Source organism: Dysgonomonas sp. PF1-14, assembly GCF_029892965.1.
In the GTDB taxonomy this organism is placed as follows: Bacteria; Bacteroidota; Bacteroidia; order Bacteroidales; family Dysgonomonadaceae; genus Dysgonomonas.
Genome location: NZ_JARXWN010000003.1, coordinates 225,959 through 341,301 on the forward strand (window position 1 = coordinate 225,959; position 115,343 = coordinate 341,301).

The 115,343-nt window shown below is 39.9% G+C and carries 110 protein-coding genes (2 of these 110 running past the window's edge); 76 read left to right on the forward strand and 34 right to left on the reverse strand.

Annotation, left to right across the window (positions count from 1 at the left end):
- Positions 1 to 419, forward strand: the 3' portion of a protein-coding gene (locus tag M2448_RS05435) for an alpha amylase C-terminal domain-containing protein (protein WP_280645518.1). The gene continues 1,588 nt to the left of window position 1, outside the view; only the last 419 of its 2,007 coding nucleotides appear in the window; its start codon lies beyond the left edge, outside the window; the stop codon is at positions 417 to 419.
- 59 nt (positions 420 to 478) lie between these two features.
- Here M2448_RS05435 and M2448_RS05440 read toward each other — a convergent pair whose 3' ends face one another.
- Entirely contained in the window at positions 479 to 1,093 is a 615-nt protein-coding gene (locus M2448_RS05440) for a hypothetical protein (protein ID WP_280645517.1), read from the reverse strand.
- A gap of 316 nt (positions 1,094 to 1,409) precedes the next feature.
- Between M2448_RS05440 and M2448_RS05445 the strand changes: the two genes are divergently transcribed.
- The 28 genes from M2448_RS05445 to asnS all read left to right on the forward strand — a co-directional run bounded on the left by M2448_RS05445 (position 1,410) and on the right by asnS (position 34,172).
- Entirely contained in the window at positions 1,410 to 2,384 is a 975-nt protein-coding gene (locus M2448_RS05445) for a type I phosphomannose isomerase catalytic subunit (protein WP_280645516.1), read from the forward strand.
- Between the two features lie 92 nt (positions 2,385 to 2,476).
- The gene (gene hemH, locus M2448_RS05450; RefSeq protein WP_280645515.1) at positions 2,477 to 3,436 is read left to right on the forward strand and encodes a ferrochelatase; all 960 of its coding nucleotides are present in this window, start codon (positions 2,477 to 2,479) and stop codon (positions 3,434 to 3,436) included.
- A gap of 18 nt (positions 3,437 to 3,454) precedes the next feature.
- Positions 3,455 to 4,615 carry a glycosyltransferase gene (locus tag M2448_RS05455; RefSeq protein ID WP_280645514.1) on the forward strand — a complete coding sequence of 387 codons (1,161 nt, stop codon included), beginning with the start codon at positions 3,455 to 3,457 and terminating at the stop codon, positions 4,613 to 4,615.
- A gap of 139 nt (positions 4,616 to 4,754) precedes the next feature.
- Positions 4,755 to 5,519: an AAA family ATPase gene (locus M2448_RS05460; RefSeq protein WP_280645513.1), complete on the forward strand. Its 765-nt coding sequence runs from the start codon at positions 4,755 to 4,757 to the stop codon at positions 5,517 to 5,519.
- 35 nt (positions 5,520 to 5,554) lie between these two features.
- Entirely contained in the window at positions 5,555 to 6,463 is a 909-nt protein-coding gene (locus M2448_RS05465; RefSeq protein WP_280645512.1) for a ParB/RepB/Spo0J family partition protein, read from the forward strand.
- A 26-nt stretch (positions 6,464 to 6,489) separates the two neighbouring features.
- Entirely contained in the window at positions 6,490 to 7,200 is a 711-nt protein-coding gene (locus tag M2448_RS05470; RefSeq protein ID WP_280645511.1) for a DUF5683 domain-containing protein, read from the forward strand.
- A 57-nt stretch (positions 7,201 to 7,257) separates the two neighbouring features.
- The gene (locus M2448_RS05475) at positions 7,258 to 9,216 is read left to right on the forward strand and encodes a LysM peptidoglycan-binding domain-containing protein (protein ID WP_280645510.1); all 1,959 of its coding nucleotides are present in this window, start codon (positions 7,258 to 7,260) and stop codon (positions 9,214 to 9,216) included.
- A gap of 96 nt (positions 9,217 to 9,312) precedes the next feature.
- Positions 9,313 to 11,562 (forward strand): RelA/SpoT family protein, encoded by a 2,250-nt coding sequence (locus M2448_RS05480; RefSeq protein ID WP_280645509.1) that lies wholly within the window; start codon positions 9,313 to 9,315, stop codon positions 11,560 to 11,562.
- A 145-nt stretch (positions 11,563 to 11,707) separates the two neighbouring features.
- Positions 11,708 to 12,175 (forward strand): ribosome assembly cofactor RimP, encoded by a 468-nt coding sequence (gene rimP / locus M2448_RS05485; protein ID WP_280645578.1) that lies wholly within the window; start codon positions 11,708 to 11,710, stop codon positions 12,173 to 12,175.
- A 5-nt stretch (positions 12,176 to 12,180) separates the two neighbouring features.
- Positions 12,181 to 13,443: a transcription termination factor NusA gene (gene nusA / locus M2448_RS05490; protein WP_280645508.1), complete on the forward strand. Its 1,263-nt coding sequence runs from the start codon at positions 12,181 to 12,183 to the stop codon at positions 13,441 to 13,443.
- Between the two features lie 115 nt (positions 13,444 to 13,558).
- The gene (infB, locus tag M2448_RS05495; protein ID WP_280645507.1) at positions 13,559 to 16,474 is read left to right on the forward strand and encodes a translation initiation factor IF-2; all 2,916 of its coding nucleotides are present in this window, start codon (positions 13,559 to 13,561) and stop codon (positions 16,472 to 16,474) included.
- Positions 16,475 to 16,671: 197 nt separating this feature from the next.
- A complete protein-coding gene (locus tag M2448_RS05500; protein ID WP_280645506.1) occupies positions 16,672 to 17,193 on the forward strand; it encodes an OmpH family outer membrane protein in 522 nt (173 codons plus the stop codon).
- Between the two features lie 66 nt (positions 17,194 to 17,259).
- Complete coding sequence (gene murI / locus M2448_RS05505) at positions 17,260 to 18,087, forward strand: glutamate racemase (protein ID WP_280645505.1); 828 nt, start codon at positions 17,260 to 17,262, stop codon at positions 18,085 to 18,087.
- The gene (locus tag M2448_RS05510) at positions 18,087 to 18,563 is read left to right on the forward strand and encodes a hypothetical protein (RefSeq protein WP_280645504.1); all 477 of its coding nucleotides are present in this window, start codon (positions 18,087 to 18,089) and stop codon (positions 18,561 to 18,563) included. The genes murI and M2448_RS05510 overlap by 1 nt, the downstream gene beginning before the upstream one ends.
- 457 nt (positions 18,564 to 19,020) lie before the next feature.
- A complete protein-coding gene (dinB, locus tag M2448_RS05515; protein WP_280645577.1) occupies positions 19,021 to 20,136 on the forward strand; it encodes a DNA polymerase IV in 1,116 nt (371 codons plus the stop codon).
- Positions 20,137 to 20,177: 41 nt separating this feature from the next.
- Complete coding sequence (locus tag M2448_RS05520) at positions 20,178 to 20,393, forward strand: hypothetical protein (protein ID WP_280645503.1); 216 nt, start codon at positions 20,178 to 20,180, stop codon at positions 20,391 to 20,393.
- A gap of 8 nt (positions 20,394 to 20,401) precedes the next feature.
- Entirely contained in the window at positions 20,402 to 20,836 is a 435-nt protein-coding gene (locus tag M2448_RS05525; protein ID WP_280645576.1) for a nucleoside deaminase, read from the forward strand.
- A 142-nt stretch (positions 20,837 to 20,978) separates the two neighbouring features.
- Entirely contained in the window at positions 20,979 to 21,740 is a 762-nt protein-coding gene (locus M2448_RS05530) for a NigD-like protein (RefSeq protein WP_280645502.1), read from the forward strand.
- 138 nt (positions 21,741 to 21,878) lie between these two features.
- Positions 21,879 to 22,388 (forward strand): transcriptional repressor, encoded by a 510-nt coding sequence (locus M2448_RS05535; RefSeq protein WP_280645501.1) that lies wholly within the window; start codon positions 21,879 to 21,881, stop codon positions 22,386 to 22,388.
- Complete coding sequence (locus M2448_RS05540) at positions 22,385 to 23,650, forward strand: adenylosuccinate synthase (protein ID WP_280645500.1); 1,266 nt, start codon at positions 22,385 to 22,387, stop codon at positions 23,648 to 23,650. The genes M2448_RS05535 and M2448_RS05540 overlap by 4 nt, the downstream gene beginning before the upstream one ends.
- A gap of 100 nt (positions 23,651 to 23,750) precedes the next feature.
- Complete coding sequence (locus M2448_RS05545) at positions 23,751 to 24,437, forward strand: zinc metallopeptidase (protein WP_280645499.1); 687 nt, start codon at positions 23,751 to 23,753, stop codon at positions 24,435 to 24,437.
- A gap of 116 nt (positions 24,438 to 24,553) precedes the next feature.
- Positions 24,554 to 25,690 (forward strand): metallophosphoesterase, encoded by a 1,137-nt coding sequence (locus tag M2448_RS05550; RefSeq protein WP_280645498.1) that lies wholly within the window; start codon positions 24,554 to 24,556, stop codon positions 25,688 to 25,690.
- Positions 25,691 to 26,896, forward strand: coding sequence for a metallophosphoesterase (locus M2448_RS05555; protein ID WP_280645497.1), 1,206 nt, complete (start codon positions 25,691 to 25,693; stop codon positions 26,894 to 26,896). It begins immediately after the preceding gene.
- A gap of 36 nt (positions 26,897 to 26,932) precedes the next feature.
- Entirely contained in the window at positions 26,933 to 28,591 is a 1,659-nt protein-coding gene (gene recN, locus M2448_RS05560; RefSeq protein ID WP_280645496.1) for a DNA repair protein RecN, read from the forward strand.
- Between the two features lie 40 nt (positions 28,592 to 28,631).
- Entirely contained in the window at positions 28,632 to 29,750 is a 1,119-nt protein-coding gene (locus tag M2448_RS05565; RefSeq protein WP_280645495.1) for a DegT/DnrJ/EryC1/StrS family aminotransferase, read from the forward strand.
- A gap of 132 nt (positions 29,751 to 29,882) precedes the next feature.
- On the forward strand, positions 29,883 to 31,226 hold the full coding sequence (purB, locus tag M2448_RS05570; RefSeq protein WP_280645494.1) for an adenylosuccinate lyase: 1,344 nt from the start codon (positions 29,883 to 29,885) through the stop codon (positions 31,224 to 31,226).
- 69 nt (positions 31,227 to 31,295) lie between these two features.
- The gene (locus M2448_RS05575) at positions 31,296 to 32,615 is read left to right on the forward strand and encodes a pseudouridine synthase (protein ID WP_280645493.1); all 1,320 of its coding nucleotides are present in this window, start codon (positions 31,296 to 31,298) and stop codon (positions 32,613 to 32,615) included.
- Positions 32,616 to 32,774: 159 nt separating this feature from the next.
- A complete protein-coding gene (asnS, locus tag M2448_RS05580; protein WP_280645492.1) occupies positions 32,775 to 34,172 on the forward strand; it encodes an asparagine--tRNA ligase in 1,398 nt (465 codons plus the stop codon).
- Positions 34,173 to 34,254: 82 nt separating this feature from the next.
- Here the strand turns inward: asnS and M2448_RS05585 are convergent, their stop codons facing one another.
- Complete coding sequence (locus M2448_RS05585; RefSeq protein ID WP_280645491.1) at positions 34,255 to 35,274, reverse strand: hypothetical protein; 1,020 nt, start codon at positions 35,272 to 35,274, stop codon at positions 34,255 to 34,257.
- Positions 35,275 to 35,406: 132 nt separating this feature from the next.
- Between M2448_RS05585 and M2448_RS05590 the strand changes: the two genes are divergently transcribed.
- The 3 genes from M2448_RS05590 (at position 35,407) to M2448_RS05600 (ending at position 38,702) form a co-directional block, all read left to right on the forward strand.
- Positions 35,407 to 36,054 carry a phBC6A51 family helix-turn-helix protein gene (locus M2448_RS05590; RefSeq protein WP_280645490.1) on the forward strand — a complete coding sequence of 216 codons (648 nt, stop codon included), beginning with the start codon at positions 35,407 to 35,409 and terminating at the stop codon, positions 36,052 to 36,054.
- Positions 36,055 to 36,255: 201 nt separating this feature from the next.
- The gene (locus M2448_RS05595; protein WP_280645489.1) at positions 36,256 to 37,218 is read left to right on the forward strand and encodes a glycosyltransferase; all 963 of its coding nucleotides are present in this window, start codon (positions 36,256 to 36,258) and stop codon (positions 37,216 to 37,218) included.
- Between the two features lie 89 nt (positions 37,219 to 37,307).
- Positions 37,308 to 38,702, forward strand: coding sequence for a DUF6056 family protein (locus M2448_RS05600; RefSeq protein WP_280645488.1), 1,395 nt, complete (start codon positions 37,308 to 37,310; stop codon positions 38,700 to 38,702).
- A gap of 5 nt (positions 38,703 to 38,707) precedes the next feature.
- Here the strand turns inward: M2448_RS05600 and M2448_RS05605 are convergent, their stop codons facing one another.
- From M2448_RS05605 to M2448_RS05615, 3 genes are all read right to left on the reverse strand, one after another.
- Positions 38,708 to 39,355 carry a LysE family transporter gene (locus tag M2448_RS05605; RefSeq protein ID WP_280645487.1) on the reverse strand — a complete coding sequence of 216 codons (648 nt, stop codon included), beginning with the start codon at positions 39,353 to 39,355 and terminating at the stop codon, positions 38,708 to 38,710.
- Positions 39,356 to 39,649: 294 nt separating this feature from the next.
- Positions 39,650 to 41,041, reverse strand: a complete 1,392-nt coding sequence (locus tag M2448_RS05610; RefSeq protein ID WP_280645486.1) for a DUF4270 domain-containing protein — start codon at positions 41,039 to 41,041, stop codon at positions 39,650 to 39,652.
- A gap of 97 nt (positions 41,042 to 41,138) precedes the next feature.
- Positions 41,139 to 41,945, reverse strand: a complete 807-nt coding sequence (locus M2448_RS05615; protein ID WP_280645485.1) for a glycogen/starch synthase — start codon at positions 41,943 to 41,945, stop codon at positions 41,139 to 41,141.
- 235 nt (positions 41,946 to 42,180) lie between these two features.
- Here M2448_RS05615 and panC point away from each other — a divergent pair, with 235 nt between their 5' ends.
- From panC to M2448_RS05630, 3 genes are read left to right on the forward strand one after another with little or no spacing between them, the layout of a single operon-like run.
- A complete protein-coding gene (panC, locus tag M2448_RS05620) occupies positions 42,181 to 43,032 on the forward strand; it encodes a pantoate--beta-alanine ligase (protein WP_280645484.1) in 852 nt (283 codons plus the stop codon).
- Between the two features lie 18 nt (positions 43,033 to 43,050).
- Complete coding sequence (gene panD / locus M2448_RS05625) at positions 43,051 to 43,404, forward strand: aspartate 1-decarboxylase (protein ID WP_280645483.1); 354 nt, start codon at positions 43,051 to 43,053, stop codon at positions 43,402 to 43,404.
- 21 nt (positions 43,405 to 43,425) lie between these two features.
- Entirely contained in the window at positions 43,426 to 44,781 is a 1,356-nt protein-coding gene (locus M2448_RS05630; protein WP_280645482.1) for an MATE family efflux transporter, read from the forward strand.
- 265 nt (positions 44,782 to 45,046) lie between these two features.
- On the opposite strand, the gene M2448_RS05635 is transcribed toward M2448_RS05630, so the two are convergent.
- Entirely contained in the window at positions 45,047 to 45,766 is a 720-nt protein-coding gene (locus tag M2448_RS05635) for a methyltransferase (RefSeq protein WP_280645481.1), read from the reverse strand.
- Between the two features lie 181 nt (positions 45,767 to 45,947).
- Between M2448_RS05635 and lon the strand changes: the two genes are divergently transcribed.
- The 9 genes from lon to M2448_RS05680 all read left to right on the forward strand — a co-directional run bounded on the left by lon (position 45,948) and on the right by M2448_RS05680 (position 53,134).
- The gene (lon, locus tag M2448_RS05640; protein WP_280645480.1) at positions 45,948 to 48,440 is read left to right on the forward strand and encodes an endopeptidase La; all 2,493 of its coding nucleotides are present in this window, start codon (positions 45,948 to 45,950) and stop codon (positions 48,438 to 48,440) included.
- A gap of 410 nt (positions 48,441 to 48,850) precedes the next feature.
- Positions 48,851 to 49,447 carry an RDD family protein gene (locus tag M2448_RS05645; protein WP_280645479.1) on the forward strand — a complete coding sequence of 199 codons (597 nt, stop codon included), beginning with the start codon at positions 48,851 to 48,853 and terminating at the stop codon, positions 49,445 to 49,447.
- Between the two features lies 1 nt (position 49,448).
- Positions 49,449 to 49,775, forward strand: coding sequence for a hypothetical protein (locus tag M2448_RS05650; protein ID WP_280645478.1), 327 nt, complete (start codon positions 49,449 to 49,451; stop codon positions 49,773 to 49,775).
- A gap of 11 nt (positions 49,776 to 49,786) precedes the next feature.
- Positions 49,787 to 49,972, forward strand: coding sequence for a hypothetical protein (locus M2448_RS05655; protein ID WP_280645477.1), 186 nt, complete (start codon positions 49,787 to 49,789; stop codon positions 49,970 to 49,972).
- A 90-nt stretch (positions 49,973 to 50,062) separates the two neighbouring features.
- Positions 50,063 to 50,590: a DUF4199 domain-containing protein gene (locus M2448_RS05660; protein ID WP_280645476.1), complete on the forward strand. Its 528-nt coding sequence runs from the start codon at positions 50,063 to 50,065 to the stop codon at positions 50,588 to 50,590.
- 10 nt (positions 50,591 to 50,600) lie between these two features.
- Positions 50,601 to 51,551: a glycosyltransferase family 2 protein gene (locus M2448_RS05665; RefSeq protein WP_280645475.1), complete on the forward strand. Its 951-nt coding sequence runs from the start codon at positions 50,601 to 50,603 to the stop codon at positions 51,549 to 51,551.
- A 98-nt stretch (positions 51,552 to 51,649) separates the two neighbouring features.
- Positions 51,650 to 52,168, forward strand: a complete 519-nt coding sequence (locus M2448_RS05670; protein ID WP_280645474.1) for a nitroreductase family protein — start codon at positions 51,650 to 51,652, stop codon at positions 52,166 to 52,168.
- Positions 52,159 to 52,740: a manganese efflux pump MntP family protein gene (locus M2448_RS05675; RefSeq protein WP_280645473.1), complete on the forward strand. Its 582-nt coding sequence runs from the start codon at positions 52,159 to 52,161 to the stop codon at positions 52,738 to 52,740. Before M2448_RS05670 ends, M2448_RS05675 begins: the two co-directional genes overlap by 10 nt.
- Before the next feature lie 148 nt (positions 52,741 to 52,888).
- The gene (locus M2448_RS05680) at positions 52,889 to 53,134 is read left to right on the forward strand and encodes a DUF4834 family protein (RefSeq protein WP_280645472.1); all 246 of its coding nucleotides are present in this window, start codon (positions 52,889 to 52,891) and stop codon (positions 53,132 to 53,134) included.
- Positions 53,135 to 53,195: 61 nt separating this feature from the next.
- Here M2448_RS05680 and M2448_RS05685 read toward each other — a convergent pair whose 3' ends face one another.
- The 9 genes from M2448_RS05685 to M2448_RS05725 all read right to left on the reverse strand — a co-directional run bounded on the left by M2448_RS05685 (position 53,196) and on the right by M2448_RS05725 (position 63,894).
- Positions 53,196 to 53,717, reverse strand: a complete 522-nt coding sequence (locus M2448_RS05685) for a hypothetical protein (RefSeq protein WP_280645471.1) — start codon at positions 53,715 to 53,717, stop codon at positions 53,196 to 53,198.
- 137 nt (positions 53,718 to 53,854) lie between these two features.
- Positions 53,855 to 55,450 carry a S41 family peptidase gene (locus M2448_RS05690; protein WP_280645470.1) on the reverse strand — a complete coding sequence of 532 codons (1,596 nt, stop codon included), beginning with the start codon at positions 55,448 to 55,450 and terminating at the stop codon, positions 53,855 to 53,857.
- Positions 55,451 to 55,510: 60 nt separating this feature from the next.
- Complete coding sequence (gene coaD, locus M2448_RS05695; protein WP_280645469.1) at positions 55,511 to 55,978, reverse strand: pantetheine-phosphate adenylyltransferase; 468 nt, start codon at positions 55,976 to 55,978, stop codon at positions 55,511 to 55,513.
- Between the two features lie 4 nt (positions 55,979 to 55,982).
- Positions 55,983 to 58,178, reverse strand: a complete 2,196-nt coding sequence (gene recQ, locus M2448_RS05700) for a DNA helicase RecQ (protein ID WP_280645468.1) — start codon at positions 58,176 to 58,178, stop codon at positions 55,983 to 55,985.
- 93 nt (positions 58,179 to 58,271) lie between these two features.
- Positions 58,272 to 59,513 carry an ATP-dependent Clp protease ATP-binding subunit ClpX gene (gene clpX / locus M2448_RS05705; protein ID WP_280645467.1) on the reverse strand — a complete coding sequence of 414 codons (1,242 nt, stop codon included), beginning with the start codon at positions 59,511 to 59,513 and terminating at the stop codon, positions 58,272 to 58,274.
- A gap of 128 nt (positions 59,514 to 59,641) precedes the next feature.
- Entirely contained in the window at positions 59,642 to 60,310 is a 669-nt protein-coding gene (gene clpP / locus M2448_RS05710; RefSeq protein WP_280645466.1) for an ATP-dependent Clp endopeptidase proteolytic subunit ClpP, read from the reverse strand.
- 176 nt (positions 60,311 to 60,486) lie between these two features.
- Positions 60,487 to 61,116, reverse strand: coding sequence for a hypothetical protein (locus tag M2448_RS05715; protein WP_280645465.1), 630 nt, complete (start codon positions 61,114 to 61,116; stop codon positions 60,487 to 60,489).
- Positions 61,117 to 61,434: 318 nt separating this feature from the next.
- On the reverse strand, positions 61,435 to 62,814 hold the full coding sequence (gene tig / locus M2448_RS05720) for a trigger factor (RefSeq protein ID WP_280645464.1): 1,380 nt from the start codon (positions 62,812 to 62,814) through the stop codon (positions 61,435 to 61,437).
- A 198-nt stretch (positions 62,815 to 63,012) separates the two neighbouring features.
- The gene (locus M2448_RS05725) at positions 63,013 to 63,894 is read right to left on the reverse strand and encodes a carboxypeptidase-like regulatory domain-containing protein (protein WP_280645463.1); all 882 of its coding nucleotides are present in this window, start codon (positions 63,892 to 63,894) and stop codon (positions 63,013 to 63,015) included.
- Between the two features lie 279 nt (positions 63,895 to 64,173).
- Here M2448_RS05725 and M2448_RS05730 point away from each other — a divergent pair, with 279 nt between their 5' ends.
- Genes M2448_RS05730 through M2448_RS05740 form a run of 3 tightly spaced genes read left to right on the forward strand, consistent with a single transcriptional unit; the run spans position 64,174 to position 66,698 of the window.
- Positions 64,174 to 64,875, forward strand: coding sequence for a Crp/Fnr family transcriptional regulator (locus M2448_RS05730; protein ID WP_280645462.1), 702 nt, complete (start codon positions 64,174 to 64,176; stop codon positions 64,873 to 64,875).
- Positions 64,872 to 66,380 carry a GH3 auxin-responsive promoter family protein gene (locus M2448_RS05735; protein ID WP_280645461.1) on the forward strand — a complete coding sequence of 503 codons (1,509 nt, stop codon included), beginning with the start codon at positions 64,872 to 64,874 and terminating at the stop codon, positions 66,378 to 66,380. The genes M2448_RS05730 and M2448_RS05735 overlap by 4 nt, the downstream gene beginning before the upstream one ends.
- A 9-nt stretch (positions 66,381 to 66,389) precedes the next feature.
- The gene (locus M2448_RS05740) at positions 66,390 to 66,698 is read left to right on the forward strand and encodes a hypothetical protein (protein WP_280645460.1); all 309 of its coding nucleotides are present in this window, start codon (positions 66,390 to 66,392) and stop codon (positions 66,696 to 66,698) included.
- Between the two features lie 217 nt (positions 66,699 to 66,915).
- Here M2448_RS05740 and M2448_RS05745 read toward each other — a convergent pair whose 3' ends face one another.
- The 9 genes from M2448_RS05745 to M2448_RS05785 all read right to left on the reverse strand — a co-directional run bounded on the left by M2448_RS05745 (position 66,916) and on the right by M2448_RS05785 (position 74,509).
- A complete protein-coding gene (locus tag M2448_RS05745; RefSeq protein ID WP_280645459.1) occupies positions 66,916 to 67,431 on the reverse strand; it encodes a hypothetical protein in 516 nt (171 codons plus the stop codon).
- A gap of 32 nt (positions 67,432 to 67,463) precedes the next feature.
- Positions 67,464 to 67,934, reverse strand: a complete 471-nt coding sequence (locus tag M2448_RS05750) for a hypothetical protein (protein ID WP_280645458.1) — start codon at positions 67,932 to 67,934, stop codon at positions 67,464 to 67,466.
- Between the two features lie 87 nt (positions 67,935 to 68,021).
- Entirely contained in the window at positions 68,022 to 68,372 is a 351-nt protein-coding gene (locus M2448_RS05755) for a DUF805 domain-containing protein (RefSeq protein ID WP_280645457.1), read from the reverse strand.
- Positions 68,373 to 68,804: 432 nt separating this feature from the next.
- On the reverse strand, positions 68,805 to 69,530 hold the full coding sequence (gene pgl, locus M2448_RS05760; protein ID WP_280645456.1) for a 6-phosphogluconolactonase: 726 nt from the start codon (positions 69,528 to 69,530) through the stop codon (positions 68,805 to 68,807).
- Positions 69,527 to 71,062: a glucose-6-phosphate dehydrogenase gene (gene zwf, locus M2448_RS05765; protein WP_280645455.1), complete on the reverse strand. Its 1,536-nt coding sequence runs from the start codon at positions 71,060 to 71,062 to the stop codon at positions 69,527 to 69,529. Before zwf ends, pgl begins: the two co-directional genes overlap by 4 nt.
- Before the next feature lie 71 nt (positions 71,063 to 71,133).
- A complete protein-coding gene (gene gnd, locus M2448_RS05770; RefSeq protein ID WP_280645454.1) occupies positions 71,134 to 72,030 on the reverse strand; it encodes a phosphogluconate dehydrogenase (NAD(+)-dependent, decarboxylating) in 897 nt (298 codons plus the stop codon).
- A 308-nt stretch (positions 72,031 to 72,338) separates the two neighbouring features.
- A complete protein-coding gene (gene upp, locus M2448_RS05775; RefSeq protein ID WP_280645453.1) occupies positions 72,339 to 72,995 on the reverse strand; it encodes a uracil phosphoribosyltransferase in 657 nt (218 codons plus the stop codon).
- A gap of 64 nt (positions 72,996 to 73,059) precedes the next feature.
- The gene (locus tag M2448_RS05780) at positions 73,060 to 73,803 is read right to left on the reverse strand and encodes a shikimate dehydrogenase (RefSeq protein ID WP_280645452.1); all 744 of its coding nucleotides are present in this window, start codon (positions 73,801 to 73,803) and stop codon (positions 73,060 to 73,062) included.
- 88 nt (positions 73,804 to 73,891) lie between these two features.
- Positions 73,892 to 74,509: an OmpH family outer membrane protein gene (locus tag M2448_RS05785; protein WP_280645451.1), complete on the reverse strand. Its 618-nt coding sequence runs from the start codon at positions 74,507 to 74,509 to the stop codon at positions 73,892 to 73,894.
- 233 nt (positions 74,510 to 74,742) lie between these two features.
- Between M2448_RS05785 and M2448_RS05790 the strand changes: the two genes are divergently transcribed.
- From M2448_RS05790 to M2448_RS05810, 5 genes are all read left to right on the forward strand, one after another.
- Entirely contained in the window at positions 74,743 to 76,200 is a 1,458-nt protein-coding gene (locus tag M2448_RS05790; protein WP_280645450.1) for an aminoacyl-histidine dipeptidase, read from the forward strand.
- Positions 76,201 to 76,730: 530 nt separating this feature from the next.
- Positions 76,731 to 77,456 carry a DsbA family oxidoreductase gene (locus M2448_RS05795; RefSeq protein ID WP_280645449.1) on the forward strand — a complete coding sequence of 242 codons (726 nt, stop codon included), beginning with the start codon at positions 76,731 to 76,733 and terminating at the stop codon, positions 77,454 to 77,456.
- A gap of 12 nt (positions 77,457 to 77,468) precedes the next feature.
- Positions 77,469 to 78,878: a choice-of-anchor Q domain-containing protein gene (locus M2448_RS05800; protein WP_280645448.1), complete on the forward strand. Its 1,410-nt coding sequence runs from the start codon at positions 77,469 to 77,471 to the stop codon at positions 78,876 to 78,878.
- Complete coding sequence (locus M2448_RS05805) at positions 78,862 to 79,026, forward strand: hypothetical protein (protein ID WP_280697067.1); 165 nt, start codon at positions 78,862 to 78,864, stop codon at positions 79,024 to 79,026. The genes M2448_RS05800 and M2448_RS05805 overlap by 17 nt, the downstream gene beginning before the upstream one ends.
- A 14-nt stretch (positions 79,027 to 79,040) precedes the next feature.
- The gene (locus M2448_RS05810) at positions 79,041 to 79,916 is read left to right on the forward strand and encodes an endonuclease/exonuclease/phosphatase family protein (RefSeq protein WP_280697072.1); all 876 of its coding nucleotides are present in this window, start codon (positions 79,041 to 79,043) and stop codon (positions 79,914 to 79,916) included.
- Between the two features lie 4 nt (positions 79,917 to 79,920).
- On the opposite strand, the gene M2448_RS05815 is transcribed toward M2448_RS05810, so the two are convergent.
- Positions 79,921 to 80,394, reverse strand: coding sequence for a MarR family transcriptional regulator (locus M2448_RS05815; RefSeq protein WP_280645446.1), 474 nt, complete (start codon positions 80,392 to 80,394; stop codon positions 79,921 to 79,923).
- 154 nt (positions 80,395 to 80,548) lie between these two features.
- Between M2448_RS05815 and rpsF the strand changes: the two genes are divergently transcribed.
- From rpsF to rplI, 3 genes are read left to right on the forward strand one after another with little or no spacing between them, the layout of a single operon-like run.
- On the forward strand, positions 80,549 to 80,905 hold the full coding sequence (gene rpsF / locus M2448_RS05820) for a 30S ribosomal protein S6 (RefSeq protein ID WP_280645445.1): 357 nt from the start codon (positions 80,549 to 80,551) through the stop codon (positions 80,903 to 80,905).
- A gap of 3 nt (positions 80,906 to 80,908) precedes the next feature.
- Complete coding sequence (gene rpsR, locus M2448_RS05825; protein WP_006798740.1) at positions 80,909 to 81,175, forward strand: 30S ribosomal protein S18; 267 nt, start codon at positions 80,909 to 80,911, stop codon at positions 81,173 to 81,175.
- 17 nt (positions 81,176 to 81,192) lie between these two features.
- Complete coding sequence (gene rplI / locus M2448_RS05830; protein ID WP_280645444.1) at positions 81,193 to 81,636, forward strand: 50S ribosomal protein L9; 444 nt, start codon at positions 81,193 to 81,195, stop codon at positions 81,634 to 81,636.
- Positions 81,637 to 81,767: 131 nt separating this feature from the next.
- Here rplI and M2448_RS05835 read toward each other — a convergent pair whose 3' ends face one another.
- Positions 81,768 to 82,670 carry an SPOR domain-containing protein gene (locus M2448_RS05835; protein WP_280645443.1) on the reverse strand — a complete coding sequence of 301 codons (903 nt, stop codon included), beginning with the start codon at positions 82,668 to 82,670 and terminating at the stop codon, positions 81,768 to 81,770.
- Positions 82,671 to 82,850: 180 nt separating this feature from the next.
- Between M2448_RS05835 and M2448_RS05840 the strand changes: the two genes are divergently transcribed.
- From M2448_RS05840 to M2448_RS05905, 14 genes are all read left to right on the forward strand, one after another.
- Entirely contained in the window at positions 82,851 to 83,444 is a 594-nt protein-coding gene (locus M2448_RS05840; protein ID WP_280645442.1) for a D-sedoheptulose 7-phosphate isomerase, read from the forward strand.
- 261 nt (positions 83,445 to 83,705) lie between these two features.
- Positions 83,706 to 84,524: a polysaccharide biosynthesis/export family protein gene (locus tag M2448_RS05845; RefSeq protein WP_280645441.1), complete on the forward strand. Its 819-nt coding sequence runs from the start codon at positions 83,706 to 83,708 to the stop codon at positions 84,522 to 84,524.
- A 10-nt stretch (positions 84,525 to 84,534) separates the two neighbouring features.
- Positions 84,535 to 86,910 carry a polysaccharide biosynthesis tyrosine autokinase gene (locus M2448_RS05850; protein ID WP_280645440.1) on the forward strand — a complete coding sequence of 792 codons (2,376 nt, stop codon included), beginning with the start codon at positions 84,535 to 84,537 and terminating at the stop codon, positions 86,908 to 86,910.
- Between the two features lie 411 nt (positions 86,911 to 87,321).
- The gene (locus tag M2448_RS05855) at positions 87,322 to 88,692 is read left to right on the forward strand and encodes an oligosaccharide flippase family protein (RefSeq protein ID WP_280645439.1); all 1,371 of its coding nucleotides are present in this window, start codon (positions 87,322 to 87,324) and stop codon (positions 88,690 to 88,692) included.
- Positions 88,693 to 88,709: 17 nt separating this feature from the next.
- Positions 88,710 to 89,951 (forward strand): glycosyltransferase family 4 protein, encoded by a 1,242-nt coding sequence (locus M2448_RS05860; protein ID WP_280645438.1) that lies wholly within the window; start codon positions 88,710 to 88,712, stop codon positions 89,949 to 89,951.
- 7 nt (positions 89,952 to 89,958) lie between these two features.
- Positions 89,959 to 91,248, forward strand: coding sequence for a hypothetical protein (locus M2448_RS05865; protein ID WP_280645437.1), 1,290 nt, complete (start codon positions 89,959 to 89,961; stop codon positions 91,246 to 91,248).
- On the forward strand, positions 91,245 to 92,369 hold the full coding sequence (locus tag M2448_RS05870; RefSeq protein ID WP_280645436.1) for a glycosyltransferase family 4 protein: 1,125 nt from the start codon (positions 91,245 to 91,247) through the stop codon (positions 92,367 to 92,369). The genes M2448_RS05865 and M2448_RS05870 overlap by 4 nt, the downstream gene beginning before the upstream one ends.
- Before the next feature lie 10 nt (positions 92,370 to 92,379).
- Positions 92,380 to 93,522 (forward strand): glycosyltransferase, encoded by a 1,143-nt coding sequence (locus M2448_RS05875; protein ID WP_280645435.1) that lies wholly within the window; start codon positions 92,380 to 92,382, stop codon positions 93,520 to 93,522.
- 6 nt (positions 93,523 to 93,528) lie between these two features.
- Entirely contained in the window at positions 93,529 to 94,695 is a 1,167-nt protein-coding gene (locus M2448_RS05880) for a glycosyltransferase (RefSeq protein ID WP_280645434.1), read from the forward strand.
- An 18-nt stretch (positions 94,696 to 94,713) separates the two neighbouring features.
- Entirely contained in the window at positions 94,714 to 95,607 is an 894-nt protein-coding gene (locus M2448_RS05885; protein WP_280645433.1) for a glycosyltransferase family 8 protein, read from the forward strand.
- 154 nt (positions 95,608 to 95,761) lie between these two features.
- Positions 95,762 to 96,166, forward strand: a complete 405-nt coding sequence (locus tag M2448_RS05890) for a putative colanic acid biosynthesis acetyltransferase (RefSeq protein ID WP_280645432.1) — start codon at positions 95,762 to 95,764, stop codon at positions 96,164 to 96,166.
- A 3-nt stretch (positions 96,167 to 96,169) separates the two neighbouring features.
- A complete protein-coding gene (locus M2448_RS05895) occupies positions 96,170 to 97,084 on the forward strand; it encodes a glycosyltransferase family 2 protein (RefSeq protein WP_280645431.1) in 915 nt (304 codons plus the stop codon).
- A gap of 1 nt (position 97,085) precedes the next feature.
- Complete coding sequence (locus M2448_RS05900; RefSeq protein WP_280645430.1) at positions 97,086 to 98,309, forward strand: WcaI family glycosyltransferase; 1,224 nt, start codon at positions 97,086 to 97,088, stop codon at positions 98,307 to 98,309.
- Between the two features lie 2 nt (positions 98,310 to 98,311).
- Positions 98,312 to 98,794: a GAF domain-containing protein gene (locus M2448_RS05905; protein ID WP_280645429.1), complete on the forward strand. Its 483-nt coding sequence runs from the start codon at positions 98,312 to 98,314 to the stop codon at positions 98,792 to 98,794.
- Between the two features lie 6 nt (positions 98,795 to 98,800).
- Here the strand turns inward: M2448_RS05905 and M2448_RS05910 are convergent, their stop codons facing one another.
- Complete coding sequence (locus tag M2448_RS05910) at positions 98,801 to 100,630, reverse strand: SLC13 family permease (RefSeq protein WP_280645575.1); 1,830 nt, start codon at positions 100,628 to 100,630, stop codon at positions 98,801 to 98,803.
- Positions 100,631 to 101,456: 826 nt separating this feature from the next.
- Positions 101,457 to 102,020: a transposase gene (locus M2448_RS05915; protein WP_280645428.1), complete on the reverse strand. Its 564-nt coding sequence runs from the start codon at positions 102,018 to 102,020 to the stop codon at positions 101,457 to 101,459.
- A gap of 1,287 nt (positions 102,021 to 103,307) precedes the next feature.
- Between M2448_RS05915 and M2448_RS05920 the strand changes: the two genes are divergently transcribed.
- Together M2448_RS05920 and dnaJ are read left to right on the forward strand one after the other, a co-directional pair.
- A complete protein-coding gene (locus M2448_RS05920; RefSeq protein WP_280645427.1) occupies positions 103,308 to 103,862 on the forward strand; it encodes a nucleotide exchange factor GrpE in 555 nt (184 codons plus the stop codon).
- 14 nt (positions 103,863 to 103,876) lie between these two features.
- The gene (gene dnaJ / locus M2448_RS05925; RefSeq protein WP_280645426.1) at positions 103,877 to 105,016 is read left to right on the forward strand and encodes a molecular chaperone DnaJ; all 1,140 of its coding nucleotides are present in this window, start codon (positions 103,877 to 103,879) and stop codon (positions 105,014 to 105,016) included.
- A 38-nt stretch (positions 105,017 to 105,054) separates the two neighbouring features.
- On the opposite strand, the gene M2448_RS05930 is transcribed toward dnaJ, so the two are convergent.
- On the reverse strand, positions 105,055 to 105,738 hold the full coding sequence (locus M2448_RS05930; protein ID WP_280645425.1) for a YARHG domain-containing protein: 684 nt from the start codon (positions 105,736 to 105,738) through the stop codon (positions 105,055 to 105,057).
- Positions 105,739 to 105,837: 99 nt separating this feature from the next.
- Here M2448_RS05930 and M2448_RS05935 point away from each other — a divergent pair, with 99 nt between their 5' ends.
- The 4 genes from M2448_RS05935 to M2448_RS05950 all read left to right on the forward strand — a co-directional run bounded on the left by M2448_RS05935 (position 105,838) and on the right by M2448_RS05950 (position 111,282).
- On the forward strand, positions 105,838 to 106,932 hold the full coding sequence (locus M2448_RS05935) for a Nif3-like dinuclear metal center hexameric protein (RefSeq protein WP_280645424.1): 1,095 nt from the start codon (positions 105,838 to 105,840) through the stop codon (positions 106,930 to 106,932).
- A gap of 110 nt (positions 106,933 to 107,042) precedes the next feature.
- A complete protein-coding gene (locus tag M2448_RS05940) occupies positions 107,043 to 107,795 on the forward strand; it encodes a C4-type zinc ribbon domain-containing protein (protein ID WP_280645423.1) in 753 nt (250 codons plus the stop codon).
- A gap of 335 nt (positions 107,796 to 108,130) precedes the next feature.
- Positions 108,131 to 110,686, forward strand: a complete 2,556-nt coding sequence (locus tag M2448_RS05945; RefSeq protein ID WP_280645422.1) for an adenosylcobalamin-dependent ribonucleoside-diphosphate reductase — start codon at positions 108,131 to 108,133, stop codon at positions 110,684 to 110,686.
- A gap of 92 nt (positions 110,687 to 110,778) precedes the next feature.
- Complete coding sequence (locus tag M2448_RS05950) at positions 110,779 to 111,282, forward strand: pyridoxamine 5'-phosphate oxidase family protein (RefSeq protein WP_280645421.1); 504 nt, start codon at positions 110,779 to 110,781, stop codon at positions 111,280 to 111,282.
- A gap of 344 nt (positions 111,283 to 111,626) precedes the next feature.
- Here M2448_RS05950 and M2448_RS05955 read toward each other — a convergent pair whose 3' ends face one another.
- The 5 genes from M2448_RS05955 to M2448_RS05975 all read right to left on the reverse strand — a co-directional run bounded on the left by M2448_RS05955 (position 111,627) and on the right by M2448_RS05975 (position 114,817).
- The gene (locus tag M2448_RS05955) at positions 111,627 to 112,190 is read right to left on the reverse strand and encodes an NUDIX hydrolase (RefSeq protein ID WP_280645574.1); all 564 of its coding nucleotides are present in this window, start codon (positions 112,188 to 112,190) and stop codon (positions 111,627 to 111,629) included.
- A 16-nt stretch (positions 112,191 to 112,206) separates the two neighbouring features.
- Positions 112,207 to 112,545, reverse strand: coding sequence for a cupin domain-containing protein (locus M2448_RS05960; protein WP_280645420.1), 339 nt, complete (start codon positions 112,543 to 112,545; stop codon positions 112,207 to 112,209).
- A gap of 38 nt (positions 112,546 to 112,583) precedes the next feature.
- Positions 112,584 to 113,363 (reverse strand): peptidylprolyl isomerase, encoded by a 780-nt coding sequence (locus M2448_RS05965; RefSeq protein ID WP_280645573.1) that lies wholly within the window; start codon positions 113,361 to 113,363, stop codon positions 112,584 to 112,586.
- A 77-nt stretch (positions 113,364 to 113,440) separates the two neighbouring features.
- Positions 113,441 to 114,124, reverse strand: coding sequence for a hypothetical protein (locus tag M2448_RS05970; protein WP_280645419.1), 684 nt, complete (start codon positions 114,122 to 114,124; stop codon positions 113,441 to 113,443).
- A gap of 51 nt (positions 114,125 to 114,175) precedes the next feature.
- Entirely contained in the window at positions 114,176 to 114,817 is a 642-nt protein-coding gene (locus M2448_RS05975) for an energy transducer TonB (protein ID WP_280645418.1), read from the reverse strand.
- 145 nt (positions 114,818 to 114,962) lie between these two features.
- Here M2448_RS05975 and pyrH point away from each other — a divergent pair, with 145 nt between their 5' ends.
- Positions 114,963 to 115,343, forward strand: partial view of a UMP kinase gene (gene pyrH, locus M2448_RS05980; RefSeq protein ID WP_280645417.1) — the 5' portion only. Its footprint extends 330 nt past the window's final position; only the first 381 of its 711 coding nucleotides appear in the window; the start codon lies at positions 114,963 to 114,965; the stop codon falls past the right edge of the window.

Here is a 115,343-nt window from a genome sequence, read left to right on the forward strand (position 1 = left end):
ACGCTCGCCGTCAGTGGTGGCTGGCCGATAATAAAGACCTGAAATATCATTATCTGGGCGACTTTGATAAAGCAATGTTGCAACTGATCTCATCAGTTAAACATTTCGAGAAAAATCCGGTGATCAGGCTTTGGGACAAGGATGAGGATCAAGTGCTGGCATATATGCGTGGCGATTTACTATTCGTATTCAGTTTCAATCCGAATCAGTCATTCTTCGACTATGGATTCCTCGCTCCCGAAGGAAAATATAAAGTGGTATTGAATACAGACTCCCATCTATATGGTGGAAATGACCTGATGGATGAATCGGTAGAACATTTTACTGTACATGACGAATTATATGCAAAAGACGGTAAAGGCTGGCTGAAGTTGTATATACCGGCACGTACGGCATTTGTGTTGAGAAAGATGGATTAATTATAGGAGCGGTGCTTTAAATTTGGAACAGTATAGGGGTGACCATTAAGGCCACCTCTTTATTTTTTGCGTTCAACGTTAAGTATTAGCTTATCGTTGAATTGTTCCAGTAATTCTTCTTTCGAAAAGCCATATATTAGCGTGTCGATAAAAGAATTCTCATAACCATCTTCCTTTAGCTGACGAAGACTATATTCACTGTCTGTTTGGTGTGAGTGTAGATAGAAATAAACAGAGTCATCTGTTACGTTCATTACCTTCATCAGACTATAGCTCTTGTCAGCTCCGTATTCGTATATATCATTCACTTTAGGAGCAGTTATATACTCTTTGGTGGCTTTCTCTTTATTTTTGTTATCGATGGCAATATATCCCAATAGTGTAAATATAAGAGCTATGCCAACGAAAGTACCTGTCCACATCCATCTGGGAGATTTTATGCTATCCCGAATCTCTTTGCCCACAGGTATCTCTTTATTAGAGAATACTTTGGCGCAATTATTGCATACGGGTATAAATTCTTTTTGTTGAGGAACGGATGGAATCCAGAAAAAGCATACATATTCTTGTCGCAGAATAACCTCAATGGAATGCTTTGCTCCACAGTTCGGGCAATTGATTGATGTGGATAATGGGTTGCTTACGAATGATTTAGCGCTAAAGATAATAAACATAGTATATGGATTTTTTTAACAATGCAAAAGTATGCAAATATTTATATAAAGAGGATCCATATAGAATAAAAAAACGGATAATTCAGTGAAGCTCGTATAGGCTGTCTGATAGTGCCTCTTGTGTCGAAGATGAAAATCATAGTTTTTAGTACTTTTGTGTTTCGGGACAAATACATTCAATATCCGTATTCAGGCTTACTCTCCCTATTCCGAAAATAGATAAAGAATAAAATGAATAGATGAAGAGCCAAAAAGTTTGATTACTTTTGTAAGGACGTTTTAAAAAAATACAATATATTATTTTTATAAAGATCAAATGAAGTTATATCCGTTAAAATTTAAATCAATCCTTAAAGAAATTATTTGGGGAGGTAATGAAATATCTAAGTTCAAGGGGATCACTCCTGTACAAGAGGGAGTAGGAGAGAGTTGGGAAATATCCAGTGTAGAAGGCAATGTGTCGGTAGTAGCCAATGGCGAGCTGGCAGACAAAAGCCTCAGTGAGATAATCGCTACATATAAAGAGCAATTGGTCGGAAAAAAGAATTTTGAGACATTTGGTACTACTTTTCCACTGCTGATCAAATTCATAGATGCCCGCGATAATCTGTCTATACAGGTTCATCCCGATGATGAACTGGCTAAAAAAAGACATAACTCGTTCGGAAAAACAGAAATGTGGTATGTAATAAATGCCGCATCCGGAGCATTCCTGTACTCAGGTTTTGAAAAGCAAATGACTCCCGATTCTTATGTCAAAAGTATCGAAGACAACACTTTCGTAGATTCATTGGCAAAACACGATGTGAAAAAAGGCGATGTGTTTTTCCTTCCTGCCGGACGTGTACATGCTATCGGAGCCGGAACATTTATTGCCGAAATACAACAGACATCGAATATAACATACCGCATATACGACTACAACCGTAAAGATGCCAACGGTAACGGCCGCGAACTGCATACTGAACTGGCAAAAGATGCGATCGACTTCAAATTGTACGATAATTATCAGACAGCATATACACGAAAAGAAAATCAGCCTGTTTTGTTAGAATCATGCAGATACTTTACAACCAACCTGCTGGAACTGACAAAAGATATAACAAGAGACTATTCCGAAACTGACTCATTCGTAGCCTATATTTGTATGGGTGGAGCTTGTACTATCAGAGACGATAAAGGAAATGACCTGTCTGTAAAGCAAGGGGAGACAATCCTGTTGCCTGCCGATACCCAAAGTGTATGTGTGAGCCCTGAGGGTAGTGTTTTGCTTCTGGAAACTTATGTGTAATGGTTGTTAGTTACTTCGCCCTATGGGCAGTTATAAATAGACGAAGCATTTCGTAAACTTGTAACTTGTAGCTCGTAACTCGTAACTGAAAAATGAGAGGAATACTATTAGTCAATACAGGTAGCCCGAAGACATGCGACAGGAAAGACGTTAAGTTCTTTATTCGTTCCATGTTGTCAGACCCCTATGTAATGACTGTTCCCGACTGGTTTCGCCCTATCTTGGTGAACGGTATTATTATTCCTTTGCGACAGTTTAGTTCCACAAAGCACTACGAGCAGATTTGGGATCAAAATTTAGATGATTCACCCTTGCTGCATCATGCTAAAAAGTTAGCAGAAAAGTTGGAGAAGCAAACCGAAATGCCGGTAGAGGTAGCGATGCGTTACGGACAACCCAGCGTACAATTGGCACTGGAGCGTCTGATGGCTAAAAACGACAGGTTGCACGAAGTTGTTGTGTTCCCCTTGTTTCCTCAGTATGCAGAGTCGTCTTATAAGACGGTGATCGACCATGTAGGAAAAGTTTTCTTCAAACGCCCTTATCCGTTTAGATTAAAATTTATAGAGCCTTATTTTGATCATCCGGCCTATATAGAATCGCTCGTGACAAGCATAAAACCCTATATTCAGGACGATTTCGGTAAACTGGTCTTTACCTTCCACAGCCTTCCATTAGATCATGTGGAAGCAGGATGGAAAAAAGGAAAAGAATTCGACTACGTATATCAAACTAAAGAAACAGTCCGTTTGGTACTAAAAGAATTAAACTTGGATACGAAAAGGATGCCTCAGGTTTACCATTCGGCAATGGGTAGTAAATGGCTGAAACCCGATCTGGACGAAACAATAAAAGAACTGGCCGAAGAAGGGTTGCGAAACATAGTCGTAGTTGCACCTGGATTTGCAGCCGACAATCTGGAAACATTATATGACATCAATATAAAGACACGCGAATTATTCCTTAAAGAAGGAGGAAGCCGTTTTTCATATGTACCTTGTCTCAATAGCGAAGATCACTGGGTAGATGCCGTAGTCAAGATTATATCATAAACACGACAACACGAATACATGAAGCGTATTTTATTTTTTAACGACAGCCTTGTAATGGGAGGAACAGAAGTTCTTTTGGTTGATCTGCTGAATCATCTGGTGACCAAAGAATGTGAAGTTACGTTGTTGCTACCCGAGCATTCCGATGAGAATGTGTTGTTGAATAAAGTTTCGCCAGCCGTATCTGTAAAGTACTTATACCCCGATGCCACATCTTACTTCTGGAAGAAGATTAACGAGAATGTAATGATCTTCTTTCCCCGTTTGTTTGCGCGTCAGAAAGGAATAGATGAATCCGACTACGATGAGATTGTATGCTTCAAAGAAACATTCTTTGCACGTATTTTCAGCAGAATGAGTATTCGTAAAATACTGTGGATACATAACATCATCTATAAAAGAAAGTACGAAGCCCACTCCTTTAGGGAAAAACTTTCCGTATGGCTGAATAAGAAACAATTGAAACGGGTACAACAGTCTTACGACCGCTTCGATGAGGTGATCTGCGTATCCGATGCAGCAAAGAATGCTTACGTAAATGTTCTGCATGACGGAAAACAGCCAAATCAGGATATACGTGTGCTGTACAACGCCATAGATATGTCCAAGGTTGTAGAGAAGTCTAAAGAGTCTATTATAGATCTTCCGCAGGGACGCACAAATTTTATACTTATAACTCGTGTCTCACCCGAAAAACGTACCGACAGGCTGCTAAATGCAGCAGCAAAGTTAAAATCGGAAGGTTATGATTTCCATGTCTATATACTAGGCGATGGCATGGATAGCCAGTACATGAAAAATGAACTTGTATTGAAAGGTCTGGATGAAAACATTACACTGAAAGGACGTACAGATAATCCGTTTCCGTATATATTACAGAGTAAGTGGTCTTTATGTGTGTCTGAGCGCGAAAGTTTCTCATTGGTATTACTTGAATCTATGGCACTGAAAACACCTGTAATCACGACAAACTGTGGCGGGCCGAGTGACGTCGTAGACGGAGGTAAATACGGTATTCTGGTCGATAACAGTACCGAAGGTGTATATCAGGGTATGAAGATGGTACTGGACGATCCGGCGCTATCGGTCAGATATAGTGCCGAACTGGACAAAGCCGTAGAGCGTTTCGACTATAAAGGATGGCTTCAGAGTGTCTATAAACTACTATTGTTAGATTAATCACTTTGTTAGAATATTAGGACGAAATATTAACAATTTCATAAACTTTTCAACAAGTAAGACATTGTTACACAAATTTAACATTCGAATCCTGTTTTTTATTACTTAATTTGTCTTCAAAAAGCTATTGTAAATTTTTATGGGTAAAATAATTGCACTTGCCAACCAAAAGGGTGGCGTAGGGAAAACAACAACTACTATCAATTTAGCAGCATCCTTAGCTGCACTGGAAAAAAAAGTCTTGGTGGTAGATGCCGACCCTCAGGCAAACGCTTCTTCCGGATTAGGGATAGATATCAAGAAGGTAAACAAGACTATTTATGAGTGTCTTATCGGCTCGGCTTCACCTAAAGAAGCGATTGTGAAAACCGAAATAGAACGGCTCGATGTAATACCGTCCCATATAAATCTGGTCGGGGCCGAATTGGAAATGCTGAATGTGGACAACAGAGAAAAGCAGCTTGCAGAAGTACTTGTACCATTGAAACCCGATTATGATTATATACTGATAGACTGTTCCCCGTCATTGGGACTGATTACGGTAAATGCCCTTACGGCTGCCGACTCTATCATTATACCTGTGCAGTGCGAATACTTTGCACTCGAAGGGATCAGTAAATTGCTGAATACGATAAAGATAATAAAGAATAAGCTGAATCCGGCTCTCGAAATAGAAGGCTTCTTGCTCACCATGTACGATGCACGTTTGCGTCTGGCAAATCAGATATATGAGGAAGTAAAAAGCCATTTTCAGGACTTGGTATTCACCACTGTTATACAGCGCAATGTGAAGTTAAGCGAATCACAAAGTTTTGCCCAGCCGGTACTGGTTTACGATGCAGCATCGAAGGGTTCTGTCAATCATATGCAACTGGCACAGGAACTTATTGAGAAAAATTCGTAACTTTGTAGATCTGTTTAAACATATAAAAAATTAATATGGCTAAAAAAATGGTTCTAGGACGGGGGTTAGATGCCCTTATTACCATTGATGAAGTGAAAACTGAAGGCTCATCGTCGATCAACGAAATAGAGCTGTCAAAAATACAGGCTAACCCCGATCAGCCCCGCCACATCTTTGATGAGGAGGCGTTGCAGGAGCTAGCCACATCTATTCGTCAGATAGGAGTTATTCAGCCCATCACGTTACGTAAGGTCACTGACGATTCTTATCAGATCATTGCCGGAGAACGCCGTTACAGAGCTTCTTTACTAGCCGAGCTGAAAACAATTCCGGCTTATATAAGAACTGCTGAAGACGAGAATGTGATGGAAATGGCGCTGGTCGAAAACATTCAGCGCGAAGACCTGAACTCGATAGAAATCGCTTTGGCATATCAGAACCTGATAGAAACCTATAATCTTACACAAGAGCGCCTGAGCGAACGTGTAGGAAAGAAACGTACTACGATAGCAAATTACCTTCGTCTGCTGAAACTCCCTGCCGAAATACAGATGGGGATACGCGACAAGAAAATAGACATGGCACATGCCCGCACACTGGTAGCGTTGGAAGATGCTGCTGCTCAACTCGAGGTTTACGAACTTATCCTCGAAGAAGGATTGTCTGTTCGTAAGGTAGAAGACTATGTGAGAGCTATAACAAAGGGTGAGAAGTTGGAAGACCTGCTCAAAGAAGAGAAGGCTGTAGAGACTGTGAAAAAATCCGGTGTAAAAAAAGCAACTCCACAAGAATTTGAAATGCTAAAAAGCCACTTGTCGAAGTTTTTTTCTACAAAGGTGCAGCTAACCTGTAACGAGAAAGGAAAGGGCAAGATAAGTATTCCGTTTGGGTCGGAAGAAGAACTGGAAAGAATAATTACTATATTTGACCAGTTAAAGAAATAAAAAGAAAGATATTTCATATATAATATATGAGGAGAGGGTCGATAATTTGTCTGTTGTGTATATTAGGAGGAATATTTCTTTCATTAGGCGCACAGGAACCTCTTGTTCGGGACTCATCCCGTGTGGAGACGGTACAGCCGGTACTCATGGATGAGAAAAACCGGATAATATTGGATACCATTTCACCCGTTGTAGGTGAAAAGAAGATAGTTTTAGCGGATTCTATCATTTTTAACAAACCTGAATTTAAACCTGATTCGAAAAAAGCAGTCATATATTCTGCTATCTTTCCGGGACTTGGGCAAATATATAATCGTAAATATTGGAAATTGCCTATTATATATGGTGGGGTTTTAGGTCTCACATATGCTATAACATGGAACGGAAGGGTGTACGGAGACTATAAGCAAGCGTATAGCGATCTGGTATTAGGTACAGGAACGAGTTATACGAATTATCTGCGTGTAGGTATGGCTGTTGATGATTACCCTGGAGGTCGAGACAGTTTTGCTTCGGCACTGAAGCGTAAAAAAGACTTCTATCGCCGCAACAGAGACCTGGCTATAATAGTTGCTGTAGGAGTTTATGCATTGTGTATGCTCGATGCTTATGTTGACGCTGAGCTGCACGATTTCGATATGTCTCCTGATCTTTCACTGAGAGTCGTACCCGCAGTATGGATGCCGACCTCATATTCTAAAATGGCCGTAGGCCTTCAATGTAGTATAAATTTTTGAGTAAGCAGTTTTTTTATCTCGTAATGAAAATCCTGTGTATCTCATAACAAGACACTTATGCTGAAAAAAATAATTTTTGCAGGACTTTTCCTCGGTAGCACACTTATGGTGGCGGGGCAGTCCGGTCGCAGGCAGATGTCTGTAAAAGATACGATAACAGATCGTTCGATCATGTATCCGGTAGATATGGAACGCAACTACGACCAACTCCTTTCAAGATGGAGTAAAGATGTAAAGTATGCGGATGATTGCCGCTCTAACTTTGACGGTGCTATATCGTTTCACGATTCAGTCTATATCAACCGATTGTACTCATTGCCGACGAGAATGGAATTGGTATTCAATCCGGTTGTGCGCGACTATATCGAAATGTATGCAGGCCGCAGGCGCAATCAGGTGAGCTATATGCTCGGTCAGGGAAAATATTATTTTCCGCTGTTTGAAGAAGCGTTGGACAAGGAAGGACTTCCGCTAGAACTTAAATACCTGCCGGTCATAGAGTCGGCGCTCAATCCTATTGCCCGCTCGAGGGTAGGAGCAACAGGATTGTGGCAATTCATGGCCAGTACAGGGAAGATGTACGATCTGGAAGTGAACAGCCTTGTAGACGAACGCCGCGACCCTCATAAGTCGACGGATGCTGCCGCCCGTTACCTGAAAGACCTGTATGGTATCTATGGTGACTGGAATCTGGTAATCGCAGCTTATAACTGCGGACCGGGTAATGTAAATAAAGCGATCCGCCGTAGTGGAGGACAGACCGATTATTGGGCTATATACCCATATCTGCCGAGAGAGACCAGGGGGTATGTACCTGCATTTATTGCTGCTACATATATTATGAATTATTATGATGAGCATAATATCTGTCCTGCCGAGTGTGCTAATCCGGCATCTATGGATTCTCTGGTGATCAATAAGAACCTGCATTTTCAGCAGATATCGGATGTGATAGGAGTTTCGATGGACGACCTTCGCCAATTTAATCCGCAGTTTAAGAACGATATTATCCCCGGCGATTACAAAGGATATTCTTTGAATCTGCCTATGAGTAAGTTATCTGCATTTTTGGATAAACAAGATAATATCTATGCCTATCGCTCTAATGAGTTGCTTACACATCGTAAAGTTGCCGGTCTGGATGTGGTGAGTGGAGGAAGCTCCTCTTCCAGTAAGGTTGTCACACACAGGGTGAAACGTGGTGATACGCTGGGGCGTCTGGCTAGTCGCTACGGTGTTACCAGTAGCCAGATAAAAAAGTGGAATGGATTGTCCTCTAGTAAATTATCAGTTGGCAGGCGTCTCAAGATATATCGTCCTGTTCCTAAAACAACAGAAAATGTATCGACAGATGTAGAATTAGCATCAAACACCGAGTCTATAGACACATCAGATGCACCGGTTTCGGGATTGACCAAGACTGTTACTGTGCCTAAAACAACAACAACTTACTACAAGGTGCGCAAAGGTGATACATGGAACGGGATAGCACGCAAAAATGGTGTGACCGTAAACCAGATTAAGAAATGGAACGGAATTAAATCCAACAAACTGATTGCCGGAAAACAACTGAAAATACAGAAGACACAATATGTAGAAGTGCAGGAGCAGGTACATCTGCCTGAGCCTGAGTTGCCAACTGTAATGATGGATTCTACATATACAGCCGATCTGATAGACGATTACCTGAAAAATATAGTGCGTGACGAATCTACACTTCCTATAGTCCGGATAGCCACTACCGATTCGGAAGATGATGCTGATGCAGAACGCAGAAATAGCAACGATAATAAAATAATCTACCATAAGGTGAAGATCGGAGAAACCATCACGCAGATAGCTTCACGATACAATGTGTCGAAAAAAGAAATCATATCGTGGAACAAGCTTTCGTCCAGCATGGCTAAAGTCGGTCAGCGATTGCTGATAATCTTGCCCGATCAGCCCGAAAGCGGTGTGATGCGCAACGGTGCTGAGGCTACAGCACACAGAGCTATTCTTTCAGCCTATCAGTAGATAGAAAAATATTATAAGTATAAAATCAATTTTAATAGAGACACTTACCTTTATTAAGATTGATTTTTACTATTTTTGTTTCCTTACTCAAAACTTATGGCAAAAGAGGATACACATACTCAAGATGATCTTTTGATTGAGCAGGAATTCAATGCTCTTATCGACGATTACCTGAAGACTAACCACAGGCGTAAGGTCGACATCATTACAAAAGCTTTTTTATTAGCAAAAGAGGCGCATAAAGGTGCACGCCGGCGTTCGGGCGAACCCTACATTCTGCATCCTATAGCGGTGGCACGTATTGCCTGCGGCGAGATCGGGCTGGGCTCTACCTCTATTTGTGCGGCACTGCTGCATGATGTGGTTGAAGATACCGAATACACCGTAGACGATATAAAGGTGTTGTTTGGTGAAAAAATAGCACAGATTGTGGACGGGCTGACAAAAATCTCCAGTGGAATGTTTGGTGAGAATGTATCTGCTCAGGCAGAGAATTTCCGCAAATTGCTGCTCACTATGTCGGACGACATACGCGTGATCCTTGTCAAAATAGCCGACCGCCTCCACAATATGCGTACCTTGGGTTCGATGGCTCCGGCCAAACAATATAAGATAGCCGGCGAAACTATGTATATCTATGCTCCGTTGGCACATCGTTTGGGGCTGTTTGCCATAAAGACGGAACTGGAAGAATTGAGCTTTAAGTGGGAAAATCCGGAAGTATATAATGATATAGAACTAAAGCTGCGCGCTACTCACAATCTGCGTGCAGGAGTATATTCACATTTTGCCGAACCTGTGATCGAAAAGCTGAACGAATTGGGATTCAGATATGAGATCAGGGCACGCGAAAAGTCTGTTTATTCCATTTGGAACAAAATGCAGGCTAAAGGAGTCCCTTTCGAAGAAATATACGATATTTTCGCAGTCCGCATTATATTTGAGAACGAACCCGGCATAGATGAGAAAAAGCGATGTTGGGATATTTATTCCGTTATTACAGATATATACAAACTTCGCCCCGACAGGATAAGGGATTGGGTGAGCCGCCCCAAATCGAATGGCTATCAGGCATTGCACCTGACGGTAATGGGCCCCGACGGGCAATGGATCGAAATACAGATAAGAAGCCGCCGGATGGACGATATAGCCGAAAAAGGCTTTGCCGCACACTGGAAATATAAAGAAGGTAAGATAGAAGAAGACACCGAACTCGATAAATGGCTAAAAACCATTAAAGAGATACTGGAAAGTCCGAGCCCGAATGCAATGGACTTTCTGGATACAATCAAACTTAATCTTTTCTCACAGGAAATATTTGTATTTACACCTAAAGGTGAAATACGCACGCTGGCACAGGGAGCTACAGCACTCGATTTTGCATACGACCTGCACTCCGATATAGGAGACCACTGCATAGGGGCAAAAGTAAATCACAAGCTTGTTCCGCTCAGCGAGAAACTCAATAGTGGGGATCAGGTCGAGATACTCACATCGAAGACACAACACCCTAAACCCGAATGGCTGGGGTTGATCACTACAGCAAAGGCACGTACCAAAATAGAATATGCCTTGAGGAAAAGCAGGCGCGAGATGGTTAAAAAAGGAGAAGAGATACTCACCAATACCTTCAAGGATGCTTCTATGGAACTGACACCTGTTGCCATCGACCGCATGATGGACTATTATCAGAAGGTAAACAAAGAAGACCTTTTTTATGCTATCGGAAATAATGATATCGCACTGCCGCAAAGATTGGAAAAACTGTTGGTGCTAAAACGGCAAAATCCCGATAATCTGCTGCTCAAATATATGAAACAGGCATTTCATGTAGTGAAGAAGTCAGATAAGGACAAAGCCGAAAAGCCGACAGAATACGAACCTATCGACCCGAAGAAAACATATATCCTCGAAGAAGATTCATTCAGTAAAAATTTCAGAATGCCTACCTGTTGCAACCCGATACCGGGTGATAAAGTATTCGGTTACATCAACGAAGACAATGAGGTAGATGTGCATAGTATTCATTGCCCTGTGGGGCTCAAACTGAAAGCCAGTCATGGCGATCATATCGTGAATCTGGAATGGGGCAGTTATACTCAGTTTCCTTTCCTTTCTTCTATTACAGTAACAGGTATCGACCGTATGGGGATGCTGAGTGATATATCCAAAGTGATAACGGCAGGATCTTTAAACATAAAGAATCTGAATATAGAAACGAACGATGGTATTTTTGAAGGCCGTATTGTTGTCTATGTTCACGATGTTAACGATTTGCAGACATTATGTTCCCGCATCGCTAAGATAAAAGGTGTGAAGGCTGTAAACCGAAAACAGGGGCTTTGATCTTCAACTTCGTTAGTGCATTGATATTTATATGTATATTAATGACTGAAATTTTGGAGTAAAAAAATATTTTTATTACTTTTGTATCCGAATAAAAGAGGGAGAGGAGGCTATGGCTTCCTCTTCGTTGTTCTTAAAGGTGATAATGATAGATAAGGATTTAATAAAAAATATTACAGAAGGCTTCTTGCTGGGGACAGATATGTTCCTTGTCGAGGCATCTGTAAGGCCCGGAAATATTATCGTTGTAGAAATAGATAGCGAAGAAGGGGTAAGCATAGATGACTGTATTGCGCTAAGCCGCAATATAGAATCACAACTGGATAGAGAGAAAGAAGATTTTGAACTCGAAGTGGGTTCTGTGGGCATTACTTCCCCATTCAGGATTCCGCGCCAATATAAGAAAAATATAGGTAACGAAGTGGAAACACTTACCAAATCGGGGCAAAAACTATCGGGCATACTCAAGTCTGCGGACGAAAGCAGCTTTGTGCTAACCATCACTAAGATGGTGAAGCCCGAAGGAGCAAAGAAAAAAGTCGCAGTGGAAGAAGACCTTTCATTTGCGTTCGATGAAGTGAAATATACAAAATACTTAATAAGATTTAAATAACTGTTATGGCTAAAAAAGAAGTTATTAGTCTGATCGATACATTCTCGGAATTTAAAGAGTTGAAGAATATCGACAGAATGACAATGATAAGCGTTCTTGAAGATTCGTTCCGCAATGTGATAGCGAAACTATTCGGATCGAACGACAACTACGATGTAATTATCAACCCCGATAAAGGAGACCTCGAGATATGGCGCAACCGTACTATTGTAGAAGACGACCAACTCGAAGACCCTAATATAGAGATTTCACTTACCGAAGCCAGAAAGATAGACGAAGACTTCGAAGTGGGAGAAGAGGTTACCGATGAGGTTTTCTTCGAAGACTTTGGTCGCCGTGCTATCTTGAACCTTCGCCAGACACTGACTTCAAAAATTCTGGAACTTCAGAAAGAAGGGTTATATGCCAGATATAAAGAAAAAGTAGGAGAAATAGTTTCGGGAGAAGTATATCAGATATGGAAGAAAGAAATATTACTTCTCGATGATGAAAAAGAAGAACTGTTGTTGCCTAAAACAGAACAGATACCGAGCGACTTTTTCCGCAAAGGAGAGCATGTACGTGCTGTTGTAGAAAGAGTGGATAACAAAAATAACAATCCGAAAATTATCCTGTCGCGTACTTCGCCTGTCTTCTTGGAAAGACTATTAGAAATCGAAGTGCCTGAAATAATGGATGGGTTGATCACAATAAAGAATATAGCCCGCATACCCGGCGAACGTGCAAAGGTAGCCGTAGAGTCGTACGACGAACGCATCGACCCTGTAGGAGCCTGCGTGGGTATGAAAGGATCGCGTATTCACGGTATCGTTAGAGAGTTGCGTAACGAAAATATCGATATTATCAACTATACACCGAACACCAATCTTTATATTCAGCGTGCTTTGAGTCCTGCTAAGATCACTTCAGTGAAGCTGAATGAAGAAGAACGTCGCGCCGAAGTATTGCTGCGTCCCGAAGAAGTTTCCCTTGCTATCGGTAAAGGTGGTTTCAATATCAAACTGGCCAGTATGCTGACCGGTTATACCATCGATGTTTATCGCGATATAGACGATTTCGACGAGGAAGATATCTATCTGGATGAGTTCCGTGACGAAATAGACGGATGGGTGATCGACCAGTTGAAAAAAATTGGTTGTGTAACAGCCAAGAACGTATTGGCGACAGACAGAGATAAGTTAATACAGGAAGCCGACCTCGAAGAAGATACAGTGGATGAAATACTGAATATTCTGCGTGCTGAATTTGAGGATGAGGACGAAGCCTGATTTGGTTATTCGCTGATTTCTTAATACTTTTGTATCCGGAACAGCGTTGCAGATAAATAACTTCAGGCAAAATATTCACCGGTTCACTGTTCATTTTTAGAATTAAAGAAAATATATGTCTATAAGATTAATAAAAATATCAAAAGATTTGAATGTAGGGATCAGCAGTTTAGTTGAATTCCTACATAAAAAGGGCTTTGATGTGGAATCAAACCCGAATACTAAAATCGACAGTGAACAACAAGAGTTGCTAGTGCGCGAATTTGGTGATTCTTCCGATCTTGACGCCTTTTTCCAGAATAAGAAAGAAAAAGAAAGAGAGAAAGAAGCCGCCAACTCTAAGCCGGAGCAGGTAGAGCCGGCAAAACCAGAAGAAAAAACTCACGAAATAAAAACAGAAGTACCCGAATCTATAAAACCACACTTTCAGGTAGTAGATAAAATCGATTTGGATGCTTTGAACAGGCCTAAGAAAGTAGAGGTGAAAAAAGAGGAGGTGAAGGAAGAAAAGCCCGAACCTGTAGCGCAAGCTGAACCCACACCGCAGCCGGAAGTTGCCCCTAAAGCAGAACCAAAAGCCGAGCCGGTAGCAGAAGTTGAGCCGCAACCCGAACCAAAGCCACAGCCTGAGCCCGTAAAGCAAGAAGAAAAATCAGAACCTGTGTTGATAAAGGAAAAGGAAGAAGAAGCGGAAGGCTCGGTTGCTGCCGAGAAACCGGAGGTAGGCGAAGGAACCGGATCGGACGATGTGTTCAGGCTAAACAAGGCTACGATAAAATCGAATATTGTAGTGAAAGGTACTATCGATCTTAGTTCGATAAACGATAAGACCCGTCCTGCCAAAAAAACAAAGGCCGAAAAAAGAAAAGAACGCCTTGAGAAAGAACAACAAGACCAGAAAAAGGTTAAAGATAATACAGTCCGTCTATTGAAGAAAGAAACGGACGAAGAAGCTAAGAAACGTAAAGCCGCAGAAGATAATGACGATGCGAACAAGAAAAAACGTAACCGCATCAAAAAAGGCAAAGTAGATATTGAGAAAGGCGTACCTCAGGGTGGCGGAGGCCAACACCAGAGTGGAGACCGCTCGAGACATAATCTGCGTAAGCCTGTTATCAAGCAGGCTGTGAACGAAGAAGACGTTCAGAAGCAAATAAAAGAAACATTGGCACGTCTGACCGGAAAAGGCGGAAAGAACAAGGGTGCCAAATACAGAAGAGAGAAGAGAGATGCCGTTTCCCAAAGACAGCAGGAGGAGCTGGAACAACAGGAACAAGAAAGCAAAATTCTGAAAATAACAGAATTTGTTACGGCTAACGATCTGGCCAATATGATGAACGTACCTGTGGTGAAAGTAATATCTACATGTATGAGCATCGGTATTATGGTATCCATCAACCAGAGACTCGATGCTGAAACTATTAATATTGTAGCTGAAGAATTTGGATTTAAGACCGAATATGTAAGTGCAGAGGTAGTTGAAGCCATCAATGAAGAAGAAGACAGAGAAGAAGATCTGGAATCTCGCGCGCCTATCGTTACGGTGATGGGGCATGTCGACCATGGTAAAACATCACTACTCGATAATATTCGTCAGACAAATGTGATTGCCGGTGAGGCCGGAGGTATCACCCAGCATATCGGAGCATATAATGTGAAGCTGAAATCGGGTCGCCGTATCACATTCCTCGATACACCGGGACACGAAGCCTTTACGGCGATGCGTGCACGTGGTGCTAAAGTAACGGATATTGCTATTATTATAGTTGCAGCAGACGATAATGTGATGCCTCAGACAGTGGAAGCTATCAACCATGCTTCTGCGGCAGGTGTACCTATTGTTTTTGCTATTAATAAGATAGATAAACAGGGTGCAAATCCGGAAAAGATAAAAGAGACTCTTGCAGGTATGAATTACCTTGTAGAAGAATGGGGTGGTAAATACCAGTCGCAGGATATCTCTGCAAAACAAAATGTAGGAGTAGACGAATTGCTCGAAAAAGTATTGCTCGAAGCAGAATTGCTTGATCTGAAAGCAAACCCTAACAGGCGTGCAACAGGTTCGGTGATAGAGTCGTCTCTCGACAAAGGACGTGGTTACCTTTCCACAGTGCTTGTAGAAAACGGTACCCTCAAAAAAGGAGATATCCTTTTGGCAGGTACTTACTACGGGCGTGTAAAAGCGATGTTCAACGAGCGTAATGTGAATATAGAAGAAGCAGCGCCATCTGCTCCAGCATTGGTGCTTGGGCTGAATGGTGCACCTCAGGCAGGAGATGTATTCCATGTGCTGGAAACAGAGCAGGAAGCTCGTGATATTGCGACTAAACGCGAGCAGTTGCAGCGTGAACAAGGACTTCGTACACAGAAAATACTTACACTCGATGATATTGGCCGTCGTATAGCGATCGGCAATTTCCAGCAGTTGAACGTAATTGTGAAAGGAGACGTGGATGGCTCGGTAGAGGCATTGGCCGACTCTTTGATCAGACTGTCGACCGAAGAAATTCAGGTAAATGTGATACACAAGGCAGTAGGTCAGATTTCCGAATCGGATATTGTGCTGGCAGCAGCATCGGATGCCATTATAATCGGATTCCAGGTGCGTCCGTCGCAAGCGGCTCGTAGGGCAGCAGAAAAAGACGGTGTAGAAATCAGGCTTTACTCTATTATCTACGATGCCATAGAGGAAGTAAAATCTGCGATGGAAGGTATGTTGTCTCCAGAGATAAAAGAGGTACAGACCGGATATGTAGAAGTACGCGAAGTGTTCAAGATTACAAAAGTGGGTACTGTTGCCGGATGTATGGTTAAAGAAGGTAAGCTTAAAAGAGCTAACAAGATACGCCTTATTCGCGATGGTATTGTGATCTATTCGGGAGAGCTTGGCTCACTCAAGCGTTTCAAAGACGATGTGAAAGAAGTTGCTGCCGGATACGAATGTGGTCTGAATATTCATAACTATAATGATATAAAGGTAGGTGACGTAATTGAACCATTTGAAGAAATAGAAATAAAGAAAACGTTGTAATATAAAATATTATACGTATCTTTGTTCCCAATATAACCTAAAGAAAACCAATTGATAGTTGTTGACAAGCAATCTTGCCTTGAAAGTCGGTGGTACTAACCATACCACCGAAACACACAACTATCAACAGGTTTGAAGGTTAACTCTCGTTTCTTCGTCAGATTTTAAATTGCCCTTACTACAAAACAGCAGTTGTCATGATGAAAAAATTAATCTTATCGGTTCTATTTATATTTTCTGTCCTGTATGCAGATAGCATAACAGCACAGACTGCTCAGCAGATAGCATTTGTTAATTCTAACGAATTGCTGGAAGCCATACCTGACAAAGTCGCTGCGAGTAAAAGCATCAACGACCTGAATAATAAATATAAGGCTGAACTGCAGGTTATGCAGAACGATTATAATAAAAAATATTCCGATTTCGTGTCCTATCAGAACTCAATGGCTGATAATGTCCGCCTTCGCCGTATGCAGGAGCTTTATGAACTCGAACGTCAGATAAATAACTTTATGAAGGTAGCTCAGGACGACATCAGCAATCAGGAAAAAGAATTGATCGTACCATTGCGCCAGAAAGTAAAAGAAGCCATTTATCAGGTAGGAGTAGAGCGCGGATTTATCTGCATATATGACCTAGCCAATCCGGCCATAGCCTTTGTTACGCCCGATGCTACCGATGCTACGGCACTGGTGAAGCAAAAATTAGGAGTGAGATAAAAGAAACATAAATTTTTGAAATAAAAATGCTTCTGAATACGGAAGCATTTTCTGTATAAATGTAAAATGCTTAAACCCGGACCTATAGGTGTTTTTGACTCAGGATATGGTGGTCTGACTATTTTGTCGGAAATACAATCCCTGATGCCCGAATATGATTATCGTTATCTCGGTGATAATTCGCGTGCGCCTTACGGATCGCGTTCGTTCGATGTAGTGTACGAATTTACCAGACAGGCAGTAGAAGCACTCTTCGATATGGGGTGCAATCTGGTTATCCTTGCATGTAATACTGCTTCGGCAAAAGCTCTCCGCACTATCCAGCAAAAAGACCTGCCCCTGATAAATCCAGATAAACGGGTATTGGGTGTTATCCGTCCCACAGCAGAAATTATCGGAGATATTACAAAGACCCGTCATGTGGGAGTTTTGGGTACAACAGGTACTATTCAGTCACAATCGTACCCGATAGAAATAAATAAACTTTATCCCAATATACAGGTAACAAGCGAGGCTTGCCCGATGTGGGCGCCTCTTGTAGAAAATAATGAAGCGGAAAGTGAGGGCGCTGATTATTTTGTAAAAAAACATCTTGATCATATTTTGGCACAAGACCCATTGATTGACACGCTTATACTGGGGTGTACGCATTACCCGCTGCTATTAAATAAGATAAAATTATTTTTGCCAGCCGGAGTAACGGCTCTGCCGCAAGGTGAGTATGTTGCGCGTAGCCTGAAAGATTATCTGCGTCGTCATCCCGAAATGGATAATGTGTGTACTAAAAATGGAACTACGCATTATTTTACCACCGAGTCACCGCAAAAGTTTTCCGAAGCTGCTACAATTTTCTTAAATAAAAACGTTGAAGTTGAACGGATAATCATTGAATGATGAAAAAGCTGATAGCCCTGTTATTATTTACCATATTCTTAATAAGCATTCTTTCAGGATGTGTTTTTAGTGCAGGTACTTTAGGAGGATTTGAATCGCATGTTTTTAATACTTCAAAACGGAAAGTTGAACGGAGTATAGATTCTCTTTATTCCAAAAATCCTCAATATCTAATTCCGGAAAACTGGAAAGAATTTGATTCTTGGTCTCAAAGGGGATACGATTTCTTAGATAGTAGAATGTTCTACTTTGATTCTGGTCCGCAAGAGATGTATTATGTCTCTTTTATAGGAGATTCTAATGAAAAAGAGCCCCAAGATAGAGAGCAGACAGAACTTGCTATACGTGCTGTATTTCATCAATCAGAAGGATGGAGATATGAAAGGGAAATGTCTTTATCTGAGAGAAAAAGAATTGTTAATAGATTTACTACAGAGATTATTATTCCTCTGGAAAATTATATAAAGGAACAATAACGAAGTTAATTTTTCTACAAAAGAAAAGTAATCTGCCAATATTTTCATAAATCTATTGCTTTGGAATAGATTTTCTTGTATATACAATGAAGCAATAATAGTTTTGCAGAGTTGCCACGACTTTTAAGTCGTGATATGATTGTTTGGTAAAATATGACTTTAGTCAAAACTGTTGTAGAGGCGGAATATTTTCCGCCCGCAGACTTTACCTATTTCGGGCAGAAGGTATTCGCCCCTACGAGCCTCCAAATATGATTCAATATTTTTTATGCGTTTGCCCTAAAACTGTTATATATCCTGCATTTTTTTCAATAACTTTATCTATCAAATTTAAACAGTTACTAAGTTGCCGGATTTTTCGGTCAGTGACAAAAAATAATAGATACAAAAGTGATACAGATGCGTTACCTTTGTTACTTTTTGTTGCTGACTGTTGACTGATCACTGTTAACTGTATATAGCCATGCGTAAGATAATCCACATAGATATGGACGCGTTTTATGCCTCAATAGAGCAACGCGACAACCCCGAATATCGGGGTAAGCCTCTTGCTGTGGGTTATGCAGGACCTCGTGGAGTAGTTGCTGCAGCCAGTTATGAGGCGCGCCGCTACGGAGTACGTTCGGCGATGGCTTCCAAGACTGCATTACGCAAATGTCCACATCTTATATTTGTGCCGACTCGTTTCGATGTGTATAAATCCGTATCGAGGCAGATAATGGAGATATTTCACGAATATACCGAATTGGTAGAACCGCTATCTCTGGATGAAGCTTTTCTGGATGTGACAGAAAATAATAAGAATATCCCCTCTGCCACACAGATTGCGCAGGAGATAAAACAAAAGATATTTGAGGCTACTAATCTTACAGCTTCGGCAGGAGTTTCTTTCAATAAATTTCTGGCTAAGATAGCATCCGATCAAAATAAGCCTAACGGACTGTTCATCGTGAAACCGAAGATGGCCGAGCAGTTTGTGGAATCACTCCCTATAGAACGATTTTTCGGAGTGGGCAAGGTAACAGCTAAATATATGCACCAGATCGGAATTAAAACAGGGTGGGACTTAAAGCAGAGGACGGAGCACGAACTTGTTTCTCATTTCGGAAAAGCCGGTCATATCTATTATCAGAATGCACGCGCTATAGATGAGCGCCCTGTTGAATCGCACCGCATACGCAAATCGGTCAGTTCGGAAACTACTTTCGACAGAGATATCGATGATCTTGACGAACTCGCAATAGAACTCGATACTGTAGCAAAAGATGCCTTTGCCTATATTAATAAACGGAAATTTAAAGGGCGAACAGTGTCATTGAAGATAAAGTATGCGGACTTCAAAATTATTACCCGTAGTAGGACATTTCCTGTGGCTGTGACGGATTATGATGCATTCTATCAGGCGGGATTTGAACTGTTGAAAGCCGTAGACCTTTCGCCCAAAGTGAGGCTTATCGGATTGGGGCTGAAAAATAACGAAGATGAAGCCGGTTGGTTCGATGCCATTCAACTACGTATCGATTTTGATGGAGAAGCAGATAAGGATGAAGACCGGAAAGAATATTCTGAGTAAAATACTTTCAGATATTGGGATAAGTGCTTACTTTTGCTGTAATGAAACCTAAAAAAAGAGGAGTACACAGCAACCGCACCAAGCATTTGCTCTTTTCGCTCAACGAAGAAGAGTATGCGCTTATAGCTTCTTATATGAAGAAGTATAAGATTGAAAACCGTTCGCGCTGGTGCAGGGAGACTATTATTGCTCATGTTTTGAAGAATCTGGAACAGGACTATCCTACACTCTTTGGTGAAAACGAGATGCGCCGATGACTACAAATATTCTGAACGATGAATATTATATGCGGCAGGCGCTGAGCGAAGCCCGTATGGCTTTCGACAAGGGCGAGGTGCCTATTGGCGCAGTAGTAGTATGCAAAGGACGCATCATTGCCCGCGCTCACAACCTTACCGAGACACTTAACGATGTAACGGCACATGCCGAGATGCAGGCTATTACCGCCGCCGCAAATGTACTGGGAGGGAAGTATCTCAATGATTGTACACTGTATGTAACTCTGGAGCCATGCCCGATGTGTGCAGGCGGGCTGCTTTGGTCGCAGGTATCGAAGATTGTATATGGTGCCACTGATGAAAAAAAAGGATACTCGATGTTCTCCCCCAATATACTTCATCCTAAAACTACAATAATCAGAGGAATACTGGCAGACGAAAGTGCTGAACTGTTGAAAGAATTCTTCCGTAAAAGGCGGTAAGCAACCGGACTTTTGATCATCCGACAAAAATCTTAACATTTATTTTGAGCTCCCAATGCAACGCCGGAGCACATTTTTGCATCTACCTATAGAGAACCGGTTACTCAACCTAATTGTTTAAAGAAGAAAGTTATAAAAAGAGATGAAAAAGTACATAAAATTATTTTCAGTACTGATCTTATCTTCAGCTTTAGCTCTGGGGTTGACATCGTGTAGCGACGATGACGATTATTCTCTGGGCGATTATTGGGAAGACCTTGTGTCAGTTAACAAGATAGGAGACAATACGTATGATTTTACACTCGATAGCGGTGAGAAGCTATGGGTAGCAGCTCCGGCAGGATTGAACTTGAAGCCAAAATATGCAAGAGCAATTATAAATTATACAATATTGTCTGACAAGCAAGGTGAATACGACCATTACATAAAGTTGAACGGATATATTGACGTACTGACTAAAGGAGCAATTTACATTGCCGCAGACGATAAGAAAGGACAAGACAGTATTGGCTATAATCCTATCAAGGTACATTCTATTTGGGAAAGCGGTGGATATCTGAATGTGTATTTCGGTTACAATGCAGGAAATAAGGAAGCTCACATGCTAAACCTTGTCTCGGCTGAATCGGAAAAAGGAATAGGAGAAGACGAGGTGAATCTGGAGTTCCGTCACAATCAGAATGGCGATCCCGAATATTATGGGGCGGAAGGTTATGTTTGTTTCGATCTGGCTCCGTATGAGGTAGCAGGAAAAGATAAGGTCACCTTCAATATTGTGTGGAAAGACTTTGACGGATCAACTCAAAGTAAGAAAGTGGAATATAAGCTGGATGGTACAGGTGCAACGCCTGCAAAGAATGTGATACCGTCAGCTAACGATATAACTAACCTGAATATTTATTAATATTCTTTTTGATTTCCTTTCGAAAAAGAGAGCTCGGGAGAGTTCTCTTTTTCTTTTTTACCAATTTCTTCTGTTATACTGTCTTATATTCTTTAAAAAAGATGTATTTTTGTTCATACCGGATTTTATATAGTATACATGGACAATATTAAACTGAAAGATCAGGTGAAGAGTGAATTTACAGATTATCTGAATCTGCATAAACACCGCAAAACACCTGAACGATACGCTATTTTGGAACATATCTACTCCTCGAAAGGACATTTCGATATGGACTCACTATACAACTCCATGAAAGATTCCAGTTTCAGGGTCAGCCGCGCTACCCTTTACAATACAATAGAATTGTTACTGGATTGCGGTTTGGTCGTAAAACATCAGTTTGGAGCAAATGTATCACAATACGAACGGGCTTACGGCAACGAGAACCACGATCATCTGATCTGTCTGAGTTGCGGTGAGGTAAAAGAGCATAAGAACGGTAATCTTTTCACGCCGGCACAGCAAAAAAAATTGCAGCGCTTCAAGATAAGCTACTACAGCATGTACATCTATGGTATATGCAATAAATGTATGCGGGCAAAGAAAGCCGAAGAAAAGAAAAGTAAGATAACAGAGAATAAAAACACACGTATCAAAAAGAAATGAAAGTAGACGTATTGCTTGGTTTGCAATGGGGTGATGAAGGAAAAGGTAAAATAGTAGATGTACTTACACCCGAGTACGAAGTGGTTGCGCGTTTCCAGGGAGGACCTAATGCCGGACATACCCTCGAGTTCGAAGGTAAAAAGTATGTCCTTCGTTCGGTGCCGTCCGGAATCTTTCAGGGCAATAAGATAAATATAATAGGCAATGGTGTTGTACTCGATCCGGCCTTGTTCAAAGGTGAGATAGAATCTTTGGAAGCCTCAGGACACAATCTGACTCAGCGATTGCTGATCTCAAAAAAAGCACATCTGATCCTGCCTACACATCGTTTACTCGATGCTTGTTACGAATCGGCAAAAGGGGACTCCAAAATAGGTACTACCGGAAAAGGAATAGGCCCTACTTATACCGATAAGGTGAGCCGCAACGGATTGCGCGTCGGTGACATTCTACATAATTTTGAAGTAAAGTACGATATTGCAAAGAAAAAGCATTTGCGAATACTGGAGCAATACGGATTCGATACAAAAGAACTGGAAACCATCGAGAAAGAATGGTTTGCAGGTATAGCCAAACTCAAGGAGTTTACATTTATCGACAGTGAGCATTATATCAACAATGCTGTACGAAACGATAAGAAGATACTTGCCGAAGGCGCACAGGGTACAATGCTCGATATAGACTTCGGTTCATATCCGTTTGTCACATCATCCAATACCATTAGTGCAGGTGCTTGTACAGGATTGGGAATAGCTCCACGCGAAATAGGAGAGGTGTACGGAATCTTTAAGGCATACTGTACGCGTGTAGGTAGTGGCCCTTTCCCTACTGAACTGTTTGACGAAACAGGTGATAAATTACGCAAATTCGGATTCGAATTCGGATCGGTAACGGGCCGTCCGCGGCGTTGCGGCTGGATAGATCTCGTTGCTTTACGTTATGCAATAATGGTAAACGGAGTTACTCAGTTGATAATGATGAAAAGCGATGTGCTCGACACATTCGAGACTATCAGAGCTTGTGTAGCATACGAGATCGACGGACAAAAGACTACCGATTTTCCTTTCGAGGCAGATGAAAACATTAAGCCCATATATATAGACATGAAGGGCTGGCAGACAGATATGACAACGATGCGCAGGGAAGACGAATTCCCTGAAGAATTTAAGGGATATGTCTCCTTCCTCGAAAAAGAGCTGGGAGTTCCTATCAGTATCGTATCCATAGGGCCTGACAGAGATCAGACGATTGTAAGGAAATAACAATTTTTGGGAATATAGAATGTGCCAATTAACAAAATCGGCACATTTTTTGTTATTTATCTGTTAGATATAATAGGAATAACCCTTTAATACAAAAGATATGTTTATAGGTTGGATTTTACTGATTGTTATCGGAGTAGTGGGGATGATCGTTTCACAAACTCTGCAAAGCAAATTTAAAAAATATTCGCAGATTCCACTCGATAGTGGTATGACTGGACGCGATGTAGCTGAAAAAATGTTGCACGATAATGGTATTTACGATGTGCAGGTGACTTCCACACAGGGAATGCTTACAGACCATTATAATCCGTCAAACAAAACAGTGAATCTTAGCGAAGGCGTTTATGCCAGCAATAGTGTGGCTGCTGCTGCCGTTGCTGCCCACGAGTGCGGACACGCTGTACAGCATGCTTATGCTTACGGGCCGTTGAAGATGCGTTCGGCTCTGGTTCCGGTAGTAAGTTTTGCATCCAAATGGGTGATGTGGGTGCTTATGGCTGGTATTGTCATGATTAATAGCTTTCCGTCTCTTATATGGATTGGTATCGGGCTGTTTGCACTGACTACGATCTTTAGCTTTATAACCCTTCCTGTAGAGATAAATGCCAGTCAGAGGGCTTTAGCATGGTTGGATACAGCAGGTATAACAAATGTCAACAACCACGATAAAGCAAAAGATGCTCTCAAATGGGCTGCATATACCTATGTGGTAGCTGCAATCAGCTCACTGGTGACACTGATCTACTATATAATGATCGCTCTTAGCGGCAGACGTAATAACTAAAAAATAAAGGAATAAATAAAAGGGTAGCTTCTTATGGGCTGCTCTTTTTCATTCCGGATAATCAGGATTGCTTATCTTTGTATCTTCCGAAATACGGTATGTTTGAAAAAATCTGAATGAAACCGATAATGATTATAATCGTCTTTATACTTTACTTACTAGTAAACTTTTATGTATTCCATCATGTATGGATAGCCATGCCACCTACTACAATCGGGCGTGTGAGCCTGATTGCTTTTGCCGTTATTGCGGTTTCCTCTTTCTTTATCTCTTTTATTGCCGGCGATGTTATGCCTGTGTGGCTTACATCTGTACTTTATAAGATCGGTACGGCATGGTTTTTTATCCTGCTGTATTTCTTTATTATAATGGCAGTAAAAGACTTGTTCGGACTTAGCAACCGCCTGCTGCACTTTATGCCGAGCGATGCCATTACCCGTTATACTAAAGACAACTGGGTAGGCTTAGGGCTTATGGTCGGCTTCGTTGCATTAGTCATGGTATGCGGTTATCTCAAATATCGCTGGAAGGTAAGAGTGGAAGTTCCTATCAGAATAGAGAAAACGATTGGTGATTCGACCAATATTAAACCTCTTCGCATCGTTGCCATCAGCGACCTGCATCTGGGTTACGGTATAGGAAAGAAAGAGTTTGAGGGATGGATTGACCTGATAAATGCAGAGCACCCCGATATTGTACTCATTGCAGGCGATATTATCGACAATAGCGTACATCCGCTGAACGAAGGAAACTTCGCCGAAAGCTTTCATAAAATAAAAGCTCCGATGGGTATATATGCCTGTCCGGGTAATCATGAATACATAAGCGGATTGAAGGAAAGTCTGAACTTTATTGAAAAAACAGGCGTACATTTGTTGCGTGATTCGGTGGTAGAGGTTGATAGCTGTATCTATGTAGTGGGCAGAGACGATAAATCGAATCCGAACCGCAAACCGCTGAAAGAGCTTGTCGCAGGTCTGGACAACTCTAAGCCTGTTATCCTGCTCGACCATCAGCCTTTCGGGCTGGAAGAAGCAGAAGAAAATAGTATCGACTTACAAATCTCGGGGCATACCCACAAAGGGCAGGTCTGGCCTATATCTCTGATTACAGGGTGGATGTATGAAAAAGATCATGGTTTTATCAAAAAAGGAAATACAAACATATATGTGAGTTCGGGCATTGGTATCTGGGGCGGGAAATTCCGTATCGGTACACAGTCGGAATATGTTGTAATAGACGTGAATAAATAAATGAGAGTCTTCTTAAATGCCATCATCATTCAGGTACTGCTCAGCCTTTATATATACTGGCGAGGATGGCAGGCATTGCCCGATAAGAAGCTTATAAAGATTCCCTATTCTGCTATTTTTATTATCGAATTGGCTATTTATTTCGTCGGATTCTTCACATCCAGCTCGGGACTTCTCGGATTCGAAGCCTTGCACGATCTGGCATGGGTAGGAACTACATGGATGATTTTTGCCATATATATGACTGTCCTGTTACTGATCTACGATCTGGTAAGGTATATAGATAAAAAGAAAAAAATATTGCCGAAATCACTCGATCTGCAAACCCGTAAGCCTAAGCTGATCTATTTTTGCTCAGCCTTGTTGCTGGTCATCGGAGTAATGTCTTATGGCAGTTATCGTTTCTACAATCCGGTAGTTACCGAAATGAATCTGACTGTAAATAAAGATGCCTCCAGTTTGAAAAATCTGCGGATAGTTGTTGCTACCGATATACATGCCGGATACCTGATTGATAAGAATATGATATCAATGTATGTGGATAAGATCATGGAACAGAAACCTGATATTATCCTGTTGGTTGGCGATATCATCGACTACGATGTCCGGTCGTTGTACGAGCAACGTATGGAGACGGAGTTTCTGCGGCTGAAAGCGCCTTATGGTGTTTATGCTTCTACGGGAAATCACGAATATATACAACTGGATGAAGCGAAAGACGAAAAAATATTGTGGCTTAGTCAGAAGGCAGGGTTTACAGTACTTCGTGATACGACTGTTCTGGTCGCTAATTCCTTTTATCTGGTAGGGCGTGAAGACGATAAGTGTCTGACACGAAAGTCGTTGGCTGAAATCATGCGGGATGTGGATAAAGATAAGCCTGTGATCGTGATGAATCACGAACCGCATCGACTGAATGAAGAATCGGAAGCGGGTGCAGACATTGCCGTTTATGGGCATACCCACTACGGACAATTTTTCCCTAACAATACAATTATGGCTATTGGTTCGACTATTTACAATACTGGCATTATCCCTGAAGATAAGAAGTTGAGATTTATGTACGAACTTCCATTCGGGTATAAGAAAAAAGATAACACACACATCTATGTATCTTCGGGTTTAGGACTCGCAGGTCCGCAATTTCGTATAGGTACAATTTCTGAAATTGTCGTTTTAAATGTTACCTTTACCCAGTCAAACTGATTGTAAGTAATAAAAAAGATCTGAGATATCTTAGCTATGCTAAAATCGTTATATATAAAGAACTATGCGCTGATAGACAGCCTCGAAATTGATTTTGAGCCGGGTTTTTCCGTTATAACGGGTGAAACCGGAGCGGGGAAATCCATTATTCTGGGTGCTTTGTCGCTTATACTCGGGCAGCGTGCCGATATAAAAGCCATCAAGCAGGGCGAAAATAAATGTGTGATAGAAGGTACTTTCGATGTGTCGGCTTATGATCTGAAAGCTTTCTGTGAAGAGAAAGGCATAGAATATGATCCTCATAGCTATATTCTACGCAGGGAAATACTATCGACCGGAAAATCGCGTGCTTTTATCAACGATTCGCCGGCAGGACTTAACGATCTGAAAGAACTGGGCAGCCAATTGATAGATATACATTCGCAGCATCAGAATCTGTTGCTGAGTGACAGCCGTTTCCAGATGCAGGTAATTGATGCGCTGGCAGGTAATAAAGAACTGCTGAAAGAATATCAACACGCCTTTAATCAATACAAAGAAGCAGAGAAGGAATTGGAAGAGCTTCGTGAACTTGTGAAAAAGAGCAAGGAAGAAGAAGATTATTTGCGCTTTCAATTCGAGGCTTTACACGATGCCGCTTTGCAGGAAAACGAGCAGGAAGAACTGGAAGGCGAACAGGAATTGCTTAATCATGCCGAAGATATAAAGTCCTCGCTACACAGGATTCATGCTCTACTGTCGGATGATGAAAGAGGAGTTGTGTCAGAACTGAAAGAGAGCCTGAATACAGCGCAATCTCTGATCAGGGTATATGCCAAAGCCGAAGAAGTAGCTCAACGCATCGAAACGGCATATATAGACATGAAAGACCTGACTGCCGAAATGGACAGAATGGCAAATGATGTGGAATTTAGCCCCGAGCGTCTCGAATTTATCCAGTTACGTCTCGATACGATCTATTCCTTACAGAAAAAGCACCATGTGTCTACTGTCAGTGAATTGTTGAGCTTATATAAAGAAATAGAACAGAAATTAGAGAATATAGATTCATCCGATCAGCAGGTTGAAGCCCTCGAAAAAGCCGTTAGCGAGAAGCACGACAAACTGTTGTCATTGGCCAAGAAGTTAAGTGACAGCCGTAAGTCGATAATTCCCGACTTTGAAAAAGGACTTGTCGAAAGGGTTGCATATCTGGGTATGCCGAATATACGTTTCAAGGCGGAACTTACATCGAAAGCAGAACCGAATATATACGGTATTGATGATTTGTTATTCTTGTTTTCAGCCAATAAGAATGTCCCTTTGCAGCCGGTGGCTGATATCGCTTCCGGCGGAGAGATTTCGCGCCTGATGCTTTGCCTCAAGTCTATGATCGCAGGAGCTACTGCACTGCCTTCGATCATCTTCGATGAGATAGACACCGGAGTTTCGGGAGAGATCGCCGATAAGATGGGGCAGATAATGCTCGATTTCGGGAAGGAGATGCAGGTAATAGCCATTACCCATTTGCCGCAGATAGCCGCAAAAGGCAGGACGCAATATAAAGTATATAAGTCGGATAGCGAAACAGCTACAACGACTCATCTCGACCGCTTGTCGGATGCTGAGCGTCTCGATGAGATAGCGCGTATGTTGAGCGGATCCACAGTGACTGATGCTGCCATACAGAATGCAAAAGTGATGTTGGGATTCTAATAATTGTACATCATTCATAGTTAATAATTCATCATTCATAATGATTCCTTTCCTAGATCTGAAACGAGAAAATGAACGCCATGCTTCCGAAATAAAGCAGGCTGTTCTGCGTGTTGTCGATTCGGGATGGTATATTCTGGGAGAAGAGAAGAAACGCTTTGAGGCTGACTTTGCCGCCTATTGCGGAGCAGGGCATTGTATCGGCGTAGGTAACGGGCTCGATGCCCTTCGGCTGATACTGATGGCATATATGGAATTGGGAGTAATGCAGGAAGGCGATGAAGTTATTATTCCTGCAAATACGTTTATTGCTACTGCACTGGCTGTGTCGCAGAGCGGATTGAAGCCTGTTCCTGCCGATTGCGACATTCAGACTTTTAATATTGATCCCATATCGGTAGAAAAGCAGATTACACCAAAAACGAAAGCTATTATTGCCGTACATCTATACGGGCAGGTAGCTGCTATGAATGAATTAAAACAGATTGCCAGTAAATACAGCCTTAAACTGATAGAAGATGCCGCTCAGGCACATGGTGCAGTTTATGATAATAAGAAAGCCGGAGCGTTAGGCGATGCTGCCGCATTCAGTTTCTACCCGATAAAGAATCTGGGAAGCTTGGGTGATGCAGGAGCCGTAACTACTGACGATAATGCTTTGGCAGAGGTAGTCCGGAGTTTATCCAATTATGGCTCTACCCAAAAATATAAGCATAAATATAAAGGATTGAACTCGCGTCTTGACGAAATGCAGGCAGCAGTTTTGTCAGTAAGACTAAAATATCTGGAAGATGATAATACCCGTCGCCGTAAGATAGCCCGTTTTTATCTGGACAATATTAAGAATGATTCACTGATACTGCCCGAAATAGTTGATTGGGATAGCCATGTTTTTCATCTGTTTGTAATACGTAGCAGCGCGCGCGAAATATTATGCTCCTATTTGCTTGAAAATGGTATTCACACACAGATACATTATCCTGTTGCTGTACACAAACAGCAAGCTTATGCCGAGCTGAATCACCATAGTTTGCCTGTTGCAGGGCAGCTGCAAAATGAAGTGTTGAGCATACCCTTATATCCGTCACTGACGGAGGGTGAACAACAGCAGATTGTGCAAGTTTTGAACGGATGGGCAAATAACACTAAAAAACACTAAAAAAAAGATATTTTACGGCTCTGAAAAACACTTCTGATATGATATTTGTTATATCTTTGTATTACAAATGAGTAAATAGTGATATCGAAAGTAAATTTGAATTATTAAAAACACAAAATCTCTTGCATTATAATGACACTGACACCCTTAACATCCATTTCGCCGATAGATGGACGTTATCGAAATAAAACTGAAAAGCTAGCCTGTTATTTTTCCGAATATGCGCTCATAAAATATCGCGTATTAGTTGAGATAGAATACTTCATTGCTTTGTGCGAATTGCCATTGCCTCAGTTACAAGATATAGATAGAGCCGTTTTTGCAGATCTGAGAAAGATCGTTAGCAGCTTTTCGGAGCAGGATGCTCTACAGATAAAGGATACGGAGAAAGTAACAAACCATGATGTAAAAGCCGTAGAATATTTTATTAAAGAGAAGTTTGACGAGCTGGGATTACAACAATATAAGGAATTTATTCATTTCGGACTTACATCACAGGATATAAACAATACATCTATTCCGCTCTCATTGAAGGATGCGCTGAACGATATATATTATCCGATGGTGGAAGAACTGGTAGCTAAACTGAAAAGCCAGGCCGAAGAATGGAAGGATATAGCTATGTTGGCAAAGACACATGGTCAGCCTGCATCGCCTACCCGTCTCGGAAAAGAGATTATGGTATTTGCCAGCCGTCTCGAAGGGCAGTTGCAACTGTTGAAATCAGTTCCATTGTCAGCAAAGTTCGGAGGAGCAACAGGAAATTATAATGCACACCAGATAGCCTATCCTGAATATGACTGGAAGGCTTTTGGAAACAAGTTTGTGTCGGAAAAACTCGGTCTGGTAAGAGAGGAATGGACTACCCAGATATCCAATTATGATAATCTGGCTGCAATATTTGACGCACTTAAACGTATAGATACTATAATGATCGATATGAACAGGGATTTCTGGCAATACATATCGATGGAATATTTTAAACAAAAAATAAAGGAAGGAGAAATAGGGTCGTCGGCGATGCCGCATAAGGTGAACCCTATCGATTTTGAAAATGCAGAAGGAAATCTGGGAATAGCAAACGCCATACTGGAGCATCTGGCATCGAAACTGCCGGTGTCGCGTTTGCAAAGAGACCTGACGGACTCTACCGTCTTACGTAATATAGGAGTACCTGTAGGACATATCGTGATAGCAATACAGAGTACATTAAAAGGACTGGACAAATTATTATTAAATCATGACGCATTATTTAACGATTTGGAAAACTGCTGGGCAGTGGTAGCTGAAGGTATTCAGACTATTCTACGCCGCGAAGGTTACCCAAAACCTTATGAAGCGTTAAAGGCACTTACCCGCACCAACAATAGTATAACCGCAGAATCGATTGCAGATTTTATTGAGGGGTTGGACGTAAGTGAAACCGTGAAAAATGAATTGAAAAAGATTACACCTCATTCTTATACAGGTGTATAAATTAAAAACATTAACCGTGAGGTTATTAAAACAAGCAAGTGTATATTTTACTTTTAAAACGAAACAAAAATGGTGACAGAAAACGGAAATGATAGAGAAAGCCGGGAGGGCTTCTCATCATCAGAAGAGAACAAGAACGGGAATGAACCTGTGAAAAAGAAAAGAGTACGTGTAGGTGATCTGCGAAAGCAAGCCTATGATACTCCTGAGCGAGGATCACGCGAAAGGAACCCTTACAGATCAAATGACGACAGACAGTCGGGATCTTCATATAACGATCGCCCCTCAAGGCAATCATACGGATATGATGGCGGAGATGATCGTCGCTCGTATAACGATAATCGTTCGGGCGGAAACAGAGGAGGATATGGAAACAGAGATGGATATTCAGGTGGTGACGGACGCTCTTCATACGGAAATCGTGACAATGACCGCCGTTCGGGTGGAGGCTATCAGCAACGTCAAGGTGGTGGTTACCAACAACGCGGAGGCGGAGGGGGCTATCAACAACGCCAGAGTGACGGCGGAGGCTACCAGCAACGTGGTGGTGGCGGAGGCTATCAACAACGCGGAGGCGGTGGAGGCTATCAACAACGCGGAGGCGGCAGGCCTAACGATGGTATAAAAAGACTGGTAAAGCCGGTAAAATATAAAGAGAATATAGACCCGAATACACCGCTCAGACTTAACAAATATCTGGCAAATGCCGGAGTTTGTTCGCGTCGTGAGGCCGATGCGTATATTACATCGGGCGTGGTGAAGGTAAACGGAGTTGTAGTAGACCAACTAGGAGCAAAAGTTACGCGTGGCGATCTGGTTACATTCCAGGATCAGCCGGTACGTCTGGAAAGCAAAGTTTATGTGCTTCTCAACAAACCGAAAAATTGTGTAACTACATCAGACGATCCTCAAAATCGTTTGACGGTGATGGATCTGGTAAAGAATGCCTGTCCTGAGCGCATCTATCCGGTAGGTCGTCTCGATAGGAATACTACAGGTGTTCTGTTGCTGACAAATGACGGTGATCTGGCTTCGAAGCTGATGCACCCTAAGTTTAAGAAGAAAAAAATCTATCAGGTAACACTCGATCGCGATGTCGCTATCGAAGATATGCAGGCTATAGCCGACGGTATAGAACTCGATGATGGTGAAATACATGCCGACTCTATTGCATATCAGGCAGAAGATGTACTGAATGTAGTGGGTATAGAAATTCACTCGGGACGTAACCGTATCGTACGCCGCATATTTGAGAAGCTCGGTTATCAGGTGGTAAAACTCGATCGTGTATATTTTGCAGGTCTTACCAAGAAGAATGTACTGAGAGGAAAATGGCGTTATCTGACAGAAAAAGAAGTAAACATGCTTCGTATGGGAGCTTTTGAGTAAGGTTTTAAAGAATTTTACTACCTTTGTCATTCGTTTTTGACAGAAATATAATCATAAATAGAATACCTCGTTGTCAGAAGCAACGAGGTATATTTAATAAAAAGCTACATATTAATCCTTAAGGGAAAGGTTAACAACCACATTTTAATTAGTAAAAAAATGGAAAGTATTCGTAGAACAAAAATTGTAGACTTGTTTAAGGAGCCAAAGTATGGCTCGGTAGTAGATGTTAAGGGATGGGTGCGTACCATTCGTGGTAATAAATATGTAAATTTTATCCATCTGAATGATGGGTCTACGATTCATAATCTACAGGTTGTAGCCGATGTGGAAAAGTTTGGTGAAGATTTTTTTAAACCGATTACAACAGGAGCTTGTATTCATGTAACCGGAACGCTTGTAGAATCGCAGGGAAAAGGTCAGAATGCAGAAATACAGGCTGATAAGATCGAAATATACGGTACAGCCGATCCGCTGACATATCCTTTGCAGAAAAAAGGACATTCGCTCGAATTTTTGAGGGAGATAGCCTATCTGCGTCCGCGTACAAATACATTTGGCGCCATATTCCGTATACGTCACCATATGTCGTATGCTATTCATAAATATTTCAACGACAACGGATTTTTCTACTTCCATACGCCGATTGTTACAGCTTCGGATGCCGAAGGTGCAGGGTCTATGTTTCAGGTGACTACGCTGGATTTCAATAATGTGCCGCGTACTGAGCAGGGGCAGGTAGATTATTCGGAAGACTTTTTCGGAGGTCAGACAAATCTTACTGTATCGGGACAGCTGGAGGGTGAACTAGGGGCTATGGCTCTTGGTGCTATTTATACCTTTGGACCTACTTTTCGTGCCGAAAATTCAAATACACCGCGCCACCTTGCCGAGTTTTGGATGATAGAGCCGGAAGTTGCATTCTATGATATCCACGACAATATGGATCTGGCTGAGGATTTCCTTAAGTACCTGATCCGTTATGCTCTGGAGCATTGTAAAGATGATATTGAATTCCTGAACGAGCATTTCGATAAGGAACTGGTAGAACGTCTCAACTTTGTGATAGCGAACGATTTTGTACGCCTTACATATACCGAAGGGGTAGAGATACTGGAAAAAAGCGGTCAGAAGTTCGAATTCCCTGTTTATTGGGGAGCCGACCTCCAGTCGGAACACGAACGCTATCTCGTAGAGAAGCATTTCAAGCGTCCTGTTATACTGACGGATTATCCGAAAGAGATCAAGTCGTTCTATATGAAACAGAACGAGGACGGAAAGACTGTGCGTGGTATGGATGTGCTTTTCCCTAAGATCGGAGAGATTATCGGAGGTTCGGAACGTGAAGCCGATTATGATAAGCTGGTACAGCGTACGAAAGAACTGAATATGAACACCGATCCTATCTGGTGGTATATGGAAACGCGTAAATTCGGAACAGCGCCGCATGCCGGTTTTGGTCTCGGATTCGAGCGACTGATATTGTTCATTACAGGTATGGCAAATATACGCGATGTGATTCCGTTTCCGCGTACACCTAACAACGCCGAATTTTAAAGTTTTAAATAGTAAAATAGATAGAAGCGCAGCAGGGGGTACCTTGCTGCGTTTTTGTTGTTAGAAATTCTTTATATGATAACTATATCTGAACAATCTTATGGCTTAGTCCTCCGCTTCTGTTCTTTATGGTTAATACTACTTTATTTGTGTTGGGTATAATGGTCAGTTTTATAATGTTTTTATTATTATAGCCTATATAGTTGATAAGAGACGGATTAATTCTTGTATTAAAGTTTTCAAGACCATCCTCATCTTTCTCTTTAAAGTAGGATTTTTTAATACTAAGAACACCCAAACCTTTTTCTTTTGTGGCGATGATAATGTTATCATTGATAATAACGAAATCATTGAAAAATGTCTTTTTCTTATTCTGTTCATTAAAACCTATACAAAAACTGTTCTTTAAATGGAGACCATCATATATGGTTATGTACCAAGATGCTCCTACGTACCCACTATAAGTATCGGAAAGAAGACCAAAATACTTATCCGTTATCCGTCCTTGATGAATGTTTTCATAAGCTCCATTAGACTTCAGTTCGGTGAGGTGGGAAAAAGAGTATTTTTCTGCTGCGTTGAGTTTATAGAATAGAGCGTACTTAGGCAGAACAATATTATCTATGGCAATAAGCAAACTGTCTTTAATAAGAATATCGTCTACAGCCTTACCCGGAAATATCAGTTCTACCGGAATATCGAGTGAATACCACTTTTTAGATCGAATATTATACTGAATAAGGGCTTCTCTTCCTATTATCCCGCCAATAAATACATTGTCTTTATTTACCAGTATACACTTAGCCTCAATATTGTAAGGCAAGGGTATCTCTGATTTCTGCTGTGAATGTATATCGTGGATTGTCAGATGATTTGTAGCCGTATCTAAAATTGCTACTGTGTGTTGCCTGTCAGTTTCATAGATGGATTTGGAGTTTATTTCAAGAGTTCCTTTCTCTATTATCTTTTCTTGTTCGAAACCATTGATGGAAATAGTCTTGTTGTCTTTTTGTAATAGAAATAAATTACCTTCCTTCAAACCGTTTTGAGCAAAGGATGACAAGGTGGACAGAAGAGCAATTATAGCAATTAAGTGTTTCATCATTTTACTATTTAAGCCTATTCGATATAAAGGTTATAGTGACCGAAGTTATTATTTTTTTTGTTAAAAACTGTATAAAATTCAGACAGGTTTATCTATATGCGAAAAGTATAAACTTAATCCCTGAAAATTATGGCAAAGTACAGTGACGAATTAACAGAAAAGATAGTAGAACTACTCGTGGACAAATTTTATTCTATAACAGAAGTATGTAAGGCTCTTGGCATCAGCAGGAAAACATTCTACAGTTGGCAGGATAGTAAACCCGAATTCAGCACCGCAATAGAAGATGCGATGAGGCACCGAAGAGATACCTTGCTGTCGATGGCGCATTCTACGATCAGAAGACGTCTCGAAGGCGGTATGCTGACCGAAGAAAAGTATATCTATGTACCCGATGAGAATAACCCGTCTAAACTGATATTGAAATCGCGGGTTATCTGTACGAAAGAATATTTGCCCGATCTGCGTACTATAAAGATGATCCTCGACAGGGAAGATAAGCGCAAAGCGATGGAACAAGCTCAGTCTGTAGAAAAAGCAGATAAGGTTGAAACAGAGAAAAAGCAACCGCAAGCGGTAAGTAAAGAACAGGCGGCAGACAGGGTAGTGGCAGAGGATATTAATCCGGTAACAGAATCTATTATAGTAGTAGATGAAGACGTACAGGAAGTGACATCTTCTAAAGTGGCGAAGAATAATAAGCAGAAAAAGACAACAGCCTGTAAGATCAGAGGCAAAGTAAAAATGTTATCGGAGAGTAGATTGCAGATTGCATAGCAGATAGGTAACCTTTTCATGCAGAAGTCCCGGATTCTGTAGTAGCATAGTTTGAAATGTATTATCTTTGTTTCTTATGATTGACTGAAAAGATAAACTTATACTCTTTTATATGATACAGAGGAAGTTGTCTTTTTAAAAGCTTAAAAAACATTAATTGTAATTATTATCTTCTCTGTATAGAATAAGGGATTATCTATTATGGAACTTATCAGTGTAATTGTACCTGTGTATAATGTTGAAAGATATTTGCCGAAATGTCTTGATAGTATTTTGTGTCAGAGTTATACCAATCTGGAGATATTGTTGATAAATGATGGCAGTACGGATATGTCGGGTGCTTTGTGCGATGAATATGCGCGGAAAGATGGGCGTATAAAAGTTTTTCATCAACCAAACAGAGGGTTGGCTGAGGTACGTAATGTTGGTTTGGCTAATGCTACAGGTGATTATATATCGTTTGTAGACAGTGACGATTATATTGACCATGATTTTTTCTTAAACTTGTATAATCTGCTAACAGTAACTGATTCTGATATTGTTCAATGCAACTATCAGGTTGTGAACGAGTCGGGTAATTTACTCGATGATCGTCAGCCGAAAGCTATAGATGGAGAGTATACCGGATATGAATGTTTGCAGAATTTGTATAACGAGGGTTTTTATCCGGCTAATGTTATACTCTGGAATAGGTTGTCGAAAGTCAGTCTATGGAAGGATATTTCTCTGCCGGCAGGAATTCTGCACGAGGATGAGTATGCTTTTGCATATATATACGATAGAGCACGTAAAGTGACGATTACGTCGCAGGTCTTATATTATTATGTGATGCGTGAGGGCAGTATTACGAATACTGTAAATTCTGAATATATAATTAAAAAGCAGTTCGATTATAATGATATTTGCAATGACAGATATTCTTTCTTCCAATCGAAAGGGTATACCGAACTGGCTTCCCGTACAATCGCAATGAAAGCTCTTTTTGCGAAGAGGATAGTCAAAGGGATTAAGGAGCTGGATTATTGTGATAAGAAAAAGCAAGAGCTTCTGAGCAGAATACAACGTGATATTAAAAAATACCTGAAAGTATATTTGAATGATAAAGGGTTAAGAATGAGTGCTAAATTGAGGTTTATCCGTTATGCGATTGGGATATTCGATTAAATCTGTATTTATTATCTGTATAGAAAATATGACTTGTGAAACATAAGTGTTCGAAAAACTGACAGAAAATATACTATCTTTGTTGCTTTATGGCAGATGTAGAAAAAACAGACATATTTGACAAAGTATTGGTATTGGTTCATAAGCTTTACAATAAGGTGAACACTATGTTCGGAGAGGATGGTAATTTCCGCCGGAGGCCTGTGTTGTGGAGCTTTCTGGTTTTGTCCTGTTTCTTGGTTCTGTTACTTTTAAATATCCTTACTCCCTTTGTTTCGGATGATTATGTCTACTTGTATGTCTATGGTGAAACACAACCTGTAGAGTCGCTTGGAGACATTATTCAGTCACAGGTAAACCACTATTTCCTGTGGGGCGGACGCAGTGTCGTGCATTTTGTAGCGCAGGTATTACTCATACTACCATCGTATATGTCCGATATACTGAATGCATCGGTCTATATGGGATATGTATTTCTTATCTATTATCACATCAAAGGTAAGGGTGAAGGCAGTATCTCGTTATTCCTAATCGTCAATATGGCAATCTGGTTTTTCCAGCCCGTATTCGGCGATACAATACTTTGGGTAACAGGATCAGCAAATTATCTTTGGGGTACATTTTTTATTCTGTTACTTTTGTTACCTTTTCGTCTGTATGACGGTAGCCACTTGTCGCCTATAAAGCAGTTGGTGGCATCGGTAGGGCTTTTCATACTCGGGGTTATTGCCGGTTGGTCTAACGAAAATACATCGGGAGGAATGATACTGATCATCATACTGTTCCTGCTCTATTATCGTTCTAAGGCATGGAAAGCTCCTGTCTGGTCATATGTTGGTTTGTTGGGTAGTATTATCGGCTTTGCTATAATGATTCTGGCACCGGGTAATTTTGAAAGGGCAGGAGAGGCTGGTTCATTGAGTCTGTTTATTCTCGGCTACCGTTTATTTAATTGCACGCTGACTTTCTTTTATCATGCAGGCCCGTTTATACTTGTTAGTCTGATTGTTACTATCCTGTACTATCATTTTCCGAAAGAGGAGGATGGTGATAGGAAAAGGGAGAAGCTGAAATTGAGCTTCATATACTCTATTGCAGGAGTGGCAGCCGTATATGCTATGGTACTTTCCCCTTCTTTTCCGCGTAGGGCACTATTTGGTGTAGTTACCTATCTGGTAATCGGAGCCGGGATATTATTATATAATACCGATTTTAAGTATCGCCTTTTGCAGCAAGTAAGATCAACGATTATTATGGTAGGATCGGTTTGTCTTTTGTTTACTGTTTATATGGCTACAAAAGAAATCAAGACATACCGTAATATTGTGCAAGAGCGTAAGTCTGTGATAGAGCAGGTGAAAAAAGAAGGCGGAGATTCATGCGAGTTTGAGCGTTTCCATGGCGGGCAATATATACATGGCGAAGATCCTTTTGCTGAGGAATCTATGAGTCGTTATTATGGCATAAGAATCAAACTGAAATAAATTTATCAGAAGAAGTCTATTCCCATGAGTGTGCCTGTGATAATTCCTGCAATACCCAAGCCGATAAGTAGTAAGCCTATAATCTGATTAAATATCTGTAGTCCGCGCGGATTGAATCGGGTACGTAGCTTATTCACAATGAAAGTAATTAGCAGCCACCACAGTAAAGCTCCCAATCCGATAAAGAATATAGTAATCAGATCGTATCCGAAAGGTTTGTCAGCATCTATTACATTGAAGCGCGCAAAGAGTGCAATATAGAGGAAAAGAGTCGCTATATTGGAGATGGTGAGTATCAGAGAGGAAGCGAAGACCTTCCAGTATGACATTGTCTTTTCATTCAGTTTAGCGAGGTTTTTGGAAGGGTTTTTGTTGAATACAAAATATCCGAAAACGATAAGGACTATACTACCTACTACTTTCAACGGTCCTTCGTGTTGCTGTATAGATTCATTGCTGAATCCCAGTCCTAAGGCGGCGATAATTGCCAATAATGCAATAATCATATCTCCTGCTACAGCACCTAATCCGGTAATTAGTCCGTTCCTCCGCCCTTCGTTTAGGGTGCGTTGTACGCATAGCATACCTACCGGACCCATTGGGGCAGAAGATAAAAAACCAATAAATAGTCCTTTTATAATGATATATACCATCAACTCATATTTACAGCAGTCATTCCTTTATTCTATGTAAAGCCTGAGTTCATAGCGGAACGAGACAGCTTATAAGTACAAAGATAGTATCAAAATATCAAAAATATGCACACTATAAGCCAAAAGGGTGAGAGTTGTTAAACATTTTTAATCTAACAACTCTCCTTTGTTAATTATATTGAGTTTATTTTCAGCAGCGATAGTGCAGTATCTGAAATAAATACAGCACGAATCTTTTCTAAGAAAGTATCCGTGCTGTGTATCTTATTTTATTGTCTGACGCTTTTTCAGTATCTATTCTTTATTATTGTTGTATTTACTGTAAATAATAGAGAACTTCATATTATCAGGATCAGTCCTCAATATAGCTGATGTCTGGCTCATGATATTATATATGTATGAGTACGATTCTGCTCCGGTGGAGGAATTAGTCGTAGTTTTCACTGTAACCGGTATCATCAGATATTCCAGATCCGGAAGCGTTTCTCTATCTTTATAGTAATCGGCATAGTGATTTATGATAGTCGCTATATTTCCCAGATCGTATGTATTGATAGGTGTTGTAGATGAAGCCGATGTTGTTCTCTTTATTACAAAACTGGTTATGTTATCCGGTTTCTTGGATTTATAGAAGAAGTTCTCCAAAGAGTCTTTGTTGAGTAGTAATACATAAGTAGGTCTCGTTATATTGAGTTTCTCTTCCTCTTCGGTAAATCCTTTGATCTTCAGGTTTGCCGAGTTGAGAGTTCTTCCCTTACCTGCTTTGTTGACAATATCGTTTAATGGCAGAACTAATTTTGTATATACTCCTGCCGGAGTTTTCATATAAGTTTTTGTAGCATTACTTGTAAAGAGGTCTTCAGGCAGGGTGTTTTTTATGCTGTTCATCTGAATTACTTCAGGTGTAACAGGCAGGCTGAACAGCCCCCTTACAGCGGAATCGGCTGTGTTTGCCGTATTCCTAACGTTATATGTGTAATATACATTAAACTCGTTATAGTCCACATTGATCATGCTACCAGACCCGAAAGTAGAGGTAACATATACACCTTTAAAGAATTCTTTGAAATTATCCGGATTCTTAAAGGTTTCTCTATTGTTTTTCCATTCGTTATAGATAGTTTGACCCTTTTCTATACCTACTTTTGTGAGAATTCTCTTTGTGCGGTAAGAAGAACTAAATGCAGTATCAGGCAGATTCTGTATAGAGAAAATACTTTGCCCCAGCAATATGCTCATATCGCAGTAATTCTTTGGATCTACACTTGTGAAGAAGAATGGTTTAAGCGGAGATGTTACTTCATAGACTGCTACCCCCATTGGAGATATAGAGTCACCTGTGAAGGTGGAAAATCCTGTTTCCATGATAACGGAATCTATTGATACTACATTCTCCTGAAAAGCTTTGATTGTATCCATCATAAAGAATTCGCACATGTATTCTGATTTCACCTTACCGAATACAGGGTCTATATACTCACCCAGCATACTGTATATTGTGCGTGCATATACCGAATCTCTGAAAGATATGGTTTCGGCTGTTACCGTAAGAGTATCTGTGCCGACAAATATACCATCCCCATCGGGTTGTATACTACTACCGATAGAATCGATGTCATCATTACATGCTATAAAAATAATTGCAGACAGGGCGATTGCTAAGGAGGATAAAGCTTTAAATTTCATTCAATTTACTTATTAAGTCAATTAGGGTCTCAAATATCTATAAAAATGCTGTTTACAGAAAATATAACAGCATTTTTATAGATTTATTTTAGATACTTTAAAGATTCTCGTAAAAATTATTGATGGCTTCTATGGAAGATTCTACATCTCCCTGATAAGAAAGGAAGTCTTTCCCTGATTTATTCGCATAATCGAGAACGTTTTTATTCACCTCGCTTTCGCTCTGAATAATTCCATCAGCATATTTGATCGCAAAGTTAGAAAGTGTTTCGTAATCCACAACACCTTTCAGGTCAGAAATATCTTTGTCTTTTATTCCGTCAAACTTAAGTTTATCGATAAAATTATTATTGAATGGCTGCTTAAAGTCGTCGTTATATAAAGAATATACTATTTTTGAGTTTTTAAAGCACGGATCATCAGCATATGCTGTTTTAATATATAAACCGGTCAGCGCCGTCATCCATCCATGACAATCTATCACATCGGGAATCCATCTTAACTTCTTTATAGTTTCCAATACCCCGCGTACATAAAAGATACTGCGTTCATCATTGTCGCTGAACTCAACGCCTTCATCATTGGCTACAGTATGCTTGCGTTGGAAGTAATCATCGTTGTCGATAAAGTATATCTGCATTCTGGCTGCCTGTATAGAAGCCACTTTAATAATAAGCGGATGATCTGTGTCATCTATAATAAGATTCATTCCCGAAAGACGGATTACTTCGTGCAGTTGGTTTCTTCTTTCGTTGATGCTCCCGAACTTCGGCATGAATGTCCTTATCTCTTGACCTTTCTCTTGTATAGCTTGTGGTAAGTATCTACAGTTAGTTGCAATCGGTGAATCAGGTAAATAAGGAGTAATCTCCTGTGTAATGTATAAAACTTTTTTTGTACTCATTTATTTCGTATCCTCATGTTTATCCTCTACATACAATTTCAAACTACAAAGATAATAAAAAAAAATCTTCTTTTTTGCAAACTTTGGATCACAAAATGTAGTATTTCTTTGTTTTAAAGGGTTTCTGCAAATTTTATGGATAATTATGCGTTAAAATTTGAAACAAAAAGAACCGATTGTTTCGTTGTTCCGTAAATATTTACTTGCTTTGTATCCGTTTTCATTATATAGATAAATGAATATAATAAAAATAACAAAAGAGCTGCAAAATTTGCTATCTTCTTTACGCTCACAGGGAAAGACTGTCGGATTTGTTCCTACAATGGGTGCTTTGCACGAAGGTCATCTTTCTTTGGTAAAACAGTGTATTGCCGATAACGATGTGTGTGTTGTAAGCATCTTTGTTAATCCTACCCAGTTCAACAATAAAGAAGATCTGAAAAAATATCCCCGTACGTTAGAGCGCGACAGCCAATATTTACAGGCTGCGGGGGCTGATATTGTTTTTGCTCCGACTGAAGAAGAGATTTATCCTGAACCCGATACCCGACAATTCGATTTCGGGCAGATAGATAAAGTAATGGAAGGACTGCACCGTCCGGGACACTTTAATGGAGTGGCGCAGGTAGTGAGCCGATTGTTCGATATTGTAAAACCAGACAGGGCATATTTTGGCGAAAAAGACTTTCAGCAACTTGCAATTATACGTGCAATGGTAAAGCAGCTAAGTCTATCTGTACTAATCGTGCCGATGCCGATAGTAAGAGAAGCGAGCGGGCTGGCAATGAGCAGCCGCAATGAACGCCTGAGCGTAGAGCAGAGAGATACAGCAGCTAATATATCCCGTATATTGTTCGAGAGCCGTCAGTGGATGGAAACCTCTACGGTGGCCGAGACAATAAAGAAGGTGACCGATAGCATCAATGCGTTCGATGGATTGGATGTAGAGTATTACGAAATAGTGGATGGCTACACGTTACAGTCGATTGTAGACTGGGACCAGCCCGGTTATATAGTGGGGTGCATAGCCGTATTTTGTGGAGATGTACGATTGATAGATAATATTATATATAAAGCAAACAGCTAAACTTTAGGAACAAGCGATATGATCATAGAAGTTGTAAAATCGAAGTTACATCGTGTTACGGTAACCGAAGCCAACTTGAACTATATAGGAAGTATCACGATAGACGAAGACTTGATGGATGCTGCTAACCTGATTGAAGGTGAAAAAGTCCAGATAGTCAATAATAACAATGGTGAACGTCTCGAAACCTATGTGATAAAAGGTAAACGCGGATCGGGAGCCATCTGCCTCAACGGAGCCGCTGCGCGCAGAGTGCAACCCGGAGATATTGTTATTATAATGTCGTTTGCCCATATGGACTTTGAAGAAGCTAAGGCTTTCAAACCATGGGTTGTATTCCCCGACACTAAGACCAATAAGTTGATCAAGTAAAACCAGATTTCATTTTTCGTTATGGCTAACAGCGTACAGCTAACAGCTAAAGGCTACTCATATAAAGATATATGGAAAGTCAGTATCCCTATTATGCTGGGGTTATTGGCTCAGAATATCGTTCAGATCACAGCAACTGTCTTTCTCGGTCAGGTAGGCGAGGTAGAGCAGAGTGCTTCCGGTCTGGCGGGTATCTACTATATAGCCTTCTTCACCCTCTGTTTCGGATTCAGTATCGGAGGGCAGATTATGATTAGCCGCCGCAACGGAGAACAGGACTATAAACGCATCGGCAGCATTGTCATACAGGGAGTTATATTCCTCGAGGTGCTGGCCCTCGTCTTGTTCTCAGGTTCGTCATTGATGCTGAGACATGTATTGCCCAACTTTATGGAGTCGCAAGCCGTTTACGAGGCTGTCGATTCCTACCTGTCGTGGCGTATATTCGGTTTCTTCTTCGCCTCTATCAATGTCATGTTCAGAGCGTTCTATGTAGGTATAGCCCGTACCCCTGTGCTGACAATGAATGCCATTGTGATGGCTGTAGTCAACTTCATAGGCGACTATGTACTTATATTCGGAAACTTCGGCTTCCCCGAACTCGGTATTGCAGGAGCAGGTATGGCTGCCGTTATATCAGAGATAGCCTCTGTACTGTTCTTCGTTATCTATACCTTTAAGACTGTCGATCTGAAGAAATACGGCTTCACCCGTATGCGTTTCAAGATATCCATCATAAAGAACATACTCAGTATCTCATCATTCACTATGGTGCAGTATCTTATATCCATGTCTACATGGTTTATATTCTTTATGGCGGTCGAACAGCATTCGGCGAGGGCACTGGCGATAACCAATATTGTCCGCAACTTCTACATGCTCTTCTTTATCCCCATGAATGCACTGGCTACCACTGCAAATACACTGGTGGGAAATACGATGGGAGCAGGCAATGTGAAAGACGTAATACCTCTTATAAAACGTATATGTACCCTCAGCCTGAGCGTCATTGTCATAGTCATGTTGGTTACAGGATTAGGAGCTGAATTTTGGATATCATTGATAGCTTCGCACGAAGACCTGTCGCTGATTCCCGAATCGGTGGGGCCGTTGCTTGTCGTTGTCTTTGCCCTGCCTGTCTGTAGCCTGAGTACAGTGGTGTTCAATTCAATATCCGGTACCGGTAATACCCGAGCTGCACTGATGCTCGAAATGGTGACTCTTGTGCTGTATGTCGGTTATATGTACTGGATAGTGATATACAAACAAGCACCGGTAGCTCTGTGCTGGACAGTAGAGTACGTCTATTGGGGCAGTCTGTTGCTGTTTTCATTCCTGTATCTCAGATATGCCAAATGGCAGGATAAGAAGATCTGACAATTATTACAGATTTTTATTCTTCTTTCAATAATTCTTCAGCAGCTTCTTTCGGCATCAGCAGGTGCATGTAAGGGTATAGCTTCGGACGGTAAGGCATAAAATACCATTCGTCGTCAGCGATATTGATACACAGAATGACACTCGCCGGATTAGAAGTAATTTTCTTCCGATGTCTGTGGCTGTATTTTGTTTGGGAAGAGTAATAGTATAGTCGTCAGTAGAATAAAAATGTATTTCATCGTTTTATTTAATTATTTTTCCTTTACAATTTCAAATAAAAATCCTTTACTAGTGCAGTGAATCCATCCGAATACACATGCCTTTCCTTTTCTATAACCAGATCAGTTTCGATTAACGGTGCAGCCTGTTTTGTCAGTTCTGCCAATATACGTTTCGGTGCAGAGGTAGGGGTAGGGTGCACGTTTGTAAAGCGTGATATATACAGTTGATTTTCTTCGCTCAGCTTCAATAAAGTATCTTTATATTCATACGGATAAATAACAGATAGCTTGCCCTTATCGCTCAGTAGTTTTGTCGAAGTTGATAACAATTCGTTTATCGGCAGTGTGTCCGTATGGCGTGCCAGTGTCCTGCCCCGATTGGGAGATTTCAGAGATTGTTCGAAATATGGAGGATTGGAGACAATCAGATCATATTTTTTTGTCAGATGTATTTGCTCTGCAAAATCTTGTAGAGACAGACAAAAGCAGTTGATGCCTCCGGCTAGAGGAAACCTGTCTATATTCTCACAAGCCTGTATTACGGCATTTTCCTCAATATCTATAGCATTTATTTTCAAACTGGGGTTTCGTTGAGCCAGCATCAATGCGATCAGCCCCGTTCCTGTACCCACATCGAGGGCAGATACAGCATCCTGCACATCACACCATGCCCCCAGCAGCACCCCGTCTGTTCCTACCTTCATGGCGCAACGGTCGTGATAGACGGTAAACTGTTTGAAACGGAAATAAGGGTTCGGCATAATGTTTCGATGTCAGAATCAAATTTGTATAAATACCTGAAATTTGATTTTTAAATTATAAAGTCAATCCTTTTATGGCACAACTTTTGTTATATATTAAAGCAAAGTTAGTTATTATTCTGTATTTTTACAGCCCTTTATATTGTAAAGGGAACAACCCGAAAAAGCAAAAATATACAATATGTTCAATAGAAAAAGAGATTTACTCGGTATCGAAGAAGGCAGAGAACCCGTTATTTCGATCATTGCCAACGACTTCGATGACGGAGATTGCTATATAAACGAAAAAGACCTGAAAGAAGAACTGGCCATTTTGCCTTTGCGCAATACGGTTATTTTTCCCGGAACGAGCATGCCGATTTCGGTAGCCCGCAAAAAATCCCTGAAGCTGATAAAAGCTGTAAACCGCCAAAGAGGCAAATATGTAGGACTTATCTGCCAAAAGGACGCAGAAAATGATGATCCTGAAGTAGGCGACCTGTACCCGATGGGAGTTATCGGTGAGATAATACGTGTCATAGAGCTGCCTGATGATGATAATGTGACAGTTATCTTTCAGGGAAAGAAACGCTTTCGCCTGACAGAACTGACACAGAATGAACCGTACATGAAGGGGCGTTTCGAGATAAAAGAGACTGTGCCGGTATTGAAGACCGATACAGAATATAAAGCCCTCCTTGATTCTATCCGCGATCTGATGATACAGATGCTGCGTATGTACGGAGAACCGCCGAAAGAATTTATTCAGCGGCTGAAATCGGACATTGTGTCGCCGGTATTGGTGAACTACTGTTGTGCCAATCTGCCTGTGTCGGGAGCCGAAAAACAGACATTACTGGAAATAGATGATGATAAGGAACGCGCATATCGCCTGCTTGTCATTCTCAACCGCGAAACGCAGATGATGGAAATGAAGCTGAACATACAGATGAGAACCCGCGAGGAGCTCAATCAGCAGCAAAAAGAGTATTTCCTTCAGCAGCAGATCAAAACCATTCAGGACGAACTGGGCGGTAATCCACAGCAAGCTGATGTAGACGAATTTAAGGAACGTGCTGCCAAAAAGAAATGGAGCAAAGAAGTGGCTGAGACTTTCGGCAAAGAGTTAAGCAAGCTCGAACGCCTGCATCCGCAGTCACCCGATTATTCTACGCAGTACACCTATATAGAGACTTTGCTCGACCTGCCTTGGGGCGAGTACACAAAAGATAACTTCAATCTGAAAAATGCACAGAAAGTGCTCGATCAGGATCATTTCGGATTGGAAAAAGTGAAAGAGCGCATTGTAGAGCATCTTGCAGTATTGAAACTGAAAGGTGACCTCAAATCGCCGATCATTTGTCTTTACGGTCCTCCGGGAGTTGGTAAAACATCTCTAGGTAAATCTATCGCAAAAGCATTGAACCGCAATTATGTGCGTGTATCGTTCGGTGGTTTGCACGATGAATCTGAGATTCGAGGACACCGCCGTACATATATTGGAGCTATGCCTGGGCGCATTATTCAGAATATACTGAAAGCCGGATCGTCAAACCCCGTATTTGTACTCGATGAAATAGATAAGATCGGAAACGATTTTAAGGGCGATCCGTCTTCCGCTTTATTAGAAGTGCTCGACCCTGAACAGAACTCAGCTTTTCACGATAATTATCTGAATATAGACTACGACCTGTCGAAAGTGATGTTCATAGCTACTGCAAACAATCTTTCCACCATTTCGCAGCCATTGCTCGACCGTATGGAGTTGATAGACGTAAGCGGTTACATTATCGAGGAAAAGGTAGAGATAGCACATCGCCACCTGATACCGAAGCAATTGGAAAATCATGGTCTGAAAAAAGATGTAATAGAAATTTCGAAAAAGACACTCGAAAAAATCGTTGAAAACTATACCCGCGAATCGGGTGTGCGCGAACTGGATAAAAAGATAGCCAAGATAATGCGCAAGGTAGCCCGCAAAGTAGCATCCGAAGAGGATTACAATAAGGTGATAGAGCCAAAAGACCTGCACGAATATCTGGGTGCAACGGAGTATAGCCGGGACCAGTATCAGGGCAACGAATATGCCGGAGTGGTTACAGGCTTGGCATGGACATCGGTAGGCGGAGAGATATTGTTTATAGAAACCTCGCTGAGCAAAGGAAAAGGTGGTAAGCTTACCCTTACAGGTAATTTGGGTGATGTGATGAAGGAATCGGCCGTACTGGCACTCGAATACCTGCATTCTCACGATAACCTGCTGGGTATTGACGAAAAGGTGTTTGAAAACTGGAATGTACATGTGCATGTACCCGAAGGAGCTATCCCTAAAGATGGGCCATCGGCGGGTATCACGATGATAACTTCCATAGCATCGGCTCTTACGCAGCGTAAGGTAAAAGCAAACCTTGCAATGACAGGGGAGATCACCCTGCGTGGAAAGGTGCTTCCGGTAGGAGGTATCCGCGAGAAAATACTGGCTGCTAAACGAGCTGGAATTAAGGAGATTATCCTTTGCAAAGAGAATAAAAAAGATATAGACGAGGTGAAACCGCTTTATCTGAAAGGGCTAACTTTCCACTATGTGGATGATATAAGGCAGGTGCTCGATATAGCTTTGCTCAAGGAGAAGGTAAAACATCCGCTCGACCTGAACGTGAAAGAGGAAAAGAAGGAAAAAGCAAAAGCGAATTAAGGATCACTTATAAATGAATAGGGAAGTGCAGGTTTTCAGACTTGCACTTTTTTATTTTAATTCATACATTTAGCCTTTGTTATTATGCAGATACAATAGTATGGCTATAATCTATGAGTATATAATACAAACATTAATAATACTTACGAAATGATACTACTTCAGGCAATGATTGGTTTTGCTTTTCTCTTTATAATTGTTGCAATTATTCTCTTCATTGTCGGTGCCCCCTTATTAGCACTTGTAGTAAGGAAGATACTGCTTAAAATATTTCCGGTAGGCAATACCAAACGGGAATTTTGGATATATGTGGCGAGTGTATTAATTGCTATACTTCTAACAATATTATTATTGATTATACTAATGCATATTCCGTTGGCATCGCCTACATAATAAAAGAATATTACACTATGGAAAACAGATTTGAGAAAGAAATGTCGTTAAGAACAGATAAAGAACTAGTCAGAATCATTACAATAGAGCGGGATAACTATCAGCCTCTGGCATTAGATGCGGCCAAAAATGAATTGAAGAAGCGAAATATTTCAGATGTAGACATTGAGGATATAGCTCAAAGTCTAATTGAGCAAATGAAAAAAATTATACAATTGAATACTGATATGGTAGGTTCGGGAATACGCTTGGTGAATTTTCTGATAGATTCTTTAATATGGCTTGTTATTGCTTTTATTTTGACTTTTCCTCTGAATGCAAATGAAGGTGGTCAAATATTTATCGGGTATATCGTGTTATTCGGAACATTCATCCTTTATTATGTATTTTTTGAGACTAAATATCAAAAAACACCGGGTAAGATGCTTACAAAGACAAAGGTTGTAAGTACAGAGGGAGAGAAACCTACTTCTGCCGATATCTTTGTCAGAACACTATTGAGGCTTATTACACCATTCGATGCTATTTCGTTCCTTTTTTCAAGGAACGGACTGCATGACAGGCTGTCTCGTACGAAAGTAATAAAAGCTGATAAGGATATAGATATTACGTAATATGAATAAATGGAAAACTGCCTTTTGGATTTGTCTGACTTTTCTCATTATTGCCACTTGCTCCTTAATGTATGCAGTCTATGCAGTCATAGACCAGAGTGTTACATTAATGTATCTAAATGATGATTATGATAGGGCAGACGCTGATCTGGAAACGATTATTCATATTGTCAACAAGACCGATATGGATAAAGCCGAAATAGAAGCAGAGTTGAAGACCCATCCCTATTTTGAATATATGGATTTCGCTACTGATACCATAGAATTGAAGCGAACGGTTCTTATTTTTGAAAATGATACATTGAAGACAATGAAAAACAGATGGTAAAAGGCAATATTATGGAATTTAGCAAAGAAGTATGGAATCTGACCGATTATGAGATGGAATATGATGCCGGCATCGGTGAAGCATTCCGTCTGAAAGACTTTACAGTCAAAGCTCTTAGCAATGGTTTGCCGGATGCAGCTTTGTTTGCCAATTCCCTTTTCTGGAAACAGAAAATCAGTCGCTTTAAAGACAAATAAGAATGCCCTGCTGTGTAAGCCGTACAATGTAACTATTATTAAAAGTAAAGTTTTAATAGTTTCTAAACTATTTCTTACATTTGTACCACAATGACGAATCATACGCAAATCGACGGAAAAGAGACCTCGCCGCTTAAGTATGCCATGCAATACGGCCTCTATTTAGGTGTCTTTTGGGCGTTAAAATACCTTGTTTATGTAGCGGCCAGCTATTGGGTACATTTTATCTATTTGTACTATCTGCTCAATGTAGGTACGTTTATACTGATCTATGTTTTTTACATCAAGTATATAAATGCCGATACCTACCCTGTGAATAACAAGATACGGGGCTTTCTCTTTGTCGTCCTGCTGTGTTTCTTCGCCTCCTTTATAGAGGCGGCGGCAGTATATCTGCACTTTCAGGTACTCGATCCCGGATATTATTCGAGCAAGATAGCGCCCACTCTTGCTAAAATGGTGGAATCGTTTCCATATCCACCTCAGATGAAAGCCGATGCTCTGATCATGGTAAACAGCAGTTTGCTGTATGTGGTGTCCATTTTTATGGGCAATGTGTTTCTGGGAGTGTTGTTAGGTACGCCTATGGCGTTGTTGGTAAAGAAAAGTAATCAGTAATCCTCATATCATGGACATTTCGGTAGTTATCCCATTGTTTAATGAAGAAGAATCCCTGTCGGAACTTTACACATGGATCGCGCGGGTGATGAACGAGAACGGCTATTCTTACGAAGTCATTTTTGTAGATGATGGTAGTACAGATAGTTCGTGGGACGTGATATGCGATCTGCGAAAATCGTCGCCCGAAGTTAAGGCTATTCGTTTCAGACGCAACTATGGCAAATCGCCCGCATTGCACTGCGCATTCCAAAAGGCTCAGGGAGACGTTGTGATTACTATGGATGCCGATTTACAGGACAGTCCTGATGAAATACCGGCACTCTATAAAATGATAAAAGAAGACGGCTATGATCTGGTTTCGGGCTGGAAGAAGAAACGTTATGATCCGCTGTCGAAAACAATACCTACAAAATTATTTAATGCGACGGCTCGAGCTGTTTCGGGAGTTAAGCTCCACGACTTTAATTGTGGGCTGAAATCGTACCGGAAAGAAGTCGTAAAAAGCATAGAAGTGTACAACGATATGCACCGCTACATCCCTTATCTGGCGAAGATAGCCGGATTCAACAAAATAGGAGAGAAGGTAGTGCAGCATCAGGCACGCAAATTCGGTAAAAGCAAATTTGCAGGTATCAGCCGTTTTGTAAATGGCTACCTCGATTTGCTCACCCTATGGTTCCTCTCAGTCTTCGGACGCAAGCCGATGCACTTTTTCGGGCTGTGGGGAACAGTTATGTTCTTTCTGGGTTTCATTGCCGTCATTATAGTAGGAGCCAATAAGCTATATGCTATCAGCAGAGGGGTACCGCATCCGCTGGTGACCAGCTCGCCTTACTTTTACATAGCACTCACAATGATGCTGCTTGGCACACAGTTGTTCCTTGCCGGATTTTTAGGAGAAATAGTATCCCGCAATTCGTCCGACAGGAACGATTATAAGATAGAGGAAGAATTGTAGTTTTGCTACACCAGTTAGCTAATCGCTTTAGTTTTGTCAAACTTGTAACTCGTAACTGTCTGAAGGACAAAGTAACTTGTAACTCGTAATATATACTTATGCAACTAAAAGAACTTATCGAAAGCCGTTATTCGGTTAGGGCTTACCTTCCGCAACCCGTAGAAAAGGAAAAAGTAGATTATATACTCGAATGTGCCAGATTATCTCCTTCGGCCTGTAATCTACAGCCTTGGAGATTCTATGTAGTAACGGATAAGGCTGTAATGGCGCGGATACATGAATCATACAACCGCGATTGGTTTGCAACCGCACCTATGCACATTGTCGTATGCAAAGATACTTCCGAATCGTGGAAAAGGACGACATCCGATAATAAAGATCATGCCGACATAGACGCGGCCATAGCTTCTGAGCATATTTGTCTGGCAGTGGCAAATGTTGGATTGGGTACATGCTGGATATGCAACTTCAAACCCGATGAGCTGACCGATGCCTTACATCTGCCTGACCATATAGAACCTATCGCAATCTTTCCACTGGGGTATATTGACGAAGAAAAAAGCAAACCTACCGAAAAAAAGAGAAAACCGGCAGCAGATATTATCGAATGGATATAATTCAGATTATTATTCTGGCTATCGGTTTATCTATGGATAGCCTTATTATAGCGCTAACCAGCGGTGCAATCATTGGAAATCATCACAGAGTAAATGTGGCAAAGATAGCAGGTATGCTGGCTTTTATACAAATGGGGCTGACTGTCTTCGGGTGGCTTGTGGGCTCTACATTTGCCCGTTATATAGAGGAATTCGATCACTGGATTGCATTCGGCATACTGCTTATCTTGGGTATTCGTGTTATCGTGTCGGCACTGAAGAATGAGGAAAGTTCACCTTTCGATCCTCTCAACTTCAAGGTCATGCTCGGACTGGCGATTGCTACCAGCATAGATGCAACGGCAGTAGGTTTGTCCCTGTCCTTTGTCAATACACAGATACTTGTTCCTGCTTTTATTATCGGCATTGTCACATTCGTTATTTCTTCTGTTGGGGTAATATCGGGCAGCAAGGTAGGGCAACGCTACAACCTGAGTATAAATATGCTTGGAGGTATTATTCTTATTCTTATCGCCTGCACCATTCTGGCAGGGCATACCTTGCTTGGACAGGGGCAAACCGTACACCTCTGATAGTGTTTACAAGAATCAACTGTTGTTAAATAAACCAAAGAAACGAACGTTCGGCATACCGGTATGTTATAATTGAAAGATATCGGCATTATATTTATTTGTAATTAATTGCCGTCGGCTATTTATTAACTATTAAATTGATTCGTAAATGACACTTATATTATTCTTGATATTTGCAATATTGATCTTCGGGGTGATGCTGTTACTATCCGTAGTAAGGGGTGTGTCATCTTTTATATTCGGGAAACCGTCAGCATATTCGGGCAGCTCGTCAGGGCGTAGTTCCTCGTCTCAAAAGTCTTCAGCTTATAATCCGTTCGGAGGGCAGGAGACAAAAAAAGTATTTTCGAAAGACGAGGGGGAATATGTTTCCTATGAAGAAATAAAGGAATAGCGGAAGAAGCTAAATGAAATAGAAATCCCCTGTCGGTTTGTTCCGGCAGGGGATTGTTGTTTTATATGAAGTTTATACCCAATAATTTAAGTTTTTCATCTTTATAACTGAAATGCCATATTAACCTTTCGTATGTGCCAATACCACTCTTTCTGAATACATTATTATATATATAACCGAGTCTTCTTGTTCGAGTAAAACTCATTGTGTCATTTGTCTTGTATATTATATCAGCTTTGTCTCCGTAATAAAAGAAAGGGATTTCCTGTATGTTTATTACACCTGATGGAGATGATTGATCTAATATTGATGTTGTATTCAGAGGTTCGAGACTGACAATTATAAGAATACTGTTATTTATGGTATCAGGTTGTTGTTGAATTATAAATACTCTGTCTTTGTACTTTTTGTGAACTTTATATTCTAAAACAATAGCTGCTATTTCGTTTATAAAGGACTTCTCTTCTATTTTCAGAACGGGATAACTAGCCGTAAAAGTAGTGTCTACAATTTTGATAGTTTCTCTCTGGGAGAACAAAAAGAGTGTTTGTAAAAAGAGTAATATAAATATTAGATTTCTCATAGCTGAGTAATTAAAAGAAGTGAGCACCTAAAGATATGCTTTTTTCTCAGGAAGATAAGAACGTGATAAAATAATAATCCCCTGTCGGTTCCATCGGACAGGGGTTCTTTATATTTAGAGTAAATGAAATTAGTTTTTTATCGCTTATTCAACAACTTACTATACGTCCTGTCATCCTTAATTATTTCGTATGCCTTCTTGTAGGTATCACTATGGTCGTTAAATATCCTTACCAGCGTTTCCATGTCGTAGACATCGCGCCCTATAAGTGCTTTTATCTGATACTCGAATATACCTTTCGATTTATCGTATTGCTCCTGATTGAACTCTATCTTTTCTTCGTTAGCAGATGTAATCACCTTGTCCAATACTTCCTGTGGTACATTATATTCCTTGTAGAAAGCCTCTTTGGATGGGTAGTCTTTCAATATCTGATCCCTGTGATTATCTACTTCTGCGTATGCTATTTTATTTATAATGCCTCTGTTGGCCACACTTCCCAGATAATTTGTGTATCTGGTAGTGTCGATAGGGATAAAGTAATCCGGCATAATACCGCCCCCGCCATACACAGTCCGCTTGTTCACCAGAGTCTGATATTTCAGCGAATCGGGGAAGTGAATGCTATCTGCGTGCATCATTTCGCCTTTGTTGTATCGGTCTATCACGTCCTTATTGTACGAAAGCAGGTCGCCGCTTGTATAAGGCTTTTGTATCGAGCGGCCTGTAGGCGTATAATAGCGTGCAACAGTAAGCCGTATCATCGATTCGTCAGGTAGAGGAATCGGACGTTGTACCAATCCTTTTCCGAAACTGCGGCGGCCTACAATTACTCCTCTGTCCCAGTCCTGAACAGCACCCGAAAGGATTTCACTGGCCGATGCCGAACCTTCGTTTATCATTATCACTACTTTGCCGTTCTCGAAAGAGCCTTTAGCTGTAGATACTTCATCTCGTCGCGGCTGTCTGCTACCTTCGGTATATACAATCAGTTTACCTTTGTCGAGAAATTCATCGGCAAGGTCTATAGCCGGAGCCATGTAGCCTCCGCCATTATTTTCCAGATCGAGGATAAGGTTTGTCATGCCCATTCCTTTCAGTTTCTTCACCGCATCGCTAAATTCACTCGCAGTAGTTGCACCGAAGCGCATAAGATGTATATAGCCAGTATTCTGGTCTATCATATAACTGGCATCTATACTGTAAACGGGTATCTTGGCACGAGTGATCTTAAAGCTTAACAGATCGGGTACACCACGACGCAGCACCTTGACATTTACAGAAGTCCCCTTTGGGCCTTTCAGATGTGATGTCACATACTTTGACGATTTCTTTACTCCGGCAATCAAAGTATCATTTACATAAAGTATCTTGTCTCCAGCCCTTATTCCTACTTTTTCGGATGGGCCTCCCGGAATGGTTTCTATTACATACAGTGTATCGGTCAGCATATTGAATGAAATACCGATTCCGTCAAAGTTTCCTTCGAGTGGTTCGTTCATTTCCTTTACCTCATCGGCGCTGATGTATGTAGAGTGTGGATCGAGCTTCTCTAACAATGATTTAATAGCGTCTTCCGCCAATTTGTTGTCGTCTACCTTATCTACATACAGATTTTCTATCACAGCCATCGTAGTCGCCAGCTTTTTAGAGCCTTCACTCATTTTGAACTGAGCCGACACATTTAGTGCAATGACAAAAAAGCAGAGCACTGATATGGTAATTCTTCTCATTCTAAATTGATTTTTAATGTAATCTACTGTGTTTTAGCAGATTGTTTCTTTTGTTATATGTTAATCCTGAATCTTTAAAACCATGCCTTCAGGAAGGAATTGGCTGACATCATGTCCGAAACGTAGCAGTTCGCGTACAATGGTAGAACTGATATGCGTAAGCTCGGGTTCGGTGAAGAGGATAACGGTTTCTACGCCTGATATTTTCCGGTTCATATCCGCAATCGTCTTTTCGTATTCAAAGTCGTTTACAGACCGTATCCCTCTTATTATAAAGTTAGCGTTAATATTTTTTGCGTAGTCGACAGTCAGATTGTCGTATGTGTCCACAGCTATGCGTGGCTCGTTGCTATAAAGCAATTCTATCATTTCGATACGGCTATCCAGCGAAAAAAAACTTTTCTTTGCTTCATTCTTACCAATGGCAATAACGATCTCATCTACTAATTCGAGAGATCGTTTTACCAGTGAATGATGTCCTATCGTAAAGGGATCGAATGTTCCCGGAAAGATTGCTTTTTTTTTCATTTTGTTAATTTGCCATGTCGGAGATAAACTTGATCCGTACCAAACGGATTTCATCTTCCGAATATTCCCCGAGTTCGTTGATAGCCTCTTCCAGATCGTCGGATTCAGCTTCTTGGAAATATTGGAATATATCGTCCAGATGATCTTCATCTATTACTTCGCGCAAGAAGTAGTCGATATTTATTTTAGTACCCGAATATACGATAGCTTCTACTTCATTGAGCAGCTCACCAAAGTCGATTCCTTTCGATTCGGCCAGATCGTCGAGCGCCACTTTGCGGTCGATAGCCTGTACGATGGCTACTTTCAGCTTCGACTTGTTTGCTACCGTTCTGACACGCAAATCTTCCGGGCGTTCTATCTCGTTTTCTTCAACGTGTTTCTTTATTATTTGTAGAAACTCCGTTCCGTACCTTTTTGCTTTTCCTGCTCCTACACCCGGAATGTTTTGCAACTCATCCATAGTGATCGGATAGATGGTAGCCATTGCCTCAAGAGACGGGTCTTGGAAAATAACGTACGGAGGCACATTATTGTTCTTTGCCATCTTCTTTCGCAGGTCTTTCATTATAGAGAAAAGTACAGGGTCTACGGCCGAACCGCCACCGCCGCCTTTGACTACAACGTCATCTATATTTTCGTCGTCATCCAAGTCGTCCTCGTCTGCCGTCGTAATCTTAAATGAAACGGGCTTTTTCAGGAAGTCTTTTCCTTTCTTAGTCATTTTCAGCAACCCATAATTTTCAATATCTTTTTCAAAATATCCGGCAATGAGTGCCTGACGGATAACAGCATTCCATGTGTCTTCATCGGCATCGTCACCCGAACCGAAAACTTCCAGGTCCTGATGTCCGTATGTCTCTATTTCGGACGTTTCTTTGCCTCTCAATACATTGATAACGTAGTCCGATTTGAATTTTTCTTTTAATGCAGCTACAGCCTCGATGGCTGTCAATAATAGTTCTTTGGCTTCCACTTGTCTTTTAGGGTTTACACAATTATCACAGTTTCCACAATTTCTTTCTTTATATTCTTCACCGAAGTAGTGAAGCAGTACCTTTTTGCGGCAAAGCGCAGTTTCTGCGTATGCAGCCGTTTCAAGAAGCAGTTGTTTTCCTATTTCTTGTTCGGCGACAGGCTTGCCTTGCATAAATTTTTCCAGTTTCTGTAAGTCTTTGAAGGAATAGAAGGCGATACATTTCCCCTCACCCCCGTCGCGTCCTGCGCGTCCGGTTTCCTGATAGTATCCTTCAAGACTTTTTGGCATGTCGTAGTGTATGACATATCTCACATCGGGTTTGTCTATCCCCATACCGAATGCAATGGTAGCTACTATTACGTCTGCCTGTTCCATCAGGAATGCATCCTGATTGGCAGAGCGTGTATTTGCATCCAATCCTGCATGGTAGGGCAGAGCATTTACGCCATTGGCCTGAAGTATTTCGGCAAATTCTTCTACCTTCTTCCGGCTCAGGCAATATATGATACCCGATTTATGTTCTTGCGATCTGATATATTTGATAATGTCCTTGTCTACGTTATTCGTTTTTGTACGGACTTCGTAGTAAAGGTTTTCGCGGTTGAACGATGCCTTAAATACATCGGCATCTATCATTCCCAGATTCTTCTGTATGTCGAGCTGTACCTTAGGTGTAGCCGTTGCGGTAAGTGCAATGATCGGATGTTTGCCGATCTCTGCCACAATAGGGCGGATACGTCTGTACTCGGGGCGAAAATCGTGTCCCCACTCCGATATACAGTGAGCTTCATCTATGGCATAGAACGAAATTTGTATCTGACGAAGGAAGTCGATATTCTCCTCCTTAGTCAGCGATTCGGGTGCGACATACAACAGTTTTGTCTTGCCCGATAGTATGTCACTTTTTACCTGTTCTATGGCAGCCTTATTGAGTGACGAATTTATAAAATGCGCCACACCGTCTTCTTCGCTGAAGTTGCGCATGGCATCTACCTGATTTTTCATCAGGGCTATCAGGGGGGATATAATAACGGCTGTTCCCTCCATCAGTAGCGCAGGAAGCTGATAACAAAGAGACTTCCCTCCGCCTGTAGGCATGAGGACAAAAGAGTCTCTTCCATTCAGAACATTCTGAATGATAGCTTCTTGGTTACCTTTGAACTTGTCAAAGCCAAAATGCTTTTTTAGAGCACCGGTTAATATCCCTTCTTTGTTAAGCATACTTGCAAAATAAGCTGTTTATATTACGAAGATAAATTCCTAAATTTAAATCTCCAACTTAAAATAGCCTATTTTTTATGAAAATAGCAAACTTTATTGTGAATTTTTCAATTTTATCATTTGAGACTTCTCGAGTTGTTCTTCGGCATACTCTTTTGTAATGTGAAGTTTCTCCTGTTGGGTAGATGGAATGTTGAACATGGAATCCATCATAATGGTTTCTACGATAGACCGCAATCCTCTGGCTCCCAGTTTGTATTCGATAGCTTTGTCTACAATATATTCATATACGTCTTCGTCGAAGGTAAGGTCGACATTGTCTATTTTGAATAATTTCACATATTGTTTTATGATCGAATTTTTCGGCTCGGTTAATATTCTGCGCAGAGCACTTCTATCCAGTGCATCCAGATAGGTAAGGATAGGCAGACGACCTATAATTTCGGGTATTAGCCCGTACGACTTCAAATCCTGAGGGGCAACGTACTGCAACAGATTATCCCTGTCTACCTGCGCATTGCTCTTCGATGAAGCGTAGCCCACCACCATCGTGTTCAGGCGTTGTGCTATCTTGCGTTCGATTCCATCGAATGCACCACCACAAACGAAGAGGATATTTTTTGTATCCACTGCGATCATTTTCTGATCGGGGTGCTTACGCCCACCTTGTGGCGGAACGTTTACGACGGAGCCTTCGAGCAGTTTTAGTAAACCTTGCTGTACACCTTCGCCGCTTACATCGCGTGTGATAGACGGATTGTCGCTTTTGCGCGCTATCTTGTCTATTTCGTCGATGAATACGATACCCCTTTCGGCTGCGGCAACGTCATAGTCCGATGCTTGCAGCAGGCGGGTAAGTATGCTCTCGATATCTTCGCCCACATATCCGGCTTCGGTGAGTACTGTTGCATCTACAATGGCGAAAGGCACATGCAATAGTTTAGCTATTGTGCGTGCCAGCAATGTTTTACCTGTCCCTGTAGGGCCTACGAGTATTATATTTGATTTTTCGATTTCTATATCGTCGGTTTTCTCTTGTAGTATGCGTTTGTAGTGGTTGTACACCGCTACCGAGAGATAGCGCTTGGCATTATCTTGTCCGATGATGTATCCGTCGAGATATTCTTTTATTTTCTTTGGGTCGGGTAGCTGGGTTTTATCTATTCCCAGTGCCGATTTTTTCTTTGCTTCAAGGCTTTCTTTTACTATCTGGTAAGCCTGTTCGGAACAGCTGTCGCAGATGTCGGCTTCCATGCCTGATATGAGCATGTTTACTTCTTTGTCGCTACGTCCGCAAAAACTGCAATGATTAGTGTTTCCGTCTTTCTTTGCCATTTATTTTAGTTGAGTGTGCAAATGTAGTTTTTTAAAAAGATTTTAGCCAAAATAATTTGGCTAAAATCAATTATGCTGATGATTGTTTTGCCCTGCTGGTTATTTACGGGCAAATATACATAAATTTCTTACTTATTTTTCACTAAAACTTCATCTACCATTCCGTAGTCTTTTGCTTCGGCAGAAGTCATCCAGTAGTCGCGGTCAGAATCTTTTTCCACTTTGTCGAACGACTGTCCGGAGTGGTCGGAGATGATAGTATAAAGTTCTTTCTTGATCTTACCTATTTCACGAGCTGTGATTTCGATATCAGAAGCCTGTCCCTGAGCACCGCCCAGTGGCTGGTGTATCATCACGCGTGAATGTTTCAGTGCAAAACGTTTGCCTTTTTCTCCGGCTACGAGCAGTACGGCAGCCATAGATGCGGCTATACCTGTACAGATGGTAGATACCTGACTGTTGATAAACTGCATGGTGTCGTATATTCCGTATCCTGCATATACCGATCCGCCCGGAGAGTTAATGTAGATAGAGATGTCTTTTCCCGAATCGGCAGAATCGAGGTAAAGCAACTGCGCCTGTATCACATTGGCAGTGTAATCGTCGATCTGTGTGCCTAAGAAAATAATCCTGTCCATCATCAGACGAGAGAAAACATCCATCTGGGCTACGTTCAACTGACGTTCTTCGATGATGGTCGGTGATATGTAGCTGCTGGTGATATCCATATAATTGTCGAGCGCAAGCCCGTTCATGCCTAAATGCTTGGTAGCATATTTTCTGAAATCATTGTTCATAATATATCCTTTTTTTAATTTTATAAATGTAATACTATATGTTAGTATAGACAATTATCGTGCCAATGGGCTTGACATAAAAAAGAGGCTAAATATTCCAGCCTCATTGTCCAACAAATATATAAAGAAAAACCGAAAAGTACGGCATACGGTTTTTCTTTATAAAAAATATTTATTTATAGCAAAGGCAGGATAGAATCTACCGGTAATTTGGTGTTCTTCATCAATGCTTCATTTGAGAGCAGAAATGCTTCTATAATATCCTTGTCTGACAGATTGTTGTCTGTTTTGAACTGACCGAACAGCCTGTTTGAGGGCCTTAGCAGGGACAATATATTGAATTTCCATTTCCCGTCTTCTTTCTTGAAGTCGATAGCATCCATCGGCCCTAAGGCGGCAACAGCATCATCGCCTGTTATCTTAATGCTGCCTAGTTTTGCTGCATTGATAGCATTCTGTTTTTCTTCATCTACAATAGAATTATCATAGAGGCTTATGATAAATGACTTTGCGTCCATGTTTTTCAGTTCTTCCCTGCTGAATAATATCAGTGCAGTAGTCATATTCATCTTGTCGGTGATGGTTCCCGAAATATTTCTGTCATTGACTTTGACGAGCATTGCCTCATAATATTTGATGGCTTCTGTTGTCAGGTTGTTGTATATTACTTGTCCGTTCCGCTGGCTTGCGGCGGTATTTACAGTATTGAATACCTCGATTATTTCAGCTTGGTCTTTCGATTGTGAATTACAGGAGATGGATATTACAGATAGTATGCAAATACTCAGATACAATAGTTTTTTCATAAGATGTGGGTTAAAGTTGTCTTTTCTACAATTACTCGCTAATATAGTGAAATTGTTGAAAACAGGATATGTTATATAAGAGTCTGTTTAAATTTTATTCATTCAGATTTTTAGAGCCATTTTGGGAATAATTTATTCTTTTTTGAGGTGATAATAGCGGGCTATTTAAGCCGATAAAAGGGATAAATTAAACCAAAAGAGCCTGAAAATGAATGAAAATAATCTATAATAAAATATTTTGGTAAAATTTAAACAGACTCTAAAAAAGGCGGGCAGAATAAATTTATTCTGCCCGCCTTGTAAAATATAGTAGAAATATTACGCTTCGGTTTTTTCTTCTTCTTTCTCAAAGAATTTGCGGAATTCATCCAGAGAAATAGCTTTCTCTTCTACGCCGAGTTTTGTTTTCAGCACGTCGATGATTTTATTTTCCATAGCGCGGTCGAGCAGGTTGCGTGCGTTGTCTTTGTTTTTCAACATATCGTTCGCATAGTTCTCCACCATTTCGTCAGGAAGATTCATCATGCCGTATTGTGCAAATTGTGCTCTGGCAGCTTGCATAGCGATGGCCTTCATGTCTTCGTTCTCTATCTTGATATTGTTATCCTTCGCTATTTGTTCTTTTATCAGATGGAACTTCAGGTCTTCGATGATTTTAGGGAAATCGTTGTCGAGAGACTCAGCTGTTCTTTCTTCACCGGTTGTAAGCAGCCATCTTTTGAGGAAAGCGTCAGGGAATTGTATGTCTCCGGCTTTTTTCTCCAGCAAACCTTTTGCATCTAACAGGAATTTGTAGTCGCTGTCAGGGGCAAATTGCTCTGAAATGATTTCTTTTACTTTTTCTGTAAATTCTCCGGCATCTTTTACTGTGCCTGCACCAAATACTTTATCGAAAAGATCTTGATCCAGTTCAGCTTCTTTGTAACGGGTGATTTCAGTTACCTCAAAGTTGAATTCAGGAGCGATAGCTTCTACTGCATTCTTGTCGATATGCAATAGTGATGCTATTTCTGTTTCGTTTCCTTCGTATGCTTTGCCCGGATTGAATTTTACAACATCTCCGGCTTTTGTTCCTACAAATTTAGCTTGTTCTTCGGCGTCTTTCATGTATGAAGGCATTACCACGCCCGACTCTACATTTATGCCGTTTTCTTTCACCTTACCGTCTTCGAGTTCTTTGATAACTCCTCTGATGAGGTCGGTTTCTTTTGCGCCTTCTTCTACTTTATCGTATTTGCCGTAGTTGGCTTTGTAAGATTCTATTTGTTTGTCAACAAGTTCTTGGTTTACATCTATCTTGTAATATGGTATCTTGTCTTTCTTTGTAAGCGATAGCTTTATTTCGGGAGCAAGTGCTATGTCGAAGAAGAATTCGTAATCGCCCTCTGTAGCAAAGTCGATAGCTTGTTGTTTCTCTTCGTTCGGAAGCGGCTCGCCAAGTACGTTCAGTTTGTTTTCCTGTATGTAGTTGTACAGACTTTCACCTACCAGCTTGTTTATTTCTTCTGCCAGAATAGATTTTCCATACATTTTTTTTACCATTCCCATTGGTACGGTTCCAGGACGGAATCCGGGTATATTTGCTTTCTTGCGGAAATTCTTCAGCGAATTGTCTACTTTTTCCTGATAATCTGCTTTCGCAACATTTATTTGAAGAATAGCATTTACGCTATCTACGTTTGTTAGAGATACGTTCATCTTAACGGGTTTATATTAATATTCTTATTTGTTTTTTGTTTCAGTAGAATACAAGAAACGTGCCGAAAAAGCACACCTCTTTTTGGTGGTGCAAAAATAGTCTTATTATTGTAATTTTCAAAGAGAAATATGAAAAGATTGTATGCTTGATTTGCTAAAAGATAATAGCGTAATACATTCTTTAAGTTATGTATAAGTTTACTTCGATATAGAAAATAAGAAATTTACTCCTAATGTCAAAAGATCAAAATTATCAATTCTGTCATAAGACAATTTTAAACCGACACGATCCTTATAAATAAAACCCTGAGCATAGATGGAGTATATCCAATAATCGAAATAATATCCTGCGGAAAGTTCTGAGTACAACCTATTTTGAAATAGAACTTTTTGAATAGCAAGATTTATACCGAAATTATCTTTTTTATTCAATGATTGAAAACCCAGTTTAAGAATGATTTCCGAGTCGATAGGTTCTAGATATTTTGCTCCCGTTATGTTTATATTTTTATACTTGAATATTTCTTTTTCAGAATAGTGAAACTGTTCATATTCTAATGTAATCATATTTATAAATCTTGTCGGATAAAGCCAGCCAATAGCGCCGCCAAAACTATACTCTTTGTTGAATCCGGTCTTAAAAGATACTTTATAAATATATTTGTCAGAGAAATCTTCAAAATGAATTAATGGTCGCTCGTCATAACCATTACTGAATTGTATTCCGGATTTTGAGTTTATAAAGTCGTAATCTGCCCCCGCCGTTATCCATTTTAAGGTATGACTGTAATAGGCTAAACTGATGTTTTTTTCTGTATTATTTGTTATTTTAAGAGATTCGGACTCAAAACCTAACATCGAAATAATTAGAATACATGTATCTTTCAATGTAATAATCTCAAATTTCCCCTCTATATCTGAAAATACATAATTATCCGTTCCTTCTTCTTGTATTTTTGCTCCCGTTATCGACTCTTTATTATTATCTCTGTCTATAATTGCGCCACAAACCTGTCTTTGAGAAAAAGCAGTATTTGACACAAGTAATAGGGATAGAATAATGAGTGTTCTTATAAACATTTTACAAATTTTTATGGCTTTTACCGTTCTTAATTTATTAGTACAACGCCAAATGTATAACAAATTAAAGAATATCACAGGTTTTAACCCTGAACATGATTGTGTCTGGGAGTTTTATTAAAAAATTGTCTTCCTATCTGTCTGATTAAAACTACAATATTGGATAAATGACTACACAATCGTTAAAACTATGTTTTGTAACATGTTTTATATAAAAAAATATTAACTTTGTTTTTGAGATTAACTAAAAAAACCGGATTTCTAATCTAGCTTTTACTTATGGTAACAGAGAGCAGTAATATTATAAGCTTATCGGATAGTATTCCTGAAATATGGGATCTGCTGAATAGCAAAGAGCGTGATTTGGTATCGTCAAACGCTAAAATTCTGGATTATAAGAAAAACGAGGTCATCTACAATGAGGAAGAAATGCCTCAGGAACTGATGTGCCTGTGTAAAGGAAAAGTAAAGATATACAAAGACGGGGTAGGAGGGCGTAGCCAGATAATCAGGATGATACGCCCCACCCAGTATTTCGGTTACCGTGCCTATTTTGCCAATCAGCCTTATGTGACGGCTGCATCGGCTTTCGAAGCATCTACTATTTGCTTCATTCCGATGTCGATAATAGAAGATATCGTGTACGGCAATCCTAAACTAGGCATGTTCTTTATACGGGAACTATCTACCGATCTGGGAATAGCTGACGAAAGAGTTGTTAATCTCACTCAGAAACATATTCGCGGACGTCTGGCAGAATCACTGATCTTCCTTATCGAGAACTACGGACTGGAAGAAGACGGAGCCACAATAAGCATCTATCTGTCGCGCGAAGACCTTGCCAACCTGTCAAATATGACGACCTCGAATGCTATCCGCACTTTATCTACATTTGTCGACGAGCATATAATAACGCTAGACGGACGTAAGATAAAGATTATAGATGAAGAAAAACTCCGCAGAATAAGCAAAATCGGATGATCGCCGGTATCGCTCACAAGTATCTGGATTTTAAATACAGGGAAGTTGCCCGTTTTATAGAAAATCCGGTAGACACACAGGAAAAAATATTATCGTACCTGCTCGGTAACGGAAGCCAGACATTTATAGGTCAACAGTACCGTTTTTCGGAACTTCGCAACAAAGATGATTACAGAAAGAAAGTGCCTGTGTTTCATTACGAAGACTTGCGCCCTTACCTCGATAAAATTCTGGTAGATAAACAATCCAATGTGTTATGGAATAAGCCCGTAGAATGGTTTGCCATGTCGTCGGGCACTACCGAAGACAAGAGTAAATACATACCCGTAACAAAGGAATCGCTGACAGGCGGACACTACAAATGTGGTGAGCAGATGCTTGCCATATATGGACAGGCTAATCATAAAGCGAAATTCTTTTTCGGGAAGACACTGGTGCTGGGTGGCAGCAAGCAGATCAATAATATAGGTGGAGGCGTATTCACAGGTGATATTTCTGCCATACTGATAAAGAATCTGTACTTCTGGGCAAAGCGTAGCCGTACGCCCGAAAGTATATCTTTGTTGCCCGATTGGGAAGAAAAACTACAGGCGCTGACCGACTATGCCGTAAGGAATGATGTGCGTGCCTTTATGGGGGTGCCGTCGTGGCTGTTGGTGTTGCTGAAAAAGATAAAAACCGACACAGGTCGCGAACTGACCGATATATGGCCTAATCTGGAAGTCTTTTTTCATGGAGGGGTGAGTTTTACTCCATTTGAAGAACAATACAGGAAGATTATACAAAAACCCGATATGTATTATTGGGAGACATATAACGCATCGGAAGGATTCTTCGGCGTTCAATATACCAATGGTTCCAAAGACATGCTGTTGATGCTCGATAGCGGCATCTATTACGAGTTTGTGCCAATGAGCGAATGGGATAAAGAAAATCCTCAGACACTTACTTTAGACGAGGTGAAAACAGGGGAGAATTATGCCATCCTGATCTCTACCAACGGCGGGCTTTGGCGTTATATGATAGGCGATACCATCGAATTTACTTCTACTCATCCTTATCTGTTTCGCATTACAGGGCGTACAAAGCATTTTATCAATGCCTTTGGCGAAGAACTGATTATAGATAATGCAGAGAAAGCTTTGGCGGAAGCGTGCAAGGCAACAAACGCACAGATAACGGAATATACTGCTGCTCCTGTTTACTTCGGAGACGATAATACCGGAGCACACGAATGGCTGATCGAATTTGCTACAGAGCCGGATAGCCTGCCGCAATTTATACAATCGCTGGACGAAAATCTCAAAAAGGTGAATTCGGACTATGAGGCCAAGCGTTCCTACAACCTCTCGTTAGGTGAGCCGATAGTACACAGTTTGCCGAAAGGAACTTTCAATGAATGGCTCAAATCGATAGGAAAGCTCGGCGGACAAAACAAAGTGCCGCGATTGTCGAATAACAGGGATTATGTGGAAAGATTGCAGGAGTTTGTAAAAAGTAAATGATTTTTATTTATGGGAAACCTGTTAGCAGATAAGGATTATATAATAAGTGAACTGGAATCACGGTTTTCAGGACTCAGTAATCCGATAGCAGTTCCGCAAGATATACAACTGGCAATAAATGAAATAAAGCAGGTAAATAATTGCAATGATTTTACCGATATACTAAATAAATTACTGCTCAACCCAAACCATAGAAGTCATCAGTATGTAGCCAGACTGTTACAGGGTATAGCAAGTCCGGCATCAGTGCCGTATGTAACAAAGTATTGGAATCGGGTTTCGACTATCTGGATTATACCTGCTCCGAATCGGGTGTAATAGCCAAATGGTTTAGTTGGGTATTGGCTTCTATTGGTACAGAGGAAGCTATTGCTTTGATGAAAGAGTATTTAAAGTCTGCTGACGAAGGTATCCGGGATGAAATGCTATATCGGTTGAATAAAATAAAACGATAAGGAAATGAAATAATTGAAAAATCCCACTTGATAATTTCAAGTGAGATTTTTTTATTTACCGTTTTATATACTTATTCTGTTTACTTATAGTCCTCAGGTGTTACTGTTATATCTTTGACAACCTCTCCTTTGCTGTCCACATACGAACAAATAATGGTCACATCATTCGTCCTGAATGGCCTAAACATCGCATCTGTTTTAATTTGCTGAACGAGGGCTTTCATTACAGCGCTTTCGTCAAAGTTCTTTCTGTATTCTTTTTCTGCTGTAGCATTGAGTGAATATATGAATTTGAAACTTCTGGCTCCTACTACTTCAGTACTTTTTACAATCATACCATTACCTGCATCTTTGGGTAAATAAGTATTGAATTTCTCTGAATAAGCTTTCATCTGTCTGGTTACCGAATCTTCTTTTTTTTCATCAGTTGTAGCTTCGTTTTTCTTTTTATCGATATCTGTAACTGCTACTTTGTTGACAGTGGTTCTAGCTTTCTTGTCTTCATCTGTTTTCTTCATAACAACAATGTTGATGAACAATACAATAAGTCCACATATGGCTACTACTGCCATCGCAATTTTTCTGCCTATACTCATAATTAGTTTTTAAGATTTATATTAAAGCTTTTTTATTCATAGTCTTTGGGTGTTACCCTTACGCTCTCTATCAATTCATCATTGCTATCGACATAAGAATATATAAATGTGACCTTGTTTTTCCTGAATTGCCTGAGCGATGGAGCCCTTTTTATTTGCCGGGTAATTTCTTCTTTCCTCCCTTTAGCTGTTTGTCTAAATGCTTTTTCAGCTTTATTATTTAATGAGGTAGTCATTTTGATCGTTCTGTCTCCTTCTATTTCAACCTTCTTTATGGTTATTCCCTCTCCGGCTGATTGGGGTAGTTCGGCATTAAGCTCCTCAATATCTGCTTTTATTTGTTTGGTCACAGCATCATCCTCTAGATTGCTTGTATTGGCAGCTATTGCTTCTTTAAGGGTTTCTTCTTTATCCTTTTTGCTGTTTGTTGTACATTGAGTGAGGGTACCCAATAGAAATGCTGTTATTATCAGTACAGTTAATGTTGTTCTATCTTTATTCATGTATTTTGTCGTTTATTATTAGTTTAAAACATCATTAAAAAATGGGTTAATACCTAATAATTTGAAATTGTTGCATATTTATTATGATCAGGCCTTCGGGTCTGAGCCATATCGATTGCTTCCTTTTTCACCTTCTGTTATAGCCAGAATAAAGCTATAGACAGGAATGAATATATACCACCAGTCTTTACCTACATCATGCATCCTTCTGATAAGGACAGCTATTGAAGGGATAGTAAGTGCTAACAAGATTAATCCTAAGATAGAAAAACAAATAATGCCTAAGGTGGATGAAACAAAAGCTAACATTAATGATACAATGTACATGACTATCATCCCGATTATAGAAACGAGAGTAAACATCCAGTATTCTTTACGTCTTGCCCGTCCGTTAAAATCGGCATAGTGTTTCATTACCACTTTTAAAAACCACTTCATAATATATTTTTAATTTTAGTATTGTTTTCTTACTCGTATGGCTTTTCAGTTCCGCCTCGTTTTTAATGGTCTCCGAACTCCATATATATAAATTGTTAAACAGTCTGAACTGCTTTTGTCAACAACAGATTTATGTAATTGATAAAAATAGCGGTACAAAACTAATTGTTTAATATTCTATTGCTGAAATATGAAGTATGACTATCGCAAATAAGTGGTATGATCTTTGCAAAATAAGGTGTGAAATAAGAGTTGTACAGGTGCTGTATCCGCAACTGGTTTATATCTTGTCGATTATGTTTGTGTGGTTGTGCTCTTTTGCAGAGAAGAAAATAAAAAGGATTTGCTATAAAATTTAAACAGACTCTAAAAACAGAAACCCATCCGAGGTATTACCGGATGGGTTTCTGTTTTATTTTAGTCTATAAGTGTTTACAGCAAGCTTGCTGCTTCCTTATCTAAAAACCAGTATAGATATCCCTTTTTAGGGTTTACTCTGGCAGCCGGATATTTGTCTATAAAAGCTTTCTTGTTTTTGACAATATCTCTTACTTTTTCAGCCTTATTTTTGCCCGTTGCAAGGAATACTACGTACTGAGCGTTGTTTACTACCTTTCCGGTAACTGTTACCCGCTTCATTTTGCTTTCGGGGTGTTCGCCTACTACACATAGCTCTTTGCTATCCCACAGGTCGATCTGATCGGGGAAGATAGATACGGTATGCCCGTCATCGCCCAGCCCCAACATAATAATCTCAAAGCTGGGAATGTCTTTTTTCATCATCAGTTTCGATGTCAGTATCCTGCTGTACCATTGAGCTTCCTCTTCGGGTTCGTTTTCGCCATGAATGCGGAAAACATTATTTCCTATAATCTTCGGTACCTTATCGAAAAGATGGTCTTTTGTCATTCCGAAGTTATTCATGTTGTTTTCGGGCGGTACGCATCTTTCGTCTCCCCAAAAAAAGAAAACACGTTTCCAGTCGATAGACTCCTTGCAGTTTTCGGCCCAGTAGTCGAAAATAACTTTCGGTGTTGTGCCACCCGACAAAGCAATATTCACCTGTGGGTAAACGCTCAGCAACTTTTGTAAAAATTCCGTGAACCCTACACTAAGGGTTGCCGGATCGTCAAATACTTTTACTTCTTCTTTTATCATAGTTCACAATATATTCCGTCGTCAGACAAGTTCTTGCATGGATACCGCCATGTCATATTTTTACCTTCTATAAGGTCGTCGGCACAGTTAGGCCCCCACGATCCGGCCGGATAGCCATGCAATGGAGCTTCGGGGTTTTTGTCCCAGAAGTCGAGCAAAGGTTGTACAAACTTCCATGTGGCTTCCAACGCGTCACCACGTATGTAGAGCGTGGAGTCGCCTACCATACAGTCGAGCAGCAGACGCTCGTATGCCTCAGGCAGATAAGTATCTTGCAGTTGCGAATAGTGGAAATCCATATTCACAGTCTTCACCTGATAGCCGCTTCCCGGTACTTTCATCTTTGTTTTCAGCAACAGGCCTTCGTCCGGCTGTATGCGTATTACAAGTTGGTTTTCATTATCGTGAAGATCCGTTGTTTCAGGGAACAGTCTTTGTGGTGCGGGTTTGAAGTGAATCACTACCTCCGATACACGTGTAGGGAGTCTTTTGCCTGTACGTACATAGAATGGAACATCGCCCCAGCGCCAGTTATCGATAAACAGCTTCATGGCAATGTATGTCTCGGTGCGCGAATCGGGATTTACATCTTTTTCTTCGCGATAGCCTTTTGCATACTTACCCTTTATATTAGCGGCAGTATATTGCCCGCGTATTACGTTTTTGAACAAGTCATCATTCGACATCGGCCGCAGCGCCTGAAATACTTTCAGCTTTTCGTTGCGGATAGATACCGAGTCGATAGACATCGGAGGTTCCATTGCCACAAGGGCTACCAGTTGCAGTAAATGGTTTTGCACCATATCCCGCAATGCTCCCGAATGGTCATAATATCCGCCTCTGTTTTCGACACCGATATTCTCGGCAGCCGTAATTTCTACATGACTGATATAATTTCTGTTCCAAAGTGGTTCGTATATGCCGTTTGCAAAGCGGGTAACCAACATATTCTGCACAGTTTCTTTACCCAGATAATGGTCTATACGGTATATCTGTTCTTCTTCATAGTTCTCGCGCAGTGAAGCGTTGAGGTCTATTGCCGATTTCAGGTCGGTACCGAATGGTTTCTCTATAATGATACGTCTGAAACAGCCGTCCTCCTCGTTCAATCCTTGCTCGGCAAGAAATTTCGGTACAAGCGGATAAAGTGCCGGAGGGGTAGACAGATAGAAAATGTAGTTTCCGGCTGTGTTATCTTCCTTATCCAGTTGTTGCAGTCTGTTTTTCAGTTTTGAATATTCTTTACCATCATCTGTATTGATAGACAGATAATGCAGTTTCTGGCAAAAGAGATTCAACTCTTCGTCCGAAGCATCCTTTGCTGTCGCAAATTGCCTAATACCATCCTTCATCTTGTCGCGGAAGGTATCGTCTGTAAAGGTGCTGCGTGCAACACCCAGCACCGCAAAATTCTTAGGTAAAGAATTCTGCTTATACAGATCGAAAACCGCAGGTATCAGCTTTCTGTATGTAAGATCACCGGAGGCTCCGAAAATAATCAGAGCCAGATCTTGTGTTGCTTTCGATTTCATATGTAAGCAGTTACAAGTTTCGAGTTACAAATTACGAGTCAGTAAATATTACTTGTAACCCGTAACTAATATTAGTCTTTTTTGATTTCGTGTCCACCAAACTGGTTACGCATAGCAGCCAGTAGTTTCATTGCATAAGAAGATTCCTGTCTCGACTCGAAACGGGTAAACAGTGATGCTGTGATCACATGTGCAGGAACATCGAAGTCCATAGCAGTCTGTACAGTCCAGCGACCTTCGCCGCTATCGGCTACATAGTCTTTTATTCCGTCCAGATTTTCGTTTCCTTCAAGGGCATTACCAATAAGCTCGAGCAGCCATGAACGTACAACCGATCCCTGCATCCAAACTTTCGATACTTTCTCAAGATCTACTCCGTAAGGAGAATTTTTCATTATCTCGAATCCTTCGGCATAAGCCTGCATCATACCATATTCGATACCGTTGTGTACCATTTTCACCATGTGTCCGGCTCCGCTCTCGCCACAACGCATATATCCGTTTTCAGGGGCAAGGCTTTTAAATATTGGTTCTGCAAAGTCACAGGCTTCTTTGTCGCCGCCATACATCAGGCAGTACCCGTTTTGCAATCCCCATACGCCGCCGCTGGTGCCGCAATCGAGGTAATGCACGCCTTTCTCTTTTACTTTTTTACCACGTTCTACAGTTTCTCTCCAGTAGCTGTTGCCACCGTCTACAATTATATCGTTCGGACTAAGTAATGTCAGTAACTCAGCAATGTTTTCTTCCACAGGTTTTCCTGCCGGAACCATCAGCCATACCAGTTTGCGACCTTCCAGTTTAGAAGTCAGGTCTTTCAGGCTCGATGCCGGAATAGCACCTTTAGCCGCAGCTTCGTCTACTTCTTTCTGTGTAAGGTTATATACTACTACTTCATGTCCATGATTCAACAGGCGCTCAACCATTTTGCCGCCCATTTTGCCTAATCCTACAAATCCGATTTTCATATGTTTCTTAATTATAATGTTAAATTCTTTTATCTATTAAACAAGGAAGTATCGAAAAAGATTTATTCCCAGTTATTTAAAACGCTACTAAGTTACTACTAATTTATTGTTTTTAGTTAAAAAGCGATGGGAATGTATCGGTTGTGATGGCTTATTGGGTTTATAATCATAGAGTTGAGTGTTGAAAATTTTATATAGAATTTATTTATAGAAATGGTTTGTTTATTTTATATATCTATTTCGTGAGATGCAAAAAGACCGGCTGTAAAGTAAACCGGTCTTTCTGTATCCAATAATCGTATTTGATATTATTCTTTTTCTCCGTAAGCGAGGTCGCCTGCATCGCCCAGTCCGGGAATAATGTATGCCGATTCGTTCAGTTCGGGGTCGATAGCTGCTGCCCATATTGTGGTCTTTCCTTGCGGGAAACTTTTCTCACAATATTCGATAGCCTGTCTGCTCGCAATAATGGTGGCTATGTGGACATGTTTCGGTTCACCTTTAGTTATCAAAGCCTGATATGATAAGTCCATACTGCCGCCTGTTGCCAGCATCGGGTCGGTGAGGATAAGCACTTTATCCTGTATCTTCGGAGATGCTATATATTCTATATGCACATGAAAACTCTGATGATTCTCTCTGTATTTTCTGTATGCCGACACAAAAGCATTCTCTGCCTTGTCGAAACAGTTGAGGAATCCGTGGTGATATACAAGTCCTGCCCTCAAGATAGTACCTATTACTATAGGGTCGGTAGGGACGTTGGTTACAGATGTGCCCAGCGGTGTCTGTGTTTCCAGCGGAGCATAGTTCAGTGATTTGCTGATCTCGTACGCCATTATTTCACCGATGCGTTCTACGTTTCGCCTGAAGCGCATACTGTCCGTCTGGATGTTTACATCGCGCAGTTCGCTGACAAAACGATTAAGAATAGTGTTTTGTTCTGATAGGTTTATCGTTTTCATTTTGGTATTTTGAGCTAAAATTAATTGTTTTCTTTCAAAATAACAGATGGAATGATCATAAAAATTATTTATTCCAGATTTCCCATGCAGCAAGTGCCTGCAATTCGAGCATTTCTGCACCATTTTTTATGGTTGCACCATTTTCTTTACCCAGTCTGAGGAACTTTGTTTCTGCCGGATTATATACCAGATCGTATAGCAGATGGTTTGGGGTCAATAATTCGTATGGAATCTGCGGAGCTTCTTCCACATTAGGAACAGTTCCTACCGGTGAAGCATTCACGATAACGGTATATTCATTCAATACCTGTTCATTAAGACTATCGTAGGTGAATTGTCCGTCTTTGGCTGTACGTGAAACGAATGTGTATTGTAATCCAAGTCCTTCCAACCCTTTTGCTACGGCTTTAGATGCGCCGCCTGTACCCAGTATCAGGGCTTTGTGATGTATCCGTCTGTTTATTAACGGAGATATGGAATTGCTGAAACCGATAATATCGGAATTGTATCCGGTCAGTTTAACCTTTCCGTTCACCCTTGTCACTTTAATCACATTTATTGCCCCTATGTCCTTTGCTTTCGGATCGAAATCGTCGAGGTAAGAGATAATCTGTTCCTTGTAAGGGATGGTTACATTTATCCCTCTCAGATTGGGATGGGAGTTGATAATTTCGGGAAATAGCGAAATGTCGGCAATCTCAAATTTTACATATTCTGCATCTATCTTTTCCCGCTGAAATTTTTCGGTAAAGAACTTCGGAGAGAAAGACTGTACCAACGGGTATCCTATAATTCCGTATAAATCCATGATCTCATGTGTTTTATTTTCGGTAAAGTACAAAAAAATAGGATAACTACCAGATTGTTGTTATCCTATTTCTATATTGTTTGCCCTATTATTTTGCAGGTTCCGGTTTGTAGCGGCTGTTCAGCAGGGCAGCTATTTTATCTGTTATATCGTATGCGTCTTTAGCGAGTAGGATATTGTCCATACCTGTGTTTGTAAAGATCATCTCATAATTTGCTGTTTTATTGTACTCTTTCAGGTTCAAGCGAACCGAATCAGCGATCTGGTTGTTGAGCTTAACTTGTTCTTTCATATAATCTTCCTGCAATCTTTGAGCAAGTGCATGAAGTTCAGATTCCATTTTCTGAAGTCTTGTCTGTTCTTGTCGAGCACGATCCTCGCTTAGGAATGCATTGTTTTGGATTTTCTTTTGGAAATCGGCTACTTCTGTCTCAAATTGTCTTTGTTTGGCAGCCAGTGTCGCATTTGCACTGTTCGATTTTTTCATCAATGCGTCGTTTGCATCTTTGTACAAGGTGTAGTGAGTTAGTAACGAGTCTAAATTGATGTATGCAATAGGTAGAACTTTTGCAGAGTCGCCCTGTGAAAAATTAGGGGAAGTCGTATTGCCTTCGGTTCCTTGAGAGTTAGTATTACAAGAGGTGCAAAACAGAGCGATTACTGCAACAGCAAACACACTGTTGATCACATAAGAAATATTCTTCATTTAGTTATACGCATTTAGTTAATCCAAAAGTTTTAAATAATCCGAAGATCTGCCTGTACAAATGTATAAAAATATATCTGTTTTTCAGAACGACTTGGCAAAGATATAGCTTTATGTTAAAACAACGCTATATTAAAACCTTTAAAAGATGTAAAAAAATTGCTTTTTAAGTGTTAACTCTATAATTTTATATGTTATTATAAGATCGCATCAATAAATTAAAAATTTGAAATATGACAATTAAAGATTTACAACCGCGTGAGGTATGGAATTATTTTTATGAACTGACACAGATTCCGCGTCCGTCAAAAAAAGAAGAGAAAGTAATTGCTTACCTGCTCGAGTTCGCTAAGCAACACAATCTTGACGTAAAAAAAGATGAAGCAGGCAATGTGTTGATAACAAAACCTGCGACTAAAGGCTTAGAAAACCTGCCTACAGTAATATTGCAAGGGCATGTAGATATGGTATGCGAGAAGAATGCGGGTACAGTGCACGATTTCGATAAAGACCCGATAGAAACCGTTATCGACGGAGACTGGCTGAAAGCGAAAGGAACTACACTGGGGGCTGACAATGGTGTAGGAGCAGCAGCTGCTCTGGCGATACTGGCATCGGACAAAATAGAGCATGGTAAACTTGAATGTCTATTTACTGTAGATGAAGAAACCGGACTGACAGGCGCTTATGCACTTGGAAAAGATTTTCTGAAGGGTGATGTCCTTATCAATCTGGATACAGAAGAAGAGGGTGAAGTGTATATCGGCTGTGCAGGTGGTAAAATCACGACAGTTACTTTCACTTACAAGAAAGAAGCTGTGCCGGCAAACTATTTCTGGTTTAAAGTACAGGTGAAAGGTCTGAACGGAGGACACTCCGGTTCGGAAATACATACAGGATTGGGTAATGCCAACAAAATACTGAACCGTTACTTGTGGACACTGAGCCGCAAATATGGTTTTGCTTTGGCCGAAATAGACGGAGGTAATCTGCATAATGCTATTGCTCGCGAGGCTTACGCTGTGGCGGGTGTGCCTTACGATAAGAAAGAAAATGTGATTGTGGAACTGAATACTCTTGCTCCTCAGATAGAAGCTGAACTGAAAGCGGTAGATCCGAAACTGAAAATGACAGTAGAATCGGCAGGTGCTCCGCAATTTGTTATAGATAAAGAAACTACTACTAATCTATTGAACGGATTGTATGCTTGTCCGCATGGTGTATTGGGTATGAGCTTTGAGATTCCGGGACTGGTGGAAACGTCTACTAATATGGCATCGGTGAAGATGAAAGAAGATAACAAAATCGTTATCACTACAAGCCAGAGAAGTTCGACCAACTCGCTGAAAGATGATGCCGGAAATATTGTAAACTCTGTGTTTACATTGGCTAAAGCAGAAGTAGTACACTCGGCAGGATATCCGGGCTGGAGACCAAACCCGGACTCGAAAGTATTGGGCGTAGCTAAAGATGCTTACAAAAAACTGTTTGGTAAAGAGCCTGAGATAATGGCTATACATGCCGGACTGGAATGTGGTTTGTTCCTCGAAAAATATCCGCATCTGGATATGATTTCCTGCGGGCCGACTATCAGAAATGCCCACTCTCCTGAAGAACAGGTGAATATTCCGTCTGTAGAAAAATGGTGGGTATTCTTATTGGAGATATTGAAAAATATTCCTGCCAAATAAGAATACACATAATATTATAGGTATAGATTGTTGTGCCGGTAGATGTATTTCTATCGGCACACATTATATATATAGTTGTTGGCAAAATAAAGAATATTTATCTATACGGAAGAGGAGTTATGAATTATGAGTTATGAATTATAAATGTAGGGGAGAATTGCATTCCCTCGATTGAAAAGCGGTCTTTGAATTGAGTTAACAACAGAAAGTAACGAAACGTAAAAAAGCAGTAAATCCATTACATTCGTTACATTTTAGTTAAAAATTTAATTGCCTCCTGCTTTAGCTGGAGGGTATTAGAGTTCGGTTATGAAAGGCTTTAGCCGAATAGTTTTGACTAAAGTCATTTTCGGATAGCCTCATAGTCCACGATTTAAAAGTCGTGGCAACTAAAGAAAAGTAACAGAGAATAAAAAATAATACAAAAACATTACTTTCGTTACTTTTTAGTTAAAATGTAGGGACAATGATTCTTACAATGAACCAAAAATATATCGTATCTTTGTAACCTATTAAAATTGAGAATAGATATGAATAAAATGAAGATAGAAATATGGTCGGATATAGCCTGTCCATATTGTTATATAGGAAAACGGAAACTGGAAAAGGCTTTGGAGCAATTTCCACACAGAGACAATGTAGAGTTGGAATGGCATAGCTATGAACTCGATCCCGATTTGCCGAAGAAAGCAACGGATATGTCCATATACAGCTATTTTGGCAAGAAATACCGGATGAGTGAAGCCGAAGCGCGTGCAACACAGGCTAATGTGGCTGAACTAGCTAAAGAAGTGGGTTTATACTATGATTTCGATAAACTGATTGTGGCTAATACATCCGATGCTTTGCGTCTGGTGAAGTTAGCCAAAGAATCAGGGTTGGCGACCGAAGCCGAAGAGATTCTGTTCGATGCCTATTTTGTAAAAGGTATGGATATCAGTGACCGGAAAACGCTTGCTGCACTTGGTGCAGAAATAGGGTTGCAGGAAGCGGATATAATATCGATGCTCGATAGTGACAAATATGTTGCCGATATAAAGAAAGATGTGGCATACAGCGAAAATGTGCTGAATCTGGAATATATACCATTCTATTTGTTCAACAATAAACAAATGGTGGAAGGTTCTATTGCTATATCGGATTACCTCGATGTGCTGACCAAATCGTATGCCGAATGGGAGCAAAACGGTGTGTCAGACGAAAAAGGGGAGATCATAAGCGGGCAATCGTGTTCGATAGACGGTGTATGTAGCTAAAACAGATTATTTGTGAAAAAGTATCTTTATATTATTATATTTATCGTTGCTTTGGGCGCGTTTAATGCCTGTTCAGACGATGACGACTTTTCTACCGATAAAGGAATGCTGCTGACGCTTTCTACTGATAAGATCAGTTTCGATACTGTCTTTTCGCAGATAGGTTCGGCAACTAAGCAGTTCAGAATCTATAACAGAAACAGTAAGTCGCTGAGAATAGAATCTATAGAACTTGTAAATCCTGAGAAAAGCGGATTCAGGATGAATATAGATGGTGAGAAAGGTACGAAGCTTACTAATGTGGAGATACTGAAAAAAGACAGCCTTTACGGATTTGTAGAGGTTACGGTTAATCCGTTGGATGATGGTAATCCGTTGCTGATAGAAGATTCGATACGTTTTACGGTGAATGGCAATGTGCAATATCTGAAATTACAAGCTGTAGGTCAGGATGTCTTTATCTGGAAAAATAGAGCAATTACACAGGATTCGGTACTGACAAATACGAAGCCTATCCTTGTCTATGACTCCATCGTTATAAAAAAAGGAGTGCGGGTAACTATAAACGAAGGTGTGAAGTTCTTTATGAAAGATAATTCCGCTATTCGCGTACATGGCACAATAAATGCTTTTGGAAGTATCGAAAAGCCTATCGTATTCAGAGGCGAGCGGTTCGATAATATAGAGGGTAATGTTCCGTATGATAACGTTCCGGGGCAATGGGATGGCATCTACATCTATTCCGAAAGTTATGGAAACTATATGGAAAACCTGCATGCCCGAAATGCTGTGCGGGGAATGACCTTTTACACGTCTGATCCGTTACAGAAAAAGGCTGTAATGCTAAATACAGTAGTACAAAACACGTCCGAATATGGTGTGACGGCAATAAATTGTAATATAGATACTTCTAACTGTTTGTTTGTGAATTCGAAAGGGGCAGCTATGGCAATAATGGGCGGCGAATACTCTTTTTTGCATTGTACTATAGCTAACTATTTCAGATGGTCGTCGCGAGTAGAAGAAGCTTTGATTTTGAGCAATAGTTCAGAAACAGGGCAGGGTGTGCCGTTGACCAAATGCGATTTTATCAATTCGATAGTTTATGGTTCGGTCACTAAAGAATTGGCGTTATACGATAACGGATCGTCAGGATTCAATTATAAGTTTATAAACTGTTTGCTCAAATATACCGAAACAGCAGGAGATCACTTTGTAAATACGATATGGAATCAGGATCCATTGTTTGCTGATGTGAAGAGCAACGGTACCTATACATATAGCTTCGAGCTGCAAAAAGAATCTCCGGCTATCAATAAGGCCGACAGGGCTTATTCACTTTCGCTACCTTCCGATCTGAGAGGAAAATCGAGATTGAGCGATACCGCTCCCGATTTAGGTTGCTATGAATGGACGGAATAAAACGTTCGGAATATTATTACTTTCGATCGTAATATTCCTGTTGCCGGTCTTGTGTTCCAATGCACAGGAGAAGTTTCGCGTAATGTTCTACAATGCCGAAAACCTGTATGACACAAAGGACATCCCAACACCAATGACGACGACCTGACACCCGAAGGCAATCTGCGCTGGAACGATTACAGGTATTGGAAGAAGCTACACGATATAAGCAAGGTCATTACTTCGGTAGGAGAGGGTTATCCTCCGGCTATTGTGGGACTGTGTGAAGTGGAGAACGATTCGGTATTGTTCGATCTCACAAAGCGGGCTGCACTGTTGCGACATAAATATGAATATATAATCTCCGATACCAGAGACCTGCGCGGCTCGTGCACTGCTTTACTGTATCAGCGCGATCAGATAAAGATATTGAGCCGGCGATCGTACGCACCTGTGATAACTACAGATGGCTCGAGGACTACGCGCGATATATTGCATGTGACGGGGCGGGTGATAAACGGGCAGGTACTCGATATATTTGTCTGTCACTTCCCATCCCGGAGTGAAGGTTTAAAAAAGACCAGACCTTACAGGATAGCATGTGCACGTTTGTTGAGGCAGAAGACGGATAGCCTGCTTCGTGTACGAAAGACGGCAAATATAATCGTGATGGGTGACTTTAATGATTATCCCTACGATATTAGTCTGAAAGATACATTGGGGGCTATAGGGCTGGAAGGGGAGTTGTTGCAAAAGAATTTATATAATCTGTTTTATGACAGATCGTTGAGTAAAGAAAATAAAGAAGGTACTTATAAATACAGGGGGAAGTGGAATTATCTCGATCAGCTTATAGTCAGCGGAACTTTGTTGCGATCGTCTAATAGAATTTCGATCAGAGAGAATAGAGCACATATCTATTCTGCTGAGTTCCTGCTCGAAAATGACAATGATAAGTATGGCGGATTAAAACCCTTTCGTACATATTCCGGATGGCGATATCTGGGCGGGTATAGCGATCACCTGCCTGTCTATATTGATTTATTGATAAAAGACTGATAGTTTACCTTTCGCTCAGGGCATCCTGTATGTTGCCAAATACAGCAGCCAGCAGGAAGCGTACTTGTTTCAGGCCTTCTTCGTCGATACCCGCAAGGGCGGCATCCATTGTTTCATATACGGCTTTGTTTGCTTTGTCCTTTATCGATCGGCCGAGTTCGGTGAGGAATATATAATTGGAGCGTCTGTCGCTGGTAGAAGCATTGCGGTACACCAGGTTCTGTTTTGTCAGATTGTCTATGAGGCGTGTCATGCTCGGTTTGTCTTTGAATGTGGAGTTGCACAGCGTTTGTTGGGTAACACCATCTTCTTTCCATAGGAAAGCCAGTACAGTCCATTGCTCGGGAGTGATGTCCAGCCCTTCTCTTCTGAAGTTGCGGTACATCATCCTGTTTATGGCCATCGACACTTTACCGTTTATAATAGGGAAAATGAGGTCTTGATCTTGGTTCAGATCCAATATATCTTCGTTTTTCATTGTCGCACAGAATAAATTTGTCAGGCAAAAATACGATAAGAAAGCTATTTTTCCAATCTTTTTTGATGCTTTAGCATTTGTAACTTTGGTAAAAAGTGTTATCTTTGCACCTCATTTGTAAAAATGTAATGTATAATTTATAACTAATTAATTTATGAACAATTACGAAACCGTTTTCATTTTGACTCCCGTTTTGTCTGATGTACAGATGAAGGAAGCGGTAGAAAAATTCAAGACTATTTTGACCAATGAAGGTGCAAAAATAGTGAATGAAGAGAACTGGGGACTTCGCAAACTGGCTTATCCAATCCAGAAGAAATCTACCGGTTTTTACGCGATGTTAGAGTTTGAAGCTGATCCGGCTGTTATCGCTAAATTAGAAATCAACTTCCGCCGCGACGAAAGAGTTATCCGTTTCTTGACTTTCCGTCAAGACAAATTCGCTCACGAGTATGCGTTGAAGAGAAGAAATTTAAAATCATCTAAAAAAGAAGAAGTAAAGGAGAATTAATTTATGGCACAGCAATCAGAAATCAGATATTTGACTCCGCCTTCAGTTGATGTCAAAAAAAAGAAATACTGCCGTTTCAAAAAGAACGGTATTAAGTATATCGACTACAAAGACCCTGAGTTTTTGAAGAAATTCCTTAACGAACAGGGGAAAATTCTTCCTCGCCGTATTACCGGAACTTCGTTGAAATTCCAACGTCGTGTTGCACAGGCAGTTAAAAGAGCTCGCCATTTGGCATTGCTTCCTTATGTAACAGACTTAATGAAATAAAAAAGGAGGATAAGAACATGCAAGTTATATTAAAAGAGGACATCCTTAACCTAGGATATAAAGACGATGTAGTAACTGTAAAAGACGGTTACGGTCGCAACTACCTTATACCTCAAGGTAAAGCTATTATCGCTTCCGAATCAGCAAAGAAAGTATTGGCTGAAAACCTGAAACAACGCGCTCATAAGCTTGAGAAGATCAAAACAGATGCTCAGGATCTGGCTGCGAAGATGGAAGGTGTGTCATTGACTATTGGTGCGAAAACAAGCTCTACAGGAACAATCTTTGGTTCTGTAACAAATATTCAGATAGCAGAAGCGCTTGAGAAATTAGGTTATAATGTAGACAGAAAACTGATCCTTATCAAAGACGCAGTAAAAGAAGTCGGTAGCTACAAGGCTATTGCAAAGCTTCATAAAGAAGTGTCTGTGGAAATACCATTCGAGGTAGTTTCAGAATAAGATCACCAACCTATATAATATAAGAGCTATCCGACCGGATAGCTCTTTTTGTGTCTTATAGCTACTGTTCATTGAAATAAAATAGGGCTTGGGATTATCCCGAGCCCTATAGGTATATTTTCGGAGGTGTATTAATTTCTCTTAGAGAAGAGCCATGCTGTCTCATACTTGGGGTTTCCGGTTCTGAATGTTTTAAGGAACTCTTCAGCCTGTTCCTTATCGCTGAACGAGGCTACGTATATTCTATATCTTCCGGATGTTTCGACTATATCGGCTTGCGGAAAATCGGAGTTGTTAATCTTTTTCAGCAGTTGGTCTGCCTTAGATTTTGTGTCTTCGCCTCCGATAACAATATAGTATGAGCGTGCGGGTTTTGTAATATCCTCTTGTAACTTAGGATAGGCTGTGTTATCTTCTGTCGGAACTTGTGTTTCTGTTAGCGAACTTGTAACAGATGATATGAAGTCAGCTTTCTGTACAGTAGGAGAATTGTTGTCTTTTATGCTAGCACTTGGGGTTATGAACAATAAAAGAGCGATAGATGCTGCCGCAACTCCTCCCATAATGTATCTGACTGTATGATTTCTTCTTTCTTTTCTGAAGGTTTCTTCCAATTGGTCTATCCTTCTTATTCCCGTATGGTATAAGCCATAGTTATCAGGATGCAGATAGTTCGCATTCTGATGAAAGGATATGTTTCCTGTGCTGTCTGTGCTCAATGTTCCAATATTGGCGCAGTTGATAGTTTTGCCCTCTTTTAAGCTTGCTTTGATTGCTTTTACAGTCTCTTTTATTTTATTGTGGGCAGTGTTATATGATAGATTGTCTTTGTTTGCAATGTGCGAAGAGAGGATTCCATCGTTATGATTTATCTCGGGGTTGAATACGATTCTATATTGAGGTGGTAATATTTTACCATCCGATTGAATCAGGGCTTTCTCCATGTTGAGGATGAATGCTCCAAATTCAGGTATTACCACATAGTTGTGTGTGGGCAACAATATCTCTAAATAATTGAATACGCAATTTTCCATATTGCAAAGATAATGATCTGTTGGAATCTTTGTGTTGAAAGAGCAAAATACTTATGAACAATATTTTGTTGAAAACAATAGAAATGTGCTGTATGGCAGATGATTCCGTAAAGATAATGCATGAAATGAATTACTCTCATATAAAAATATTATTTTTGTACTATAAATTTTTTAATGGACATGAATATAGAAGATACAATAGTTAAGCATATACAGGATTCTATCTCTGTAAAAGAAAAGATATTATCTGATCCAGATCTGTTGACAGTGATAAAAGATGCTGCGGTTTTGGTGACAGAAGCTTATAAGAGAGGTAATAAAACATTATTGGCCGGAAATGGTGGTAGTGCAGCAGATGCACAGCATATAGCGGGTGAATTTGTCAGCAGGTTTTATTTCGATCGTCCGGGTATTCCCTCCATAGCTCTTTCTACAGATACTTCCATCATGACAGCTATCGGAAACGATTATGGCTTTGATAAGCTGTTTGAACGTCAGATTCAGGCACAAGGTGTAGAGGGGGATGTTTTTATCGGTATAACGACATCCGGGAATTCTCAAAATATATTACAGGCATTAGATGCGTGCCGGAGTAAAGGGGTAAAATCTATTATACTAACCGGCCAGACAGGGGGCGCGGTTGCCAATGCTTGCGATATATGCATAAAAGTGCCATCTGTGGAAACGCCAAGAATACAAGAATCTCATATTCTGATAGGTCATATCATATGTTGTATAGTTGAAGAGGCATTATTTGGTGAAATGAAAAGTTAAGGTATTGTGATTAATGTGGTATAGAAGCCATACCTTAATATCTCAGTTCATGTTAAAATGTTTATGAGAAAAGCTTGTTATCGTATAAAAAATACCTACATTTGTACCGCCAAAAAGGAAGGTGTTGTATTGTCGTAACTTTCTAGTATATACTAGTTATATCCTTGTTTTGTTGCGTTATATAACTCGTGTGTTAACAATGGATGGATGTTCCGATTTGTTCTATTTTGAGAGCATTCCTTTGATCAAAATGAAAAAACGATGAGGTTTTTATTGAAAAAAATGTATTTAATGGTATTAATTCCATTATTTTTAGGATCTTGCACAGCTTACAAAAAAATTCCGTATTTAACAGATGTAGAGTCTATAACATCTGGTGAATTTGAGAAATCAGCCAAGAATTACCAGGCAGTTATTATGCCTAAAGATGTTTTGAGTATTATTGTAAATGCACCTACTAGTGAGGCTGCAAAAGACTTTAATCTACCATTGATGCCTACAGGTGTGAACGAATTTGTGCAAAAAAGTACCACAACATCTAGTGCGACTTCAGGGAGTATTCAAAATTATATTGTGGATAACGATGGTCATATCACTTTCCCTGTATTAGGAAGAATCAGAATTGGTGGACTAACAAAAGAACAGGCAGAAGATAAAATCTACTCCATGATCTATCCTTTATATCTGAAAGAAAGCCCGATTATTAATATTCGGTTTTTGAATTATAAGGTAGCTGTTCTAGGAGAGGTTGCCCGTCCCAATATATATACAACAGATAATGAACAAATGACATTGTTTGACGCTTTGGCGATGGCTGGCGATCTAACGATCTATGGGAATAGAAAAAATGTCCTTCTGATACGAGAGAGTGAAACCGGTCAAAGAAGTATTCGCCAGATAGATTTACAGGATAAGAATATATTGCTGGATAATGATATCTATTATTTGCAACAGAATGATAAGATTTATGTTCAGCCAAATAAGACAAGGGGAAATACATCATCCATAGGTACATTAGAGACTTTGGCACTGTCCGGAGTATCCTTATTAATTTCGGTTATAGCGATTATTACCAGATAAGATTACAGACATGAATAAATTTTCGGGAAACAGTGATGTGGAGCAGTATGCAAGCGAGGAAGAGATTGATCTGAGAGAGATCATATTTAAATATCTCCGATACTGGAAATGGATAATATTGTCGTGTGCAATTTTTCTTATTATAGGTGTTTTCGTTTATCTGAAATCGGATAGGAAATATGAAATAACGACTTCTGTTTTATTGAAAGAGAATAAAAGCGGAGGAGGGGGCTCAAAAAGTGGAACCTTAGGTAGTCTGGAAGAATTAGGCCTGATAAGTACTACTAATAATATTGATAACGAAATAGCTGTTTTCTCTTCTCCTAACCTAATGAAACAGATTGTTTTATCGTTAGAACTTCAAACAGAGTACTTTGAAGATGGATTATTCCGTGATATAGAGGTTTACAAAAAATGTCCTTATTATGTTCGCTTAGAAGATACAAAACCGGATGATTTGAAGGGGGGTATAACTTTGACCTTAAATAAAAACTCATCAGGCGGAGTCAATGTGACAGGTGTCTATCAGTTGGCTAAAGAGGATCATAAGATTGATTCAAAGATGGATAACCTGCCTGGCTTTATGGAATTACCTGCCGGGTTAGGGCGGTTATATGTTTCTTTGCGTCCTGAAGTTCCTATAAAAGAGGAGGCCTCATATATCGTATATATTAAAAATGCTCAGAAAGTAGCTTATCAGTTGGCTAGCGAAGTTCGGATAGAACCTACTACAAAAGCTGCTTCTGTATTGAGGATAAATTTACCTGTATTGAATGTCTCTAAAGGAATCGATGTGTTGAATGAGATCGTTGTTACCTATAATAAGAATAATGTACAGGAGAATAACGAAATAGCAACCAATACATCCAAATTTATCAATGATCAGTTAAAAGACATTTCGGCTGAATTGAAAGTGGTAGAGGATGATGTGGTTAGTTTTAAGACTCAGCAGAGAATAACAGATCTGGGAACAGAGGCTAAGGTGTATGTTGAACAGACATCTCAGATACAAGATAAAAAGATAGAATTAGCTACACAGATTAAGACTATAGAACTAATAGAGAATTTTATACAAAGTCCGGATAACAACTCAAAGTTAATACCAAATCTGGGGATATCAGATCCGGGATTAGCCTCTGTTATTGGAGAATATAACAGTCTATTGTTGGCTTATCAGCGATTGGAACGAAGTGCCAGTGAAAATAATCCGGCTCGAATAAAAGCTTTATCTGAACTGAATAATACCAGACAGGGCATTTCAGGTTCGGTAAATAACATTAAACGAGCATTGGATATATCGAAATCGGAAGTAGATAAACAATATTCATCTATAGCTTCACGTATCCAATCTGTACCGATGATGGAAAGAGGATTGCTCGAAAGAACTCGTCAACAGGAAATTAAGCAAGCTCTATTTATCTACCTGATGCAAGTAAATCTTGAAACAGGTATAACGATGGCTTCTACATCGGACAAAGCTAAGGTAATTACAGATCCGGTAATTCCGGATTCACCTATTGCTCCAAAACGTAATATGATTCTATTGGCAGCATTAGTTATTGGTTTTATTATACCTATAATAATAATCTATATAAAGGATTTGCTTCAGTTAAATATCACTAGTCGTGAAGAATTGGAGAAGCTATCGCGTGTAACGGTGATAGGTGAAATAATGAAGAAAGAGGAAGAGGAGATAATTGTTGTAGAAAAAAGTAAGACTACTCCTATCGTTGAACTTTTCCGAACATTGAGAAATAACGTTCAGTTTATATTGGACGATCCTGATAAAAAGACAATCTTGGTTACATCGACGGTTCCGGGAGAAGGGAAGACCTTTGTGAGTATAAACATGGCTGCATCTTTTGCTTTATCCGAAAAGAAAATTCTTTTATTAGGCATGGATATCAGAAATCCTAAATTGGCTGCTGATATGGGATTTGCTAAAGGTGCAGGTCTGACATCATACTTGTCCGGTAGTGAGTCTGACTGGAAATCTTTGTTAGCTTCTGTAAAAAGTTTTCCCAATATGGATATATTACAGGCCGGAGCTATTCCTCCGAACCCGAATGAGCTATTGATGAAGCCTGCATTGAAAGAGTTATTGAGTGAAGCAAGGCAGTTATATGATATCATAATCATTGACTCAGCTCCTATAGGGGTTGTTTCCGATACGTTCCTGTTGAGCTCTTTAGCTGATATGACAGTCTATGTAACGCGTGAAAACGTAACACCTAAGAATGCCATAACATTTATAAACGAAGTACACCACGACAACAAACTACCTAATATGTATCTGGTTATAAATGGGGTAGAACCTTCTAAGAATAAAGGCAGATACGGCAGATACGGCTATGGCTATACCTATGGGTATGGAGAACGGAAATAAATAATTTCCATGAATAACGTAATAGTAATAAAATAAGTAAATAATATACATACAGTAGCTGCTTTTTTTAGGGTAGCTATTGTACATTATGGTTTCGTCTTTTTATATCAATAACTATTAATTAATCTGACTAGAGGCGCGTCTACTGTTGGATATTTTATAAAATATATTGTATTATCGCGGGATTACAAACTTTGAGCTACTAACTAAACATGAGAAAAATGTTTAGAGTAGAATGATAACACATGCGTAGGCAAAACATTTTGGTATAACTCCATTGTTAATTCGGAAAGGTGTTTTATGAATTGTAAAATATTTTGAATATTTAGAGAGGTTTCGTTTTTTATATAAAGGGATAATTAAGAATCGAAACTGAAATAAATATAATTGAATTGTAATTTGTCTTTTAGGATGTCACTAAAAAATAATTTAATAAAAAACGGAATCGGGTTTACAATTCAGAAGGGAATTCGGATTTTAGAACAACTGTTGTTAGTTCCTTTTTTTATTTCTGCTTGGGGAGCAGATTATTATGGGGAGTGGATTACATTAACAATTATTCCGAGTATTCTAGCTTTCTCCGATCTGGGCTTCGGTTCTGCGGCAGCTAATTCATTTGTGTTGAAGTATGCATCTGGAGACAAACAAGGTGCAGCCAATATAGGAAGTAGTGGATTCTTTGTTGTGACAGCCACAGTGATAGCAGGCTTACTGATAACTGTGCTTCTGCTGTATGGGCTTAATGGCTTTCATGTATTTGATAAGCTTCTGATTGATAAATGGGATGCTATAATGGCTCTTTTTATGATGATGATTTCCAAGATACTTAGTTTTTATCAGCAACTATTTGAAGCATATTATCGAGCTGTGCGGAGAGCAGCTCTTAGCATTAATTTGATGAGTGTGTATTCGGGGCTTAATATTGTGGTAGGAGTAACCGTTCTGGTTTTAGGTGGTGATGTTGTCGCTTTTGCAGCAGCAAATTTAGTTGTTTCATTAATGTTTTATCCTGTATATATCTTAATTAGCCGCAGAGTATTGTCTTTAGAGAAGGAATGTAAGGGGCAGATACATAAAGAAGATATGCAAATGATTGCAAAAAAAGGTTTTGGTTATTTGCTTTCCCCGATATGGCAAAGTGTATACTATCAAGGTACAACATTTGTCGTACGTTTGACTCTGGGACCAGGAGCTGTCGCTATATTCAATACGGTTCGTACATTGTCGAGAACTGTTAACCAAATTTTTAATTTGGTCTCATCCACAGCATTTCCAGAACTTCAATATGAAATAGGAGCAAAGAATATGAATATGGCAAAAAAAATATTTAATGGGACGATGGGGTTAAATATCTTATTTGCAATAGTCGGTTGTATTTTCTTATATTTCTTTGGATTGGACTTCTATGAGTTGTGGGTTAAGAAAGTTTTGAGCCCTCCTACTGCAATGTGGAATGTTTTTTTGATAGGGGTCTTATTCAATTCTATATGGTGGTCGGCAATGTACATTTTTCAGGCTATTAATAAGCCATACGAGTTTACCGTGGCAGGTGTTGTCTGTGCCATTATTTCAGCAGGACTTTGTTATCCGTTTTCGTATGTTTGGGGATTGCAAGGAGCTGCTTTAGCATATATTACACTGGATATATTACTTGTATTATATGTATTACCGCGAGCGTGTAAGGTGTTGGATCAGTCAATAAAAGAATTATTGATGAATATAATAAAAGATATGACTATTTTTATAAAAATGTTGTCAGCAAAGATGAAGATAAGAAGATGAATATATGAGGATATGTAATGAATAAGATTAAAGTTATTATATCAGCAGGAATAGGGCCTCTTCATTTTATGAAAAGTGCTGTATATATATATAAATTAACAGATCTGTCTGTTATTCAAAGTTGGATACCTAAGAATACTGATGGTTGGTTTGTTCGCTTATTATCAAAATTAATAAAACATAAACACTTGTCCACAGGTCTGAAAAAGAGAAAACCTGTGGAATTGAAAGATAGAAATTATAGTTGTGCACTTCCTGACTTTTTTTTATGGGGGGGGGTTCTTATCAATAGAATTATTAAATACCCCAGTCGTCGCAACCTGGCTGGATGGGCATGGAGATTATACGGTTTCCAGAGTAGGAAATATATAAAAAATGCAGAGATATTTCATGTTCGCAGTGGAGCAGGACAAGGTGGTGCCATCCGAAAGGCAAAAGGAGAGGGGATGAAAATAATCGTTGATCATAGTATTGCACACCCGGCATATATGGATAAGCATTTAGCTAATGAATATATGCGTAATCATGAGATATTTACTTTGGGAATGAAATCGCCTCTATTCCAATATACAGTGAAGGATGCAGAGATGGCAGATCGTGTTGTTGTAAATTCTTTTTTTGTGAAGAAAACATTTATAGAACAAGGATTTCCAGAGGAAAAACTAAAAGTAATATATCTAGGAGTTCGCGAAGACTTTATTTCTTTAAAAACGGATTATACTGTGGGCGAGTCGGTGAAGCTTTTATTTACGGGAGGTTTTGGTTTTCGCAAAGGTGCAGAATATTTATTAAAAGCACTTCAAACTCTGGAACAACAGAATATAAAATTTGAAATGAAAGTTATAGGATCATATGAGGAAGCTATACCTTTGATAAAGAAATATCCGGTTAAATCTATTAATTTTCTAGGATTTATACCTCAGGATGAGCTGAAAGAGCATCTTAAGGAATCTGATATATATATATTTCCATCCTTATGTGAAGGCTGTGCCAGCTCGGGAATGGAAGCATTAGCAGCAGGATTACCTGTAATAGCAACAGAAGAGAGCGGACTTCCTATCTCAAATGGCGTTGATGGCATAATTATACCATCTAAGGACTGTACAGCAATTGCTAATTCTATAATGAATTTATGTGTTGATAAAGAAAAAATGGAGTGTTTGGGACGGAACGCAACAAAGAATATTCAAGAAAACTATACATGGGAAAAGTATGCTTCTCAATTTAAAGAACTTTATACTACATTACTGAACAAATAACATTCTTGTGGGAAAGGGTAAGAACATATTAGTGCGGAAAATAAAATTATTTTTATTTGCAGCATTTGCAGGTATAAAATTACCTCTTGTAGGTCAATTGCCACTAAGTGAACTTTTCGCTTTAATGTATAGTTTGTCTCCTAAAAAGTGGATGGAGACATTTCGTGATTTGCCAGATGTAAAAAAAATCTGCATCGTATATATAGTTTTCTTTGTCTCTCAGGTAATAAGCGATATCGTAAATGGTTCGCAAACGAATGATTTACTCCGAGGCTGGGCCAATATATTAATGGCTATAGTAGTAACAACTTTTTTGGCCCGGATGTTAAAGAATGCTCCATCACTGATTATCATGTATTTTATAGGGTCTATTATTTGCTTTATAATTGCTCCTGTCGAGACAGATGAATATTCATTGGAAGATATGAGTTTTTTAAAATTTCAGTTAGGCCCTATTCTGAATAGTATAATATTGGTATCAACATGGTTTCTACTTGAAAAGAAAATTGTGAATAGATATATAATAATTGTCAGTGTGTTGATTGTTTACGGGTTGTTTTGTTTTTTCTTTGATTTTCGGTCAAATGGAGCATTTTTTATCTTGACAGCTATCTTATTTTTGTTTAGAAGAAAGTTCCTCAATATTACTCGGAAAAAAATAATTGCTTTTGGGATTTTATTCTTACTCCTGACACAGATATTATATTCATTGTATATTTATCAGGCTTCATTGGGAAATATCGGAGGGAACCACATTAAAAACCAGATATCAAAAATGGAAAACCCATACAACCCGATTAATATATTAATAGTTGGCCGTTCAGAGACTTTTACTTCCTTATTGGCTATACGTGATAAACCGGTTTTTGGGCATGGTTCATGGGCACCTGATCCTACAGGAAAATACAATTATATGGTACATGTTTTACATGGTGATGAGGAACGCTTTATTAGTCGATTTCAAATGATGAAAAATCCGATTATACCTAGTCATTCAGTTTTATTTGGTGCATGGCTTACAGCAGGAATAGGCGGCTTTCTATCTATGTTATATATATTTGTATTATTTGTTAAACGTGGATTTGCTTTGTTGAAAGAAAGACAAATACTGGATAGTTCATATGTTGTTATTATTATTAATTATTTAATAAACGGGATATGGATATTCTGTTTTTCCCCATTGCCTCATATAAGGCAAACTATACCTATAATGTTAAGTTTTATTATAGTATTATATAATTCTATATTATGTAAGCAGAGGCAACTCTCAAAAAAAGATGAAAAAACATATGTATGAAAATCTGTTTTGTTACAACTGGAGACATAAAAGATATTGCAACCTCAAAAAGAGCATTTGGATTAGCTGGTCCTTTGGTAGATATGGGCTGGGAGGTACACATAGTCCTCGAAGATGCTTCTGAAAATAGAAAAAGAGCTGAGATAGAATGTTCTTCAGCAATACAATTTCATTATTTTCAAAAGTGTAGCTTCTTTAGAGAAATAAAAGAAAAGAATAAAATAATAAAAGCTATAAAACCTGATTATATATATATATGTGCTTTTGTTATAAGGAATATCGTGCATCCCAATATTTCAGCAAAGTATATAGTTGAACATTCTGAGTTACAATCAAAAATATATAATGTCAGCTTTAAGCGGAGAGCGATCTCGTTTATCCTCGAATATTATTCAGTTCTTTATGCTCAAGGGCTTATATGTGCAAGCCGTTATTTAGTGAATGAATTTGAATGTAAAGAAAAAAAGATTAAATCATCAACTCCAATCTTATATCTTCCGTATGCATTTACTCCGGACTTGTATAAAGAGATAAGACCAGAATTATTACCGTCAACATTTAAGGAACTATCAAAAAAGAAAAATTTCATATTTTTGGGTTCTATAACAGATAATTATGGTGCTTACACAATGCTTGAAGCCTTTAATTTGCTGAAGGGGAAAGAGAAAGATATACGACTAATTTTACTGGGAAATGGCAAAGATTATTACTCGGGATTGGAGTATATAAAGGAAAAAGGTTTAGAGGACACTGTATTGATGCCAGGCTTTATTGAAGAAGAAGATATATCTCGTTATTTTTCAATTGCATATGCATTTATTTCACCTATGAATGATACAATTCAGGATTGGGCGCGTTGTCCCAGTAAATTATATATGTATCTTCCTTTTCGCAAACCTGTTATTACATGTAATATAGGTGAGCCTCCTATTGTGTTAGGTAAATCAGGATTTTATTATAAACCAGGCTCAGCTTTGGAAATGTCAAAGTCTGTAACGAAATTGTTGAATTATGAAGAGGAATACGAGGCCGTTGACCCCAAATTACACACATGGGCAGCCCGTTCTTCAGAGTTAGATAATTGGATAAGGAATACATTAGATAAAAAAACAGAGCAATAAATGTTTTTATATGAAACAATCAAAACAGAAACTTTTCTTCTGGCAAAATACTAATAGTATACATCAGGCACCTTTCTTTAGAAAATTATCAGAATATTCTCAAATTGAAGTTTGGCTTATTGTCTGTGAGCCACTATCTCGTGAACGTATTTTAATGGGATGGCAAGAACCAGCTCTGAATAATACAAATGTCCTTAAAATAAATAAAGATTTTAGCTGGCGGAAATTAATTGACAATAATAAAGACAATAAATGTATTCATATATTCTCAGGGATAGGAGCATTCCCCTCTATACATAAAGCCTTTAAATACGCGTGTGCTAGTTCTTGTAGGATAGCTATATTGAGTGAGTCTTTAGATATGAGAGGAGTAAAGGGTTTTTTGCGAAATATTAGAGGTTATTGTCATTATTATTATTATGATAAATATATAGAATTTATATTAGCTATAGGGTGGGAAGCTAAAGAACAATTTAAGTTATGGGGATATAATCAGAATAAAATTGTTGATTGGATCTATACAATGGAAAATTCTAAAATAGAAGATATTACTGAAGTGAAGGAGGGAACTCCATTTCGTATAATATATGTTGGATCTTTATATACATGGAAAGGGTATGATTTATTGATAAGAGCTTTGGATGAACTGGCAGATATTGATTTCATTGCCGATTTATATTGTGTGAATGATTCTAATATAGAAAAAGCAGACCTTATACAAAATAGCATCAAACAAAAAAATAAAATAAGACTACAGGCTTTCCTTAAAAATGATAAAGTCAGAAAGCAGATGTCAGAATCTGATTTATTAATATTACCGAGCCGCTATGATGGCTGGGGGGCAGTTGTTAGTGAAGCTTTGATGGAAGGAACACCTGTTATGGTAGGCTATAATTGTGGTTCTGCAATCTTATTGCAAAATAATGAGATGCTTGGAAATATTATTGAGCCATTAACAGATAATGAAATTAAAAAGGAGCTTGAAAAAAAAATTATTGAAGGTAAGATATCTATGGAGAAGCGTCTATCTCTAAAAAAATGGGCTGAGAAGCATATTTCAGCCGAAATTGTTGTTGAGTATTTTAGGGATATATTAGTTTATATAGACAATAAAGAGTCGGAGAAGCCGAATGCACCTTGGATTAAAAAATAATAATTAATGAAAGTACTCCGTGTTATATGCAGTATGGACCCTAAGAGTGGTGGACCTTGTCAAGGCATACGCAATTCTATTCCGGCCCTCCAAGAGAAAGGAGTAGAGAATGAGGTCCTTTGTTTTGATGCGCCGGATGCGGACTATTTAGGATCTGATAATTTTCCTATATATACTATCGGTCCCGCTAAAGGACCATATGCATATTGTCCAAAGTTGAAAAAATGGCTCTTAGATAATATGCTAAGATACGACGTTGTAATGATACATGGACTCTGGCTATATCATAGTTATGGGACTTATAAAATCTGGATGGATTATAAAAAAAGAAACCACAAGGTCCCTCGATTATACGTTATGCCACATGGAATGCTTGATCCATACTTCCAAAAAGCAAAAGGGCGAAAGATTAAAGCGATACGTAATTGGTTTTTTTGGAAATTAATAGAGAGACACCTTGTCAATGAATCTGATGGTCTCTTGTTTACTTGTGAGGAGGAATTATTATTAGCCCGTAAAACATTCTCTCCATATAAGCCAAAACAAGAATTAAATATAGGCTACGGGATCTTGCCACCACCCGAATTTAAAGAAGAAATGACACAAAATTTTTCTGAGAAATGTGAGGGTTGGAATCGAAAACCGTTTTTTCTCTTTCTCAGTCGTATCCATGAAAAGAAAGGTGTTGATATGTTAGTAAAGGTTTATTTACAACTGTATAGAGAAAATCCGGATATACCCCAGCTTGTAATAGCTGGACCCGGTTTAGAAACTCCATATGGGCAACATGTCAAAGCGTTGACTGGTGGGAATAATAATATACTATTTCCGGGAATGCTATCAGGGGAAACAAAATGGGGAGCATTCTATAATTGCGAAGTATTTGTGCTGCCTAGTCATCAGGAAAATTTTGGAATAGCTATAGTAGAAGCTATGGCTTGCCAAAAAGCGGTTTTGATAACGGATAAAGTCAATATCTGGCGTGAAATAGCCAATGGTGATGGAGGATTGATTTGTTCTGATACAATCGAAGAAATATATGATATGTTGAGTAAATGGCTATCTTTGACTAATAAAGAGAAGGAAAATATGAACAATAGCGCGGGAAAGCTTTTTTTTGATTTTTTTGGAATAAATGAATTCGCAAAAAAACTATTGTTTTTTTTGGGCTGATTTAAGTGTATATGAATTATGGAAGATAGTACTAATGTCATACCAATAGTTATCTGTGGTGATAAAAATGTTGAGATAGGCTTACATGTTACTTTATTTTCATTGCTCAGTCATTCAACAGGGAGTTTTCATAATATTTATTTTATAAATAAAGGTTATAATGATTCCGATCTCAATAAGTTAAATAATTCTTTATCCCAGTTCAGGCAAAGGTATGAAGTTATATCTGTGCCATATATGGGAGACTTCGAAGGTCTTAAAAGCTTGCATGGGAATAAATTTGCTTATGCTAAGCTTTTAATTCCAGAATTAGTGGGAGAAAACAAGGTAATATATTTGGACTTAGATATATTAGTTAATACAGATATTGTAGGACTATATAATTTACCGCTATATGATTATATAGTTGCAGCAGTCATAGAGTGTCGCATGTCGAATACATTGGAAAAAACACTATATAACTCTCTTGAGATCGATATGAATGCTGCTTATTTTAATTCAGGTATTATGGTTATTGATTGTAAGAGGTGGAGGGAAAACAGAATTACGGAGAAGTGTCTCGAATTTGCAGAGCAACATTCTGATAAACTTAAAACAGCAGACCAGACTGTGTTGAACTATTATTTTTATAATAATTTTCAGAAATTACCACACAAGTTTAATATAATGATATCAAATAGGATATCTTATAAGGAATATGCACTTCAAGAAGGTATTTATCACTTTTACGGTCGTCCGAAACCTTGGGATTTATTCGCGGAATTTATTCATCCGCAATATGAACTATATAAGGGAACATTAAATAAGACTATCTTTAATGAGTATAGATCGTACAAAAATATAACGAAGATTTCAGTGAGAAAGATGCTAAAAACGTACAAGAGTTATATAAAAGTTTTATTTAAATTATAATTTTTTAATGAATCAACAGCTTAATGATACAGAACGTTGGCCTTTTCCTTTCAAAGATTATCTTTATAGGATTATATGGGGAATTGTTAAAAGTACAATATGGAGGTTGTGTTGGCATCGTTTCTGTTATCTAAGAATGTTCCTATTAAAATGTATGGGAGCCAATGTTAGCTATACAAGCATGGCATTTGGATCGACAGATATCAGTAGGCCATGGGACTTAACAATTGGACGTTATGTAGCTCTTGGCCCTAGAGTCCGTATATATAATCTTAATAAAATAAAGATAGGAGATAATACCGTGATATCTCAAGATGTTTATTTGTGTGGGGGAACACATGATTATACGGATGGAACTTTGCCGTTATTACGAAAAGATATAACAATAGAGAAGAATGTTTGGATTTGTGCAGGAGCATTTATTTCACCTGGAGTTACAATCGGAGAAGGAGCTATAGTCGGAGCGCGGGCTGCTGTTTTTAAGGATGTCGAACCTTGGACTATAGTCGGAGGAAATCCCGCAAAATTTATAAAAAAAAGAGTCATAGTTAATCATTGAATTATGGTTTCAGATCTTACGATAATAGTTCTTACTTTTAATGAAGAAGATAATATCCGTAGATGCTTAGATAGCATTAAGGGTATAACAGATAAAATACTTGTTGTTGACTCGGGCTCAACAGATAAGACCTTAGATATCTTACAAGAATATAAAGTAGAAATCCTTTCACATCCCTTTGATAATTATTCTCAACAAAGAAACTGGGCTCAAGTGAATAATCCGTTCAATACAGAATGGGTTTTCCATCTTGATGCAGGAGAATGTTTTTCCTCTGAACTGAAAAGGTGGATATTAGAAGACTTTGATCCGCTTGCCGATTATGACGGATATATGTTTTGCCGGCGGATGATTTTTTTAGGAAGGTGGATAAAACATGGAGGACAATACCCGATCTATCATATGAGATTGTTTAAAGCAGATAAAGGGAAATGTGAAGAAAAAGTATATGATCAGCATTATATTCTTGATGGAAAAAAATATGTAGTAAAAAAGGGTATTGACTTGATAGACTATATGATCAGTGATTTAAGATCCTTTACTATAAAGCACAATAAATGGGCGATAATGGAGGCGGCAGAAACAATAATGATAGGAGAGACAGGTGATGTAAAAGCCAGTATAGGAGGTAATCCCATAGAAAAAAGGAGGTGGCTTAAAAACAATGTTTTTCAGAAGGTTCCATTATTTCTCCGGAGTTTTCTATACTTTAATTATCGTTATTTTTTGTGTTTGGGCTTCTTAGATGGTAAAGAGGGGCTTGTGTGTCATTTTCTACAAGGCTTTTGGTTTAGATTCATGGTAGATGCAACAATCCATGAACTCCGTCTGACAATGGATGATAATATAACCTTGGCAGATGCTTTATATAAGTTATATGACTTCGATATAAACAAACTTATATATAATAACAACTAGCATGCGCATCCTCATCTACGGCATAAACTATACACCCGAGCTTACCGGCATAGGCAAGTACACAGGAGAAATGTCCTCGTGGCTGGCGACGCAGGGTTATGACGTAAGCGTGATTACCGCCATGCCATATTATCCCGAGTGGGAAGTCGCCCCGCAATATCAGAACAGGTGGTGGCACAAGGAAATCATAGATGGCGTTAAGGTCTACCGTTGTCCATTCTATGTACCTGCAAAAGTAGACTCGAAAAAGCGTATAGCCCATGAGTTCTCTTTCCTGTGGAGCAGTTCGTTCCGTTGGTTTGCTGCACTGTTTAAGAAGAAATACGATCTGGTCATAACCGTATGCCCACCCTTTCATATTGGCTTTTCACCATATATATACTCTATATTCAAGAAAACCTCTCTTGTCTCTCATATTCAGGATTTACAGATAGATGCAGCAAAAGACCTGAACATGTTATCAAACCAGAAAGCGTTGAATCTGATGTTCAAAATGGAGAAGTTCCTGTTGCGTAAAAGTGACTATGTCTCTACCCTGACATCAGGAATGAAGAGTCGTGTCGCGAAAAAGGGAATCTCCGATGACAAGATCGTAATGTTGCCCAACTGGGTTGATATAGACTTCATTAAGCCATTATCGAAAAGCGAGTCACTGAGGGACAAGTTCAGCATTTCGCAGGACGATATCGTAATCCTCTATTCCGGCAATATGGGCAAGAAGCAGGGACTGGAGATATTACTCGAAGTTGCCGGACAATATAAAGATCAGCCACATATCCGCTTCATGATGGTTGGCTCGGGCGCAGAAAAGGATGCCTTGAAGAAGATGGCTGCCGATAAAGGATTAACTAATATGACCTTTTATCCTTTGCAGCCTTACGAACAGTTATCAGCTTTGCTGGCGACAGCTGATTTGCATCTGGTGCTACAGAAAAGAGAAGCGTCCGATCTGGTGATGCCAAGCAAGCTGACCGGAATACTTGCTGCCGGAGGCTGTGCCATTGTGACTGCTATGCCCGGAACTTCCTTGTATGAGGATATCAGGAATAATAACATGGGCGTTCTCTGTGAGCCGGAGTCAGTTGCTGCACTGAAGAATGCCATAGATACGGCTTTAGCTTCCGATCTGACGCAAATAAGAACTAATGCGAGGCAATATGCTGAGAATCATCTGAACAGAGATAAGATACTTTCACAATTTATAGATAAAGTAAAAAATAACTAATCATGGCAGAATCACTATATATAGACACCGGTGCATCGAAAGCCGAGAAGTATGAATCCTTACTACCACAACTGAAAGGCTTGCTTACGGGAGAAACCGATACCATTGCTAATTTTGCAAATGTATCTGCCGCACTGAAACAAGCATTCGGCTTCTTCTGGGTAGGTTTCTATATAGTGAAACACCAAGAACTTGTACTCGGCCCTTTTCAGGGTACAATAGCCTGTACACGCATAAAATACGGAAAAGGTGTCTGTGGAACAGCATGGAAAGAAAAACGCACAGTCATCGTGGAAGACGTCAATCAATTTCCCGGACATATCGCCTGCGATGCTGCCTCACAATCCGAAATCGTAGTTCCCTTGTTTGTTCGCGATGAAGTAATTGCCGTACTCGATGTAGACAGTGATCACCTTAACCATTTCGACCAAACGGATGCTCTCTATCTACAGGAAATAGTAAAGCTTTTAGAAGCCCAATACTGAATCCTTTTAGAAAGGAAACAGTAACGGTAGTATCATTATCATTATTATCCCCATGATGATCTGTAGCGGCAACCCTACCTTTACGTAATCCATAAAACTGTAGCGTCCGGCGCTCATCACCAGCGCATTCGGCGGAGTAGAGAACGGAGATGCAAAACACATACTTGCAGCCACCGCTACCGCAAACAAGAACGGATAAGGACTGACACCCATGCCAATAGCTGCTTTCAGGGCGATAGGCGTAAACAGTACCGCTGTTGCAGTATTACTGATAAACATTGTCAGCAGCGACGTACAGAAATATATTCCCGCTAGCAGAGCGTAAGGCCCCATATCACCCAGTTGCCCGACCAAGCTGCCCGAAATAAGCGTATCCACACCTGTATTCTGAAATGCAGTAGCCATCGGCAGCATAGCCCCGATGAGGACAATGCTTTCCCAGTTTATACTGTTATATGCTTCTTCCACATTGCGCAGACACCCTGTAGCAACCATCAGAACTGCAGCAAGCATGATCGCAATCACCGATGGCAATACTTCGAATACCATAGCCAGAATCATCAATAACATTATAATAGCAGCTATTGGAGCTTTCTGGTCGAGGGTAACCTTCGACGCTTCCTTCAACGGCTGACCTACCAGTACAAGATCATCCTGCCTTTCGTCCAGATTGGCAAGATCTTTCCATGTACCCTGAATCAGTAAGGCATCGCCCGAGTGCAGTTTTGTATCTTTAATGTCCTGCATCTTATATTCGTTCTGGCGCTGAATACCCAGTACATTAACATTGTATTCTTCGCGGAAACGTATTTCTGAAATAGTACGGTTTATCAGTCTCGAATTGGGCATGACAAAAATTTCGGCGATACCCGATTCCTGAAAATCGGAGAATGGTTCTTTGTCGTTTACCCTTTCAAAGAACAGATTGTTTTCAGAAACAAATCTTTCTATATTTTCCAGATCACCATGACAATATAGTATGTCATCTTTTAATATTGTCGATTTAGGGCCTGCAACTTCTTCCACCACATTTTTTCTGAATCTGGAATTACCTACCTTGCGCACGATCTTGGTAATACTCACATCATAGTTTGTCGCGATTCTGAGTTCTTTCAGATTCTTGCTCAGCAGGGGAGAATCGTACCGTACTTCTATCCTGTACGATTGCTGTTGCAACTGATATTCCTGAGCCAGTTCGATAAGTGACTTTCCCTGTTTCTTCTTATTGCCCGATGTATCGTTCTTCGTCACCAAAAATTTGGTAAGAAAGAAAAGCACTATAATACCTACCGAAAGTGCAACAAACCCTATCGGAGCAAAAGAGAAAAACGCCAACCCATCATAACCGGCCTCTATCAGTGCATTGTTTATCACAAGGTTGGGCGGCGTGCTTATCAATGTGAACATACCCATACTGCTGGCAAAAGCCAGAGGCATCAGGTAGCGCCGCGAATTGATATTGGCACTGGCTGCCATACTTATAATAATAGGCATCATCACCGCTACCGTTCCCGTATTGCTGACAAAGGCTCCTATCGAAGCCGTTACAAGCATAATCAGTACAAACAGTTTATTCTCGTTGTTTCCTGCCAGATGAAGTATCTTACTACTTATCATCTTAGCCAGTCCGGTACGGAAAATACCGGCACCTACAACGAACAGACCTACCATCATTATTACCACCGAGTTGGAAAAACCCGCCAAAGCCTCAGTCGGACTTAATATATCAAAAATGACCAGTGCCAGCAATGCACAAATGGCCACGAGGTCGGAACGAACTTTTCCCTGCATAAAGAAAAATGCAGCGATAAATAAAATGATCAACGTAATGTTCATCGGAGTGAGAAGAGATGATAAGTCCATAATTGAAGCAGATTTTTAATAGTTTCCTTTCAAATTTTGCTGATTCATACAAAGATAAAAAATCCTGTATCAATCAACGAATCAAAAAGGATAACATTCTTGAAAAGATTAGAGAACTTTAGCCTTTTTTGCTAATTATTAATATGGATTGGATATTAATATAGTTATTAGAAAATAGCTGTTAGCTTTTAGCGATTATTCCTTTTTTCTGTCACGCTGACCGGTGGGAAAGGACTCTCCTCTCATAAGAGATACTTCTCCTTTTCGGGGCTTTGCAGCTCCCTCTCCCATTGGAAAGGGCTAGAGTGAGGAGGATTTTAACTAAAATGTAACGAATGTAACGTTTTTGCATTGTTTTTGGTTTTTGTTACTTTTTTTTAAGAGCCTGTTTAAATTTTATTCATTCAGGTTTTCAGAACTATTATTGGAATGATTTTTTCTTATCTGAAGCGCGAATAGCGGGCTATTCAAGCTGAAGAAAGGGATAAATTTCACCAAAAGAGACTGGAAATGAACGAAAAAAGAACGATAACAAAATGTTTTGGTAAAATTTAAACAGGCTCTTACTATTCTCTTTTGTAGCCTCTCTTTAGAGCAGGGCTGTTAAGTTCTGATTTCTATTCAATTAATTGCCTCCACTTTTAAGTGGAGGAATAAGGTTGATCATTCTGAAATGGCTTTAGCCAAATCAGATTTGACTAAAGTCTTCTTAAAGAATACTCCTTACCCACGCCTTAAAAGACGTGGCAACTCGCAGAACTTAACAACCCTGTCCTATGGGGAGGTTTGGAAGGGCTGCTTATAATATTACCGTTGTGTATCTGTCGTCATCGTCAGTCTCGCCATTGTCCTGCTGACGGATTTCGTGGGGCTGTGGGCTTGTCACCTTATCCAGAAATTTATTCACCATCTGTGTGGAGGCTTCCACATCGGCATCTTTCGGGAATTTTAGGACAAAAGGCCTGCTGGTCTGTTCGGTTTCTTTTTGCTTTTCACGCTTCTTGTCCTGACGGTCGAGTACGAGTTTCATCACATGTGCTCCCGGTGCACGCTTGCGTTTGGTCACCACGCGGTTCTTTATTTTCTCGCCGCCCCAGCCATCGTCTTCGTAGGTGATGCGTTCGGTAACTTCTATGTAGCCTTCGAGCTGGTCGCGCAGGGAGTGGCGCACAAGGGTGGCAAGGGCTTCGTCGCGGCGGTCTTCGGCTTCTTCTATGGCTCGGCGGAAATCGCTACGGGTTTTCTTCCAATCGTAGAAGGTTTTGGTAGTCAGTTTCAGGGTTCTGCAAATTTCGGTGATGGTGTAGCTGTCCTGTTCTATCAGTTTTACTATTTTTTCAACAAGTCTATCGCTGTATTTCATGCTTTCAAAATTTTTTAGTGAATACTTTTTCGGTATTGATAAAGTTGTTTGAAAAGGATGAAAAGGTAACTGGACATATGACAGGGATCACAATCTATGATAATGCATATGCTCTATAAGGGTAATCTATATCTTAATAGATTCTTTTTATGAAGAAAATTATCAAAAATATGTTTTATAACATAAAAATGTCATATCTTTGTACTGTGTTTTTCATGGTATTAGATTTAAGGTTAACAATGAAGATTGGTTGTCGTGATGACAACCTTTTCTTTTTTATATAACTTTCTTCTCCACTTTCATTTCTCCACTTATCCTTCCTTAATATAAGTCATATCGTACGACTCAGTATAATCTAAAAATGTTCTAATTATCTTAAACATAACTGCTATTTGCATTTATCACTATAAGTTTAGCCCATTACTAACGCGCACTCCTGTGCTTGTTTTTCATTTTACATACGCTTTGCTCCTGTGACCGTTGGTTAGCATTGCCCAAAATGAAACAAAAGGCTAGTGCTCCCTGCGGAACTAATGCACAGGATCGCAATGCGATGATAAGGCAGACAAGTCGTCTCTTAATCGTGCGTTAGCCTGCGCCGTTAGCTTTATGGACGGGGTACCCGTAGGGTGAGAAAGGCGTAAAATGAAAACCTGTTTGAGCTTATCAAAAGATTCATATTTTAGGAATGTCCAGAGCGAGTTTTTTCATTTAGCCTTTAAGCCCTGTAACGGGTCGTACTATGAAGCGTGGCGCTAAAGCGCTTTGCTTACTTTGCGGCTTTGGGCAAAGTGAGGCAAGCAATCTGTGATTGCGCGCAGTAAGAAAACGACTAATGAAATTGAACCTATAATTAACGTGAGTTCGATATAAAAATAGTATGTAATCAATTGTTTTCCAAAATATATGATGTAAACTTCGTGCCCTTTGTGGTTTTTCTTCGTGCCCTTTGTGGTTTTTCTTTGTGTCCTTTGTGGTAAAAGAAATAAGATTTAACCACAAAGAGCACAAGGTTTTACACAAGGCTCACAAAGAAAATATATAACTAGCTGATATTTAGATACTATTATTTCGAACTCACGTTAATTAGAACATTTATCATATACACTTTCAAACATTAATCGGTGTTTTTTATAAATACAAGAACCATATCTCGATTTACATTACTAATTTTGGCAAGCCTTTTGCATTAGGTTTGAGAGAAAATATATAGAAAGTGAGTCATATAGAGGTTGATTTACTTCTGTTTTCTTTGTAATATATTGAATACAAAATATTTATTAAGATATGAAAGAGGAATTTACGAATGAAGATCCGGTGAGAGACGATATTGCCGGAGCAGAGGATATGACAAATAATCAGACAGAAGAAACTCCTGTGGCCGATATAAATGACAATGTGACCGATTGGGAGACAAAATACAATGAGCTGAATGACTCCTATCTGCGCTTGAATGCAGAATTTGATAACTACCGCAAGCGTACACTGAAAGAAAAGGCAGAATTGTTGAAGTCGGGTAGTGAGAGGGTGCTGATAGATATTATTGCTGTAGTAGATGACTTCGAACGGGCACTGGAAAATATCTCTAAAACAGAAGATATTGCAGCTGTAAAAGAAGGTGTAGATCTTATCTATACCAAATTTTTAGGCTTTCTCAGCAGGCACGGGGTAAAAGAAATAGAAACAATAGGACAGCCATTCGATACAGACCGGCATGAGGCTATTACTACAGTTCCGGCACAAAAAGAAGAGGATAAAGATAAGATAGTAGACAGTGTGCAGAAAGGCTATACCCTCGACGATAAAGTAATCCGCTACCCTAAAGTGATTGTAGCAAAATAAAGTAATAAAAACCGATGGCAACTAAACGAGACTATTACGAGGTACTTGAAGTCACTAAAACAGCGACATACGAAGAAATAAAAAAAGCATACCGCAAAAAGGCAATTCAGTATCATCCCGATAAAAATCCGGGAGACAGTGCGGCTGAAGAAAAATTTAAAGAAGCAGCCGAAGCATACGAAATACTGAGTGATGAACAAAAGCGCGCAAAATATGACAGATACGGGCATGAAGCACCCGGTGGTTTTGGCGGACACAGCGGCGGTTTCTCTATGGACGATATATTCTCCCAGTTCGGAGATATTTTCGGTGGACATTTTGGTGGCGGTTTCGGTGGCTTTGGCGGATCGAGAGGCCCTCGTGTAAACAGAGGTTCCGATCTGCGCGTAAAAGTGAAGTTGACTTTGAAAGACATTGCTTCGGGTGTAGAGAAAAAAATAAAAGTAAACAAATTTGTTTCCTGTTCGCACTGTAAAGGAACAGGAGCTGATAATGGTACAGCCTACGAAACCTGCTCTACCTGTAAAGGTTCGGGAGTGGTAACAAGAGTGATGAATACCATTCTGGGACAGATGCAGACACAGTCTACCTGTCCTACCTGTAATGGTGAAGGCAAAAATATAACGAAAAAATGTTCGTACTGTTCCGGAGAAGGCATTGTTCGCGAAGAAGAAGTAATCACAATAAATATACCTGCCGGAGTTGCCGAAGGAATGCAGCTTTCGATGAGCGGTAAAGGAAATGCTGCCCGTCATGGAGGGGTTAATGGAGACCTGCTGATCGTAGTGGAGGAAGAACAACATCCGGAACTCTTCAGAGACGATAACGATGTAGTCTACAATCTGCTGCTGAGTGTGTCTACCGCTGCACTGGGCGGCAATGTAGTAGTCCCTACCATAGACGGCAAGGTAAAAGTGACCATAGATGCGGGTACGCAGCCGGGTAAGGTATTACGACTGAAAAACAAAGGCTTGCCTAGCATTAACCGTTACGGTACGGGAGACTTGCTTATAAATATAAGCGTATATATTCCCGAAAATCTTACCGATAGTGAAAAGTCTACATTGACAGGACTGGAAAACTCACCGAATTTCCAACCCAGCAAATCGGTAAAAGAAAAGATATTCAGTCATTTTCGGAAAATGTTTGATTAAGCAATATAAAAAAGAGCAACTCATTGGTTGCTCTTTTTTTATCCTGCTCCGTTCTGTTGCAGATAGGTAATTGTATTATTATCATCTATATCAAACTCCCACCAGTAACCGAATCCGCCGATTTCCCTTTCGTCGTCCTCATATAAGAAAGGGCTGTCTTCGTTGAGATAACCCAACATGATATCTTGGTTTACAACTTTCAGGTAATAATTGCTGACGGACTGTCCGTTGTCGATAGATACCTGATATAATCCCTTTTGTCCACAGAAGGTTATGTCATCTATCTGTATTCTGTTCAGTATATCTATCAACAGGGCGCGTTGGCTACCCTCTAATAAGGCATACGCCGAGTTGTTAGCTAAAACACCCTTCTTTAGTTCTCCGAAATAAGATTTGATGGCTTTGGCACGCTTTTCTCTTCTCTCTTCTTCGGCTTTCAATATGGTTACATTATCCTGTTCGGTTTTGCCGAGTTTTACCTGATTGTTGTCACTCACAGGTTCGTACCACGAATAGTTCTCGAAATGCGCTTGTATCTCTTTGTTAGAGAATTTGTATCCGTTGCGGGCGTATATTTCGTTCCGCATCCATTTCAGTTCATCATCACATATCTTACTTAGTTTAGATATATTTAATCGCTCTGAGGTGAAGTCAAACCTGCCTTGAGAAAAGGCTGTGAGGGAAAGTAATATCAGACTACCGGTTAAAATAAGTTTTCTCATATTATTCTGTGTTTGCATTATTTAATATGCAATATTAATCAAAAATTTCATATCTCTTGCTTAAAACTTTATCTTTGAGACAGGAAAAAGCTTAAGGATATGAAAATAAAAGAAATTCTGCATACGATAGAACAGGTTGCCCCTATCCCTTTACAGGAAGGATTCGATAATAGTGGTGTTCAGGTAGGAGATGTCAATCAGGAGGCCAAAGGCGCAATTGTCTGTATAGATGTAACGGAAGCGGTAGTAGACGAAGCCATTACAAGGAATTGTAATCTGATCATAGCACATCATCCGCTGGCTTTCCGCAGTTTCAAATCCCTTACAGGTAAAAACTATATCGAACGTTGTATGATAAAAGCCTGCAAACACGATATCGTTGTGTATGCCGCCCATACCAATCTCGATAATGCTTCGGAGGGAATAAACCGATATTTGGCCGATATGCTGGGGCTGCAACATGTAAGAATACTCGATCCCCAAAAAGATAAGCTGCTCAAGCTTGTGACCTTTGTTCCCCATTCGCATGCCGAATTGGTACGTAATACCCTGTTTAATACAGGGGCAGGGCATATCGGTAATTACGATTCCTGTAGCTACAATGTAATGGGAGAAGGCACATTCAGGGCAGGAGAAGACACAAGCCCGTATGTGGGGGAAATAAACGAGCTGCACATTGAGCCCGAAACCCGTATTGAAGTCATATTGCCTGCTTATAAGCAATCAGAGGTATTGCGGGCGCTTATTTCAGTACACCCTTACGAAGAGCCTGCTTATGATTTCTATGCGCTGACCAATGTATGGGAAAAAGCAGGAAGCGGTGTTGTCGGTATCTTACCCGAAGAAATGGAAGAAGAAGACTTCCTGTATATGCTGAAAGATACGTTCCACCTGAATGTAATACAGCATTCGCCACTAAGGGGCAAGCCTGTGCGTGATGTCGCTATCTGTAGTGGTAGCGGAGCATTCCTCATACCTAAGGCTATATCTTACAGTGCCGATGTTTTTATAACAGGTGAAGCTAAATATAACGACTTCTACGATGTGGAAGATAAGTTATTGCTGGCAGCCGTAGGGCATTATGAATCTGAAATTTTCACAAAGAATATATTTTTCGATATTATTTCGAAAAAATATCCTACCTTTGCAGTCTATATGTCGGGATTCGATGTGAATCCGGTAAACTATTTATAATCAGACGGTGATATACTCCCGTTTCTTATAAATGATGTAGTAAACAAGTAGAATAAGCTCTATTTGATTACTGCATTTTTTTATGACAACAATTTATAACAAGAATAATTATGGCTAAGAAACAAGAAAAAGAAGTTACAGTTGAAGATAAGCTGAAAACGCTTTACTCCCTGCAACAAAAATTATCTGAAATAGATAATATTAAAATATTAAGAGGCGAGTTGCCGCTGGAGGTAGCCGATCTTGAAGATGAGATAATCGGTCTTGAAACACGTATCAAGAAGTATGAAACAGAACTGAAAGATTCAGAAACGGCTGTGTCTCATCAGAAGCAGAAAGCTAAAGATAGCGCTTTGAAAATAGAAAAATACAAAGAGCAACTCGATAATGTGCGCAACAACCGCGAGTTTGACCATCTGAGTAAGGAGATCGAATTTGAAACATTGGAGATCGAATTGTCCGATAAACGTGTACGTGAGTTTTCTCAGGATTCTAAGAATCTGACTGAACAGGTAGAAAAAAGCAAATCGTTCCTCGAGGAGCGTTCTGCCGATCTTGCACAGAAGAAAGAAGAGTTGGATGGCATCGTTTCGGAAACAAAACAGCAGGAAGAGCAGCTTCGTGAAGAAGTAAAAGATATAGAATCGGAAGTAGAGCCTCGTTTGTTGCAGGCATTTAAACGTATCCGTAAAAGTGCCCGTAACGGTCTGGCAGTAGTTATGATCGAGCGTGGTGCATGCGGAGGATGCTTCAATAAGATTCCACCACAAAAACAAATGGATATCAAGATCGGTAAAAAGATTATTGTTTGCGAATATTGTGGACGTATAATGATAGACCCTGAACTGGTAGGAGCTGAATAATTTTCAGCTGAGAATTTTATAAAAATATATCATTGATCGGAAAGGTTAAAAGCAGCCTTTCCGATCATTTTTTTATGCTTTTTTATGAACTTTATATTGGAAACTTTGTTTTTAATCTTATTTGTATTAAAAAATAAAATGGAAAACTTTTTCACTTTTTCAAAAAATTATATATTTGATTATTAGTTATTTAAAAAATAAAATGGAAAACTTTTGCTTTTGTTTAAAAAATACAGTTGTAAAATTTGTGTAATGTTTACTTATTGACTAATATTGCAAAAGGATTTAATGACACATTTTTTACCCGAATTAATTACCTCTAAATTATAAAGCAAATGGCACGAAAGGTTTATACCTTCGATGAGGCGTATAATGCCGCATTAGATTATTTCGTCGGCGATGAATTGGCCGCGAAGGTGTGGGTTAACAAGTACGCATTGAAAGATGCTTTGGGGAATATCTATGAACAATCCCCCGAAGATATGCATTGGCGGTTAGCTAATGAGATAGGCCGTATAGAAGCGAAATACGAAAACGGACTGTCTAGTAAAGAACTGTATGATCTTTTCGATCATTTCAGGTACATTGTGCCGCAGGGAAGCCCGATGACAGGTATCGGCAACGACTTCCAGATCGCATCGTTATCTAACTGTTTCGTTATCGGTATGGATGGTCCGTCAGACTCTTATGGAGCCATAATACGTGTCGATGAAGAACAAGTGCAGCTGATGAAGCGACGTGGAGGGGTAGGGCACGACCTGTCTCATATTCGTCCGAAAGGCTCTCCGGTGAAAAACTCGGCGCTGACGTCTACAGGCTTGGTGCCTTTTATGGAAAGGTATTCCAATTCTACCCGCGAAGTAGCGCAGGATGGCCGTCGCGGAGCACTGATGCTGAGTGTGTCTATTAAACATCCCGATTCCGAATCGTTTGTAGATGCCAAAATGGAGCAGGGTAAGGTTACAGGTGCTAACGTATCTGTCCGTATCGACGATGCCTTTATGCAAGCTGTTGTTGACGGATCGAAATATACACAGCAATATCCGATCGACTCTGATAACCCTACATATGTGAAAGATATAGAAGCAAATCAACTATGGCGTAAGATTGTACACAATGCGTGGAGATCAGCCGAGCCGGGAGTGCTGTTCTGGGATACTATTATCAGAGAGTCTGTGCCTGACTGTTATGCAGATCTCGGATTCAAGACTATATCTACAAACCCATGTGGCGAGATACCGCTTTGCCCGTACGACAGCTGCCGTCTGTTGGCGATCAACCTATACTCGTATGTGGTAAATCCTTTCCAGAAAGATGCTTATTTCGACTTCGAACTGTTCAAAAAGCATGTTGGGCTGGCTCAGCGCATCATGGATGACATCATCGACCTCGAATCGGAAAAGATAGAGAAAATACTGGAAAAGATAGATGCCGACCCTGAAACTGACGAGGTTAGAGGTCCGGAAAGACACCTTTGGGAAAAAATACGTAAGAAAACACTTCAAGGACGCCGCACAGGGGTAGGTATCACAGCCGAAGGCGATATGATAGCTGCTATGGGACTCCGCTACGGAACAGAAGAAGCTACAGCCTTTGCCGAAGAAGTACATCGTACACTGGCTCTGGCTGCTTACCGTTCGTCTGTCGATCTGGCAAAAGAACGTGGCGCATTCGAAATATTTGATATCAAGCGTGAGAAAAACAATCCGTTTATCAACCGTTTGGCAGAAGCCGATCCGAAGCTGTATAAAGACATGGAAAAATATGGTCGCCGCAACATTGCCTGTCTTACTGTAGCGCCTACCGGAACTACCAGTCTGATGACGCAGTCGACTTCGGGTATCGAACCTGTATTCCTGCCGGTATATAAGCGCCGCCGTAAGGTAAACCCGAACGATAAGGATGTTCGTGTAGACTTTGTGGATGAAAACGGAGACTCTTGGGAAGAATACATTGTGTTCCACCATAAGTTTGTAACATGGATGGAGAGCAAGGGATATCCTACAGCCAAACGATATACAAACGAGGAAGTAGATGCAATGGTTGCCGAATCGCCATACTACAAGGCTACATCTAATGATGTAGACTGGTTGCAAAAGGTGAAAATGCAGGGACGTATCCAGAAATGGGTAGACCACTCTATCAGCGTTACTATCAACCTGCCTTCAGATGTGTCGGAAGATCTTGTAAACGATCTTTATATCGAAGCTTGGAAGAGCGGATGTAAAGGTTGTACCGTATATCGTGACGGCTCGCGTGCAGGAGTATTGGTGTCTGCCGATAGTGATAAGAAGACAGGCACAGAGGAAGACGATTGCGGAGACTGCTACGAACGTCCTCAGATCGTGCAGGAACGTCCACGCGAACTGGCTGCCGATGTGATCAAATTCCAGAACAATAAAGAAAAATGGATTGCTTTCATCGGACTGCTCGATGGTCGTCCATACGAGATATTCACCGGACTCTCCGATGATGATGAAGGCTTGATGCTGCCCAAGAATGTAAACCATGGTGTGATCATTAAGACACTGAACGATGAGGGGCTACGCTCTTACGACTTCCAGTTCAAGAATAAGAGAGGTTATAAGACTACAATAGAAGGACTGAACAGTAAGTTTAACCCCGAGTTCTGGAACTACGCCAAGCTTATATCCGGTGTACTTCGTTACGGAATGCCTATCGATCAGGTGGTGAAACTGGTACAGGGACTTGAGTTGAACAGCGAAACCATCAATACATGGAAAAACGGTGTTGAGCGTGCCTTGAAAAAGTATCTGCCTAACGAGACTGAAGCCAAAGGTCAGAAATGTCCTGTCTGCGGATTGGAGACGCTGATCTATCAGGAAGGTTGTATGAAGTGTACCAACTGTGGTGCATCGAAATGCGGATAATATAGATAATTTATATAAAGCCGGGCGGGAGCGTTTTTATCGTTCCCGCTTTTGTTTTATCTTTGTTGCGAACACCAAAAAACACGAATATTATGATGACGGTAACCGTTGAGGAACGCCATTTGATAGAAGAAATTATTTCGAAGAATACCATTTGTTATGTCGGCATGATCGATACTGACGGGATGCCTTATGTAATACCGATGAATTTCGGTTATACCAACGATGTTATATATCTGCACTCGGCACAGGAAGGCGGTAGTATCAGAGCTTTGGAGAAAAACCCGTCGGTCTGCATTACGTTTTGCACTGAGAGTGCGCTTACCTATCAGAATGAAGAGGTGGCCTGTAGTTACCGCATGAAAGGCAGCAGTGTTATCTGTCGCGGGAAGGTTGTCTTTGAAGAAGACTTTAACGAAAAGATAAAAGCGCTGGATATTATAATGAAACATTATAGTAGCCGTACCTTTACATATTCTGAGCCCGCCGTTCACAATGTACGGGTATGGAAAGTAGAGATTGAAGATATTTCATCTAAAATCTTTGGCGTGCCGCACCCTAATTCCCGCAATTATAAAGATCAGGCTGAATTCTGATCAGGGTATCAGATTAACGTGAGTTCGAAATAATAGTATCTAAATATCAGCTAGTTATATATTTTCTTTGTGAGCCTTGTGTAAAACCTTGTGCTCTTTGTGGTTAAATCTTATTTCTTTTACCACAAAGGACACAAAGAAAAACCACAAAGGGCACGAAGTTTACATCATATATTTTGGAAAACAATTGATTACATACTATTTTTATATCGAACTCACGTCAGATTAAGTAGCCGAATTCGTAGAATAGATGGAGTCAAACAAGTTTGACTAAAGTCTTTTTAGAGGTTACTCCCAACTCACGCCTTAAAAGGCGTGGTAACTCATAGGACTCATTGGTAGCTCTAAGGTATCAGATGATTCTCTGCCAGATATTTCCATAGCGGAGCCGCCTGTACAGCCTGCTTTATACCATCCTTTCTGAGTAACTCTATTAGTTGGTCTGTTGTCAGCAGATGAACTGTGATGTCTTCCGTCGCTTCTAAGTGTTGTTCCGATATTTTTTCCACATCGGTAGCCAGGAAACAATAGGTCATATTGGTATGTGTACCGGGATTTACAGACAGTTCTGTCAGTAAAGACCAGTTCCCGTTGCCATATCCTGTTTCTTCCAGCAGTTCACGTCTTGCCGATATTTCCAGCGAGGGGTCTTCTTTTTCGGCAACACCCGCGCAGAGTTCCATCGAAGTATAACCTAAGCCATGACGGTATTGTCTGACCAGAACGAACTGTTTTGCTTTGGTGATAGCAATTACATTTACCCAATCAGGATAATCCAGTATGTAGTAGTCTGGTATTTCGTTACCGTTAGGCAGTTGTACATGTTCTTTCCTTACCGTAAACCAAGGCTCACGCGATAGGTATTCGCTTTTCAGCACTTTCCATGCTTTATCGTCTGTTTTATTCATCATCTTTTTCTATAAATTATTTGAGGAAATCCTCTCTTGCCGGAGTGAAGGTGTCTATTATAACTCCTGCTTCGAGGCAAACAACGCCATGATCGGTATCACCCGGTACAAAAAAACCGTCACCTTTTTCGAGTATCTGTTTGCTGTTATTTATCATTACCTCAAATTTTCCGCTTTCGATGTATGATGTCTGCACATGAGGATGTTGATGCACATCGCCTATACTCCCTTTTTCGAATGTTATTTTTGCCAGTAATATCTGGCTGTTGTAGCCGAATATCTGGCGGGTGACGCCGTTTCCTACTGTCTCCACAGCGATTTCTTTATGTAAGAGGAATTCTTTACTTTGTTTCATATTGGTTGTGCTTAAAAAGTAATAAAAAGGTCTACACCTTATTTTTCTAAAACAACGATATTCATTACCACCTTCGACAGAGGCTTGTCCTTTTCGTTGGTCTTTACATTCTGTATTTTGTCTACAATGTCCATGCCCTCTATTACTTCTCCAAAGACTGTGTATTCTCCATCCAGATGAGGTGCACCTCCTCTGGTCTTATAGAGTTCGCGTTGTTCGTCACTATACATAGTTTCGGCTTTTTGCTCGTTAGCTTCCCTTTCAGCTTGTTCCTGCCATTGGGTTCGCAGTTCGGTGATGCCTGCACGATTTCCTTCTTTATACAAGGCTTTTATCGTATCCATATTTGCCGATTGCAATTTGTTATAGATGTTTTGCTTCAATCGTTCGAAGCGCTGCTTCTCTATAGCACTCAGCTTTTCGTCAAAAATGAGTTCTCCTGTTACGATATAGAATTGTGAAGCATCCGATGCTTTAGTCGGATTCTCGGCATCTCCCCAACGGGCGGCAGCCAATGCTCCGCGTTTGTTGAAGAGTTGAGGAAATCTTATTTCGGCAGGGATTGTATCTCCCATTACCTTGTTTTCTGCCGAATCGGTTTTTATACTATCAGCTTCGTTGCGCGTATCGGGATCACCGCCCTGTATCATAAAGTCTTTGATCACCCGGTGGAAAGTCAGGTCTTTAAAAAATCCTTCTTCTGCTTTTTTCAGAAAGTTATCTCTGTGGATCGGGGTTTCGTTATACAGTTTTACTTTTATGTTGCCGTAGTTGGTTTGTATCACTACAACAGGTTCTTTCGGTTTGCTGCTACACATTGTTGTTATAAATAATATGGGGAGGATAATAAATAATTTCTTCATGCTGTTTATTTTAGTAGGCAAAAGTAGTTGTTTTATTGCTTTTTGAGGAACTTAGTATAATATTCGTCTACAGTTATCATCGGTCTTATTGTATCCAGTCCGTATTGATATGCTTTTATTTTCATTGTAGAGTCATTGTCAAATTCTTCAATTTCGCCTGTCTTAAAATGCAGTAGTCTAAAATTGGATACAGTAGTTTTTCTTTGTGCTATAAGTATCTCTTTGTTAAACGAAAAAGAAGCGATGGAATCCATTACCTGTCTGTTTTTATTTGTATCTTCTGCTCTGTATATTTTCCCTTCCTCGTTGTCTATATAACCGTAATCCAGGTCATTGATAGCATTCATCGAATAGGGATATACAAGTGGCATACGGTAATAATCATAAATTCCGGCTTTAGTGAAAAACTCTTTAGGTATTTGCCGGTCTATGGGTTGTACGCTTTTCAGGCTATCCATATACGGAGAATCAGGGAACCCCCAGATAAGGTCAGAAACTGAATTCATAATTCTATTACCGAAGTAACCACAGCAGATTATTGTGAGAATGAAGAAAAGGATAACTGTAAGGCATCCTATACTCCGGTTTTTCTTATCACCCCATTTTACCACCGCCCAGAAGATGGCGATAATCACAACAAGAACACATAGTGAAATAATTACAATCAAGAATAAACCTATAAATAATCCGATCATATCCGGTGCTTTTTCGAGCATCAAATATACGTAAATTTCTTTGTACTGTTTTTATTCGGTTTGTCTTTAGCCTTATTGAGGTATTCTGAATACTATCGGTATATAAAAATACACATCCACTGCTTCTCCGTTTTGTCTTCCCGACTTCCATTTTGGCATACTTTCTACAATGCGTACTGCCTCCAAGTCTAATTCGGTAGATACGCCTCTTATTACATGTATGTCTTTTATATCTCCCTCCTTAGTAATAACCATTCGTAGAGTTACGCGTCCTTCTATTCCCATTTCTGCTGATATCGGAGGGTAATGAAGATTGCTGTATATATATTCTTTTAAGGCTTCCCGCCCTCCCGGAAATTCCGGCATTTGCTCTACGCTCATGTATGGTTTCTTTTCTTTCTGTATTTCCATCTCTTCATACTCCTTAGGACTTGGTAGGTCAGGATCAATATCAGGTTCTATCGTAGGTGGAACAAATTCAATACTCATTTTAGGATCAATAATTGTGGCAGGATTGTGTTTCATATGGTGGAGGATTTCATCTAGGCTCGCAAACGAATCTGTATTATTTCCCTCAATATATTTAGCCAGTGGCTCAATCCTGTTTTCCCCAAGATGAGAAAAAGCTTCCGGTTCGGTTTTTTGTGTACACGAAGCAGCTAAGATCACACTTGTAATTATAACGCAAACTGTAAAATAGAGCGGTTTTCTCATAGCCTTGAATTTATAGTATATGATAATAGAGTAGATAAGGTCTGATTTTCCATAATGCTTACCTGCCTTTTTTGAATGTAATACAATGATAGGTTTTCATTATTTCGTAAAATATACTAGATTTGTACTGATTATAAAATATAGCATGGTAAAATATAAAAGAATCCTCCTTAAACTTAGCGGGGAATCCCTGATGGGGGAACAACAATACGGTATAGATGTAAACCGATTGAATGAGTATGCCGAGCAGATAAAAACTGTAGCAGATATGGGTGTGCAGATAAGCATCGTTATCGGTGGCGGAAACATTTTTCGCGGACTTAGCGGAGCATCTAAAGGCTACGACCGTGTGAAGGGAGACCAGATGGGGATGCTTGCTACGGTGATCAACAGCCTTGCACTGAGTTCGGCGCTGGTGGCTATGGGACAAAAAGCTCGTGTGCTGACAGCCATCCGTATGGAGCCAATAGGAGAAATTTACAGCAAATGGAAAGCCATAGAAGCAATGGACAGCGGTGAAGTTGTT

What these genes read in the sequence shown, in the direction of transcription:
- M2448_RS05440 (WP_280645517.1), bottom strand. Translation starts at nt 1,093, where the DNA reads ATGTTTATTATCTTTAGCGCTAAATCATTCGTAAGCAACCCATTATCC.
- M2448_RS05445 (WP_280645516.1), top strand. Translation starts at nt 1,410, where the DNA reads ATGAAGTTATATCCGTTAAAATTTAAATCAATCCTTAAAGAAATTATT.
- hemH (WP_280645515.1), top strand. Translation starts at nt 2,477, where the DNA reads ATGAGAGGAATACTATTAGTCAATACAGGTAGCCCGAAGACATGCGAC.
- M2448_RS05455 (WP_280645514.1), top strand. Translation starts at nt 3,455, where the DNA reads ATGAAGCGTATTTTATTTTTTAACGACAGCCTTGTAATGGGAGGAACA.
- M2448_RS05460 (WP_280645513.1), top strand. Translation starts at nt 4,755, where the DNA reads ATGGGTAAAATAATTGCACTTGCCAACCAAAAGGGTGGCGTAGGGAAA.
- M2448_RS05465 (WP_280645512.1), top strand. Translation starts at nt 5,555, where the DNA reads ATGGCTAAAAAAATGGTTCTAGGACGGGGGTTAGATGCCCTTATTACC.
- M2448_RS05470 (WP_280645511.1), top strand. Translation starts at nt 6,490, where the DNA reads ATGAGGAGAGGGTCGATAATTTGTCTGTTGTGTATATTAGGAGGAATA.
- M2448_RS05475 (WP_280645510.1), top strand. Translation starts at nt 7,258, where the DNA reads ATGCTGAAAAAAATAATTTTTGCAGGACTTTTCCTCGGTAGCACACTT.
- M2448_RS05480 (WP_280645509.1), top strand. Translation starts at nt 9,313, where the DNA reads ATGGCAAAAGAGGATACACATACTCAAGATGATCTTTTGATTGAGCAG.
- rimP (WP_280645578.1), top strand. Translation starts at nt 11,708, where the DNA reads ATGATAGATAAGGATTTAATAAAAAATATTACAGAAGGCTTCTTGCTG.
- nusA (WP_280645508.1), top strand. Translation starts at nt 12,181, where the DNA reads ATGGCTAAAAAAGAAGTTATTAGTCTGATCGATACATTCTCGGAATTT.
- infB (WP_280645507.1), top strand. Translation starts at nt 13,559, where the DNA reads ATGTCTATAAGATTAATAAAAATATCAAAAGATTTGAATGTAGGGATC.
- M2448_RS05500 (WP_280645506.1), top strand. Translation starts at nt 16,672, where the DNA reads ATGATGAAAAAATTAATCTTATCGGTTCTATTTATATTTTCTGTCCTG.
- murI (WP_280645505.1), top strand. Translation starts at nt 17,260, where the DNA reads ATGCTTAAACCCGGACCTATAGGTGTTTTTGACTCAGGATATGGTGGT.
- M2448_RS05510 (WP_280645504.1), top strand. Translation starts at nt 18,087, where the DNA reads ATGAAAAAGCTGATAGCCCTGTTATTATTTACCATATTCTTAATAAGC.
- M2448_RS05520 (WP_280645503.1), top strand. Translation starts at nt 20,178, where the DNA reads ATGAAACCTAAAAAAAGAGGAGTACACAGCAACCGCACCAAGCATTTG.
- M2448_RS05530 (WP_280645502.1), top strand. Translation starts at nt 20,979, where the DNA reads ATGAAAAAGTACATAAAATTATTTTCAGTACTGATCTTATCTTCAGCT.
- M2448_RS05535 (WP_280645501.1), top strand. Translation starts at nt 21,879, where the DNA reads ATGGACAATATTAAACTGAAAGATCAGGTGAAGAGTGAATTTACAGAT.
- M2448_RS05540 (WP_280645500.1), top strand. Translation starts at nt 22,385, where the DNA reads ATGAAAGTAGACGTATTGCTTGGTTTGCAATGGGGTGATGAAGGAAAA.
- M2448_RS05545 (WP_280645499.1), top strand. Translation starts at nt 23,751, where the DNA reads ATGTTTATAGGTTGGATTTTACTGATTGTTATCGGAGTAGTGGGGATG.
- M2448_RS05550 (WP_280645498.1), top strand. Translation starts at nt 24,554, where the DNA reads ATGAAACCGATAATGATTATAATCGTCTTTATACTTTACTTACTAGTA.
- M2448_RS05555 (WP_280645497.1), top strand. Translation starts at nt 25,691, where the DNA reads ATGAGAGTCTTCTTAAATGCCATCATCATTCAGGTACTGCTCAGCCTT.
- recN (WP_280645496.1), top strand. Translation starts at nt 26,933, where the DNA reads ATGCTAAAATCGTTATATATAAAGAACTATGCGCTGATAGACAGCCTC.
- M2448_RS05565 (WP_280645495.1), top strand. Translation starts at nt 28,632, where the DNA reads ATGATTCCTTTCCTAGATCTGAAACGAGAAAATGAACGCCATGCTTCC.
- purB (WP_280645494.1), top strand. Translation starts at nt 29,883, where the DNA reads ATGACACTGACACCCTTAACATCCATTTCGCCGATAGATGGACGTTAT.
- M2448_RS05575 (WP_280645493.1), top strand. Translation starts at nt 31,296, where the DNA reads ATGGTGACAGAAAACGGAAATGATAGAGAAAGCCGGGAGGGCTTCTCA.
- asnS (WP_280645492.1), top strand. Translation starts at nt 32,775, where the DNA reads ATGGAAAGTATTCGTAGAACAAAAATTGTAGACTTGTTTAAGGAGCCA.
- M2448_RS05585 (WP_280645491.1), bottom strand. Translation starts at nt 35,274, where the DNA reads ATGAAACACTTAATTGCTATAATTGCTCTTCTGTCCACCTTGTCATCC.
- M2448_RS05590 (WP_280645490.1), top strand. Translation starts at nt 35,407, where the DNA reads ATGGCAAAGTACAGTGACGAATTAACAGAAAAGATAGTAGAACTACTC.
- M2448_RS05595 (WP_280645489.1), top strand. Translation starts at nt 36,256, where the DNA reads ATGGAACTTATCAGTGTAATTGTACCTGTGTATAATGTTGAAAGATAT.
- M2448_RS05600 (WP_280645488.1), top strand. Translation starts at nt 37,308, where the DNA reads ATGGCAGATGTAGAAAAAACAGACATATTTGACAAAGTATTGGTATTG.
- M2448_RS05605 (WP_280645487.1), bottom strand. Translation starts at nt 39,355, where the DNA reads ATGGTATATATCATTATAAAAGGACTATTTATTGGTTTTTTATCTTCT.
- M2448_RS05610 (WP_280645486.1), bottom strand. Translation starts at nt 41,041, where the DNA reads ATGAAATTTAAAGCTTTATCCTCCTTAGCAATCGCCCTGTCTGCAATT.
- M2448_RS05615 (WP_280645485.1), bottom strand. Translation starts at nt 41,945, where the DNA reads ATGAGTACAAAAAAAGTTTTATACATTACACAGGAGATTACTCCTTAT.
- panC (WP_280645484.1), top strand. Translation starts at nt 42,181, where the DNA reads ATGAATATAATAAAAATAACAAAAGAGCTGCAAAATTTGCTATCTTCT.
- panD (WP_280645483.1), top strand. Translation starts at nt 43,051, where the DNA reads ATGATCATAGAAGTTGTAAAATCGAAGTTACATCGTGTTACGGTAACC.
- M2448_RS05630 (WP_280645482.1), top strand. Translation starts at nt 43,426, where the DNA reads ATGGCTAACAGCGTACAGCTAACAGCTAAAGGCTACTCATATAAAGAT.
- M2448_RS05635 (WP_280645481.1), bottom strand. Translation starts at nt 45,766, where the DNA reads ATGCCGAACCCTTATTTCCGTTTCAAACAGTTTACCGTCTATCACGAC.
- lon (WP_280645480.1), top strand. Translation starts at nt 45,948, where the DNA reads ATGTTCAATAGAAAAAGAGATTTACTCGGTATCGAAGAAGGCAGAGAA.
- M2448_RS05645 (WP_280645479.1), top strand. Translation starts at nt 48,851, where the DNA reads ATGGAAAACAGATTTGAGAAAGAAATGTCGTTAAGAACAGATAAAGAA.
- M2448_RS05650 (WP_280645478.1), top strand. Translation starts at nt 49,449, where the DNA reads ATGAATAAATGGAAAACTGCCTTTTGGATTTGTCTGACTTTTCTCATT.
- M2448_RS05655 (WP_280645477.1), top strand. Translation starts at nt 49,787, where the DNA reads ATGGAATTTAGCAAAGAAGTATGGAATCTGACCGATTATGAGATGGAA.
- M2448_RS05660 (WP_280645476.1), top strand. Translation starts at nt 50,063, where the DNA reads ATGACGAATCATACGCAAATCGACGGAAAAGAGACCTCGCCGCTTAAG.
- M2448_RS05665 (WP_280645475.1), top strand. Translation starts at nt 50,601, where the DNA reads ATGGACATTTCGGTAGTTATCCCATTGTTTAATGAAGAAGAATCCCTG.
- M2448_RS05670 (WP_280645474.1), top strand. Translation starts at nt 51,650, where the DNA reads ATGCAACTAAAAGAACTTATCGAAAGCCGTTATTCGGTTAGGGCTTAC.
- M2448_RS05675 (WP_280645473.1), top strand. Translation starts at nt 52,159, where the DNA reads ATGGATATAATTCAGATTATTATTCTGGCTATCGGTTTATCTATGGAT.
- M2448_RS05680 (WP_280645472.1), top strand. Translation starts at nt 52,889, where the DNA reads ATGACACTTATATTATTCTTGATATTTGCAATATTGATCTTCGGGGTG.
- M2448_RS05685 (WP_280645471.1), bottom strand. Translation starts at nt 53,717, where the DNA reads ATGAGAAATCTAATATTTATATTACTCTTTTTACAAACACTCTTTTTG.
- M2448_RS05690 (WP_280645470.1), bottom strand. Translation starts at nt 55,450, where the DNA reads ATGAGAAGAATTACCATATCAGTGCTCTGCTTTTTTGTCATTGCACTA.
- coaD (WP_280645469.1), bottom strand. Translation starts at nt 55,978, where the DNA reads ATGAAAAAAAAAGCAATCTTTCCGGGAACATTCGATCCCTTTACGATA.
- recQ (WP_280645468.1), bottom strand. Translation starts at nt 58,178, where the DNA reads ATGCTTAACAAAGAAGGGATATTAACCGGTGCTCTAAAAAAGCATTTT.
- clpX (WP_280645467.1), bottom strand. Translation starts at nt 59,513, where the DNA reads ATGGCAAAGAAAGACGGAAACACTAATCATTGCAGTTTTTGCGGACGT.
- clpP (WP_280645466.1), bottom strand. Translation starts at nt 60,310, where the DNA reads ATGAACAATGATTTCAGAAAATATGCTACCAAGCATTTAGGCATGAAC.
- M2448_RS05715 (WP_280645465.1), bottom strand. Translation starts at nt 61,116, where the DNA reads ATGAAAAAACTATTGTATCTGAGTATTTGCATACTATCTGTAATATCC.
- tig (WP_280645464.1), bottom strand. Translation starts at nt 62,814, where the DNA reads ATGAACGTATCTCTAACAAACGTAGATAGCGTAAATGCTATTCTTCAA.
- M2448_RS05725 (WP_280645463.1), bottom strand. Translation starts at nt 63,894, where the DNA reads ATGTTTATAAGAACACTCATTATTCTATCCCTATTACTTGTGTCAAAT.
- M2448_RS05730 (WP_280645462.1), top strand. Translation starts at nt 64,174, where the DNA reads ATGGTAACAGAGAGCAGTAATATTATAAGCTTATCGGATAGTATTCCT.
- M2448_RS05735 (WP_280645461.1), top strand. Translation starts at nt 64,872, where the DNA reads ATGATCGCCGGTATCGCTCACAAGTATCTGGATTTTAAATACAGGGAA.
- M2448_RS05740 (WP_280645460.1), top strand. Translation starts at nt 66,390, where the DNA reads ATGGGAAACCTGTTAGCAGATAAGGATTATATAATAAGTGAACTGGAA.
- M2448_RS05745 (WP_280645459.1), bottom strand. Translation starts at nt 67,431, where the DNA reads ATGAGTATAGGCAGAAAAATTGCGATGGCAGTAGTAGCCATATGTGGA.
- M2448_RS05750 (WP_280645458.1), bottom strand. Translation starts at nt 67,934, where the DNA reads ATGAATAAAGATAGAACAACATTAACTGTACTGATAATAACAGCATTT.
- M2448_RS05755 (WP_280645457.1), bottom strand. Translation starts at nt 68,372, where the DNA reads ATGAAGTGGTTTTTAAAAGTGGTAATGAAACACTATGCCGATTTTAAC.
- pgl (WP_280645456.1), bottom strand. Translation starts at nt 69,530, where the DNA reads ATGATAAAAGAAGAAGTAAAAGTATTTGACGATCCGGCAACCCTTAGT.
- zwf (WP_280645455.1), bottom strand. Translation starts at nt 71,062, where the DNA reads ATGAAATCGAAAGCAACACAAGATCTGGCTCTGATTATTTTCGGAGCC.
- gnd (WP_280645454.1), bottom strand. Translation starts at nt 72,030, where the DNA reads ATGAAAATCGGATTTGTAGGATTAGGCAAAATGGGCGGCAAAATGGTT.
- upp (WP_280645453.1), bottom strand. Translation starts at nt 72,995, where the DNA reads ATGAAAACGATAAACCTATCAGAACAAAACACTATTCTTAATCGTTTT.
- M2448_RS05780 (WP_280645452.1), bottom strand. Translation starts at nt 73,803, where the DNA reads ATGGATTTATACGGAATTATAGGATACCCGTTGGTACAGTCTTTCTCT.
- M2448_RS05785 (WP_280645451.1), bottom strand. Translation starts at nt 74,509, where the DNA reads ATGAAGAATATTTCTTATGTGATCAACAGTGTGTTTGCTGTTGCAGTA.
- M2448_RS05790 (WP_280645450.1), top strand. Translation starts at nt 74,743, where the DNA reads ATGACAATTAAAGATTTACAACCGCGTGAGGTATGGAATTATTTTTAT.
- M2448_RS05795 (WP_280645449.1), top strand. Translation starts at nt 76,731, where the DNA reads ATGAATAAAATGAAGATAGAAATATGGTCGGATATAGCCTGTCCATAT.
- M2448_RS05805 (WP_280697067.1), top strand. Translation starts at nt 78,862, where the DNA reads ATGAATGGACGGAATAAAACGTTCGGAATATTATTACTTTCGATCGTA.
- M2448_RS05815 (WP_280645446.1), bottom strand. Translation starts at nt 80,394, where the DNA reads ATGAAAAACGAAGATATATTGGATCTGAACCAAGATCAAGACCTCATT.
- rpsF (WP_280645445.1), top strand. Translation starts at nt 80,549, where the DNA reads ATGAACAATTACGAAACCGTTTTCATTTTGACTCCCGTTTTGTCTGAT.
- rpsR (WP_006798740.1), top strand. Translation starts at nt 80,909, where the DNA reads ATGGCACAGCAATCAGAAATCAGATATTTGACTCCGCCTTCAGTTGAT.
- rplI (WP_280645444.1), top strand. Translation starts at nt 81,193, where the DNA reads ATGCAAGTTATATTAAAAGAGGACATCCTTAACCTAGGATATAAAGAC.
- M2448_RS05835 (WP_280645443.1), bottom strand. Translation starts at nt 82,670, where the DNA reads ATGGAAAATTGCGTATTCAATTATTTAGAGATATTGTTGCCCACACAC.
- M2448_RS05840 (WP_280645442.1), top strand. Translation starts at nt 82,851, where the DNA reads ATGAATATAGAAGATACAATAGTTAAGCATATACAGGATTCTATCTCT.
- M2448_RS05845 (WP_280645441.1), top strand. Translation starts at nt 83,706, where the DNA reads ATGAGGTTTTTATTGAAAAAAATGTATTTAATGGTATTAATTCCATTA.
- M2448_RS05850 (WP_280645440.1), top strand. Translation starts at nt 84,535, where the DNA reads ATGAATAAATTTTCGGGAAACAGTGATGTGGAGCAGTATGCAAGCGAG.
- M2448_RS05855 (WP_280645439.1), top strand. Translation starts at nt 87,322, where the DNA reads ATGTCACTAAAAAATAATTTAATAAAAAACGGAATCGGGTTTACAATT.
- M2448_RS05860 (WP_280645438.1), top strand. Translation starts at nt 88,710, where the DNA reads ATGAATAAGATTAAAGTTATTATATCAGCAGGAATAGGGCCTCTTCAT.
- M2448_RS05870 (WP_280645436.1), top strand. Translation starts at nt 91,245, where the DNA reads ATGAAAATCTGTTTTGTTACAACTGGAGACATAAAAGATATTGCAACC.
- M2448_RS05875 (WP_280645435.1), top strand. Translation starts at nt 92,380, where the DNA reads ATGAAACAATCAAAACAGAAACTTTTCTTCTGGCAAAATACTAATAGT.
- M2448_RS05880 (WP_280645434.1), top strand. Translation starts at nt 93,529, where the DNA reads ATGAAAGTACTCCGTGTTATATGCAGTATGGACCCTAAGAGTGGTGGA.
- M2448_RS05885 (WP_280645433.1), top strand. Translation starts at nt 94,714, where the DNA reads ATGGAAGATAGTACTAATGTCATACCAATAGTTATCTGTGGTGATAAA.
- M2448_RS05890 (WP_280645432.1), top strand. Translation starts at nt 95,762, where the DNA reads ATGGGAGCCAATGTTAGCTATACAAGCATGGCATTTGGATCGACAGAT.
- M2448_RS05895 (WP_280645431.1), top strand. Translation starts at nt 96,170, where the DNA reads ATGGTTTCAGATCTTACGATAATAGTTCTTACTTTTAATGAAGAAGAT.
- M2448_RS05900 (WP_280645430.1), top strand. Translation starts at nt 97,086, where the DNA reads ATGCGCATCCTCATCTACGGCATAAACTATACACCCGAGCTTACCGGC.
- M2448_RS05905 (WP_280645429.1), top strand. Translation starts at nt 98,312, where the DNA reads ATGGCAGAATCACTATATATAGACACCGGTGCATCGAAAGCCGAGAAG.
- M2448_RS05910 (WP_280645575.1), bottom strand. Translation starts at nt 100,630, where the DNA reads ATGAACATTACGTTGATCATTTTATTTATCGCTGCATTTTTCTTTATG.
- M2448_RS05915 (WP_280645428.1), bottom strand. Translation starts at nt 102,020, where the DNA reads ATGAAATACAGCGATAGACTTGTTGAAAAAATAGTAAAACTGATAGAA.
- M2448_RS05920 (WP_280645427.1), top strand. Translation starts at nt 103,308, where the DNA reads ATGAAAGAGGAATTTACGAATGAAGATCCGGTGAGAGACGATATTGCC.
- dnaJ (WP_280645426.1), top strand. Translation starts at nt 103,877, where the DNA reads ATGGCAACTAAACGAGACTATTACGAGGTACTTGAAGTCACTAAAACA.
- M2448_RS05930 (WP_280645425.1), bottom strand. Translation starts at nt 105,738, where the DNA reads ATGAGAAAACTTATTTTAACCGGTAGTCTGATATTACTTTCCCTCACA.
- M2448_RS05935 (WP_280645424.1), top strand. Translation starts at nt 105,838, where the DNA reads ATGAAAATAAAAGAAATTCTGCATACGATAGAACAGGTTGCCCCTATC.
- M2448_RS05940 (WP_280645423.1), top strand. Translation starts at nt 107,043, where the DNA reads ATGGCTAAGAAACAAGAAAAAGAAGTTACAGTTGAAGATAAGCTGAAA.
- M2448_RS05945 (WP_280645422.1), top strand. Translation starts at nt 108,131, where the DNA reads ATGGCACGAAAGGTTTATACCTTCGATGAGGCGTATAATGCCGCATTA.
- M2448_RS05950 (WP_280645421.1), top strand. Translation starts at nt 110,779, where the DNA reads ATGATGACGGTAACCGTTGAGGAACGCCATTTGATAGAAGAAATTATT.
- M2448_RS05955 (WP_280645574.1), bottom strand. Translation starts at nt 112,190, where the DNA reads ATGAATAAAACAGACGATAAAGCATGGAAAGTGCTGAAAAGCGAATAC.
- M2448_RS05960 (WP_280645420.1), bottom strand. Translation starts at nt 112,545, where the DNA reads ATGAAACAAAGTAAAGAATTCCTCTTACATAAAGAAATCGCTGTGGAG.
- M2448_RS05965 (WP_280645573.1), bottom strand. Translation starts at nt 113,363, where the DNA reads ATGTGTAGCAGCAAACCGAAAGAACCTGTTGTAGTGATACAAACCAAC.
- M2448_RS05970 (WP_280645419.1), bottom strand. Translation starts at nt 114,124, where the DNA reads ATGCTCGAAAAAGCACCGGATATGATCGGATTATTTATAGGTTTATTC.
- M2448_RS05975 (WP_280645418.1), bottom strand. Translation starts at nt 114,817, where the DNA reads ATGAGAAAACCGCTCTATTTTACAGTTTGCGTTATAATTACAAGTGTG.